Here is a 113652-nt window from a genome sequence, read left to right as displayed (position 1 = left end):
GGAGTGCACGACCACGTTCACGAGCGGGTTGACCTCGGCGATGGACTCCTGCGCCGAGACCGCCTTGGGACGGCCCACGTCGGACTGGCCGTGGATGACCTGGCGCTGCAGGTTGGACTCGTCGACCTCGTCGAACTCGACGATGCCCAGCGTGCCGACGCCGGCGGCGGCGAGGTACAGCAGCGCGGGGCTGCCCAGGCCGCCGGCGCCGATGACGAGCACCTTCGCGTTCTTCAGCCGCTTCTGGCCGGACATCCCGACGTCGGGGATGATCAGGTGGCGGCTGTAGCGCCGCACCTCGTCGATGGTCAGCTCGTCTGCCGGCTCCACGAGAGCGGGGTAGCTCACGTCGTACTCCTCGGTTGATCGGTGGATCGGACCCGGTCACGGGTCCGGCACCTGGGCGAACGTCGATCCTCCCAGGCTTGTTCCGAACCTACGCCGCCCGTCCGGGGCTCGCCCGCTCCGCGCCGCCGGGCGGCCGGTCGGCCGCGGGACGGCGCCGATGTGACCCGTGGGTAGGGTTCGGGGCGTGACCGCAGGCCAGCCCCGTGCCGACGCGGCCCCCGAGGTGGGTGGCCGCGGCGTCCGCATGCCCCGGCGCGAGCGACGCGAGCAGCTCCTCGAGTCCGCCCTCGGGGTCTTCGTGGCGCAGGGCTACCACGCCGCGGCGATGGACGACATCGCCGAGCGCGCCGGCGTCTCCAAGCCGGTGCTCTACCAGCACTTCCCCGGCAAGCTCGACCTGTACCTCGCGCTGCTCGAGGTCGCCGCGGACGACGTCATCGCCAACTGCCGCGACGCCCTGGCCTCGACCCAGGACAACCGGCTGCGCGTCGAGGCCGCGATGGGCGTCTTCTACTCCTACGTCGCGGACGCGGCCGGGGCCTTCCGGCTGGTGTTCGAGTCGGACCTGACCAGCGAGCCCGCAGTCCGGGCCCAGGTCGACCGGGTCACCTCCGAGTGCGCCGACCTCATCGCGGCCGTCATCCACGACGACACCGACCTGCCCCACGCCGAGTCGCGGCTGCTCGCGGTGTCCCTGGTCGGAATGGCCCAGGTGAGCGCCCGGTTCTGGCTCGCGGAGCACGGCGACACCGAGGGCGGCATCGACCTCGAGGTCGCCTCGGCGCTCGTGTCGGGGCTCGCCTGGCGGGGCATCCGCGGCTACCCGTTGCACGACTGAGCACGACCGACCCGTCGCCAGACCCGGTCACGAGACCACCCACCCGGAACCACCCACCCCAGCCTCAGGAGGCACCACCCATGGACGTCAAGATCGGCATCCGCAACGCCCCCCGCGAGCTCTCCGTCGACCTCGAGGTGTCCGCCGAGGAGCTGCAGAAGCAGGTCGCCGACGCCGTCGCGTCGTCCGGCGTCCTCACGCTCACCGACACGAAGGGCCGCACCGTCCTCGTCCCCGCCGGCCACCTCGCCTACGTCGAGATCGGCTCCCAGTCGCAGGGCACCGTCGGCTTCCGGAGCTGAGGATCGAGGTCCCGACCCGCAGTCGCGGCCTCGCGAGCTCGGCGGCCCGGCCTTCAGAAGGCCAGGCCGAGGGTGCCCATGCGCTCGTTGTGGCGCTCGGTCATCCGCGTGAACATGCGGCCGATCTCGAGCAGGTCGAGGCCGGGTCGGCCGGCGCCGCCGGCGACGAGGTTGAGCAGCGCCTCGCGCTCGGCGGCGACCCGCTGCGCCTGTGACAGGGCCTCCCCCATCAGCCGTCGGCCCCACAGCGCGAGGCGTCCGCCGAGCGGCGGCTCCGCCTCGATGGCCTGGGTGACGCGGCCGACGACGAACTCCGAGTGGTGGACGTCGGTGAGCGTGCGGGTGATCAGGTCGGCGGTCGACTCGTCCAGGAAGCCGGCGATCTCCAAGTAGAAGTCCGCGGCGAGGCCGTCGCCGACGTACGCCTTGACGAGCCCCTCCCACCAGTCCGACGGGGCGGTGTGGCGGTGGAACGAGTCGATCGGCTCACGGAACGGCTCCATGGCCTCGTAGGGGTCGACGCCGAGGGCGTAGAGCCGCTCGCGCAGCTCGGTGACGTGCCCCAGCTGCGCCGCGGCCATCGAGCCCAGCTCGACCATGTCGGCCAGGGACGGCGCCAGCTTGGCGTCCTCGGCGAGGCGCTCGAAGGCCGAGATCTCGCCGTACGACACGGCGGCCAGCAGGTCGACGACCGCGGCCCGGTAGCCGTCGTCGGCGAGTGCGGAGTCCGGCACCGGAGCCGAGGGTGCGAGGTCGTCCTCCGGCGTTGGTGCGGTCATGCGCGCACCCTACCGATACCCTGGACCCTGCTCGTACGGCGAGCGCCCCACCTCGGAGCGCCCCGGACGGGACCCCGGGCGGCCGTCACCGGACTGCCGCCGGGCGCATGTGCGCGGTGGGTCCGTGAGTTCCTCGACGGCACGCCCGCCGCTCCGAACGACCCGGACCTGCCCCACGGACCCGCTCAGAAAGCGACGAGACCCTGAACTCCCTCAGCTCCCCGGAGCCCGACGCCCCCGAGGCCGTCGAGGCGACCGACACCAGCAGCGACACCAGCAGCGACACCAGCAGCGACACCGGCACCGACACCACGCCGGACGAGGCCCCCGCCGAGGAGGCCGTCCGCCACACGTTCCGCGACCTGGGCGTCATGCCCGGCATCTGCGACGCCCTCGAGCGCAAGGGCATCACGCACCCGTTCCCCATCCAGGAGATGACCCTCTCGGTCGCCCTGGGCGGCACCGACCTGATCGGCCAGGCCCGTACGGGCACCGGCAAGACCCTCGCGTTCGGCATCCCGCTGCTGCAGCGCAGCACCGCGGCCGACGCGCCCGAGTACGCCGACCTGGCGGAGGGCAAGCCGCAGGCACTTGTCGTCGCGCCGACCCGCGAGCTGGCCCTGCAGGTCTCCAGCGACCTCCACCTGGCCAGCGAGGACATCGGCCTGCGCGTCCTCACCGTGTACGGCGGGGTCGGCTACGAGCCGCAGCTCGACGCCCTCACCGCCGGGGTCGACGTCGTCGTCGGCACCCCCGGGCGTCTGCTCGACCTGGCCGACCGGCGCGCGCTCGACCTGTCCCACGTGCACGCCCTGGTGCTGGACGAGGCCGACGAGATGCTCGACCTCGGGTTCCTGCCCGACGTGGAGCGCCTCATCGCGAAGACGCCGGAGAAGCGCCAGACGATGCTGTTCTCGGCCACGATGCCGAGCGCCATCGTCGCGCTGGCGCGCCGCCACATGCGCCACCCGATGAACATCCGGGCGGAGTCGTCGTCCGACACCCAGACCGTCCCGGCGACGGCGCAGTACATCTACCAGGCGCACGACCTCGACAAGCCCGAGATCATCGCGCGGGTGCTGCAGGCCGACGACTGCGAGAAGACCATCGTCTTCACCCGCACGAAGCGCCAGGCCCAGCGCGTGGCCGACGACCTCGCCGAGCGCGGCTTCTCCGCCGCGCCCCTGCACGGCGACCTCCAGCAGGCCGCCCGCGAGAAGGCCATGACCCGGTTCCGCGAGGACAAGGTCCGCGTCCTGGTCGCCACCGACGTCGCCGCCCGCGGCATCGACGTCCGCGGCGTCTCGCACGTCATCAACTACACGTGCCCCGAGGACGAGAAGACGTACCTGCACCGCATCGGCCGCACCGGCCGCGCGGGCGCCTCGGGTGTCGCCATCACGTTCGTCGACTGGTCCGACCTGCACCGGTGGACCATGATCAACAACGCCCTGGACCTGCCGTTCCCGACCCCGCCGGAGACGTACTCCACGTCGCCGTCGATCTACGCCGACCTCGGCATCCCCGAGGGCACCACCGGCCGCATCGTCCCTCCGGCCCCGCAGGAGCGCAAGCCGCGCGAGGGTGGCCGTGACGGCGGTCGTGACGGCGGTCGCGAGGGTGGTCGTGAGCGCAGCCGCGACGGCGAGCGGCCGGCGCGCAGCCGCAACCGCAGCCGGTCCCGCACGCGGGTCGGCGAGGGAGCGCAGTCGGACGCGTCCACGACGGGCGCCGGCGACACCGGGGGCACCGGCCCGGTGGAGGGCGGCTCCGGCGAGGAGCGCCCCGCGCGCTCGCGCAACCGCCGCCGTCGTCGTCGTCCCGCCACCAGCGGCGACGCCGCGCCCGCGTCCGAGTAGCCCGGGGCCCGGGTGACCCGGTGACGCCGTACGACCAGTCCGCCTACCGGGTCCGCCTCGAGTGGGGCCCGGTCGGCGGCGTGGAGGTCGTCGACCGGCACACCTATGCGGTCGTCGCCGACGTCCTGTCGTTCACCACCTGCGTCAGCGTCGCCGTCGACCGCGGCCTCGAGGTCCTGCCCTGGCGCGCGTCCTCGCCCGACGAGGACGCTGACACCTACGCCGACCGGCACGCGGCCGTGCGGGCGCTGGGCCGCGACGAGGCCCGCGAGCACGGCGGCGTCAGCCTGTCCCCCGCCTCCCTGCGCGACGCCCCGCCGGACCTGCGGCGGGTCGTGCTGCCCTCCCCCAACGGCGCCACCACGGTGGTCGCCCTCGCGGAGCGCTGCGCCGGCGTCGTCGCCGGGTGCCTGCGCAACCGCACCGCGGTCGCCGGCTGGCTCGCCGAGCGGCTCGCCGAGGGCGGCGCCGTCGCCCTCGTGCCCGCCGGGGAGCGGTGGGCCGCCGACGGCTCGCTGCGCCCCGCGGCCGAGGACCTGTACGGCGTCGGCGCGGTGCTCGAGGCGCTCCTCGCCGCCGTGCCCGACCTGACGGCCTCCCCCGAGGCCGTCGCGGCCCTCACCGCGTGGCGGGCGGCCGCCGGCGCCTCGGCGGACGTCGCCGGTGCGCTGCGCGCCACCGGCAGCGGGCGCGAGCTCGTCGAGCGCGGCTACGCCACGGACGTCGACATCGCCGCGGAGCTCGACGCCAGCGACCACGTGCCCGTGCTGACGGGCACCACCTTCGTGTCCGGGTCGGGTGGCGTGCGGGCGCTCTGACGCCCCCGCACGCCCGAGGCTCAGCCGGCGCGCCTCACCAGCGACTCGGCGACCTCGCGGTACGCCTGCGCGCCCTTCGTGCGGCGCCCGGTGGCGAGGATCGAGCGCCCGGCGGCGGGGGCCTCGGCGAACTTGATGGTCTTCGGGATCGGCGGCTGAAGCACCTCGAGGTCGTAGGTCTCCGAGATGGTGTCCAGCACGGCGCGGGCGTGGTTCGTGCGGCCGTCGTACAGCGTCGGCAGGACGCCCCACACCTCGAGCGAGCGGTTGGTGAAGCGACGGACGTCGTGGACGGTGTCCAGCAGCTGGCCCACGCCGCGGTGGGAGAGGGTCTCGCACTGCAGCGGGACGACGACGCCGTCGGCCGCGGTCAGCGCGGCCACGGTGAGGACCCCCAGGGACGGCGGGCAGTCCAGCAGGACCCAGTCGTAGTGGACGCCGGCCTCGGCGAGCTGCTCCATCAGCGTGCGGAGCACGTGCTCGCGGCCGGTGCGGGTGAGCAGGTCGGCCTCGGCGCGGGCGAGCTCGATCGTCGCGGGGAGGAGGTCGACCCCGTCCTCGGTCGACACGATGACCTCGGTGGGGTCCACGCCCTGCGTGAGGACGTGGTGGACGGACACCTCGACGTCCTCCGGGTCGATGCCCAGCGAGAACGTCAGGCAGGCCTGCGGGTCGAGGTCGACCAGCAGCACGGAGGACCCGAGCTCGGCGAGCGCGGCCCCGAGGGAGGCGACGGACGTCGTCTTGGCGACGCCGCCCTTCTGGTTGGCGATCGCGAGGCAGGTGGTCATCGCGACCCATCATGCCCCGAGACACGGCCCTCGCCGATGCGGTGTCCGATCTTGTGCGCCGGGCCCGGGGCCACCAAGGTGGGACGATGCCGTTGCGCGACGCCGTCCCCTCCTCCCACGGCGCCGGCGGGACCGGTGCCGAGCGGCCCGGGACGGCCCTCGTCACCGGCGCCACCGCCGGCCTCGGGTGGTCGTTCGCCCGGCAGCTCGCGGAGCGGGGTCACGACCTCGTGCTCGTCGCCCGGGACGCCGACCGGCTCGCGACGGTCGCCTCCGGCCTGCGCTCGGCGTACGGCGTCCAGGTCGAGGTCCTCGCCGCCGACCTGAGCGACCCGCTCGAGCTGGGGCTGGTCGAGCGCCGCCTCGCCGAGCCGGACCGGCCCGTGTCGGTGCTCGTCAACAACGCGGGCGCCGGCCTGCGCGGCCGCTTCCTCGACCACGACGTCGAGCAGGAGCAGACGATGCTGGACCTCCTCGTGACCGCGCCCATGCGGCTCACCCACGCCGCCCTCGGGCCCATGACCGAGCGCGGCCACGGCGCGGTGCTGAACGTCGCGAGCGTCGCGGCCTTCCTGCCCCGGGGCACCTACGGCGCGGCGAAGGCGTGGCTGGTCCGGTTCAGCACCTGGGCGGCCGCCGAGTACGCCGGTCGCGGGGTCCGGGTGGCCGTGACCTGCCCCGGGTTCGTGCGCACCGAGTTCCACCAGCGGATGGGGGTCGCCCCGGGTCGCGGCCCGCTGTGGCTGGACGCCGACCGGGTGGCCCGGCAGTCCCTCGACGACCTGTTCCGGGGCCGACCGCTGTCCGTGCCGACCCGGCGCTACCGCCTCATCACGACCGCGGCCCGGCTCGTGCCCGACCGCGCCCTGCAGCGCCTGCAGACGCTCGGTCGCTAGGCGAACGGGCCCGGCGGCACCGCCGCGCCCGAGCGGGCCGCGGCGGACGCGGCGCGCGCCAGCAGCCGCTCGAGCTGCTCGGGCTCGGTCAGGTGGCAGCCCAGGTCGTGGTCGCGCTTGCCCTCGCCGTGGTGGTCGCTGGAGCCGGTGCGGACGAGGTCCAGGTCGTCCGCGATGGCCCGCAGCTCGCGCCGCTGGGACGGCGTGTGGTCCTGGTGGTCGGTCTCGATGCCCGTCAGCCCGCACTCCCGCAGCTCCGCAAGGGTCGACGCGGGCAGCGTCGAGGGGTCGTGGCGCCCCCACGGGTGGGCGATGACGGCGGCGCCCCCGGCGGCGTCGACCAGCCGGATCATCCGCGTCACCGGGACGGCGTAGCGCCCGACGTACGCCGGCCGGCCGGCCATCAGCCAGTCGGCGAAGGCGTCGTCGCGGTGCTCGACGTAGCCCGCGGCGACGAGGGCGTCGGCGACGTGAGGGCGCCCCAGGGCCGCGGTGTCACCGGCCTGGCGGGCGACGTCCTCCACGGTGATGGCCATCCCGTGCTCGTTGAGCCGGGCCACCATCTCGGGCACCCGGCCGCCGCGACCGCCGAGCACGCGCTCGAGCTCCTCGACGAGCGCGGGGCTGGTGGGGTCGGGCAGGTAGGCGAGCAGGTGCACGCCGCGGCCGTCGTCGAGGCGGGTGCTGAGCTCCATGCCCCGCACCAGACGGACACCCTCCTGCTCCGCCGCCGCAGCCGCCTCGTCCCACCCGCGCGCCGTGTCGTGGTCGGTCAGGCCCAGGACGTCGAGGCCCGCCGCCGCGGCGTCGCGCACCAGCTGCGTCGGCGAGGTGGTGCCGTCGCTGACGTCGGAGTGGGTGTGGAGGTCGATGCGCACGCGGCGAGCCTAGGACCGGGCGCCGACAGCGGCACCCGACGTCCGGTCACCAGCGCGGCGGCGGACCGGTGAACGACACCTCGACGAGCGCGGGGCCGAGCTCGGCGGCGTGCGCCAGCGCGAGGTCGGCGCCGAGCAGCAGCAGGGCGGACGCCGGGCGGACCAGCAGCCACAGCCAGCGTCCGGCGGCCTCCCCCACCAGGACCGACCGGTCGAGGCCGACGTCGGCCAGCGGGTCGAACAGCGCGCCGGGCGAGTCGGGCACCGCGGAGGTCTCCCGGTCCTCCGGCAGGGGGACGGCCCAGAGGCGGACGTCGAGGCCGCCCGCCCGGATCCGCGTCTGGGACGGCTCGTCGAACAGCTCGACCGGTGGCCCCCCGGTGACGCCGTGGGGCAGGCCCGCGCGGGCGGCACCGAGGCCGGTGCCGGGCTCCTCGACGACGACGAGCAGGTCGACGGCGCCGTCGAGGTCGGTCGCCCCGGAGACGCCGGTCATCGTCGCCTGCACCGCGTCCGGCTCCCCCACGGTGCCGAGGTCGGTGACCGCCCACCCGGGCCCGACCGGCCACGGCAGGTAGGTGGGCACGTCCTGCGACGACGACGCGGCCGCGCGCAGCTGCGCCACCAGCCCGTCGTACGACGCGACCTCGGGTCGCCACAGCGGCGGCACCGGGCCGTGGGTCGCGCAGTCCCGCGCGCCGGCGCCCCCCGACACCGGGCCCGCGCACCGCGGGCACGCCGGGGTCGGGGGCAGGACCGGCTCCTCGGGCGACGTCGGCCCGCCGACACCGCTCACCGGGGCGCCCCGGTGGAGTTCCAGACCGTCACCGCCCGGCGTCCGTGCTCGTGGCCGAGGACGGAGACGGTGGCGGTGTCGAGGGAGAACATGCCGCCGTCGGCGACGGGACGACCGAGCCAGCGGGCCGCCAGCGCCCGGGAGGCGTGGCCGTGGGAGAAGACGAGCACCCGCCCGGGCACGCCGTCCACGCCCTTGATGAACCGGTCCATGCGCGCCGACACCTGCTCGGGGGTCTCGCCGCCGGGGGCCCCGTCGGTCCACAGGCTCCAGGAGGGGTCCTCCTCGCGCATCGCGGCGCTGGTGCGGCCCTCCAGGTCGCCGTACGCCCACTCGGCGACGTCGGCGTCGCTGGCGGTGTCCTCGAACCCCGCCAGCCGGGCGGTCTGGACCGCGCGGCGCCGGGGGCTCGTCACCACGAGGGTGAAGTCGACCCCCGCCAGCAGCGGCACGAGCATCCGCGCCTGCTCGGAGCCGTGGTCGGTCAGGGGGAGGTCGGTGACCGAGGTGTGCCGGCCGTCGCGGCTCCACTCCGTCTGGCCGTGTCGCACGACCCAGAGCTCGTCGACCACGTCGACTCAGCCGTTCTCGTGACCGCCGGTGCCGTCGGGCCCCGGCCAGTTCTTGTCCGGGACCGGCGTCGGCCGGCCGGGCTGCTCGCCGCCGCGCTCGGCGAGGTAGGACTCCTTCGGCACCATCACCTTGCGCCGGAAGAGGCAGACGACGGTGCCGTCCTGCTTGTAGCCGATGGTCTCGACGTGGACGACGCCCCGGTCGTCCTTCGACCGCGACTCCCACTTGTCGAGCACGCGGGTCTCGCCGTACAGGGTGTCGCCGTGGAAGGTCGGCGCCACGTGGCGCAGCGACTCGATCTCGAGGTTGGCGATGGCCTTGCCGGACACGTCGGGGACGCTCATGCCCAGCAGGATCGAGTAGACGTAGTTGCCAACCACGACGTTCCTGCCGAACTGGGTGGTCTCCTCGGCGTAGTTCTCGTCGAGGTGCAGCGGGTGGTGGTTCATCGTCAGCAGGCAGAACATGTGGTCGTCGAACTCGGTGACCGTCTTGCCCGGCCAGTGCTTGTACGTCGCCCCGACCTCGAACTCCTCGTACGTCCGACCGAACTGCATGCAGGGCTCCTCACGACGACTGAGCGGTGGGCGGACGCCGTCCGGCGGCGTCCGCCCACATAGTGGCGGATCGGCCCGGTGGGCGCCTCAGGAACCCCCGCCGCCGGCCTTGCGGCGGTGCATCTGCGGCCCGCCGCCGACCACCTCGGAGCCGCGGGCCTTCGCCCGGGCGGCCGCGGTGTCGTCGGGGTGGCTGGCGCCCTTCTTGCGGTCCAGCGCCTCGCGCATCTTGGCCTTCAGGTCGTCGTTGCCCGTCTGGTCGGTCACGGTCGGCTCCTCTCGTCTGGCGCCGGGGGTACGGCGCCCGTCCACCCTGGCACCGTCGGGCGCCCGCCGCGAGGAGGTTTCCGAACACCCGGCGGCGGCTCGCCGACGCGGTCACCACGATCCGGTGACGCCGCGGCGACCTCGACCGAGCGGTCACCGGGCGGGCGACGACGGTTCACCCGGCCGCCCTCGGACCGTTCACCCGCAACCGGGTCAATGGTGGGCATGAAGACCTCGACGCTCACCCGCCAGGCCCTGACCCGCGGCACCGCCGCCCTCGCCCTGGGCGCCACGCTGGTGCTCTCCGGCTGCTCCTCCGACTCCGACGAGGGCGGCACCGGCGACGACACCTCCGAGGAGGAGTCGCCCGCCGAGGAGGAGTCCCCCTCCGACGACGCCTCGGAGTAGTCCCTCCCCGTCCCCGCACCACATCCGCACCACACCCGCACGGCCCGGTGGCACCCGCCGCCGGGCCGTCCGTCGTCCGCGAGTCGGCCCGAACGCACCGCCCCACGACGCCCAGTCGGCCCGAACGCACCGCCCCACGACGCCGAGTCGGCCCGAACGCACCGCCCCACGACGCCCAGTCGGCCCGAACGCACCGCCCCACGACGCCGAGTCGGCCCGAACGCACCGCCCTTGTGGTCTCGACAGGCTCGACCAGCGGTGGCCGGCATCGAGTCTCGGCTCGCCCGCCGTGGTCGGGACCGACCGTCGGCTCACCGGGTCTCGACCCGCGGCCACGCCCTCGCAGGCTCGGGCGTGCGCTCGCTCGACCTCTTCGCGTCGCGCCCGGGCTCGTTCCTCGCCCGGCCGCGCCTCAGACCTTGTACTCCTTCAGTAGCGCGCGGCCGATGATCATCTTCTGGATGTCGGCCGTGCCCTCGCCGATGAGGAGGAAGGCGACCTCGCGGTAGAGGCGCTCGATCTCGTACTCCTTGGAGTAGCCGTAGCCGCCGTGGATGCGGAACGACGCCTCGACGACCTCGTGGGCGTACTCGGCGGCCAGGTACTTCGCCATCCCGGCCTCGACGTCGTTGCGCTCACCGCGGTCCTTCAGGCGGGCGGCGCGGACCATCATCGCGTGGGCGGTCTCGACCTTGGTGGCCATCTCCGCGAGGCGGAACAGCACGGCCTGGTGCTCGGCGATCGGCTTGCCGAACGTCTCGCGCTGCTGCGCGTAGGCGATGCCCAGCTCGAAGGCGCGGTTGGCGACGCCGCAGGCGCGGGCGGCGACGTTGACGCGGCCCACCTCGACGCCGTCCATCATCTGGTAGAAGCCACGACCGGCCTCGCCACCGAGGATCTGGTCGGCGGCGATGCGGTGGCCCTCGAGCACCATCTCGGTGGTGTCGACGCCCTTGTAGCCCATCTTGTCGATCTTCCCGGGGATGGTGACGCCCTGGGCGGTCTCGCCGAACCCGGACTCCTTCTCCACGAGGAAGGTCGTCATGTTCTTGTAGACGCTCTCGGCGCCCTCGTCGGTCTTCACCAGCACGGCGACCAGGTTCGACGAGCCACCGTTGGTCAGCCACATCTTCTGGCCCGTGATCTCGTAGCCGCCGTCGTCGGTCTGCTTGGCCTTCGTCTTGATGGCCGCGACGTCGGACCCGAGGCCCGGCTCGGACATCGAGAACGAGCCGCGGACCTCGCCGGTGGCCATGCGGGGCAGGTACTTCTGCTTCTGCTCCTCGGTGCCGTGGCGCATCAGCATGTAGGCGACGATGAAGTGGGTGTTGATGACGCCCGAGACGCTCATCCACCCGCGGGCGATCTCCTCGACCACCAGGGCGTAGGTGAGCAGGGACTCGCCGAGGCCGCCGTACTCCTCGGGGATGGTGAGGCCGAAGACCCCGAGCTCCTTGAGCTCCTCGACGATGTCGGTCGGGTACTCGTCGGCGTGCTCGAGCTCGGTGGCGACGGGGAGGATCTTCTCGGTCACGAAGGTGCGGACGGCCTTGAGGATCTCGCTCTGGTCCTCGGTCAGTCCCTCGGTCTGGCACAGGCGGGGCACGGCACACTCCTTGCGGGGGCGGTCTGCGGGTCCTGGCACGTTACCCCCGGGTAGCACCACCGGGCGCTGTGAGAAGCGCCACTCGCGCTCAGCGCAGGTCGGTGGCGCGCGCCAGCGGCTTCGTCAGCGACTCGCTGTACTCGAGCGTCATGTGGCCGCGGTCGCGGCGCGTCAGGTAGTCGCCCACCACGACCGGGCACTTGTCGAACGCGCAGAACCAGCGCTTGGGGTCGACGTAGTCGACGCCCGTGGCCTGCGCCGCGTCGCGCACCGCGCGGCGCATCAGCATGGAGCGCGGCTGGGGGTCGGACAGCCCGTCGGCCAGCGTCGCTCCCCGCTCGGCGATGACGGTGGGGTCGAACGCCAGCCGCGGCACGTCGCCGATGACGACGATCCGCCCGGCGTACGGCTCGACCGCGTCGATGCGGTCGACCATGCCCTGCTCGATCAGGCCCGCGATCTCGCGGTTGTCGCCGGTGCGCTCGCCGTCCTCGTCGAGGTACTCGAACTGGGTGTCGGTGGACATGAACACCAGGTCGGGTCGCAGCTCGGCGATCTGCTCCTGCGACCACGTGTGGAAGGCGTCGCAGTCGGTGTCGGGCTGGTCCTTCAGCGGCGTGATCGGCGTGACGAGGGCCGGGGTGCAGCCCTGGTAGACGAAGAAGTAGGCCCGGTAGCCCTGCTCGCGGGCGATCGGCTCGATGGCGGGGATCCAGTGCCGCATGTGGGAGTCGCCGAGCAGCACCATCGTCCGCTCGCCGTCCGGGTCGCCCCGCGGGCACAGCGGCATCTCCTCGGGCATGCCGAAGTACTCGCACTCGCCCAGGTCGGCCGCGACGGGCTCGTCGCGGTCGACGAGCGACAGCGGGTCGGGCTGCAGCGGCTGCGGGACCGGGCGGGCGTCCTCCGCGGCCAGGACCGAGGCCTGCACCAGCGCCACCTCGGGGCGCTCCGACAGGTTCGCCTCGTCCGCGTAGTCGGCCACGGCGACGGGTGGCTCGGGCCGGTTCAGCTCGGCCACCACCTGCGCGTTGACGCCCCACGCCGTGACCGCGACCAGCGCCGCGGTGACGGGGTAGAGCAGGAGGCCCCGCGACCGGGGGGCCACGAACGTGCCGGTGCGGAACGGGTTCTCGACGAAGCGGTAGGTCAGGTCGGACAGCAGAAGCGCCACGGCGAGGACGGCGAGCCCCGAGAGGCCGGACGGCGTCCGCCAGACCTCGGCCACGACCACGAGGGCCGGCCAGTGCCACAGGTAGAGCGAGTACGACCGGTCGCCGATCCAGCCCATCGGGCGCCAGGACAGGAAGGACTGCGCCCCCCATCCGACGTCGCGCAGACCGCCGGCGAGCACCAGCACGGAGCCCACGACCGGCAGCAGCGCCGGCACCCCGGGGAACGCCGTCCCGTCGCCGTACGCGAGGGCCGACACGGCGATCATCGCCACGCCGACCCAGGCGGCGACGCCCAGCACCGCGGCGGGGAGCCGCCGGACGTGGACGGCCGTCGCGGCCAGGCCCGCCCCGAGACCCAGCTCCCAGATCCGCGCCGGCGTCGAGAAGTACGCCGCGAGCGGGTCGGAGGCGGTCAGCGCGACCCCGTACGCGAACGAGGCGACACAGGCGACCGCGATGGTCGCCGGGACCAGCGACCGGCGGGTGCCCAGGTGCCGCGCCAGCACCGCGAGGCCGAGCAGCAGCAGGGGCAGCCCCAGGTAGAACTGCTCCTCCACCGCCAGCGACCAGAAGTGCTGGATGGGCGAGGCTCCGACGTCCTGGGCCCAGTAGTCGGTCTCGTCGGCGGCGAACTTCACGTTGGCCAGGAAGAACGCGGCCCACAGCACGTCGCCGAGCACCCGGATGGTGTCCGGTCCCGACAGCACGAGGTAGCAGGCCACCGAGGTCGCGACCAGCACCAGGCACGCCGCGGGGAGGATGCGCCGCGCCCTGCGGGCGTAGAAGTCGAGCAGGGAGAGGCGGCCGGTCCGGTCGATCTCGGCGAGCAGCAGCCCCGTGATGAGGAAGCCCGACACCACGAAGAAGACGTCAACCCCCACGAACCCGCCGGAGAACGGGCCGACCCGGGCGTGGTCGAGCGCGACGAGGACGACGGCGACGGCGCGCAGGCCCTGGATGTCCGGGCGGAACCGCACGCCCGACCCCGAGGGCCGGCTCGTGGTGGCTCCCCTGGTGGGGCTCGCGTCCATCGTGCCCGGGTCCGTCCGCTCGTCTCGTCGTTGGCCGGCCCACACGGTACCGGCGCGGCCGTCGCCGTCGCGTCAGCCGTGCGGCGCGCCCGGGACGCGCCTCGGACGCAGGCCCCGGCGCGCCCGGGGCGCACCCGGGTGCACCCGGAGCGCGCCCGAGGGTGCGGGGCGGGGCGTTAGGATCACCCTCGGCTGGCTCCGCCCACGAGCGGCTCGAGGAAGCGAGGACAGTGAACCGACGACTCGAGGGACTGATCGCCCCGCTGGTCCTCCTCGTGGCCATCGCCGCCGTCGTGGGCCTCACCGCCCTGTCCCGCCAGGACCCCGGCTCCCCCGACGAGGCCTCCGAGCCGGTCGTCGAGCCCACGGACACCGCCAGCCCCTCCCCCTCGGTGGAGCCGACCGGGCCCGAGGACCGCGGCCGCCGGGACCCCCGCCGGCGCGGGGGCGACGACCGCGTGCCCCGGCTGCGGGACAACCCGGACCTGCCCGCGGTGACCTGCGAGAACCCGACGCGGACCATGCCCCTGACCGTCGTCAGCTACAACATCAAGAGCGCCAAGCTCAGCAACGGCTTCGACCTGGGCCTGATCGCCGACCAGCTCGCGGGCTGGGAGCCGGACGTCGTCCTGCTGCAGGAGGTCGACCGGTTCCGGGTGCGCAGCCGCCGCCAGGACCAGCCCGCCCTGCTCGCCGACCGGCTCGGCATGGAGTGGGCGTTCGGAGCCAACGTGCGCCTGGGCTCGACGCAGTACGGCACCGCCATCCTCAGCCGCTTCCCGATCCTCGCCGAGCGCAACGTGCCCCTGCCGAACCGGGCCGGCGGGCAGCAGCGGGGGCTGCTGTGGACGAAGCTGGACGTCGAGGGCCGGCCGGTGTCGGTCTACACGACCCACTTCCAGCACATGAAGTCGTACGCCGACATCCGCCGCGAGCAGGGCATCGCGGTCGAGAACATCCTGCGCGAGGACCCGAACCCCAGCATCCTCGGCGGCGACCTCAACTCCGTGCCCTCCTCGCCGCCGGTCGGCATCCTGACCTCGGGGCGGATGACGGACTCGTGGAGCACGGCGTCCGGCGGGCAGGGGGCCACCGCCCCCGCGGGCCGCCCGCGGGCCCGCATCGACTACCTGCTGCACTCCGGCGAGCTCGCGGTCACCTCCACGGCCGTGCTGCCGACGAACCTCTCCGACCACCGCGCCGTCCGGGCGACCTACGAGCTCGAGGTGGACGACGAGTGCTTCGGGCCCGGCTCGGTCCAGTGACGCCCGCGGGTCCCGCGGCGCCCTAGGGGCCGGGGGCCTCGGAGCGCGCCGCGGCGCGGCGGCGCCGCTCGTGGTGCAGGAAGCGGACCAGGGCCTCGACGGCCACCTCGGCCACCTCGGTGTCGGTGACCTCCTGCGGCGACCGCCCGGTCGCGGGGTGCGCCTCGGGCAGCAGGTGCTCCAGGTCGCCCACGACGTCGTAGCCGCGGCCGCGGAGCTCGCCGAGCATCGCCTCGGCCCGGTCGGTGACCCACCCGTGCTCGTCGGCGGGCAGCAGGATCCGCTCCCGGCTGCCGCTGGTGACGATCCGCTCGGCGAAGAAGCCCTTCATGAGGCGCTGGAGGTCCTTCTCCGGCTCGCCCGCCTCGCGGACGAGGGCGCTGACCCGCCGCATGGTCTCGATCTCGCGCAGACCGAGCGACTCGTTCGCGTCGACCTCCCCCTCGGGCGTCATCGTGCCGTCGACGCCGAGGACCGCGCAGGTCGCGTCCCACAGGAAGGTGCGCGGCCCGCCGGGCGGCGGGAGCACCACGAGGTGCACCCGGTCGGCCGGCAGCTGCGCGCCCCAGCGGGCCGTCAGCGCGGCGACGTCCTGGACGTGCCAGAAGTTCATGGCGGGACGTCGGCGCACGCGCCGCAGGAAGGTCTCGAACGTCTCCGCGTAGCCGTGCTTCGTCCGCTGCTGCCACTCGGCGGGCAGCTGACGGGCCAGGTCGCGTGCCGTCATCAGCAGGTGCACCTCGTCGGCGACCCCGGCGAGCGCCCGGACGGCGTCCTGGGCCCGGTCGTCCTCCGCGGGTGCGAAGAGCTCGTGGCTGATGAGGACGTCGCCGTCGGTCGCGGCCGCCTGCTCCAGCAGCCGGTCCCAGGCCCCGCGTGCGTCGTCGGGCAGCGTCGACAGCAGCTTCTCGCGCCCCCGGACCACGCAGGAGGCCCAGAAGTGCTCGTTGACGCCGGTCCCCGGCAGGAGGAGCCCCTGCCGGGCGAGCTCGTCGCGGTTGTGCCACCAGCGCGCCTGCAGGTAGGTCGAGCCGGACTTCGGCGTCCCGACGTGCAGGAAGAGCCGGTGGGCCACGCCTCGTCCCCTTCCTCGCTGCTGTCGTGCCTGGCGGCTAGCGCGCCCTCCAGCTGCGGGTGAAGGCCTCCGCGGTCGAGCGGACCGTCGCCTGGTCCCGGTTGATCGAGACCACCGTGCGGTACTCGCGGACCACCGTATCCAAGCGCCGCGTGGTGGTCACCCGCACCCGCGGGACCGTGTCCGGCGAGGTGACGACCAGCAGCGACTTGGCCTCGCCGCGCAGCGACTGCTTGCAGGCGTCGCCGCACTGGCGCACGGCCCCGGACTTCTCGGACTCCAGGATGCCCTTGAGCCGGTTCTCCACCGCGGTGAGCCGCGCCGAGCGGGTCAGCAGGCGGACCCACACGCCCCGCGCCTGGGCGCGCCGGATGGCCGCGCCCACCGCCGTGAGGGTGAGACCGGTGGTCGCGACCTCCACGACCCCGCCCGGGCGGGCGGCGTCGATGCGCTCGACGAACTTGTCGACGACCACGCGCCGGGCGGCGGCGTCGCCGTTCGGGTCGCTCTGCAGGTGGGTGCCGCCGGGGTTGCCGCCGGGGTCGCCGCCGGGGTCGCCGGGGTTCTCGCCGGGCGGGTCGGACGGCGGGGGCTCGTTGCCGGAGCCGCCGCCGGCCACGTCGAACTGCGCGACGACGGCGTCGTGGTCGGACCGCAGCTCGACCGGGAAGTGCCGCCGCGCGGTGAGGTAACCCTGCTCGCCGCGGACGAAGAGGTAGTCGATCGTCGCGCCGCGGTGGTCGCCGGTCGGGAAGTGGTTGCCGAGGATCTCGTACGTCGGGCGCATCCCGGCGCCCGCGAACACGTCCCCGGTGTAGGCGCTGGCCCGGTAGTGCATGTTGAAGTCGCCGCCGACGATGACCGGGCCGCTCCTCCCGAGGTCGGTGACCAGGTTCGCGATCCGCTTCGCCGTCGCGCGGCGCAGGTCGGGCATGCCCTTCGTGGCCGGGGGCACGTGGGCCGAGACCAGGGAGAGCCGCCTGTCGGCCTGGCGGTCGGTCAGCGTCACCCAGTTGGCGTAGCGCATGCCGAGGCGGGTCTTCTTGCCCGGCGGGCGCGGCTTGTAGTTGGAGATCTGCCGGGTGCCCTTGTCGACGACCGAGAAGCGCGACGTGCGCCAGGCGACCGGGGACGCACCCGTGTACTGCCCGGGCGTGCGCCACACCTCGTAGCCGTCGGGGGCGAGGAACATGTCGTAGCGGAACGCGACCTCGTTGAAGGTGATCAGGTCGGGGTCCTGCGCGAACACCGTGCGGGCGTCCTTCTGGAAGCCGTCGGCGGACTGCGGGGACTGCAGGTTCGCCTGGACGACGGTGAGGTCGGCGTCCGACCGCTTCGCCTTCGCCCGGTCCCCGGCCGTGCTGACCGCGCCCGCGGACGAGGCCCCCGGGGCGGCGACCGCCGTCGGGACCGTCGCGGCCACGAGCAGGCCGAGCGCGAGCAGGGGGCCGGCGACGAGCCGGTGGGGGGACAGCAGCATGGGGGTCTCTCCACGGGGAAGCGGGGGCGGGCAGAGAACATCACACCAGCAACATCCGTCACATGCGTACTCATCTGTCGAAGTACGACGCTGTAATTCGTCCGAGGCCTCCCAAGCGTGCGACGGCCCTGCCCCCGCGGCCCCGCCGCGGACCTGACCTACGATGCGGTGACCGTTCCCGCCGGTGCGGACGCCGTCGCCACACAGGAGGACGCTGCGCAGTGATCGCGACCGTCACCACCATGTTCGCGCCCCTCGAGGCCGCCCGGTGGTTCGTGTCCGCCAACCTCGAGGCCGGCGTCGACCACATGGTCGTCGTCCTCGACCTGCCGGACGAGGCCGACCAGCCCGAGGTGGCCGCGGAGCTCGACGCCCTGGAGAACGTCACGTGCCTGCGCGGCGACCGCGAGTGGTGGCGCGGCAAGCGACCCGGGCGGCTCAACGTCCGCCAGCGGATGAACGCCAACGCCGTGCTGGACGCCGTCGGCGAGGGCGGGCAGGTGGACTGGCTGTTCCACATCGACAGCGACGAGGTGGTGCGGATCGCCCCCGGCGCGCTCGACGAGGTGGACGCCGCGAAGCAGGCGGTCCGCCTGCTGCCCTCCGAGGCGCCGAGCCGACCGGACGCCACCGGCCCCACCCGGTGGTTCAAGCGCCTGCTGTCCGAGGACGAGCTGGCGCTGCTGCACGTGCTCGGCCTGCTCCCCGAGCCGTCGAACCAGGCGTACTTCCACGGCCACGTCCTCGGCAAGTCCGGGGTCCGTCCCGGGTCGGGGCTCGTCCTCACGCTCCACACCGCCGCGCTGCCGAGCGGCGACCTGGTCTCGGCCGACCTCGAGCACGTCTCCCCCGGCCTCTCGCTGCTGCACTTCGACGCCGTCTCCTTCACCGAGTTCGAGCGCAAGTGGCGCGCCCTCACCTCCGCCGGGGTGATCGGCCTGCGGCCCGACCGCAAGCCCATGTTCCGGGCGCTGCGTCACCTCTACGCCGCCGACCTGCCGGAGGAGGTCCGGCGCACGTACCTGCGCGTCGTCTACGACCGGACGACGGCCGACGACGTGGACGCCCTGCGCGACCTCGGACTGCTGGAGCACCACGACGGGCCCGGCTCCCGTGAGGTCACCGGCCCGGTCACCTACCCGGAGCCGACCGTCCGGCTCGACGAGACGACCCGGCGGGCTCTCGACCGCGTCCGGACCGCGGCGAAGCAGCAGTACAACGTGGTGCAGACCGGGGACCAGCCGAAGCACGGACCCGCCGGCGACGGCGGCGACCGACGTCCCAGCGGCGCCGAGAAGGTGCTGGGCCGGATCGCCCGACGCCGGGGCTGACGCGACACCGGGAGCCGACGGCGGGAGTGCCCCGCTCAGCCGCCGCCGGGTCGCGGCAGCCGACCGAGCAGCCGGCGCACCGTCGTCCGCGGGCCGTCGTCCGAACCCGTCGCGCCGGCCTCTGGGGCGGCCCGCCGGGCCTCGGCGACCTCGCCACGCAGCCGGCGCACGTCGTGGAGCATGGCCGCCACGAGGTCGAGCGCGACGTCGGCGACCTCCGTGTCGGTCACGGACGACGGCACGCGGCGGGGCGGCAGGGTGTCGGGCACCAGCAGGTGGGCGGCGTCGCCGTCCACCCGGACGCCACTCGTGGCCAGGTGGTCGACCAGCAGGCTCGCGCGGCGGCGGCACTCGGCGACCTGCTCCTCGGTGGGCCAGAACTTCTCGCCCCCCTGGGTGACCAGCAGCTCGTCGCCGACGTACGAGCGGAGGTAGACGCCCTTGTCGAAGGCCTTCGTGAAGCCGGTCAGCCGCTCGTTCAGGCGGCGCAGGGTCTCGGCCTGCGCGACCCCCATGGAGGAGTTGGGGAAGGCGGCGTCCAGGTCGACCGCCGCGGGGTCCACCCCGAGGAGGCCCGCGAACCGCCGCCAGACGTCGTCCCGGTCGGCGCCGGGGTCCAGGACGACGACGTGCACCCGCTCGGCCGGCACGGCCTGCGCCCAGCGCTCGAGCACGAGCCGCAGGTCGAGCGTGCGCCAGTCCCAGATGGCGGTGCTCCTGGACGACTCGCCGTGGCCGTAGTCGGCCATCGGCGCGGTCGCGCCGTTCTTGAGGCTCTCCTGCCAGCTCGCGGTGAACAGCGACAGCGGGTCGCGGGCGGTGACGACCACCTCGACCTCGGCGGGCGCCAGGTCGGCGACCATCCGTCGAGCCTGGTCGGCGGAGGCCGCGGCGAAGAACTCGTGGCTGATCAGGCCGGTGCCGCTCGAGGACGCGAGCTCGGACGTCACGCGCTCCCAGGCCCGCTGCTGGTGCTCGGGCGCGCGGGTGATCTGCGGGTCCTCGCGCAGCAGCCGGGACGACCAGAGGTGGTCGCGCCGCTGCTCCCCCGGCACGACGACGCCTTGTGCCCGCAGGGCCTCCCGGTTGCTCCAGAGGATGGTCTGCAGGTACGACGTCGCCGACTTCGGCTGGCCGACGTGGACGACGACGCGGCCGACCACCTAGAGGCTCCGGTTGAACTTCTCGATCGCCTCCGCGACCGCCGCCTCGTCGCGCTGGGCCACCGGGATGAGCAGCTCCTGGACGACGTCCGTCAGCTCCGCGGTCCGCTGGTGGTGCTGGCGCAGCAGGTGCAGCTCGCCCTCCAGGCTCGCCACGCGGGCACGGAGGTCGTCGACGCGCTTCTCGAGCTGCTCGGTCGAGGCAGACTTGTTGCGGAACACCACGTCACCACTCTCCCACGACGGAGACGACCTCGCGTCCCTGCCTGGTGCGACGCTCCACCTCCACGTGCCGGGCCCCCGCCTGCCTGAGCTGGTCGCCCAGCTCGTCGACGTCCACGGTCCCGACGATCCAGCTCGGGCCGTCGTCACCCGGGCCGCGGCGGGCGTAGAACTGGGTCACCAGGGCTCCCCCGCCGCGCAGCGCGAGGGCGCAGAACCGGGCCAGGCCCTCGGTGCCGCGGCGGCCGAGGGCGTCGAGCACGTGGTTGGCGACGACGACGCGCGGGCCGGGGCGCCGGACCAGGCGGGCGCCCTCGCCGAGCACGCTGCGCGTGTCGAGGAGGTTCAGCACCCGCTTGTCCAGCGACAGACCCTCCTCGCGGGCGGTGGCGACGGCCTTGTCGGCCGCGAAGTGGACGACGTCGAGCATCTCGACGTCGTGTCCCTTCCGGGCCAGCCACAGGCCGTCGGCGCCGCGCCCCGCACCCACCTCGACGATCGGCCACCCCTCGCGCGAGGCGATCTCGTGGGCGGTCTTGGCGACGCGCGTGGGCGAGTCGCGCAGCGGCCGGTTGCGGGTCAGGGCGTAGGCCCGCACCCACTCCTTGTAGCGGAACCGCTGGCCGCGGAACCACCCGCTCAGCCGGTCCCTGACCTCGTCGGAGGTCTCGAACTTGAAGGCGGGGTCCGGCACGCGCCAGCCCTCGCCGTACGTCGCCTCCAGCAGCGCCTCGGGCCGCGCGGGCGTCGGCACGACGCGGCCGTTCAGGGTCGCCGTCGACAGCGGCCGGATGTCGGCCTCCGCCATCGGCACGCCGATCTCGCCCATCAGGTAGAGCGTGGGCCCGTCGAGGAAGCCGGAGAACACGTCGATGCCCCGGACGTTGCCGTCGAGCTCGGGGAAGAGCACCTTGAAGTTCGCCCCGCTGTAGCGGATGGTCGACATCCCCTGCTCCACGAGCGCGCGCTGCAGGCGGTAGGACTCGATGGTGACGTCGACCGGGTGGCGGGCCGTGCTGACGTAGGCGAGGTCGGCGTCCGAGTCGTGACCCAGGACCCGCCCCTCGCGTACCGCGCCGAGCAGGGTCCCGTACGCGACGAACGGCTCGGCCCCCGCCTTGCGGAGGGCCTCGACGGCCTGCTCGAGGTGGTCGAGGAGCTGCTCGATGTCACTGGGGTCGACCCCCTCGAAGGTGGCGACCAGCCGGCCCGACTTGTCGATCTGGAGCGGGGTGCCCTCGGGGTTGCGGACGACGAGCTCGGCGCCGGAGTCGTCGAAGCGGACCTCGCCGTCCCACAGCTCGGTCTCGGTCTCGTCCGGGGTGAGCGGGGAGCGCAGCACCGTGACCGCCCCGCGACCCTTCAGGTAGCGCCGCAGCACACCGGGCCAGGCGGCGAGGTACTGCCCGTCGCCGACCTCGGTGACGTCACGCGGCACCCAGAAGGACCAGACCCGGGCCCCGGCCACACGGACCTCGAGGAGGGCCTCCTGGCTGCTGGTCAGCCGGAGACCCTCCTCGTCGACGCCGTCGACCCGCACAGCGTCGGTCACGCGTCGTTCCTCAGTCCTGCTCCAGGTTGGCGAAGACGTCGACGCCGTCGACCGGACCGGTGCCGAAGATCAGGCCGTCCGGGGTGACCCGGCCGCTGGTGACGTCGGAGCGGCGGGCGGTCATCTCGCTGGCGGCCGCCCGGTTCGCGCCGCGCAGGCGGTTCATCCAGTAGTCCGCGTGCTCGCGGTAGCGACCGACCATCTCCGGGCGGTTGTAGATCCCGAAGTTCTCGTCGGACTTCGCCGAGTCGTCGGACCAGTTGGCCGCGCCGTTGAGCACCTTGCGGGTGTTGGACTTGCCGCCGGCGTTGCCGATGACCGTCATGGCCTTCATGTGGAAGTACTGGTCGAACTGGCGGTCGCCGTTGGCGTCGCGCACCATGTGGATCAGCGGGACACGGCCGCGGCGCGTGGGCTGGGACAGCATGCGGCCGATGTCGATGCCCATGACCGTGTAGCCCATGCGGATGTCGCAGCCGTTGGCGTACAGCGACTTCACCTTGCGCGCGAGCTTCATGCCGCGGTCACCGCGGACGACGTCCGGGAGGATGCGCAGCTGGGTGCGGCCCGACTTGGTGTTCGACGCGCCCCGGCACCGCACGCTGTTCAGCAGCTGGAGCACCGGGTCGTTCTTGGCCGTCCGCCCGCCCGGGAAGAACGCGAAGCGGTCGGTGCCGAAGGTCTGGCTCGCGTAGGTCGCCCGGACCGGCTTGTCCTTCGACATCTGGTTGAAGATGCGGGTGAAGAACGTGAAGGGGCCCGCGCGGTGCGTGGTGACGATGTCGTTCCACTGGTTGTTCGCAGCGGCCTGCGTCAGGTTGGCCGAGCCCTGGATGACGACGTCCTTGGCGCTGCCCGACTTCGTGAAGAGGTAGAACTTCGCGTGCGCGGCGCCACCGCGGCCACGGCAGGACTGGCTGCAGGAGCGGGCCCAGCTGGTGGGGCGGCTCTTCCAGTTGCCGTTCTTGAGGCCGGTGCGCAGGCGGGTGAAGCTCGGGTTCCCCCGCGCGTTGCCGCGGGCGATGATCACCTGCACGCGGACCTTGCGGCGCTGGGCGGCGAGCAGCGCGTCCGTGGCGGCCGGCGACTCGTAGTTCCACGTCATGATGCGGATGGTCTCGCCGCGCGGCGTGCTGCGGATGGCGCCGAGGATCTTGTTGTTGATCTTCTGACGCTGCGCGGGGCCGCCGAAGGCGCTGTTGAAGGTCGGGCCGGTGCCGGGGCCGCTGGCCGCGGAGGCCGAGACCACCGCGGTGGGCGCGACCAGCGACAGCACCGCCAGGACTGCGGCGGTGAAGGCGGTTCGCCTGATGCTCATAGGTCTGTGACTCCCCTGGATGTCGTGTCCACGCGTCGGCATGTCCACGCGTCGTGCGGTCCCTGGGAGCAGGGTCGAGCGGCTCCGAGACCTCTGGGCGTCCCGACTGTAACCCACGGTCGACGCGCCGCCGGTGTCCACGAGCGGGGCGCGCCCGCGCGTCGTGGGTCGTCGGATCCGCCCGCCCCGGTGCCAGGCGCTAGCGTGGCGCGGTGAGCACCAGCCCCTCCCGCGTGTACGTCGCCCGGCTGGTCGGCCTGCCCGTCTACGACCCCCTGGGCGACCAGGTGGGCAAGGTCCGCGACGTCGTCCTCGCCGTCCGCTCGGCGCAGGCGCAGCCGCGGGTGCTGGGCCTGGTGGCCGAGGTCTTCGGCCGGCGCCGCATCTTCGTGCCGATGACCCGGGTGACCAACATCGACTCCGGGCAGGTCTACACGACGGGGCTGCTCAACCTGCGCCGCTTCGAGCAGCGGCCCACGGAGACGTTGGCGATCGCCCAGGTGCTCGACCGCACGGTGACCCTGCGGGAGTCGGGGGCCACGGCCACAATCTACGACCTGGCCATGGAGCAGGCCCGCAACCGCGACTGGGTCGTGAGCCGCCTCGCCGTGGCCGAGACCGGCAAGGGCCTGCGGCGTCGCGGCCAGTCCCACGTCGTCGAGTGGGGCGAGGTCGACGGTCTCGTGGGCCGCGAGGAGGCGCACGGTGCGACCCACCTGGTCGCGGCGATCAACGAGATGCGGCCCGCCGACGCCGCCTCGATGCTCCACGAGCTGCCCAGCGACCGGCGCAGCGCCGTGGTCGCGGCGATGGACGACGAACGGCTCGCCGACGTCCTCGAGGAGATGCCGGAGGAGGACCAGGTCGAGATCCTCGAGGCGCTGGAGGTGGAGCGGGCCGCCGACGTCCTGGAGGAGATGTCCGCCGACGACGCGGCCGACCTCATCGCCGAGCTGCCCGCCGACACCGGAACGCTGCTCCTGGGCCTCATGGAGCCGGAGGAGGCGGAGGACGTCCGCCGCCTCATGTCGTACGAGGAGGAGACCGCCGGCGCGATGATGACGCCGGAGCCCGTCATCCTCGGCCCCGACGCGACCGTGGCCGACGCGCTCGCCCACGTGCGGCGCCCGGAGCTGACGCCGTCCCTCGCCGCGCTGGTCTACGTGTGCCGCCAGCCCCTCGAGACCCCCACCGGCCGCCTGCTGGGGGTGGCCCACATCCAGCGCCTGCTCCGCGAGCCGCCGTCCAGCCTGGTCGCGGGCGCCCTGGACTCCTCGATGGACCACCTGCACCCCGACGCCCGCATCGAGGAGGTCGCGGCGCACCTCGCGACGTACAACCTGGTCGCGGCGCCCGTGGTCGACGAGGAGGGCCGGCTGCTCGGCGCGGTCACGGTGGACGACCTGCTCGACCACATGCTGCCGCCGAACTGGCGCGACCACGCCCCGCGTCCCGACGTCCCCACCATGTCGGTGCCCCCGCCGACGCGGAGGGCCTGAAATGGCCGAGCGTCCCGGCACGTCCGCACGCCGCGAGGGGTCCCGGATGGACAGCCCGCTGCCCTCCGGCGCGTCCCTGGGGACGCCGATCAGCACCCCGCTGCGCACCCCGCTGGGCGGACGCCTGAGCGCCCGCCGGCGGCTCGGGGCCGGCCGCCGGCGCGACGGCGACTCGTTCGGCGTGTTCGCGGAGTCCTTCGCGCGGTTCATGGGCACGGCCCAGTTCCTGCTCTACATGACCCTCGTGGTGGTCGTGTGGATCGTGTGGAACCGCCTCGCCCCCGACGGGGCCCGCTTCGACGCCTACCCGTTCATCTTCCTCACGCTCATCCTCAGCCTCCAGGCGTCCTACGCCGCGCCGCTGATCCTGCTGGCGCAGAACCGGCAGGAGATGCGCGACAAGGTGATCGCCGAGCAGGACCGCCAGGCGAACGCCCGCGCGCACGCCGACATGGAGTTCCTGGCCCGCGAGGTGGCGTCGTTGCGGATGGCGCTGGGCGAGGTCGCCACCCGCGACTTCGTCCGCTCCGAGCTGCGCTCGCTGCTGGCCGAGCTCGACGACCAGCGCGACGCACGGCGCCGCGGCGACGACCCGGACGAGCCCTAGGTCGCTCCCGGGGGCCGGGCGGAGGCCTCGGGGAGTCCCGGCGTGGGTGATCCGACGGGTCGCGAACTACGCTGGGCCATCATGAGCGCTCCCTCCGCCGACCTGGTCCGCGAGGCACTGGCCACCGTCAACGACCCCGAGATCAAGCGGCCGATCACCGAGCTCGGGATGGTCGACTCCGTCGAGGTCCACGACGACGGGCGGGTCGCCGTCCACGTCCTGCTGACGGTCGCCGGGTGCCCCCTCAAGGACACGATCACCTCCGACGTCACGACCGCCGTCGGCGCCGTCGACGGCGTGAGCGACGTCGACCTCACGCTCGGGGTGATGGACGCCGACCAGCGGGCCGAGCTGAAGAAGACGCTGAACAACGGCCAGGCCCAGCGGGAGATCCCGTTCGCGCAGCCCGGGTCGCTGACCCGCGTGCTGGCGATCGCCAGCGGCAAGGGCGGTGTCGGCAAGTCGTCCGTCACCGTCAACCTCGCCCTGTCGATGGCGCGCGAGGGCATGAAGGTGGGCATCGTCGACGCGGACGTCTACGGGCACTCGGTGCCCGCGATGCTCGGCGTCGCCGACCACCGCCCGACCCAGGTCGACGACCTGATCATGCCGGTGCCGACGGCGTCCGGCGTCTCCGTCATCTCGATCGGCATGCTGAAGCCGCGCCGCGACCAGGTGGTCGCGTGGCGCGGCCCGATGCTCGACCGGGCGCTGGTGCAGATGCTGTCCGACGTCTACTGGGGCGACCTCGACGTGCTGCTCCTCGACCTGCCGCCGGGCACGGGCGACATCGCGATCTCGCTGGGCCAGCACCTGCCGAACGCCGAGGTCGTCGTGGTCACCACGCCGCAGGAGGCGGCGGCCGAGGTCGCCGAGCGCGCCGGGACGATGGCCTCGATGATGCACCAGCGCGTCGTGGGCGTCGTCGAGAACATGTCGTGGCTGCCCTGCCCCCACTGCGGGCCGGAGCACAAGCTCGACGTGTTCGGCTCGGGCGGCGGCGAGCGCGTGACGCGCACGCTGTCCGAGCGGTTCGGCTACGACGTGAAGCTGCTCGGGTCGATCCCGCTGGACCCCTCGCTGCGCGAGGGCGGCGACGTCGGCAAGCCGATCGTCGAGGCCGACCCGACGGCCCCCGCCGCGATCGAGCTGTCCCGGGTGGCCGCCGACCTCGCCGGTCGCGGGCGCGGGCTCGCCGGGATGCAGCTGGGGCTGACCCCCACCGGCCGGGCCTGACGCCGTGTTCGGGATCGGCCTGGCGGAGGCCGTCGTCATCGCGCTCGTCGCGGTGTTCGTCTTCGGGCCCGAGAAGGTGCCCGAGCTCGCCAAGCAGGCCGGGCAGATGCTCCGCCGGCTCCGCACCCTGGCCACCTCGGCCCGCGACGACCTGCGCCGCGAGCTGGGCCCCGAGTACGCCGACCTCGAGCTCCGCGACCTCGACCCGCGCGAGATCGTCCGCAAGCACGTCATCGACGCGATGAACGAGCCCGACGAGCCGGCGCCCTCCCTGAAGAAGCGCCACGCCGACGCCCTCGCGCCCGGCGAGGTCCCGCCGTACGACCTCGAGGCGACCTGAGACCCGTCCCCCGAGGGACCCGTGACAGCACCCCGGTCCGCGTGGTCTGATCGATGAGGTGGGACACACCAACGATCTCCCGACCAGCCGGCCCTCCCGCTGGGGTGCCCGGTCCGGCGCGGTGCTCGCCGCCGTCACGCTCCTCCTCGGCACCGCCCTCTCGGCGACCGCCGCCTCGGCCGAGCGCGGTGTCGTCCCGGACCGGGGCGGCTCCCGGGACGCCCGCGGGGTCGGCGAGGTCTCCTCGGTCCGCGTGGAGCACCGACCCCGCGTCCTGGAGGTGACCCTGCGGTCCGCGCCGCGCACCGACCTGGCGGACTTTTCCTTCGTCTGGACGGACTCCACCCGGCGCGGCGACTCGCCCCAGCGGGTCGCCTACTGGCGGACGATCTACGGCCGCGACCGGGTCGCACGCCTCCTCGACACCCGCCGTCGCGCCATCGTCTCCGAGCAGGACCCGGCGCCACGCTGCTGGGTGGGGCGCGACTACACCGCGAAGGGACCGGACGGCCCCTGGCTGCGGCTGAGCATCCCCACGCGCTGCCTGCCGCCGGGCGAGCGGGTCCGGGTCTCCGTGGCGACGGCGCAGGAGTACGGCTTCAACGACTGGGCCCCCGCCCGCCGCGCCTGGAGCCGCTGGTTCGACCGGGGCTGACCGCCGAGTCGTCACGTCTGCGCACCCCCGGGACCTCGAGTCGTCAGGTCTGCGCACCTGAAGCCGTGGACGACGCCGGCGCCGAGCCGTCGGGTGGTGCTGCGGCTGCGCAGACGTGCCGACTCGACCCTCCGGTCGGGGCTCCGGTTCAGAGCTCCGGCTCGGGGCTCTGGACGGCGGCGAGGCCCTCGAGGGCGAGGAGCACGGGACGGCGGGTGTCGCCCGTGCCCTCGAGGACCTCGACGAAGTCCGCGCCGACGCGCTGCACGACGACCTCGTGACGGCGGCCGTCGCGGGTGTGGACGACGCAGCGTGAGCCGCTGTCCGCGAGGCGGCGCAGGAGCGACGCGACGCTGAGCCGCTGGAGCGGGGACCACGCCGCCTCGGGCACCGCGCGGTCCGACGCGCCGACGACCCGGTGGAGGGCGACGGTGCGGACCACCCAGTCGGCGGACGGCGACCGCAGGAGCAGCCACCCGTCCCCGGTGCGGTCGAGGACGCCGCGCACCGGGCCCACGCCTGCCACGTCGGCCTCGACCTCCCGCCCGACCGACGCGACGAGGCGCGCGGCCAGGGTGACCTCGCGGTACTCGGCGCGACTCCGGTCCTCGAGGTCGACCCGGCGCTCTGCGTCGTACGCGCTCTCCGCCTGCGCCTCGAGGTCCTCGAGGAGGTCGAACAGCTGCTCGTCGCCCGGCACCGCGCCATCGTCGCACGCGCGCCATCCGTTGCCCTGTGGAGACAAAGGTTGACCAGCAGCATCAAAAGACATCAAATGATGCAAACAGAGCCAAACGAAGGGTTTGCGCCATGGTCCCGCTGTCGCCGTCCGCCGGCCCGGCACCCGCCCTGCGGTGCCTGGCCGTCTGGCTCGGGGTCGGCACGGCCGCCGGGGCGCTCGGCACCCTCGTGCTGCCCGAGCTCCTCGCCGCACTCGCTGCCCTGGGGGACGGCTCGTGGCGCACGCGCACCCTCGAGGACCTGCTCGTCTGGATCGCGTCCACCGCCACCGTGGCCGCCCTCGGGTGGCTGTGGACCGTCGCCGGGCTGGTCGCGCTCGACGCCGCGCGGGGCGCACGCGCCGCCCGGGTGCCCGGGTGCCCCGCGTGGTTGCGCCGGGGACTGCTCACGGCCTGCGGCGCGGCGGTGACGGGCAGCCTCGTCGCCGGCATGACGGTGCCGGCCTCCGCCGACCCGCTCCCCCGCCCCGTCCCGGTGGACGGCGGCTCGCTCGCGTCGAACGGGGCCGTCCCGGCGCCGGCCTCCGACGGCCCCGACCTCCACGGCCTCCCGCTGCCGGACCGCCCCCGCTCGGACACCCGACCGGGCGCGCGGGGCCCCCAGGAGCGGACCCGGCCACGCGACGCCCCTCCGGAATCGCCGAGGACCCCGCGGGCGGACGGCCCCACCGACGACGGGGTCCACGTGGTCCGGCCCGGGGAGACCCTGTGGGACCTCGCGGCCGCGCAGCTCCGCGCCCGTCACGGCACCCCCGGCCCCACGGACGCCGAGGTCGACGCCCGCTGGCGCGCGATCTGGGCCGCCAACGCCGACGTCGTCGGGCCCGACCCCGACCTCATCCTGCCCGGGCAGCACCTGCGCTCCCCCGGCGGCGGGACCAGCCGGACCGACCCCACCCAGCCCCACGACCAGCCCGGTGACCAGGAGGAGCCATGACCGACATCCCGACCGTGCAGGGGACGCTCGCCCTCGACCTCGTGCCGCGGCTCGACCCGCCGCCGGCGCCGGAGGCGCCCGCCGGGACCCGGCGCCCGCAGGAGGCCGACGCGGACGTCGTCCCGATCGACCGGCAGCGACGCCGCGAGCTCGAGTCCTGGACCTGGCGCTACGCGCAGTCCGTGGTCGAGGTCGTCGCCGGCGACCGACCGGTCAGCCAGCTGCTGCGCTGGACCACCCCGCCGGTGTACGCCGACCTCGCCCGCCGGGCGCACCTGGTCGCCCGCGCCGGGGGGCACCTGCCCGGCCAGGGCCGACCGCGGCGTGCGGCCGCGCGAGCGCAGGTCCTCGGCGTCCGCACCAGCTTCGTCGGCCGCGACGCCGCGGAGACCAGCATCCACGTCCGCCACGGCGAGCGCTCCCGTGCCATCGCCGCCCGCTTCGAGCTCGTCGGCGGCCGATGGCAGTGCTGCGCGCTCGAGTTCGCCTGAGGCTCAGCCGCGCGAGGCTCAGCCTCGCGAGAACCAGCGGCTCCAGGCGCGCCGGGCGGGGGCCCAGTCCGCGTTGCCGTACTCCATGAAGGTGCCGACCGAGACGCGGGCCCGCTCGCTCCCGGCCGGCAGGCACCGCAGCGGAATCCGCACCTCCACGACGGGGCCGCGGTCCCGGGTGACCTTGCGAGCCACCTGCCCGCAGACCGCCGTGTCGCGCGGGGGGAAGGGCGACCAGGCCCGCGTCGCGTACGCGGTGGCGTAGCGCTCCGGCCCGTACGGCGCGGCGTACTGCACCAGGCGCTGGGGCTTCGCGCCGGTGCGGGAGGTGTCGATCCAGACGTTCCAGAAGTCCGCCCCGCGGTCGCCGGCGATCGACCGCACCCGGACGACCAGCCGCTGCTGCTGGAAGTTGACCTCCACCCGGCTGATCTCGCCGTAGGAGTCGCGTCTGTCGGTGATCTCGCCGTCGGAGGACCCGCCACGGTCGGCGACGACGCCGTACTCGGCCGACGCGGCGGGCGCCAGCACGAGCAACGACGAGGCGGCGAGCGCTCCCGCCGTCAGGAGTGACGAGAGCGAGCGGCGAAGGGTGCGTGGCGTCGACATGGAACACATCCGACCACGCGCCGTGGGCCCTGTCAGCGGCGTGCAGCTTCCTGCAGGGACCCGGCGACCCGGCGCACCAGGTCGTCGGGACCCAGCCCGGACGGCGCGTCGGCCCCGGTCAGGTGACGGTGGGCGTCACGGGCTGCCGCCTCGACCTCGGCGTCGTCGCACACCGACGCCGGCTGGTCCGCGTCGACGGGTCCCACCTCGCCGGCGACCGGGAGGTCGGTCTCCTCCCCCACGACCTCGACGGCGGGCTCGGCGGACCGGCCGGCGGCGAGGCGCTCCCGGACCCGGGCGTTCGCCTCCAGGGCGCGCCGCACGGCGACGCCGTCGGGCACGATCGCGGACTCCTGGGGCCGGCGCGGGACGAGCACCGCCCGGGCGAGGTCCCGGACGGCCTGGCGGTAGGGCCAGGGCCGCAGGTCGACCAGGTGGGGGTTCATCCGCCGCAGCAGCTCGGTCGACCCGAGGCCCAGCGACGGGTTGCTGCGGACGCCGGCCAGGTCGACGTCGATCGCCGGCAGACGGGCGGCCCGGCTGAACCGGTCCCACAGCACGAGCGGGTCCGTCCCGGACGGTGGCACCGTGAGGACCGCGAGGCGGTCGGCGCCGGAGTCGCTCCAGCGGTCCAGCACGCCCGGCACCCGCTGGGCGCGGTCCCAGGCGCGTCGCGCCCGCCGCGCCCCCGGCGCGTCGTCGTCGCCCTCGCCACGGATGGCGCGCAGCCAGTCGCCCCACGGGAGCAGCCCGCGGTTGCGGCAGTAGGTCTGCCACTGGGCCCCGAGGGTCCGCCGCTGGTCCCGGACCCCGACGACGACCTCGACCCGGTCGCCGGCGAACGGCTCGAGCAGGCGGGCGACCTGCTGGGGGCCGGCGAAGCTCATGAACTCCATGGAGACGAGCAGGTCACCGTCGGTGGACGCCGCCAGCTCCCGCCAGCGGGACGGGTCGGGCTCCGACGACCCGTCGTTGCCCAGCAGCGCCCGCACCGCGTGCACGCTGGTCTCCGGGTACGTCGTCCCCGCGGCCGCCAGCGCCGCACGGTGCACGTCGAGCACCGACTGCAGGAACGTCGTGCCCGTCTTCATCGCGCCGACGTGCAGCACCACGCGCCGGGGCACGCCCGCCTCCCCTCGTCGTGCCCGGGGGCCGTCAGCCGCCGGCGCGCGTGGTGGTGCCGGTCGGGCCGCCGCCGGGGCCGCCGTGGCAGCGCTTGTACTTCTTGCCGGACCCGCAGGGGCACAGCGCGTTGCGGCCGGTGCCGGCGAAGGGGTCGTCGCTCGCGGCCGGGGCCTCGGTGCGGACCTCGGCCTCGCCGTCCTCCGACGGGGCGGTGTAGGACAGCGGCTGGTTCGAGCGCTGCGGCTCGAGCCCCTTGGCGCGGATCTGCGGCGCGTCCGGCCGGGTGCGCGCGGTGGCGCCGACGGTCGCGACCTCGGCGTCGTCCTCGTCGCCCTCCTCGGGCAGGTCACCGTCGAGCTCACCGCCGAGGGTGCCGTCGGGGTCGGCGACCAGGACGTGCTCGTGGTCGTCGTGCTGCTCGACCTCGACCTCGAGGTTGAACAGGAAGCCGACGGTCTCCTCCTTGATGCCGTCCATCATGGCGCTGAACATGTCGAAGCCCTCGCGCTGGTACTCCACCAGCGGGTCACGCTGCGAGTAGGCGCGCAGGTGGATGCCCTCGCGGAGGTAGTCCATCTCGTAGAGGTGCTCGCGCCACTTGCGGTCGAGCACGGAGAGCAGCACGCGGCGCTCGAGCTCCCGCATGACGTCCTCGCCGACCTCGGCCTCGCGGGCGTCGTACGCCCGGTGCGCGTCGGCGCGCAGGTCCTCCACGAGGACCTCCCGCGACAGGGCCGCCTGGCCGCCCGCCTTCTCGACCATCTCCTCGCGGTCGATGGAGATCGGGAAGACCTGGCCCAGCTGCGTCCACAGCGCCTCGAGGTCCCAGTCCTCGGCGTACTCCATCGTGGCGCCCATGACGAAGCCCTCGACGACGTCGTCGAGGAAGCCGCGCACCTGCTCCTTGAGGTCGGCGCCCTCGAGCACCTGGCGGCGCTCGCCGTAGATGACCTCGCGCTGGCGGCTCATCACGTCGTCGTACTTGAGGACGTTCTTGCGGGACTCGAAGTTCTGCGACTCCACCTGCCCCTGCGCGCTGGCGATGGCCCCGGTGACGCGCTTGTTCTCGATCGGGACGTCGTCCGGCACCTTGAGGACCTGCAGCACCCGGTCGACCCAGTCGGACTTGAACAGCCGCATGAGCTCGTCCTGCAGCGACAGGTAGAACCGGGACTCGCCCGGGTCGCCCTGGCGGCCGGAGCGACCACGCAGCTGGTTGTCGATGCGGCGGGACTCGTGGCGCTCGGTGCCGACGACGTACAGGCCGCCGAGGTCCTTGACCTCGTCGTGCTCGGTCGCGACCTGCTTCTTCAGCCGCTCCAGCGTCTCGGGCCACTCGGCCTCGTACTGGTCGGCGGTCTCGCCGGCGGGCTCGAGGCCCTTCTTGCGCAGCTCCTGGTCGGCGAGGAACTCGACCGAGCCACCGAGCATGATGTCGGTGCCTCGACCGGCCATGTTGGTGGCGACCGTGACGGCACCCTTGTGGCCGGCCATCGCGACGATCTTCGCCTCGTCGGCGTGGACCTTCGCGTTCAGGACGGTGTGCGGGATGCCCTTCTTCTTCATCAGCACACTCAGCTGCTCGGACTTCTCGACCGAGGCGGTGCCGACGAGGATGGGCTGGCCCTTCTCGTGGCGCTCGGCGATGTCCTCGACGACCGCCTCGTACTTGGCGTCCTCGGTGCGGTAGACGAGGTCGGCCCTGTCCTGGCGCACCATCGCCTTGTTGGTGGGGATCGGGACGACGCCGAGGCCGTAGGTCTTGTCGAACTCGCTGGCCTCGGTCATCGCCGTGCCGGTCATCCCGGACAGCTTGTCGTAGAGGCGGAAGTAGTTCTGCAGCGTGATCGTCGCGAGGGTCTGGTACTCCTCGCGGATCGTCACGCCCTCCTTCGCCTCGATCGCCTGGTGCAGGCCGTCGTTGTAGCGGCGGCCCGACAGCATGCGGCCGGTGTGCTCGTCGACGATGAGCACCTCGCCGTTCATGACGACGTACTCCTTGTCGTTGCGGAACAGCTCCTTGGCCTTGATCGCGTTGTTGAGGAACGAGATCAGGGGCGTGTTCGCCGACTCGTACAGGTTGTCGATGCCGAGGTGGTCCTCGACCTTCGTGATGCCCGGCTCGAGGACGGAGATGGTGCGCTTCTTCTCGTCGACCTCGTAGTCGACCTCGCGCTCCATCTTCTTGACGATCCGCGCGAACTCGCCGTACCAGCGGACCTCGTCCTGCGTCGGGCCGGAGATGATCAGCGGCGTCCGGGCCTCGTCGATCAGGATCGAGTCGACCTCGTCGACGATCGCGAAGTTGTGGCCACGCTGCACGCACTCCTCGACCGAGCCGGCCATGTTGTCGCGCAGGTAGTCGAAGCCGAGCTCGTTGTTCGTGCCGTAGGTGATGTCGCAGGCGTAGGCCTCGCGGCGCTCGGAGGGACGCATCTGCGGGACGACGACGCCCGTGGTGAGGCCGAGGAAGTGGTGCACGCGGCCCATCCACTCCGCGTGGTACTTCGCCAGGTAGTCGTTGACCGTGACGACGTGGACGCCCTTGCCCTCCAGGGCGTTGAGGTACGACGGCAGCGTGGCGACCAGCGTCTTGCCCTCACCGGTCTTCATCTCGGCGATGTTGCCGAGGTGCAGCGCCGCGCCGCCCATGATCTGCACGTCGTAGTGCCGCTGGCCGATCACCCGGCTCGCGGCCTCGCGGACGGTCGCGAACGCCTCCGGCATGATGTCGTCGAGGGTCTCGCCGTCGGCGAGCCGCTTGCGGAACTCCTCGGTCTGGCCCGCGAGCTCCTCGTCGCTCATCTCCTTGTAGTCGTCCTCGATGGCGTTGACCGCCTTCGAGATCGCCTGGAGCTCGCGAAGGATCTTGCCCTCGCCGATGCGGAGGAGCTTGTCGATGATGGCGGGCACGGCGGGTGACTCCTGGGGTTCGGGACGAGTGACTGGCCGGGCCGGTCCCCCACGGGGCCGGGGCCGTCGTCAACTCTAACCGCCCCCCGGCGCGGGGCAGAGCCGCGATCAGGCCGCGGGGGCCCGTCGTCGCGGGCGGCTCCGGGCCGCCTGCGCCCGGCGGAGGCCCCCGAGCAGCACGAGGACGCCGAGGGCGAGGACGACGGCCACGACCGCGACGACGCGTCGCAGCAGTCCCTCGACGTCCAGCACGCCGGCGCCGTCGAGGGTGGTGGCGACGCCGACGACGAGGCCGGGGCCCAGCAGGGCCGCCAGCGCGAGGTCCTTGACCGGCACGACACGGAACCTAGGCCGGGGCCCGGTCGGTCGCCATGGGCCGCCCGGACCACCCGCGCTCACCCGATCCGGTGATGCGCCACCGCGGCCGCGAGGGCCACGGCGAGGTCGCCGCGCTCGGCGACCACGACCGACCCCAGACCCAGCCAGGTCGCCATCCGGCCCAGCTCGAGGGCCAGGGCGTCGGCCACCTCGGGCGTCGTCGGCGCCCCCGCCCCGCCGCGACCGGAGGCCGCCTCGGGACCGGTGGGCTCGGCGTACGAGCCCTGGACGAGCAGGCGGCCGGTGACCCGGTCGGCCTTGAGGTCGACCCGCGCGACCAGCCGGTCGCCGAGCAGGAACGGCAGTACGTAGTACCCGTGCACCCGCTTGGTCGCGGGGACGTAGATCTCGATGCGGTAGCGGAACCCGAACAGCCGCTCGGTGCGCTCCCGCTCCCACACGACCGGGTCGAAGGGGCTGAGCAGGGCGCGGGCCCCCACGCGGCACGGCACCCTCGCGTCGGCGTGCAGGTACGCCGGGCGCTCCCAGCCCTCGACGGCGGCCGGCAGCAGCTCCCCGGCGTCCACGAGCTCCGCGACCGCCGTGGCGGCCGCGGCGGGGGCCATCCGGTAGTAGTCGCGCAGGCACCCGGCGGTGGCGACGCCGTGGGAGCGCGCCGCCCGCCGGACGAGCTCGCGCGCCGCCTCGTCCGGGTCGGGGGTGGGGGTCGCCAGCACGGCGGGGGGCAGGACCCGCTCGGGCAGGTCGTAGAGGACCTCGAACTGGCGGTTCCGGCCCGCGATGGCGACCTCGCCGGTGCGGTAGAGCAGGTCGAGGACCTGGCGCGCCCGGCTCCAGTTCCACCCCCAGTGGTCGGTGCGACGCGGCGTGCCGTCGTCCAGGTCCCGCGCGGTCACCGGGCCGCGGGCCGCGACCTCGGCGAGGACGTCGGCCTCGACGGACGCCGGCCAGCGCGGGCCGTCCTGCTCGTGACGGGCACGGTGCGCAGCCATGCGGTGGCGCATGTGGGGCCACAGGTCGACCGGCATGAACGCCTGGACGTGGGCCCAGTACTCCACGACGCGGCGCGGACGGACCTCGGAGGCCCGTCGCAGCAGGTCGACGTCGTACGGGCCGACGCGGGAGTAGACGGGCACCAGGTGGGCGCGGGCCAGCACGTTGACCGAGTCGACCTGCAGGACGCCGGTGCGGCGCACCGCTCGCTCGAACGTGCGCATCGTCGGCGTCGCGTGCTCGGGGTCGGTGAACCCCTGCGCCGCGAGCGCGACCCGGCGGGCCCGCGCCCGGGTGAGGTGCTGGACCGCCGTCATCCCACCGTCACGCCGCGCTCACGGCATGTCGAGCAGCTTGGTGCGCATCGCGTACATGACGGCCTCCATGCGCGAGTGCAGCCCGAGCTTCTCGAGGATGTTGCGGACGTGGTTCTTGACCGTGTTCTCGCTGATGGACAGACGGGCGGCGACCTCCCGGTTCGCCAGACCGCGGGCGACGTGGGTGAGGACCTCGAGCTCTCGGGCGGTGAGCCGTGCCGCGCCGGACGGGTTCTCCTCCTCGACCTCGGCCTCGCGGAAGCCGCTGACGAGCTTGGCCGCCATCGCGGGGCTGATGAGCGACTGGCCCGCGGCGACGACCTGGACCGCCTGGACAAGCTCGGGCAGCGAGGCGTCCTTCAGCAGGTAGCCGAGGGCCCCACCGCGGACCGCCTCGAACAGGTCGGCCTCGTCGTCGGAGGTGCTGAGCACGATCACCCGGACGCCGGGGTGCCGCGCCGTGATCCGGCGGCAGGCCTCCAGCCCGCCCCGGCCGGACATGCGGCCCTCGAGGACGACGACGTCCGGTGTCGTGCGCGCGGCCTCGGCCACGGCGCCCTCGGCGTCGGAGGCCGTCGCGACGACGGACAGTCCGTCCTGGCCGTCGAGGAGCAGGGCCAGCCCGCGGCGGAAGAGCTCCTGGTCGTCCGCGACGAGCACGCTCACCGCGGCGTCGACGCTCCCCGGATCGGCCACCACCGCATCCTGTCACGGTGGCGCCGACCCGGGGGCCGGCAGCGCCGGCGGCGCGTCGTCGCCGGTGAGGGGTCGGCTCAGGCCCCGAGCTCGAGCGAGATGACGCCGTAGTCGTAGCCACGGCGGCGGTAGACCACCGAGGGCCGCTCGCTCTCCTTGTCGACGAACAGGTAGAAGTCGTGGCCCACGAGCTCCATCTCGTAGAGCGCCTGGTCGAGCGTCATCGGCTCGGCGGGGTGGCTCTTCTCCCGCACCACCAGGGGCCCGTCGCCCGTGACCTCGATCGGGCCGACGTGACGGGAGGTGACGCCGTCCTCGGCCCCGGTGCCGGCGCCGTCGAGGGACGGCAGCTCGACGTCGGCGGGCGCCTGGCCCACCGCGACGGCGGTGCGGCCCTTGTGGACGCGCCGGCGGTCGTTCGCCTTGCGCATCTGCGAGGCCATCTTGTCCATGGCGAGGTCGAGTGCGCCCATCTTGTCCTCGGCGGCCGCCTCCGCCCGGATGACCGGTCCGCGGGAGAAGGCGGTCAGCTCGACGCGGACCGCCTGGTCGTGCTGGCGCGGGTTGCGCTCCGTCGAGACCTCGACCTGGATCCGCATGATGCGGTGGTCGTGCTTCTCGAGTCGGGCGAGCTTCTCCTCGACGTGGGCGCGGAAGCCCTCGGACACCTCACAGTGCCGAGCGCTGACGACGACCTCCATGCTGAGACCTCCCTCGTTCGTGCCCCGGACGGGGCTTTCGTGACGGGCTGGCGGAGTCCCGCGGACGCGCCGAGGAGGGGCGCGGAGTGCGTCCCCGTCGCGCGCGACGACCCGGTCGCGGCGTGCCGACGGCACCTGCCACGGGCCGGGACGGACTCCATGTCGAGACGTTAGTACGCGCGGCCCACCCACGGAAGGCGATCCGGACGGTCGGGCCGCGCGGGCGCCGGCGGCGGGTGGCGGCGGAGGGTGGCGGCGACGACCGCGTGGCCCGTGACGGGCAGGCCCACCGCCGCCAGGGCGCGCTGCGCCTCGGCCAGCGTCGCGCCCGTCGTGACCACGTCGTCGCAGACCACCAGCCGGGACCCCGCCGCCGACGCGGGGAGCCGGCGCGCCCCGGGGCACCACATCGAGCCGGCGAGGTTGGCGGCACGGGCGGCGGCGTCGAGGCCGGCCTGGTCGGCCACGGCGCCGTGGGGGGCCAGCAGCCGGAACGGCCGGGCGGGCACGCCCTGGCGACGCAGCCGGCGCGCCGCCAGGGCAACTAGCGTGCCGAGCGGGTCGTGCCCCCGGGCCCGGACCACGGCGCGGCGGCTGGGCACCGCGACGAGCAGGACGGCGTCCCTCCCGGGGGCGGCCGCCCGCACGGCGCGGGTGAGCAGGTCCGCCAGCGGCGGACGCAGCGACAGGCGACGGCGCTCCTTGTGGTGCACGACCAGGTCGCGGACGACGCCGTCGTACGCCGCGGCCGCCCAGGTCGGGGCGAGGCCAGGCGGGGTGGGGTCGAGGACGGCGGGGACCGGGTGGACGGGCAGCGCGGCGCGGCAGTCGTGGCACAGCAGCCGCCCGGGCCGCGCGCAGCCCAGGCAGGCCGCGCCGGTCAGCAGGTCCGCGCACGCCTCGGTGACGCGCAGCGGGCCGCCGGGTCCCTCGTCTGCTCCCCGACCCGCGCGCACCTCCGCAGCCCACCACGCGCGCGCCGCCGCGCGCCGGGCCCGGACGACGGCCTGGGGAGGAGGGGGTTCCCCCCGCGCCTGGGGACGACAGGTGGCGCGGTGGTCGCGGTGCTCAGCCGACGTACGTCAGGCCGCGCACCCTGGGGTCGATCTCGTCCTCGGCGCTGCGGAGGCTGCCGAGCACCTCGGCACCGTCGGCGGTGACCACGAAGGCGGGCAGACCGTCCTCCGGCGCACTCGCGACGCGCCACACCGGGGTCCGGTCGAGCGCGAGCGGGGTCTGGTCGTCGGCGTTGGCGCCGGACCCGTCGACGGGCACGTCGGTCACCGACCAGATCCGCTGCGTCGAGTCGACGACGTCCAACGTCGTCGGCGACGACCAGGCGACGTCGACGACCCGCACGGGCTCCTCGTCGCCCTCGAACACGACCCGGGGGGTGGTGGGGAGGCTGACGTCGCCCTCCTCGCCGTACCGGATGCGGCTGACCTGGACGCGGTCGCCCCGGGGCCCGCGGACCACGGTGACCAGGCGCGAGCCGTCGCGGGAGACGATCATGCGCTTGACGTCGAGCCCGGTGACCCCGGGGACGAACAGCTCGCGCACGCCGCCGCCACCACCGCGACCGGCGACGAGGGAGACGCGGGCGCCGTCGGCGGTGCGGTCGAGGGTCCACAGCCGGCCGAGGTGGTCCCACGACGGCTTGCCGAGGTCCTCCCCTCCCGACAGGACGGTGCGGACGTCGGTCCCGTCGTCGTCGACGGCGCCGAGGACGATCGAGGTGCCGTCCTCCTCGACCGCCGCCAGGCGGTCGCCGGCCATGTCGACCGCGATCTCGCGCACCGCGACGTCGCCGCTGCCGAGGGGCCCGGCGACCGGCACGGTGCCCTCGCCGGGGCTGACGTCGACCACGGCCCCGTCGAGGATGCCGAACAGCCGGCTGCTGCTGGCCGACACCCAGGGTGCGTACTCCCCGCCGACGTCGACGGGCACCTGCGAGGCGCCGTCCGGCAGCCGGACCGGCTCACCGCCGACCAGCAGCCGGAATGACTCGATGGACGGGTCCTGGCGCAGGGTCCAGCCCAGCTGGGTCAGCAGGAGCGAGGCGACCTCGGGGTCGGCCACCGAGCGACCGCCGCCCTCGAGCGCGACCTCGGCGAGCCCGGTGCGCGAGACCGTGACGGACAGCCCGAGGGAGGCGTCCGGCGGCAGGAAGGTCCGCGAGACCCCCCGCACCCGCGGCCCGTCGAGCAGCCGCCGCACCAGCGTCGTGGCGAGCTGCTCGCCGTCCGGCACGAACACCGGCTCGGGCACGAGGATCTCGGCCTCGGGGTCGAAGAAGTAGAGGGAGACGGGGCGGAAGCGGTCCTCGAACCAGGTCTCCGGCACGACCAGCGCGTCGGGGGCGTCGGCGATGCGCCACTCCCCCTCGACCCGGGCCATGGGGAAGCCCAGGATCGACGCCGGGCCCTCGAGCTCGCCGAGCCACGTCCCGCCGCGGTCCAGGCGGTTGGCCTCCGGCAGCCTCAGCCGCACCTCGGTGCCGCCGGTCGGGCGCAGCGCGCCGGCGTACGTGATGGTCTCGCGGTCGGGCTCCCACGCCGCGGCGGCGTCGTCGGTGAGGAACTCCCGGGCGACGCCGGTCTGCAGGGGCGTCGCGGTCATGGCCTCCATGAAGTGCCGGACGATGTCGGTCGGCGACTCCCCGGCCTGGGGCCCGCTGGGCACGTAGAACGTGCCCGGCATCTCCGTGCGGCTCGTCTCGGCGGACTCGGCCACCACCGGGCCGGAGACCGGCAGGCGGACGCACCCCGAGGCCAGCACGGCCAGGGCGAGGAGGAGCGCGGGGAGGACCACGCGCCGGCTGCGGTGCGGGGTCATCGGCGCACTCCTGCGTCGGTGGGGACGAGCGGCAGGGGGCTCTGCCGCAGCTCCCCGCCGTTGCGACGGGGCAGGGTCAGCCGGAACTGGGCGCCGGCCCCCGGACGGCCCCAGGCCTGCAGCCAGCCGCCGTGCAGGTGGGCGTCCTCGAGGGAGATCGACAGGCCCAGGCCGGTGCCGCCCGAGGTCCGGGCACGGGCGGGGTCGGCGCGCCAGAAGCGGTTGAAGACCATCGCGGACTCGCCGGACTCCAGCCCGACCCCGTAGTCGCGGACGGCCACGGACCCCGCGCGGTCGTCCCCGGCGACCCGGACGACCACGTCGCCCGCGGGCCCGTCCGAGGCGGGCGGCGCGGGCCGGGCGTGGTCGATCGCGTTGGTGACGAGGTTGCGGATGATGCGCTCGACCCGCCGGGCGTCGGCCTCGGCCCGGACACCCGACGCCGGGGCGTCGACCACGACGCTGACGCCTCGCGCCTCGGCGAGGGGCCGGGTCACGTCGACGACGCGGCGCGCCACGTCGGCGAGGTCGACGTCCTCGATCTCCAGCACGGCGGCGCCGGCGTCGAAGCGGCTGATCTCCAGCAGGTCCGCCAGGAGGACCTCGAAGCGGTCGAGCTCCGTCTGCAGCAGCTCGGCCGCCCGGCCGGTGCCGCCCGGGAAGGTCTCGCGGGCGTCGTAGAGGACGTCGCTGGCCATGCGGACGGTGGTCAGCGGCGTCCGGAGCTCGTGGGAGACGTCGGAGACGAACCGGCGCTGCAGCCGGCTCAGCTCCTCCAGCTGGCGGATCTGGGTCTGCAGGTTCGAGGCCATCTGGTTGAAGGAGGTCGCCAGCCGGGCCAGGTCGTCCTCCCCGGAGACCCGCAGCCGCTCGGTCAGGCGACCGGCGGCGAGCCGCTCCGCGACCTGCCGGGCTAGCCGGATGGGGGTCACGACCTGGCGGGTGACCAGGAAGGTGACACCGCCGACGAGGAGCAGCAGCAGGACCGCGGCGGTGAGCAGCGCGCGCGTGACCAGCGCGAGCGTCTCCTGCTCGTCCTCGAGCGGGAAGAGGTAGTAGAGCGTGTACGTCTCGCCGTCGGCGGGCAGCTCGACCTGCGAGCCCACCACGACCGCGGGGTCGCTGCGCGAGCGGCCACGGTCGTCCTCGCGGCGGATGCGGCCGTAGGTCCACGCCGGGGCGGACGAGTCGGAGAAGTGCGCCACGAGGGCCGGCGGCACGCTCGAGACGTCGAGCCCCGGGGTGAACTGAGTGTCGCCCGCCTCGCTCAGCGACTCCCCCGCCTCCGTCGGCCCGGCGAGGACGACGGCGAACCCGCGGGCCTCGCCGCGGTTGACGATGGGCTCGATCAGCTGCACCCGCTGGCCGGCGGCGTCGGCGTCCGTGCCGCTGGCCGCGAGCAGCCGGTCCTGCGCCTCCGCGGTCTCGTTGGCGGCCTCGGCGACCACGGCCTCGACGCGGTCGTCGAGCAGGCCGTCGCGCGTCTGCTGCAGCAGGAACCAGCCGACCGCGCCGACGACGAGGGCCGACAGGGCCATCGTGCTCGCCACGACCCGGACCTGGATCGAGCGGCGCCAGACGGTGAGGCCCGCCCGCAGCGAGCGTCCCGGGCTGCGTCGCGGGGTGACGTCCGCGCGGTCGTCGTCGGACCGCGGGGCCCGGGGGGTCCGGTCCACGGCGTCCGGGGCCGTGGTCGAGGCCATCTCAGGCCGCGGTGGGCGTGCCGGCCTTGTAGCCGACACCGCGCACGGTCACCACGATCTCCGGGTTCTCCGGGTCGGTCTCGACCTTCGACCGGAGCCGCTGGACGTGCACGTTCACCAGCCGCGTGTCGGCGGCGTGGCGGTAGCCCCACACCTGCTCGAGGAGCACCTCCCGGCTGAAGACCTGGCCGGGCTTGCGGACCAGGGCGACCAGGAGGTCGAACTCGAGCGGGGTCAGGGACAGGGAGCGTCCGGCGCGGGTGACCGTGTGGCCGGCGACGTCGATCTCGAGGTCCCCGATCCGCAGCGTCTCCGGGCCGGGCGGCTCGAGCCGGCGCACGCGGGCGCGGACCCGGGCCACCAGCTCCTTCGGCTTGAACGGCTTGACGACGTAGTCGTCGGCCCCGGACTCGAGGCCGACGACCACGTCGACGGTGTCGCCCTTCGCCGTGAGCATCACGATCGGGACGCCGGACTCCGCGCGGATCTCGCGGCAGACGTCGATCCCGTCGCGGCCCGGCAGCATCAGGTCGAGCAGCAGGACGTCCGGCTTGTAGTCGCGGAACTCCGCGAGCGCCCGGTCACCCCGCGTGCAGATGCGGGAGTCGAAGCCCTCCTGGCGCAGCACGATCGACAACATCTCGCCGAGCGAGGCGTCGTCGTCGACCACGAGCACGCGGCCACGGTGAGGGATGTCTGTCATGAGCCTCAGTAACGATACGCCTCGGACTTGAACGGGCCGGCGACCGGCACGCCCAGGTAGTCCGCCTGGTCCTGGCTGAGCTCGGTCAGCTTCACGCCCAGGGCACCCAGGTGCAGACGGGCGACCTCCTCGTCGAGGTGCTTGGGCAGCACGTAGACGCCGACCGGGTACTCCTCGGTGCGCGTGAAGAGCTCGATCTGCGCCAGCACCTGGTTGGTGAACGAGTTCGACATGACGAACGACGGGTGGCCGGTCGCGTTGCCGAGGTTCATCAGGCGGCCCTCGGACAGCACGATGATGGAGGTGCCGGCGCCCTCGCCCTCGTTGAAGGTCCAGACGTCGACCTGCGGCTTCACGTTCTTGCGGGTCGCGACGCCCTCGGCCTCGAGGCCGGCCATGTCGATCTCGTTGTCGAAGTGGCCGATGTTGGCGACGATCGCCTGGTTCTTCATGCGACGCATGTCGTCGACGGTGACCACGGCCTTGTTGCCGGTGGCGGTGACGATGATGTCCGCGGTCGGCAGGACGTCGGCGAGCGTCGTGACCTGGTAGCCGTCCATCGCGGCCTGCAGCGCGCAGATCGGGTCGATCTCGGTGACGATGACGCGGGCGCCCTGGCCGCGCAGCGACTCCGCGCAGCCCTTGCCGACGTCGCCGTACCCGCAGACCACGGCGACCTTGCCGCCGATGAGGACGTCGGTGCCGCGGTTGATGCCGTCGATCAGCGAGTGGCGGCAGCCGTACTTGTTGTCGAACTTCGACTTGGTGACCGAGTCGTTGACGTTGATCGCCGGGAAGAGCAGCGAGCCCTCGCGCATCCGGTCGTAGAGGCGCAGGACGCCGGTGGTGGTCTCCTCGGTGACGCCCTTGACCTCGTTGGCGATGCGGGTGAAGCGCTCGGCGTCCTCGGTCAGCGAGCGGGCGATGACGTCGAAGATGACGCGCTGCTCGTGGCTGGTGGCGGTGGCCGGGTCGGGGGCCGTGCCGGTCTTCTCCGCCTCGACGCCGAGGTGGACGAGCAGGGTGGCGTCACCGCCGTCGTCCAGGATCATGTTGGGCTCGACGCCCTGGCCCCAGTCGAGGACCTGCTCGGTGCACCACCAGTACTCCTCCAGCGTCTCGCCCTTCCAGGCGAACACCGGGACGCCGGCGGGGGCCTCGGGGGTGCCGCCGGACTCGGGGCGGCCGACGACGACCGCCGCGGCGGCGTGGTCCTGCGTGGAGAAGATGTTGCAGGAGGCCCAGCGCACCTCGGCGCCGAGCTCGACCAGGGTCTCGATCAGGACCGCGGTCTGCACCGTCATGTGGAGCGAGCCGGTGACGCGGGCCCCGGCGAGCGGCTTCGAGGCGCCGTACCGCTCGCGCATGGCCATGAGGCCGGGCATCTCGTTCTCGGCGAGGGTGATCTCCGTGCGGCCGTAGTCGGCCAGGGTCAGGTCGGCGACCTTGTAGTCCATGACTCACTCCCGTTCGTGGTCCTGTAGTTCTTCCACGGTAAGGCGGGGGCCCCGCCGGGCGGGAATCCTCGCGACCCTCCGCGGCCGCCGGATCTCGGTAGCCTGCGGCCATGGCCAGCGGACTGTTCGCCCTGCTCGACGACGTCGCCGCGCTCTCGCGGATGGCGGCCGCCTCGATCGACGACGTCGGCGCCGCCGCGGGCCGGGCGAGCGTGAAGGCGGCGGGGGTCGTGGTGGACGACGCGGCGGTGACCCCGCAGTACGTCCAGGGCGTCGCCGCCGAGCGCGAGCTCCCGATGATCCGCAAGATCGCGGTCGGGTCGCTGCGCAACAAGCTGCTGATCATCCTGCCCGCGGCCCTGCTGCTCTCGCAGTTCCTGCCCTGGCTGCTGACCCCGATCCTCATGCTCGGCGGGGCGTTCCTCTGCTACGAGGGCGCGGAGAAGGTCTGGCACAAGGTCCGCCCCGCCGGTGAGCACCACGGCCCGGCGACGGCCGAGGTGTCCTCGGTCGACGAGACGCCCGAGGAGGCCGAGAAGCGGATGGTCTCCGGGGCCATCCGCACCGACCTGATCCTGTCGGCCGAGATCATGGTCATCTCGCTGAACGAGGTCGCCGCGGAGGCCTTCTGGTCGCGCGCCGCCATCCTCGTGGTGGTCGCCATCGGCATCACGGTGCTCGTCTACGGCGTGGTCGCGGTGATCGTGAAGGTCGACGACGTCGGCCTCGCCCTCACCCGGCGTCCCTCCCCCGCGGCGCAGCGCTTCGGTCGCTCCCTCGTGCGCGGCATGCCGAAGGTCATGGCCGTGGTCTCGGTCGTGGGCACCGCCGCGATGCTGTGGGTGGGCGGCCACATCCTGCTCGTCGGGATGGGGGAGCTCGGGTTCGCGGCGCCGTACGACGCGGTGCACCACGTCGAGGTCGCCGTCCACGACGCCCTCGGCGCCGTCGGCGCGGTCGCCGGCTGGCTGGTCAACACCCTCGCCTCCGCCGTCCTGGGCCTCCTCGTCGGTGCGGTCGTCGTCGCCGCGATCGCGGCGCTGCCGGAGAAGGTGCGCGCCCGCATCGGCCACTGACGCCGAGTCGGCACGTCTGCGCACCCCAGAGGCGTCGAGTCGGCACGTCTGCGCACCCCAGAGGCGTCGAGTCGGCACGTCTGCGCACCCCAGAGGCGTCGAGTCGGCACGTCTGCGCAGACCCGGGGCGTCGCGACCGTCCGTGACCGAGTCAGGGTCCGGCGGGGGCCGCGGCCGCGGGTCGGCCTTCGTTCTTCGGACCGCAGGGTCCCCACGAGACCGACCACCGCCCGGTCAGAATCTCCGAGGCCACGACAGCTGCGCAGACGTGCCGACTCGGCGGTCAGTCGGTCGTGCCCAGGCGGAGGTAGGTGGCGGCGTACGTGGCGCGGAGGACCGTGGCGGCGTGGGCCACGAGGTCGTCGAGCGGGTCCTCCCCGACCTCGACCACGCGGACGCCGCGCCCGTCGGCGACCTCGTGGAGGTCGGGTCCGCCGGCTGCCCCGGACGCCCCGCGGGCCCCGGCGTCCTCGGGCGGGCCGAGCAGGAGCAGCGACGGGCGGACGGCGGCCCCGCCGGCGCCGTCGTCGTCGTACGGGTCGTCGAAGACCGTGCGGGTGGGGGTCGCCTCGAGCACCGGCAGGACGTCGGCGGCGGGACCGGCCACGACCGGCAGACCCGTGATGCGGCGCAGGGTCGCGCCGACCCGGTCGGCGGCGTCGAGGCCGAGGGGGGTCGCCGCCCGGGGGCTGACGAGCGGCACGGTCTCGGCGAGGCCGACCGCGGCGATCTTGCTCGGGTTCACGCCGGAGTCGCGGTACGGCGAGCAGTCGACGGCGACGGCGTCGAGGGCGTCGGCGAGGGCGTCGAGGTCCAGGGCGGGGCCGAGCCCGGTGCGCCCGAGGTGGGCCAGCGCCAGCAGCGCGACGGTCACCGGCTCCCGCGAGCCGGCGGTCAGCACGGTGGACCACCGGCCGCGGGCGTGGTCCGCCACGGGCGAGCCGCCGGGCGCGACGGCCAGGACCTGGCAGCCCCGGCGGACCGCCGCGGCGACCAGCGGCACGATGCCGGCGTCGGGGGCGCCCTCGGGGGCCAGGACCACGGCCAGGTCCGCGCCGCCGACCCAGCCGGGCAGCTCGCCGGCCTCCCACGCCACGACCGGGACCCCGGCGGTGCGGGCGAGGACCGTGCGGACGAGCTCGGCCTCGGGCCCCAGCACCAGGACGGCGCGCGGCGGCTCGAGCTCGCGCGACAGCGCCGCGGCCACGTCGGCGTCCTCGGCCGCCTCGAGCGTGGCCCGGCGCAGGCGGGCGCCGGACTCGGCCAGTCCGCGCAGCTGCGCGTCCGCGGCGGCGAGGGCGCGCTCGTCGTCCAGGCGGGACTCGTCGAACCAGGGCACCGGGCCTCCTCAGCCGGGTCGGGTGGCCTCGTCGACCAGCAGGACGGGGATGCCGTCGCGGACCGGGTAGACCAGGCCGCAGCCGGTGCAGACGAGGGTGTCACCCTCCTCGCGCAGCGGGCTGCGGCAGTCGGGGCAGGCCAGGATGTCGAGCAGCTGCGGGTCGACGCTCACGCGGCACCGCCCCGGATCACGGCGAGCACCTCGTCGCGGATGGCGGTCATGGTCTCCTCGTCCTCTCCCTCGGCGTTCAGCCGCAGCAGCGGCTCGGTGTTGGAGGCCCGCACGTTGAACCACCAGCGCTCCGCCTCGACCGTGAGCCCGTCGAGGTGGTCGGTGGTGACGCCCTCGCGGCCGCCGTACGTCGACTCGAGGACGCCGAGCACGGCCGCCTGGTCGTCGACGGTCGAGTTGATCTCGCCGCTGGCGACGTACCGCTCGTAGTCGGCGAGCAGTGCCGAGAGCGGGGCGTCGCCCTCGGCCAGGGCGGCCAGGGTGTGCAGCGCCGCGAGCATCCCCGAGTCGGCGCGCCAGAAGTCGCGGAAGTAGAAGTGCCCGGAGTGCTCCCCGCCGAACACCGCGTCGGTCTCCGCCATCGTCGCCTTGATGAAGGAGTGCCCCACCCGGGTGCGGACCGGGGTGCCGCCGAGCTCGACGACGATCTGCGGCACCGCGCGGCTGGTGATGAGGTTGTGGATCACCGCCGACTCGGGCTCGCGTGCGAGCTCCCGGGCGGCGATCAGCGCGGTCAGGGTGGACGGCGACACCGCCCGTCCGGCCTCGTCGACCACGAAGCAGCGGTCGGCGTCCCCGTCGAAGGCGAGCCCGACGTCGGCACCGACCTCGGTGACCCGGCGCTGCAGGTCCACGAGGTTCGCCGGGTCGATCGGATTGGCCTCGTGGTTCGGGAAGGTGCCGTCGAGCTCGAGGTACATCCCGACCACCTCCACCGCACCGTCGCGGTGGGCCGCGAGGCGGTCCAGGACCGCGGGCGCGGTCAGGCCGGCCATGCCGTTGCCCGCGTCGACGACGACCCGCAGCGGCCGGCTGCCCCCGACGGGCGCGAGCGCGAGCAGGTGGGCGGCGTAGGCGTCGAGGACGTCGTGCTCGGTGATCGACCCCTGGCGTCCCGCACCCGACGAGGTGCCGGTCGAGGCGCCGGTCGACAGGGCCTCGGCGACGCGGTCGCGGATCTCGGCGAGCCCGGTGTCGAGGCCGACGGGGCGGGCCCCCGCGCGGCAGAGCTTGATGCCGTTGTACTGAGCGGGGTTGTGGCTGGCGGTGAACATCGCCCCGGGGACGTCGAGGTGGCCGGAGGCGAAGTAGAGCTGGTCGGTAGAGGCGAGGCCGATCATGGTGACGTCGGCGCCGGCCGAGGCGGCCCCGTCGGCGAAGGCGCCGGCCAGGCCCGGCGAGCTCGGCCGCATGTCGTGGCCGACCACGACCGCCGGGGCCGACAGGACCGCGACGAACGCCGCACCGACGGCGCGCGCGAGGTCCTCGTCGATCTCCGTCCCGACGAGGCCGCGGACGTCGTAGGCCTTGAAGACCGCCGTGAGGTCCCGCGCCGGCGGGGAGGCATCGACCATGCCCCGAGGGTAGTGGCTAGGAGTCGCTGCTCAGGACACGCAGGTGGCCGCGCCGGGTGCCCCGCCCGTCGTCGTCCGGGCCGCGGCGGGGATCGGTGCCGGCGACCACCGCGGGCGCGACGGGGGTGGGCGTGGCGCGGACCGCGTCGGCCAGCGCCAGAAGGTCGTCGGTGGAGGGACCGCTCGGCGCGGTGGACGGCGCGAGCCGCATGATCTCCCAGCCGCGGGGCGCCGAGAGACGCTCGCTGTGGGCCGCGCAGAGGTCGTAGGCGTGCGGCTCGGCGTACGTCGCGAGGGGGCCCACCACGGCCGTCTGGTCGGCGTAGACGTAGGTCAGCGTGGTGACCGCGGCGCGGCCGCACGCGGCGCGCGAGCAGCGACGGGCGGAGTTCACGGCAGGGACGCTACCCGTCCGGGGCGCTCGCCGAGGCGGGACGCGCCAGAACGGATCGCGTGTCTCGGGGCGGGCGTCGGGGCGGGCGTCGGGGCTGGTCAGGGCAGGCCGGGGCGGACCTGCGCGACGAGCGCCTCGGTGACCGCGGGACGCACCGGGAGGACCACGTTGCCCTCGCCCCGCAGCACGACCACGGCGGCGGCGACCTCGCCGTCCGAGACCACCGAGACGGCGACCGCCCCCTCGGGGACGGCGACCTCGCCGAGACCGCCGGGCACGACCTCGACCTCCTCGCTCGCCACCTCCTCACCGTCGGCGTCGCGAGCGGTGACCGTGGCGGTGCTGGGCGAGCCGGCGTCGGGGTCGGCGGTGAGGAGGACCCGGGACTCCCCGGCGGGCAGCAGCGCCGCACCGGTCGTGGCGGGGTCGACGGGGACGGCGTACGTCAGGTCGCCGCGCACCTCGCCCCGCAGCGTCGCGGTGACCGGGTCGGCCGAGCGGAGCAGGACGCCGCCCGCCCCCTGGTCGACCTGGGCCGCCAGCTGCTCGGACAGGCCCACGGTCTCGACGCCCCCGGCGGGCACCTGCAGCGTGCGGACGCCGGTGGGCCGCACGGCGCCGGTCGGCGTCACGACGTCCACCTCGACCTGGGTGTCGGCCGCACCGGGGTTGGCGACGACGAGCGTGCGGGGACCCTCGCCCCCGACGAGTCCCGGGAGCAGCGAGGTCGTGGCGGGCGCCGACTGACGGGGCAGCCACTCGGAGACCTCGGTCCCCCCGATCGGGGTCGCGGTGTCGAGCACGGACGCCGCGACGCGGCCGCGGACCACCTCGACGCGGGCCGCCAGGTCGTCGGCGGTGGGCGTCAGGGCCCCGAGGTCGAGGCTGACCCGCTCCCCCGCCGGCACGGTGACGCCCTCCACGTCGGGGACGTCGAGCGGCCCGTCGGGGCCGAGCAGGGTGACATCGGCGACGGCGTCACCGGCCGCGGGGTTGACGAGCTCGACGACGGAGGACCGCTCGGGTCCGGCGCTCAGGCCGGTGAACCACTGGTCGGCGGCGGTGGGCTCGCAGGCCGTGCCCGTGACGGCCTCCTCGCCGAAGCGGCCGCCCAGCAGGCCGGCCGCCGCGTCGCCCTCCGCGCTCAGGGCCGCGGGCGCCCCCGGCACGAGCACCGGTCCGACGGCCCCGCCGGCGGGGACGTCCAGGTCCTCCTCGACCGGCTCGCCGCCGAGGCCGGTGACCGACACGGCGCCGCCGTCACCCGCCGGCTCGCGGCCGACGACGACCGGGGCGGCACCGGACGCCGGGGGCGGCGGGCACACGAGGGTCTGCTCCGCCAGGGTGGTGGCCGCCGGCGCGGCGGCCGGGGCCTCCTCGGGCGCGTCGGGGGCGACCAGCAGGCCGGCGGCCAGGGTCGCGACCGGCAGGACGACGGCGAGCAGCGTCGCCGGTCCCCGGCGCGACGGCGTCGCGGTCCGCGGGGCGGGCCGGGCGGGCTCGGGCGTGGGCCCACCCACCGGGGTGGGCGCCTCCGGGCGGGGAGCCGCCGGGGTCCTGTCCCGGCCGAGGCGTCGCCTGCGCGGTGCCGCGCGCTTGCCGCTCATCGCGTCGACCTCCGGCTCGGGCCGCACAGGACGGCGACGACGAGCAGCGCGACCAGCTGGACGACGAGCAGCAGGGCGTGGACCCAGGCCGTCCAGGCGCCGTCCGGCGTCCCCAGGGCGGCCGGATCGGGCTCCGCGGTGACCTCCCAGGCCCGGGTGGCGCGGTCCTCCGCCCCGGCCTGGACCAGGCCGTCGACGGCGTCGAGGCCGGCGGCGACGCGTCCGTCGGCTGGCGCCGGCAGCACGACGTACGCGAGGCCGACGCCGGGGAGCGCCTCGACCGCCGCGTCGGTCGGCGTGGCGAGCAGGTCGGTGACGACGGCGGCGTCGGCGGCCGCGGGCTCGCTCAGCACCTCGATCTCCGCCTCCCCCAGCGTGGTCCCGTCGCCGCGCCGGACGACGTACGACAGGCCCTCGTCGAGGCCGCCCGTCGCGACGAGGACACCGCGCTCGTCGGCGCGCTCGGCGCTCTGCGTCATGTACGCCGGCACGGGGTCGTCGGCGGCGAGGTCGCCCGGCTGCCCGGTCGCCCCCAGGACGAACCCGGCGGCACCGACGACGGCCACCAGGGCCAGCGCCGCGCCGACGACCAGCCCGACCCCTCCACGCCCGGGACGGCGGGCCGCGCCGCTGGCGCCCGCCGCGCCCGCCACGGCGGCGGTCACGGCCGCGCCGAGGAGCAGCGGGACGGCCGGCGACGACGCCGCGGGCAGCACGGCGACGCCCAGGTCGACCCGGACCGCCGCGAGCCCCGCGGCCACCGCGACGATGACGAGCGCGACGGCCCAGCAGGTGACCACGGCGCCCCGCGTCCGGCGTACCGCCAGGGCCAGCAGGGCCAGGACGACCGGCACGACGCCCAGCCAGGTCAGGACCGGGGAGAGGACCCCGGAGGGGTCCGGGCCGCCGACGCGGCCGGTGAGCAGGTCGAGCGCGCCGGGGGCGGCGACCGGGGGCCGCCCGGCCTCGAGCAGCAGGCCCTCGGGCGCGCCGGCGAGGAGCAGCCCCACCAGCGACGGGGAGAGCAGCAGCGGCGCGACGGCGACGGACACCAGCAGCGGGCCCCACGCGGAGCGCGCACGCATGCCGCGGGGGCTGAGCACGAAACCGACGACGAGCACCACGACGACGAGGGCCAGGGCGAACAGCCACGTCGTGGGCACGAACGCAGCGCAGACGCTCAGCAGCAGACCGGTGCGCCAGCCGGCGCGCCGACGACGGTCGGGCTCGGGGTCGAGGAAGCCGAGCGCCGCGTGGGCCAGCCACGGCAGCAGCGCGGTGACGACGACCACCCCGAGGCGTCCCTGGCCCCACGCCCCGGACGTCGCCGGGAGCAGCGCGTAGGCGCCCGAGGCGGCCGCGAGCAGCCACCGGGGCGCGCCTCCCGGGTCGGCCAGGCGCGCGGCGACGCGCAGGAAGCGCCAGGCGCCCCACAGGCCGACGGGCACGGCGAGCACGAGCACGGTCGAGACCGCCGCCGTCGCGCTGCCCAGCAGCAGGGTCGCGAGCAGCGCCATCACGACGACGTACGGCGGGGCGGGCACGTCGCTGCCCGAGAGCCCCAGGGGGTGCCACGGCGCGAGGTGGAGGCCCCACCAGGCGCCGGCACCGGACGGCGCGGGCGCCAGCGCCCCGCCGGCGACGGGTCCGAACGCCGCGCGGGCGCCCACGAGGGCGACGAGCACCAGCGCCGTGACGGCCAGGGCCACCGGGCTGGCGAGGAAGCGGGCGACCGGGCCGCGCTCGGCGACCGCGGCCGCGTCGTCGTCCTCGTCGGTGGCGCCCAGCACCGCGGCGGACGCCTGGTTCCGGTTGCGTCGCCCGGTGCCCGTCCGCGCCGCCTGCTCGGCGGCACGCTCGTCGCGGCGGCGCTCGGCGACGTCCGCGGCCTGCTGGGTGGCTGCGGACGCCAGGTCGCCGAGCGCGTCGAGTCCGTGGCGGTAAGGCACCCAGGCGGGGGCGAGCAGGTCGCCGGACCGGTCCGGCCGCTCGCCGGCGGCGTCGCGGCGCGCGGCGCGGTCTCGGCGCGCGGCACGGACCTCCCCCGGCCGGCGGTAGACCGCCACGAGGGCGGCGAGCTCGTCCAGCGCCTCGCCGGGCGCGCGCACCAGCAGGAACCCGACCATCCGCACCAGCGTGCCGAGGGCGAGCCGGAGCACGCGGAAGGGAAGCGAGCGGGCGGAGGCGTTGACGAGCAGCGTGTAGAGGGCCGCCCGGCGCTCCGCGTAGTGGGTGTGCCGGCCCGTCAGCGGCGTGCGGCGGACGCCACGGTGCGCGGCCTCGGCGTGGAAGACCACGGCGGCGGGGACGACGACGGTGCGGCGGCCGGCCGCAGCGGCGCGCCACCCGAGGTCCAGGTCGTTGCCGAAGACGGGCAGCCTCTCGTCGAGACCCCCGAGCGCCTGCCACGCCTCGGAGCGCACCAGCAGGCCCGCGGTGTTGACGGCGAGGACGTCGTGGAGGTCGTCGTGCTGGCCCTGGTCGTACTCGCCGCGCTCCAGGCCCGTCTCGCGCCGCCCGGTGCCGGAGATCGTGACGCCGAGCTCGAGCAGGCGGCGCAGCGAGGGCCACTCGCGCAGCTTCGGGCCGAGCAGGTCCACGCCGGGGTCGGCGCCGGCGGCCAGGAGCAGCTGCTCCAGCGCCGCGGCGTCCGGGGTGGAGTCGTCGTGCAGCAGCCAGACCCAGTCCTGCTCGGTGAGGCCCTGGGCCCGCAGGGCGTCGTACCCGGCGGCGACGGCGGCGGGGTAGGCGACGTCGGAGCGCAGCCGCACCACCTCGTGGACGGCGGGGCTGGCGTCGAGCAGGTCGGCGCTGTCGTCACGACTGCCGGTGTCGACGCCCACGACGCGCCAGGGGGTGAGCCGCTGCGAGGCGAGGCCGTCGAGGACGGTGGGCAGCCAGCGCGCGCCGTCGTGGCTGACGAGGACGACGCCGACCCGGCCGGGGGCCAGGCTCGGGGCGGGAGCGTCGGGGGACACCTCTCCCAGCAGAGCGCTGGGGCGCCCGCGCGGCGTCTCCGCGTCGGGGGCGGCGGAGGCGGCGGGCTCGAGAGTGTCGGCCACGGCCGACCACCCTAACGAGGGTGGGTGTGGGCGGCCGGGCCCGGCGGCGGCACCGGTGGGTCGGACGCCGCCACGGCGTGCAGAGCGTGGTCCTGCGTCAGTGCTGGATCAGACGACGGCGAGCTTCTTCAGGCGGCGTCGCTCGCGCTCGGACAGGCCGCCCCAGATGCCGAAGCGCTCGTCGTGGGCCAGGGCGTACTCCAGGCACTCGTCGCGCACCTCGCACGTGAGGCAGACCTTCTTCGCCTCCCGCGTGGACCCGCCCTTTTCGGGGAAGAAGGCCTCCGGGTCGGTCTGGGCGCACAGCGCCCGCTCCTGCCACCCGAACTCCTCGCCGTCGCCATCACCGTCGACCAGAAACAGCTCTCGCATCGCGCTACGCCCTTTCGACCCGGTCGTGCTCTCGGAACCCCCGCGCCTCCGGCCACCTGGTGCGCCAGGGTGCAGCGAGCCTGGCGGTGAAGAACACTGAGGGAATTACATGCCTGTCGTACCTCGGAAGTCAAGCCGTTCTGTGTTATTGGCAGGGCCCCTGACCGCACCGCAGGGTGCCGCGTCGCGGACCGCACCACGGTGAGCCGCCGCGCGTGCGGCAGGCTGTGGGGCGTGTCGCACGCCCCCTCCCCCGACGTCTCCGCCCCCCAGGGGGCCTCTCCGGCCGCACGGTCGATCGTCGCGCTCTCCGGAGGCGTCGGTGGTGCTCGCTTCCTGCGGGGAACCCTCTCAGCCCTCCGCGCGGGCGCCCTGCCCGGGGTCTCCCCCGACGCCGCCGTGACGGTCGTGGCCAACACCGCCGACGACTGGTGGATCCACGGCCTCAAGGTCTGCCCGGACCTCGACACCGTGATGTACACCCTCGGCGGCGGGATCGACGTCGAACGGGGCTGGGGCCGCAGCGGCGAGACCTGGGCGGCGAGCGAGGAGCTCGCGGCGTACGGCGTGGGCCCGGACTGGTTCGGGCTGGGCGACCGCGACCTGGCCACCCACCTGGTCCGCACGCAGATGGTCGAGGCGGGCTACCCGCTCTCCGCCGTCACGGCGGCGCTCTGCCGGCGGTGGGAGCCGGGCGTCGAGCTGCTGCCCATGACCGACGACCGCGTCGAGACCCACATCGCGATCGCGGACGACGAGGCGCCGAGCGGGCGCCGGACCGTCCACTTCCAGGAGTACTGGGTCCGGATGCGCGCCCAGGTCCCCGCCGAGGCCGTCGTCGTGGTCGGCCTCGACCGGGCCACCCCCGCCCCGGGCGTGACGGAGGCGGTCGCGGGCGCCGACCTGGTGCTGCTGCCCCCCAGCAACCCGGTGGTGTCGATCGGGACGATCCTCGGCGTCCCCGGCCTGCGCGAGGCGCTGCAGGAGGGGCCCGCACCCGTCGTCGGGGTCTCCCCGATCATCGGCGACAGCCACGTCCACGGGATGGCCCGCCAGCTGCTCGACTCCCTGGGCGTCGAGGTCTCGGCGTCCGCCGTGGCGCGGCACTACGGCTCGCGCGCGTCCGGCGGGATCCTCGACGGCTGGCTGGTCGCGGACACCGACGCCCACCAGGTCGACGCCGTCCGCGACGCCGGCATCGCGTGCGCGGCCGTCCCGCTGCTGATGAGCGACGAGGAGGCCACCGGGCGGATGGCCGCCGCCGCGACCGCCCTCGTGCTCGCGTGAGCGGACACCTCCACGTCGTCGCCCCCGACGGCGTCGGCGAGGTCCGTGCGGGCGACGACCTCGTGGCCCTGGTCCTCGACGCGCTGGCCGGCGACGGCGAGGCACCGGTCGACGGCGACGTCGTCGTCGTGACGAGCAAGGTGGTGAGCAAGGCCGAGGGCCGCCTGCGGCCCGGTGACCGGTTCGACGGGCTGGCGGAGGAGCTGGCGGACGAGCGGGTGCGGGTGGTCGCCCGCCGCGGACCGACCACGATCGTGCGGACCCGCCTGGGGCTGACGATGGCGGCGGCCGGGGTCGACGCCTCGAACGTCCCCGCCGGGCACGTGGTCCTGCTTCCCGACGACCCGGACGACTCGGCCCGCCGCCTGCGCGACGTGATCGCACGCCGCACCGGCGCGAACGTCGCCGTCGTGGTCACCGACACCGTCGGCCGGGCCTGGCGCGAGGGGCAGACCGACCTCGCGATCGGCGTCGCCGGGCTCGTCGTCCTCGACGACCACGCCGGTCGCACCGACGGCTACGGCAACCCGCTGGCCGTCACCGCCCCCGCGGTCGCCGACGAGGTGGCGGGCGCCGCCGAGCTGGCGGGCGGGAAGCTCGCGGCCCGGCCCTTCGCCCTGGTGCGGGGCCTGGAGCGCCTCGTGCTCCCTCCCGGCACGGACGGGCCCGGCGCCCGCGCCCTCGTGCGCCCGCCCGGTGGCGACCTGTTCGGCTACGGCGCCCGCGAGGCCGTCGTCCAGGCCCTCGCCGGGGAGCGCGGCGACGGCGGCGACCCCACGCCGTACGGCGGCCCGGCGAGCGCCGAGGAGGTGGCCGCGGCGGTGGCGACCGTGGGCTGCGGCACCCCCGAGGCGACGACGGGCGCCGACGGCGTCGCGCACGTGGTGGTGGGGGACGCTGACGAGGCCGACCGGCTCCGCCTGCGGGTGCTCGCCCTGGCGCACGGGTGGACGGCCACCGACGACGGGTCCGTCGTCCGCCTCGGGCCGCCACCGGCGGGTCCGTAGACTCCCCCGCGGACGTCTCCGAGACCAGTAGGGAAGCGCAGGCCGTGGCAGAGAAGCAGCAGAAGTCCGACCGCCGGGCGGTGGCGGACAAGATGCGCAAGCAGCAGAGGCGCGGCGAGAAGCGGCGCAACGTCGCCATCGTCGGCGTCTGCCTGCTGATCGCGATCCTCATCGTCGGGGCCGCGGCGTTCCAGCCGGTGAGCCAGTGGTGGAACCTGCGCCAGTACGAGGACGCCTCCGTCGCCGACATCGGCGCCCCCGCCGACGTCTGCGCCGACGTCGAGACGAAGCCGGCGGAGGGCAACCAGCAGCACGTGCCGCAGGGCACGCCGCTCACCTACCCGGACTCCCCGCCCGCCTTCGGCCGCCACTGGGAGAACTGGGACGGCTTCGACCGCAAGTTCTACAGCGAGTCCGACCGCCCCGAGCTGGGCATGCTCGTGCACAACCTCGAGCACGGCTTCACGATCCTCTGGTACGACGAGACCGTCGCCGACGACTCGCAGCAGATGGAGGAGATCCGCGCCATCAGCGAGAAGTTCGAGGGCAGCGAGGACCTCCGCAACAAGTTCAAGGCCGTGCCGTGGACCTCGGAGGACGGCGACCCGTTCCCCGGCGACGCGCACGTCGCGATGACCCGCTGGTCGGCCGGCAACAACCCGCAGGCCGTCGAGGACGGGATCATCGAGGAGGGTGCGCAGACGGGCGTGTGGCAGTACTGCTCCGAGCCCAGCGGCGCCGCGCTCGACGCGTTCATGACCGAGTTCCCCTACACGGACTCCCCCGAGCCGAATGCCGTGTGACAGGTAGTCCCGAGGAACGAGGGACTGCCGTCGTCACACGGGGTCGAGCAAGCGACGCGGCTGAGGGACGAAGCCGCGTGAGCGCGTCGAGACACCGGCGAGACGACTGACCGTCGAGCCGCGGCCGAGGAACGAGGTCGCGGCGGTCACGGGTCGCCGTACAGGCGGGTCACCGGGTCTCGAGGCTCGCTCCGCTCACACCTCGACCAGCGGCGCCCGGGTCACCGGGTCTCGAGGCTCGCTCCGCTCGCACCTCGACCAGCGGTGACGGCGCGGCCGCGGCGGCGCTACAGCAGGTCCGGACGCCGCTCGGCGATCTGTGCGACGAGGCGCTTGACGTCCTGGGCGGCCTCGACGCTGGTGACGAGCAGGGCGTCGCCGGTGTCGACCACGACCACGCCGGTGAGGCCGACGACGGCGACGGGGCGACCGGCGGCGGGGACGACGATGCCGTCGGCGTCGACGGCGTGCACGAGGTCGGGGTCGCCGAGCACGCGGGGGCCGGACGCCGCGGGGGGCAGCAGCCCGGCGAGGGCGGAGAAGTCGCCGACGTCCTCCCAGTCGAAGTCCGCCTCGACCACCGCGACGCGGCCGGCGTCGGCGGCGGGCTCGGCGACGGCGTGGTCGATCGCGATCTTCGGCAGCCGGGGCCAGACCTCCTCGAGCAGGGTCGGGTCCGCGGCGATGGCGCGCAGGTCGGCGGCGAAGGCCGGGTCGGAGTCGGCGAGCAGGTCGAGCAGGACGCCCGGGCGGGCGACGAACATGCCGGCGTTCCAGCGGTGCTCCCCGCCGGCGAGGTAGGCGGCGGCGCGCCCGGCGTCCGGCTTCTCCACGAACTCGGCGACGTCGTACGCCCCGGGGTGGCCGTCGAGGGCCGCGCCGAGGTGGATCCAGCCGAACCCCGTGGCGGCGTACGTCGGGCGGACGCCGAGGGTGACCAGCGGCCCCTCGGCGGCGACGGCGACGGCGCGGCGCACGCACTCGGCGAACGCGGCCTCGTCGGCGACCACGTGGTCGGCGGCGAACGAGCCCATGACGGCGTCGGGGTCCTCGCGCTCGATCATCGCCGCGGCGAGGCCGATCGCGGCCATGGAGTCGCGCGGCGAGGGCTCGGCGACGACCCGGGCGCCGACCGCCTCCGGCAGCTGGCGGCGGACGGCGTCCGCGTGCGCCACGCCGGTGACGACCAGGACCCGGTCGTCGGCGAGCGGGGCCAGCCGGGCGCGGGTCTGCTGCAGCAACGAGGCGCCGGAGCCGGTGAGGTCGTGGAGGAACTTCGGGTCGTCGCGACGCGAGAGCGGCCACAGCCGCGTCCCCGCCCCACCTGCCGGCACCACGGCCCAGAAGCGCATGACGCGGAGTCTAGGACGACGTCTAGGGTGGCCGTCCGTGACGATCCCCGCCCTCCTCGCCTCCCTCGCGTCGACCGACCCGGGGCGTCCGCTGGTCACCTTCTACGACGAGCGCACCGGCGAGCGCGTCGAGCTGTCCGTCACGACGTGGGCGAACTGGGTGGCCAAGGCCGCCTCGCTGCTGGTCGACGAGTGCGACCGGGAGCGCGGTGACACCCTCACCCTCGACCTGCCGCCGCACTGGCTGACGTCGGTGTTCGCCGCCGCCGCCTGGACCGCGGGCCTGCGCGTCGTGCCCACCGGGCCCGGGTCCCCCACCGACGACGGTGCGGCGGCGACCGACGCGGTCGTGTGCGGGCCCCACGCGGTCGCCGCCTGGGCGCCGTACGCCGACCGCACGACCGTGCTCGCCTGCGCGCTGCTCCCCCTCGGGGTGCGCTTCGCGGACCCGCTGCCCGCCGGCGTCCTCGACGTGGGCGTCGAGATCTGGTCGCAGCCCGACGCGTTCCTCGCCCTCGACCCACCCACCGAGGACGAGCAGGCCACGCCCGACGCCACCCAGGGCGAGCTGCTGACCGCGGCCGGCACGGACCCGCGGGTCGCCGACGGCGACCGGTTGCTCGTCACCGGCGACCTCGGCTCGGCCGACGGTCTGGCCCTGCTCGTGGCGAGCTGGTCGCACGGTGCGAGCCTCGTCCTGGCCGTGGGGGCCGACGAGGCCCGCCTCGACGCCCTCGCGGAGACCGAGCGGGTCACCCGGCGCGTGGAGCTCTGAGCGCCGGGACCGGGCCCGCGTCGGCTCACCCCAGCAGGTTCCAGGCTCCGTCCCAGCGGGTGAGGAGCCGGCGGGTCTCGTAGGTCCCGTCGTTCCTCCGGTTGCGCGACCACAGCAGCGTCGTCTCCCGGTCGCCGAGCACGAGGTCGGGCGCGCCGACGAGCCGGAGGTCGCTGACGGTGGTGGCCCAGTCCCAGCTCTTCGCGGCGTTCGCCTCGGGCCGGAAGTAGTCCACGAGCGCGGCCGGGGCGGCGACGGGCGAGGCGAGCTCCGCCGCGCCGCGGCCGGGCCACACCAGGGCGCGACCGCCGCGGGTGCCGAGCAGGTCGGGCTTGTCGTCGCCGGTCACGTCGCCGACGGAACGGAGGCCCTCGACGTCGGAGAAGCCCGTGCCGATGCGGACCTTCGCCGCGAAGCCGCCCTGCCCGTCGCCGCGGTACAGGTTGAGGACCCCCTTGCCCTGCCGCACGACCACGTCGCCGTGGCCGTCACCGTTCATGTCGCCCGCGGTCATGAGGCGGTTCGCGCCCGACAGGTCGACGTCGGTCACCAGCGGCTCCATCACCTCGGTCGTCCCCTTGTGGGGCACCACCACGGCCTGGCCGGCGCGCCGCGCCAGCACGTCGGGCCACCCGTCGCCCGTGAGGTCCACACCGCCGGCCAGGCCCGCGAGGCCGGTGAAGCCGGTCAGCGGCCCGTACGCCGGCCCCAGGGTGAGGTCGGGCTCGAGGCTGCGCAGGTACGCCGTCCCGCCCTGGCGCCGCACGAGCACCTCGGGGCGACCGTCCCGGTTGACGTCCCCGACGCCGACGAGACCGCTGAGGCCGCCGAAGCCCTGGGCGACCTGCTGCCGGGGCCCGACGGTCGCGCGACGCTCCCCGCGGGCGGTCTCGGAGCCACCCCGGTGCAGGAACATCCGTCCCTCGGCGTCGACGCCGAGCAGGTCGTCGCTGCCGTCGCCGTCGACGTCGCCCACCCCGGAGACCCGGTCGTAGGCGTTCCAGCCGGCGCCGAGCACCTGGCGGGAGAAGCCGCCGCGTCGGGTGCCGAGGAACGCGGTGAGCCGGCCGTCGGCGTCGCTGCGGCCAACGAGGTCGTGGCGGCCGTCGCCGTCCAGGTCACCGACGGCGACGACCAGCGACATCCCGGTGAAGCCGTTGGCCTGGCGGACGGCCTCGCCGACGGTGCCGTCGCCGCGTCCGGGGTGGATCGCGGCGCGGCCGCCGTCGACCGCGACCACGTCGGGGACGTCGTCACCGGTGAGGTCGGGGCTGATCAGGAGCTGCGCGGTGCGCGGCAGGCCCTGGGCGCCGCCGACGGCACGGGGCTCGGTGAACTTGGTGCCGCCCGCGGTGCGCAGCACCAGCATCCGGTTGTCGCTCGCACGGCGCACGGCGAGGTCGGGGTGCTTCGTGCCCACGAGGTTCGAGTCGAGGTCGGGCTTGCCGGAGACCTCGACCGGAGGGGTGGTGGGCGGCTCGGTCGGCGGCTGCTCGCCGCCCCCGCCGTTGCCGTCCTGAGCGGCCTCCGCCAGCGACCGGATGGCCCCCAGGCGGTCGTAGAGGTAGCGGCCCGGGCACGCGGTCGAGCCGGCGTCCCGGTGGCCGTTGATCGGGCTCGGGAAGGTGCGGCCCGCGATGACGGCGCGGGCGGCGCCCGCGTCGACCCCGTGGATGCCGAGCTTCCAGCCCATCAGCGCGCCGTACGCGCGGACCATCGCGTCCGGCGGCGTGGCGGTCTCGAAGTTGCCGATCGCCGACATCGCGAACGACTCGTGGTTGTAGCCCAGGGTGTGCGCGCCGATGACCGCCCGCGTCACCCCGCCGAAGCGGCCCTCCCAGATCCGACCGAACTTGTCGACGAGGAAGTTGTAGCCGACGTCGCTCCAGCCGCGGCTCTGCGTGTGGTACGCGTAGATGCTCCGCAGCATCCCGGGCACCTGCGCCGGGGTGTAGTCGTTGGCGTTCACGGTGTGGTGGACGAAACCGCCCTTCACCGTGCCGTAGCTGGGGCTGCCCGAGCGGAGCCGCTCGTCGGCGCCCCACTGGGCGCGGGAGTAGATGGTGGGCCGTGCGGCGTCCACGGCGGTCGCGGAGGTGGTGGACGGCGCGTCGTCGTCCGCGGCGCCGTACGCCGGTTCCTCGGTCCGGGTGCCCGCGGACTCCCCCGGGCCCACCACGGAAAGTCGCATGTCGGACGGCATCGCGCCGCCGGCCGTCTCGGCCCGGACCTGCACCTCGTCGACGTCGCCGACGAAGGTCGGCTCGGTGCCCGGGCGGGCTCGGCGGGCCTCGGCGCTGTCCGGGTCCGGGGCGTGGTCGTCGTGGTACTCCACGTCGTCCCAGGCGCTCCAGGCCCCGCCCTCGGTGCGGGTGCGGACGGCGACGGCGATGCCGTCCTCGCCCACCCCCTGACCCTCGCCCCACGTGACGCCGACGGCGCCGTACCCCGTCACCGGCTCCGCCTCGCTGAGCACCCGCCCGCCGGCGAGCGCGGACGGCGTCGAGCGCGCGCTGCGCCCGGGCTCGCTGCGCCGGGCGGCCGGGGCGTCGGTGGTCAGCTGATGCTCGACGACGCTCGGCTCGACCGGCGCGGTCTCGACCTCCGCCTCACCGGGCGCGTCCTCGGCGCCGTACGCCGCGGGCTGCAGCAGGACGCGCGCGTCACCGACCGTGCCGGGCTCGTCGGGGACGCGGTCGACCACGTCGAGGGTGGCGATCCCGGCGGCCGGCGCCAGGACGACGAGGACCACCGCGAGCGCCAGCAGCTGCTGGCAGACGGTGACGAAACGGGCCTGTGAGGGGCGCATCCGGAGGACTCCAGTGACGGGGAAGGTTCACACGAGCACCCAAGTTTCACACCAGTCACATGCGTCACCACAGAGGAACTGAGTAAGAACAACGCTGTAATTTCCACTCGACACGCCGACGAGTCCGAATTTCTCGGCGCGTCGCGGGCCGTCGCGGGCCTCCGGGAGCCGTCAGACCGGTACTCCCCGACGTTCCGACCCGCCAGCGGCCCCGATCACGGCCGGGACGTCGGGGACCACGCCGTCGCCGGGCCTCCGGGAGCCGTCGGGCCGGTACTCCCCGACGTTCCGACCCGGCAGCGGCCCCGATCACGGCCGGGACGTCGGGGACTACGCCGTCGCCGGGCCTCTGGGAGCCGTCGGGCCGGTACTCCCCGACGTTCCGACCCGCCAGCGGCCCCGATCACGGCCGGGACGTCGGGGACTACGCCGTCGCCGGGCCTCCGGGAGCCGTCGGGCCGGTACTCCCCGACGTTCCGACCCGCCAGCGGCCCCGACCACGGCCGGGACGTCGGGGACCACGCCCGCCGGGCACCGGGTCTCGTGGATCGCTCCGCCCGCACCTCGACATCCGCGAGCACCGCAGCGCCCGCACCTCGACCAGGGAGGGCGAGCGTCAGATGTCCGCGCCGAGGTCGTCGTCGGTGTCGTCCTCGTCGTCCGCCTTGTTGTCGTACTTGAGGTAGCTGATGCCCTCGTCGGTCGGCCCGTCGAAGCCGACGCGACCCTCCTCGAGCACGATCACGCGGTTGCACATCTTGCGGACGGAGCCAGGGGCGTGGCTGACGTAGAAGATGGTGCGGCCGGAGTCGCGGATCTCCTTCATCCGCTCCATGCACTTCTTCTTGAAGGGCCGGTCCCCCACCGCCAGCACCTCGTCGGCGAGGAAGATGTCGGAGTCGACGTGCACGGCGACGGAGAACCCGAGCCGGGCGGTCATGCCGGAGCTGTAGTGGCCGACCTGGGAGTCGAGGAACCGGCCGATGTCGGCGAACTCGACGATGTCGTCGAACTTCCGCTTCGTCTCGGCCTCGCTCATGCCCTGGACGGCGGCGTTGAGGTAGATGTTCTCGCGGCCCGACAGCTGGGGGTGGAAGCCCGCGCGGGCGGCGATCAGCCCCGCGATGCGACCCCGCGTCAGCACCTGGCCCCTGTCGGGACGCATCACGCCGTTGACGAGCTTCAGCAGGGTGCTCTTGCCCGAGCCGTTGAGCCCCATCAGCCCGATGGACTCGCCCTGCTGCACCTCGAACGAGACGTTCTGCAGCGCCCAGAAGGTGTTGGAGAGCTCCTGGCGGCGCATCGCCGCCACCGTCACCTGCTTGAGGGTGCGGTGGTAGCGCAGCGTGAACTTCTTCGAGACGTCGTCGACGACGATGGAGGTGGTCACAGACGCTCCGGGATCTTGTTCTCCAGCCGGCTGAACACCAGCTGCCCGATGACGAGCACCACCAGCGACCCGCCGAACGCGCCGAGGCCGATGAGCAGGATGTTGTCCGGGATGTGCATGCGGGTGAACTCGGCGGGGTCGCTGGTCGTGCCCACCCAGATGGCGCGCTGCACCAGCAGGACGGCGTCCGCGATCGGGTTCAGCAAGTAGAACTGGGCGAACGACCCGAAGCGCTCCGACACCAGGGTGTACGGGTAGATCATCGGGACGCCAAAGCGCACGAAGTTGGTCAGGACGTTGACGGCCTGCGCGAAGTCGCGGAAGAACACGTTGGCGGCGCTGAACAGCAGCGCCAGCGCCGTCCCGAGCGTCCCGACGATCAGCAGGGCCACGAACAGGCCGAGCATGCCGACGGGGTCCGGCGTCCAGCCGTAGGCCAGCGCGACCACGAACAGCACCGCCAGCTGCGGGATCACGTGGTAGCCGGACACCAGCATCGAGGCGACCGGGAACATCTCCCGGGGCACCGCGAGCTTCTGCACCAGCTGCTTGTTGCCGACGATCGAGCGGGTGCCGGCGTTGAACGTCTCCGTGAAGAACGAGACGACCACCAGCCCGCAGAACACGTGGACGGCGAAGTTCTGGAAGCGGTCCTGCAGGCCGACGACGATGCCGAGGATGAAGTAGTAGAGCAGGAACTGCGTGAACGGGTTCACGTAGGACCACAGGATCCCCAGGAACGACGCCTGGTAGCGCGCGCTGATCTCCCGACGCACCAGCAGCCGCAGCAGGTAGCGGCGGCGGAAGACCTCGAAGAGGCCCGTGGTCGCCGAGGGGGCGACCAGCGGCAGGTGCGAGATGTCGTACGGCTCGCCCTTCGCCGGGGTCTCCTCGACGGCGGTCACCCGTCCCTCCAGGGCCGCAGGGTCTCCTCCCAGGCCTCCGGGGACGTGATCCGGGGCAGGGCCTCGCGGTACTCCCGCGCCAGCCGGGGCCACTCGCGCTTGAGGCGCTCGTGGACCTCGACGGTCTTCGCGAGCTGGGCGCGGAAGGTCTCGGGGTCGCGGCGGTACAGCGCGGCGGAGGCGCCGTCGTTCATCGACACGATCGCGGAGTCGAGGGTGCCGAGGCGGTACCACTTGGCGTCCTCGGCGCGGACCTCGGCCTCCGGGTTGGTGCGCGACAGCTTGCGGGGCGGCTTGACCTGGCGCAGCGGCTGCAGGCCGGCGCGGACCAGCAGGCTGAGGCGACCGGGCACCTCGGTGCCGTCGCGGCCCTTGCGAGGCGGCTTCTCCCGCTTGACCTCCGCGAAGGAGTCGGGGTCGGTCTGCAGCTGGGCGTCGCTGAACTCCTTGCGGATCGCGTTGATCTCCGCCAGGCGGGTCGGCAGCACCCGGTGCAGGTGGTCGGGCCCCTCGAGCACGTCGAGGAGCGCCTGGTGGCGGATCTCGACGGTGGAGTACTGCATCGAGATCAGCCGGGCGATCTGGTGGTTGCGGCTCTCCCGGACCATCCGGCCGCCCTTGGGGTACGCCGAGTGCAGCAGCGCCGCCACGAAGCGGTTGCGCTGGTGGAAGTAGGCCTGCCAGTCGACGGCGTCGTTCTTGTCCGTCCACGGCACGTGCCACACGGCCGCGCCGGGCAGGCTGACGGTCGGGATGCCGGCCTTCTTGGCCCGCAGGCCGAACTCCGAGTCGTCCCACTTGAGGAACAGCGGCAGCGACAGGCCGATCTGCTCGAGCGTCGTCCGCGGCACCAGGCACATGAACCAGCCGTTGTAGTCCACGTCGATGCGCTTGTGCAGCCACCGCGACGAGCGCAGGTTGCGCGAGGAGAAGTCCCAGTCGGTGAACACGCCGGGGGCCGACTGCCACCAGAACGTCCAGGGCTGCACGATCTCGCCGTAGCTGTGCAGGCGCGAGCGGGCGTACAGGCTGAACATGTGGCCGCCGACGATCGTGGGGCGGCGGGCGAGGTCGCCGAAGGTGATGGCCCGCACGATGCTCTCGGGCTCGCAGACGACGTCGTCGTCCAGCATCATCGTGTACGTCGCGGTGCCCTTGCGGACGCTCTCGAGCTGGCCGCGGGCGTAGCCGCCGGAGCCGCCGAGGTTGCCCTGCTCGTGGACGGTCAGCAGGTCGCCCAGCGAGGCCTGGGCCGCCGGCCAGTACTCGGAGTCGACGACCTTGTCCTTGCCCTGCTCCATGACCATCACGGAGTCGAGGTAGCCGCGCAGCGCCGCGTCGTCCCCGAGCTGGCTGAGCAGGCGGGCGCAGAAGTCGGGCCGGTTCATCGTCGTGATCGCGATGTCGACGGTGCCGGCGGCGGCGCGGTCCTCGTCGACCTCGGCGGACCACTCGGCGGAGGTCACGACGGCGTCGGTGTCACCGGCGAGGACGTCGTACCAGTACCAGCCGCCGTCCACGAACGGGCCGAGCGTGAGGTCGAAGCTGAAGGTGGCCTTGGCCTCCTCCCCCACCGCCGCGGTGTCGACGCGCTGGGAGCGGCCGTTGGCGGTCGAGCGGTAGACGACGATGCTGGCGCCCGGGCCCTCGACGTCCACGGTCAGGCGGACCTTGTCGACGACGGTCCAGCGCCGCCAGTACGACGCGGCGAAGCCGTTGAAGTAGGTGCCGAACGACAGCTTCTCCCCGGCCGGGACCCGCAGGGCGGTGCGGGACTCGATCTGGTCGGGGTGGACGGTCTCCTCGCCGCCGACGGCCTGGCGCATCGCCGTGGCGTTCATCGCCCGGGCGTTGCGGTTGGAGCCGACCTCGTACTTGTCGAGGTCGAGCTGCACCGGCTGGGAGTCGACGTACAGGCTGATGACGTCGGTGTCGCCGTCGGTGGGTAGGATCTGGCGCTGGAGGACCCGTCGCATCAGGCCACACCTCCGCTGGTCAGGGGGGCGCCCTCGGCGAAGTGGGGGCGCAGGGTGTTGTCGTACATCGACAGCGCCGACCCGATGGCCATGTGCATGTCGAGGTACTGGTACGTACCGAGCCTGCCACCGAACAGCACGTCCGGCTCCGCCTTGGCCTTCTCGCGGTAGCGCAGCAGCTTCTCGCGGTCCTCGGCCGTGTTGACGGGGTAGTAGGGCTCGTCGTCCGGGCCGGCGAAGCGGCTGTACTCGTGGACGATGACGGTCTTGCCCGGCAGGTGCGTCTTCGCCCGCTCGGGGTGGAAGTGCTGGAACTCGATGATGCGGGTGAAGGGGACGTCCGCGTCGTTGTAGTTGACGACACCGGTGCCCTGGAAGTCGTCGACGTCCTCGACGGACTCCTCGAGGTCCACGGTCCGCCAGGTCAGGCGGCCCTCCGAGTAGTCGAAGTACTCGTCGACGGGGCCGGTGTAGACGATCGGGACCGTCCCCCTGAACTCGTCGGCCACGTCGAAGAAGTCGGTCTCGAGACGGACCTCGATGTTGGGGTGGTCGGCCATGCGCGTGAGCCAGGCGGTGTAGCCGTCGGTCGGCAGGCCCTCGTGGGTGTCGGAGAACCACCCGTTCTCGTAGGTGTAGCGGACCGGCAGGCGCGTGATGATGTCGGCCGACAGCTTCGTGGGGTCGGTCTGCCACTGCTTGCCGGTGTAGCCCTTGATGAACGCCTCGTACAGGGGGCGGCCGATCAGGCTGATCGCCTTCTCCTCGAGGTTCGTGGCGTCCTCGGTGGCGATCTCGCTGGACTGCTCGGCGATCAGGTCCCGCGCCTCGGCGGGCGTGTGGGCCTTGCCGAAGAACTGGTTGATGAGCGACAGGTTCATCGGCAGGGAGTAGACCTGGCCCTGGTACTTGCCGAACACCTTGTGCCGGTAGTCGGTGAAGGTCGTGAACCGGTTGGCGTACTCCCACACCCGCTCGTTGGAGGTGTGGAACAGGTGGGCGCCGTACTTGTGGACCTCGATGCCGGTCGTCGGCTCCTTCTCGGAGTAGGCGTTGCCTCCGAGGTGGTGGCGGCGCTCGAGGACGAGGACCTTCAGGTCCAGGTCGCTGGCGCAGCGCTCGGCGATGGTGAGCCCGAAGAAACCGGACCCGACGACGACCAGATCAGGGAGTGACACGAGGAGTCAGTCTACGGACGACGAGGGCAACGACCGCATCGCCCGCGCGTGGCGCAGCGCCCGGATCACGTTGCGTGCCTCACCCCGCCCGCCCCGGACGGGGCTCAGCGCGACCACCGCGGCGGTGATCAACCAGGGCTTGGCCCGCACCAGCGGGCTCTCCCCGTAGCGCAGGTGCACCGCGAAGAGGTTGCGGTACATGTAGAAGCCCTTCCACCCCGCCAGGTCGTGCTGCTGGTCGAAGTCGAGCTGCCGGACGAGGACGGCGTCGCGCACCGCGAGGATGCGCCGACCGGCGCGCCGCGCGCGGATCGCGTAGTCGCAGTCGTCGTAGAAGATGAAGAAGGAGTCGTCCGGCAGGCCGATCTCGGCGACCACGGAGCGCCGGACCATGAAGCCCTCGAAGGCGACGTTCTCCAGCTCGACGGTCTCCGGCATCGCCTCGCGGGTGCCGAACGTCGTCTCGACCATCGCCGTCTTCGGCTTGATCGCGCGGGCGTGGGTGAGGTCGAAGGTGAGGGCGGCCTTCTCGACCAGCGCACCGGTGCGGTCCTCGCGGACCGCCATGAGGCAGTCCTCGTCGTACGACAGGAGCACGCCGAGGCAGTCGGCGGCGGGCACGACGTCGTCGTCCATGAGCCAGATGCGGTCCCAGCCGGCGTCGTACGCCGCCCTCACCGCGCGCCGGAAGCCCCCGGCGCCGCCGAGGTTGGTCTCGGAGCGGTCGACGACCAGGCCCGGCAGGTCTGACTCGGCCAGCACCTGCGGCGTGTGGTCGGTGCTGGCGTTGTCGACGACGATCACCGCGTCGGGCGCCGGGTCGAGCGCGGCGAGCCCGGCGAGCATGCCGCGCAGCAGGTCCGCCCGGTTGTACGTCACCACCGCGACGGCGACGGTCTCCCTCTCAGCCACCGGCCAGGAACCTCCGGTGACCCGTGAAGTCGCCGCGCAGCCCGGCGAGGGCGGCCCGCGCGGAGAGCGCGATGCGGGCCGGGCGGGGGCGGGTGAACAGGTAGAACCACACGGTCTTGACCCAGAACGCGGCGACGTGGGGCCAGCCCTTGTAGTCGCGCAGGTTGACGGTGTTGTTGCGGGCCATGCAGTAGGCCTTCAGGTCGCTCGGGCTGTGGTTGTACGTCGTGCGGCCGAACATCATGGGCGTCCCGAGCTCGCCGACGCTGGGGTGGCGGACGCGGGCGGTGGGCAGCGTGGCGACGCGGCCGCCGGCCCGCTCGGCGCGCAGGCGGTACTCGTGGTCGTCGCCCCAGATGAAGAACTCCTCGCGGGGCAGGCCGATCTCCTCGACGAGCGCGCGGGTGACGAGCACCCCGTTGAACGGGATCACGACGCCGGGCAGGACGCCGTCGGTGGCGGCGGCGGTGACCTCGTCGACGCGGTGGGCGACGCGGACGCCGCCGGGCAGGCGGATGGGGAAGACCAGCTCGTCGGGGTGCTCCTCGTCGACGACGACGGGCCCCCAGAAGTCGAGGTCGTCGGCGTGCCGGAGGAGGGTCGGCAGGCAGTCGACGTCCGGCAGGCCGTCGTCGTCCATGAGCCAGACGAGGTCCGCGCCGCGCTCGACCGCCCACCCGAGGCCCTCGTGGAACCCGCCGGCGCCGCCGGTGTTGGTGGTCAGGGTGCGGACGTGGACGTCGGCGTGCGCCGCGGCCCGGGCGGCGAGCCAGTCACGGGTGCCGTCGGTGCTGGCGTTGTCGACCACCAGGACCTCGTCGAGGCCGGGGGTCTCGGCGAGCCGGTCGAGGAGCCGGGTGAGGAGACCGAGGCGGTTGAACGTGACCACCACCGCCGAGACCCTCACGGCGGTCACCCTACTGTTGGGGGTCGTGGACACCGACGCCGTGCTGGACCTCGTGGTCGACGTCGCGGCGCGCGTCATCACCCCCCGCTTCCGCGCCCTCGACGACGCCGAGGTCTCGGAGAAGAACCCCGGCGACCTCGTCACCGTCGCCGACCGCGAGGCCGAGGTCGAGCTGACCGCGGCGCTCACCGCGGCGTACCCCGACGCCGTCGTGCTCGGCGAGGAGGCGTACGCCGGTGACCCGGCGCTGCTGGGCCGCTTCACCGCCGCCGCCCGCTCCGGGCACGCCTTCACGGTCGACCCGGTGGACGGCACGAAGAACTTCGTGCACGGCTCCCCCGACCACGCCGTGATGGTCGCCGAGCTCCGCGACGGGCTCGTGACGCGCGCGTGGATCCACCAGCCGCAGCACCGCCGGTCGTACGTCGCCGAGCGCGGCGCCGGCACCTGGCGCGACGGCGAGCGGCTGACGGTGCCCGACCCCGGTGAGGAGACGGAGGCCTGGCTCCCCGTGACCTCGAAGCGCCGGTGGCGCGGCCGGGGTCTGCCCGGCCTGCGACCGTTCGAGCTGACCTGGGTCTGCTGCGGCCTCGACTACCCCTCGCTGATCGAGGGCAAGGCCACCGTCGCGCTCTACGGCAACGGCGCCCCCTGGGACCACGCCCCCGGCTCGCTCCTGGTCACCGAGGCGGGCGGGGCGACGGGCGGCGCCGACGGCACGCCGTACGACCCGACGCGGGCGCACCTGCTCGACGAGCACGGCCCCCTCGTGGTGGCCGCCTCCCCCGCCGTCCACGCGGTCGTCGCGCCGCTCGCGGGCTCCCTCGTCGACCCCTGACGACCCCTGACGACCCCGACGACTCTGACGACCCCGTCCACCCCGGGGTGGCGCCGGCTCAGCAGGTCGCGCCGAGGTCCTCGGCCTGGTTGGCGGCGTACCCGTCGCTCATGTTGCCCAGCGAGCCCCCGGTCATGTCCGCGGGGGTGCGGGTGCGCTTGCGGGACGGCTTCGGCGCCTCCTTGCCCTCGGCGCGGTCGATGGCGTTGGCGATGCGGTTCTGGATCAGCTCGATGTCCGGGTCGGCGGTGTTGATGAGCGGCGGCACGAGGGAGACGGTCGAGATCGGCTCGGAGCGCGCCTTGAGGGCGAGCTGGGCGAAGGTGCCGACCTCGGAGCCCGGGACGTCGGTCGAGATCATCGCCGAGCTGGCCTTCGCGATGTCCGAGAAGTTGCGCAGTGCGCTCTGCGGGCTGACCTGGTCGAGCATCGCGCTCATCACGCACTTCTGCCGGGCCATGCGCGAGTAGTCGTCGGAGCCCTCGCGGGCGCGGGCGAACCAGAGCGTGTCGTGGCCGTCGAGGGTGCGAACGCCGGGCTCGATGTAGCCGACGACGTCGTCGCCGAGCCCGCCGACCGGGATCCGGTCGCGGACGTTGAGCTCGACCCCGCCGACGGCGTCCACGAGCTCGGTGAAGCCGGCCATGTTGACCATGGCCCAGTAGTTGATGCGGAGGTCGGTGATGCCCTCGATGGCGTCGATGGTGGCGTCGATGCCGGGGTTCTTGGACTTCTTGAACACGCCGGCGTTGTCGGTGGCCCACGTGCTGACCGCGTTGAGGTAGCAGTCGTCGCAGGTCCAGCCCTCGGGGAACTGCTTGTCCATCGTGCTGCCGTCACGGAAGTGGAAGTTCTGCATGTTGCGCGGCAGCGAGATGAGGACGGTCCGGCCGGTCTCGGCGTCGATGCTCGCGACGGTCATCGAGTCGGGCCGCAGGCCGACCCGGCCCTCGCCGGAGTCACCGCCCATGAGGAGCACGTTGTAGCGGCCCGCGGTGGCGGCCGTGGCCTCCCCGTTCGTGAACATCGACGACATGAGCTCGCGCTGCACGCCGACGACGTGCGCACCGAAGAGCAGGGTCCCGGCGACGCTGAAGCACAGCAGGCCGTTCACCCCGACCGCCGCGACGCGCTGCGGCTGACGCAGGCTCAGCGGGTCGCCGAGGCGCCAGGCGTCCATGAACAGGGTCGCCCACCCCACGGCCAGGGCCATGAGGACGAAGCGCACGACGCCCAGCACCAGGACGTCGGAGGCCAGCTCGAACACCATCCCGTGCCAGACCAGGCCGGTCAGCAGCAGCGCCGCGACGACCACGAGCAGCCCGACCCAGATCCGCAGCGCGACGCGACCGACCTGGCGGTTGCCCGCGAGCAGCTGCGCCGAGCCCGGGGCCACCAGGGTCAGCAGCATCAGGGTGATGGCCCGACGGAACCGGACCCGCGCCGCGCGGTCGTCCGGGGACGACGACGTCCGGGGCGACACCCCGGGACGGGCGGGACCCGCGGGGTGCGGGGTGACCGGAGGACGGTCGAGCGACATCGGGACCTCTCTGCTCGGGGAAGGAAGCAGCGACGTGCCCGTCAGTATCACCAGCCACACCTGTCACAGGGCCGACGGCGCGCCGAACCCTCGACCTGAACTTCAGGGTGAGGCTGGTCGCCGTCCGGTGGTCGACGTCCGCCGGCCGCCTCAGACCCGGAGGCCGTCGATGGCCGCGCGGACGGCGTCGGTGGGGTCGCGGTCGAGGAACACGAGGCGGACGGCGTCCGGGTCGGGGTTGCCCTGGTCGGGGCCGCGGTGGACGAGGCGCAGCCCGAGGGCCTCCGCCGTCCGCCGGGAGCCGGCGTTGTGCTCGACGAGGAACGCCAGGACGGGCCGGTCCGGGTCGACGGCGTGCGCGGCCGCGAGGGCGTGGCGGGCGGCCTCCACCGCCAGGCCGGAGCCCTGCACGGCGGGCGCGAGCCGGTAGTAGAGGTTCCACCACGGCCTGCCGTCCGGCACCGAGCACCCCACCCGTCCGACGACGGGCGAGCCGGGGCCGGCGTCGGCGAGGCGGACCGACCACGGCGCGAGGCCGTCACGGCGCCACCACGCGGCGTCGGCGGCCGCCATCGCGGCGGTCCTGGACACGTCGGTGTGACGGCCCCGGGGGTAGTGCCCCCAGACGCGGGCGTCGGCGTGCAGCGCCGCGAGCGCCGCGAGGTCGCCGGGCCCGTAGGCGTCGAGCAGCAGCCGCTCGGTGCGGGTGCTGCGCCAGTCACGCGACCCCGGGAGGGTCGCGTCGTCGTGGGGCACGCCGCCATCGTGCCTCGCCCCGTCGCGGGTGGTGCGCCCGGTACGGTCACCGCATGGCAGATCGGCCGGAGGGCGGAGGGCAGGGACCCCAGAGGGGCACGCCCGAGTACGACTGGCTCTACGGCACCTCCACGGCCCCGGGCTCCGGCGACGGCGCGCCGCAGGGCGGCGGCACCGCCCCGCGCCCCGCCCAGCCGTCGAGCCAGCCGTCGGGCCAGCCGTCGAGCCAGGCGTCGACCGGTCCGGACGACGAGGCCACGCAGGTCTTCCGACCGCAGTCCGGCGGCGCTCCCCCACCCGCCTCGCCCCCGCAACAGCCCGCCGGCCGTGACCCCTACGACCTGTACGGCCCGCCCGGCGGGTCGCAGGGTGGCTCGCAGGGCGTGGGCTCGACCCAGTCGATGCCCGCCGTGGGCCGCGGCGGCGAGCCGCCGAGCCGGCGTCCCGCGCCGGCTCCTGCCCCGGCCCGGGCTCCCCAGCCGAGGACGCAGCGCACGAGACGGGGCTTCCGCTTCCGGCCCCGCTACCTGGTGCTGCTGCTGGTGGCGTGGCTCGTCTTCCTGGTCGCGGTGCCGATCATCGCCTACTTCCGCATCGACCGGATCGACGCGTTCGGCGACGACCGCCTCGACAGCCAGCCGGGCACCAACTACCTGCTCGTCGGCAGCGACTCCCGCGAGGACCTCTCGGAGGAGGAGCGTCAGGAGCTGGGCACCGGCGACGCCGCCGGGCGGCGTACCGACACGATCATGCTGCTGCACGTCGGCAGCGGCCCGAACCTGCTGATGTCGATCCCTCGCGACTCGATCGTCGACATCCCCGGCGAGGGCACCAACAAGATCAACGCGGCGTTCGCGATCGGCGGCCCCGAGCTGCTGGTCGACACCGTCGAGTCCAACACCGGCATCCGCATCGACCACTTCGTGGAGATCGGGTTCGGCGGCTTCGTCAACATCATCGACGGGGTCGGCGGCATCGAGATCTGCCCCGACCAGGCCATCGACGACCCGCTGGCCAACCTCGACATCCGGAGGGGCTGCCAGGAGGTCGACGGGACCGAGGCCCTCGGCTACGCCCGGACCCGCAAGTTCGCGACCAGCGACATCCAGCGCGCCGAGAACCAGCGCGAGGTCGTCTCAGCGGTCGGCGCGAAGGTGTTCTCGCCCTGGTCGGTGCTGAACCCGCTGCGCTGGTGGCGCCTCAACATCGCCGCCGCCGGCTCGCTGCGGGTCAGCGACGGGACCGGACCCTTCGCCCTCGGCCGCTTCGCCTTCGCGATGACCCGGGTCGACGGCGAGAACGGCCTGACCTGCGGCGTGCCCATCGCCGACCTCGAGGTGAACTGGGACGCGGAGAGGTCGGAGGAGATGTTCAACCGCATCCGCAACGACGAGACCGAGCGGATCGGCCGCCAGCTGTGCACGCCGTCCGGGCTGGAGGGCCAGTGAGCGACCCCGGGTACGACACCCTCGACTGGTCCGTGGACGACGGCGTCCTCACGCTGACGCTGGACCGGCCGGACGCCCTGAACTCCTTCACCGTCGCCATGTGCGGCGAGCTCATCGACGCCTACGGCCGCGCCTCCGCGGACGACGCGGTCGGTGCGGTCGTGGTCACCGGCGCCGGGCGGGCGTTCTGCGCGGGCATGGACCTCAGCTCCGACGGCAACGTGTTCGGCCTCGACGAGGACGCCGAGGTCACCCCGGCCCTGCTGCGCGAGCGGTTCGAGGACCCCGACGTCGTCACCGGTGTCCGCGACCTCGGCGGCCGGGTGACGCTCGCGGTCCGCGAGTGCGACAAGCCGGTGATCGCCGCGATCAACGGGGCGGCGGTCGGCATCGGCGCGACGATGACGCTGCCGATGGACGTGCGGCTCGCCTCGACGTCCGCGCGCATCGGGTTCGTCTTCGGACGGCTCGGCATCGTGCCCGAGGCGGCGTCGTCCTGGTACCTCCCCCGCATCGTCGGCATCTCCCGGGCCCTGGAGTGGAGCTACGCGGCCGACATCCTGAGCGCCGAGGAGGCGCACCAGGGTGGCCTCGTGCGGTCGCTGCACGAGCCGGAGGAGCTGCTCGACGCGGCGTACGCCCTGGCCCGACGGTTCACCGAGCACCGCTCCCCCACCGCGATCGCGATGACGCGGCGGCTGATGTACGCCGGGCTCGGCGCCCGGCACCCTGAGGAGGCGCACCGCGCCGACTCCGTGGCGATGTTCCACGCCTCGACGCGGGACGGCAAGGAGGGCGTCGCCGCGTTCCTCGAGAAGCGCGCCCCGGAGTTCACCGGCCGGGCGTCGGACGCGCCGGAGCTGTTCGAGTAGTCGGCGCGGTTCGGGTCGTCCGCGGCTCCGCCGGGGCGGGTCCGCCTCAGCCGCGCAGCGGCGCGTAGAGGTCGCGCAGCGTGCGGAAGTGGCGCGCCGTCGCGTCGGCGTCGTACACCGAGGTGTCGGCCATCGTGTAGCCGTGGGCGGCGCCGGCGTACACCTCGTTGACGGCGTCGAGGCCGAGGTCCTCGAGGGTCCGGCCGAGCTCGGCGACGGCCTCGGGCGGCATGGAGGAGTCCTGGTCGGCGTGGCCGAAGGCGAACGCCGCCCGCGCGGACGCGAGGGTGCGGTGGGGGCTGTCGTCGGCGTCGGTGACGAGCCCGCCGCCGTGGAAGCCGCCGCACGCGGCGACGTCGTCCGGCTGGTCGCCGGCGGCGCGGACGGCGACGGCGGCACCCATGCAGTAGCCGTGGACGCCGATCGGGCCGGTGAGGCCGTGGGCGCGGAGCGCGGCGACGCCGGCGCGGGTGTCGGCGACGGCCTGGTCGGGGGTGTAGCCGCGGACCCGCTGCATCGCACCCCCGAAGAACGCCTCCCGCGCGCCGGGCGCCGTCAGGTCGCCCTCGGGCGCCAGCTCGTCGGCGGGGCCGAAGCGGTGGAAGAGGTTCGGGACGAGCACCGTGTGCCCCCAGGAGGCGATCTCGTCGGCCATCTCCTCGAGCCGCGGGCGCAGGCCGATGGCGTCCATGCACAGTAGGACGCCGGGCCCACCCTGCGGTCCGGCGGTGAGGTAGGCCTCGACCGTGGCGCCGTCGGGACCGTCGATGCCGATGCGCTCACCCATGCCCCGGAACCTACAGTCGTGGGATGAGCAGGAGTTGGCAGGACCCCGAGGCGATCAGGCTGATGCTGGACGAGGCGGAGACGTGGGCGGTCGTCGGCCTCGGTGGCGACCCGAGCCGGACGGCGTACTCGATCGCGCAGCTGCTGCAGGAGCGCGGCAAGCGCATCGTCCCGGTGCACCCGCGGGCCCAGGAGGTGCTGGGCGAGCCGGGCTTCCGCGACCTCGCCGACATCCCGTTCCCCGTCGACGTCGTCGACGTGTTCCGCCGCTCCGAGCAGGCCGGCCCCTTCGCCGACCAGGCCGTCGAGATCGGCGCGAGGGGCGTGTGGTTCCAGCTCGGCGTCGTCGACGAGGCCGCCTTCGAGCGGACCACCGCCGCCGGCGTCGCGATGGTCATGGACACCTGCCCCGCCATCGAGTGGCGCAAGCGCCCCTGACCCCGAGTCGGCCCGAACGCACGCCCCCACAACGCCGAGTCGGCCCGAACACACGCCCCCACAACGCCGAGTCGGCCCGAACACACGCCCCCACGACGCCGAGTCGGCCCGAACACACGCCATACAACCCCGACTCCGCGCCCCCTGAGCCAGGAGTTCGAGACGACTCGGCGTCCCTGACGCGACCGTTCGGGCCGACTCGGCGTCCCTGACGCGACCGTTCGGGCCGACTCGGCGCCCCTGACGCGACCGTTCGGGCCGACTCGGCGCCCCTGACGCAACCGTTCGGGCCGACTCGGCGCCCCGGACGCAACCGTTCGGGACGACTCGGCGCCCCTGACGCAACCGTTCGGGCCGACTCGGCGTCCCCGACGCAACCGTTCGGGACGACTCGGCGTCCCTGACGCGACCGTTCGGGCCGACTCGGCGTGACTACCGGCGGACGGCGTCCGCGACGGCGGTGCTGACCGTGCCGACGGCGGCCTCGAGGGGGCCGCGGCGGCGGGCGGCGGCCAGGACGGCGCCGATGGCGAGCAGGACGAGCACGTGCCACACGAGGTCGGTGGGGTCGTCGCCGGGTGGGACGTCGGGGGTCCGCAGGACGACGTGGAGGCTGTAGAGGGTGAGCGTCGACCGGCCGGCGCCGAACAGCACCTCGACGGCGCGGCCGGGCCCGGCCGGCAGGGAGCCGCACAGCAGCAGGCAGAGTCCGATCATCAGCAGCGAGCTGCCGACGGTCGCGGCGAGGTCGAACGGCGTCGCGCTGTGGGGCGCCGCCGTGAGCAACCACTGCCACGAGCCGCCGGTCGGGGTCGTCCCCGGCAGGCCGAAGGACAGGGCGCGGTCCAGGTCGCCGGGACGGACCGGGATGGCGAGCTCGGCGGCGAGCCTCCGGGCGACCTCGCCGGCCACCAGCAGCCGCGAGACGGCCGTGGCCGCGGCGGCCACCACGAGACCTCCCACCGCGAGCGCCGCGGCGACGGCGGGGCGCCGCAGGTCCATCCGGCCCACGGCCATCCCGACCAACAGGTAGGTCAACCAGGGCACAGCCGGGTAGTAGCCGGTGAACAGCAGCTCGGAGACCAGCCGGCCCGGCTCGGCGAGGGCGAGCAGGTCCGGGCTGTCGAAGCCCCGCTCGGGCAGCAGCGGCCGCACCACCTCGGAGAGCACGGGTGCGACGACGCACCAGACGGCGGCCAGGGCCAGCAGCGGTCCGGCCCGTAGCCCGACGAACGGCAGACCGAGCAGGAACAGCACGCCGTAGTAGGTGAGGATGATCGCCAGCCCGGACGGCAGGCCGCCCAGCGCCAACCCCAGCAGCGCCACCAGGAGCGCCCGGACGGCGAAGCCCGCGCTCCGGGCCGCCCGCTCCCGGCCGACGACGGGCACGCGTCCGCCGGTGCCGAGCGCGAGCGTGACGCCGGCGAGGACGGCGAACAGCGCCGACGCGCGTCCGCTCGCGAGCCAGTGCAGCGCGCTGATCGAGCCGTCGGGGTCACGCTCGGCCGCCACGTGGGTGGCGACCATGCCGAGCAGGGCCACGCAGCGCGCGACGTCCAGGCCCAGCAGCCGCCCGCGGCGTACGACGGGGGCGGTGGGTGCGACCTCGGGGCTCAGAACCCCGTCCGCGGCCGCTCGCCGCCGGAGGCGCGGCGCACCACGCCGCCCTTCTCGCGGGCGGTCTCGCGCAGCGCGGCCTGGAACTCGACCATCCGCCCGCGCAGCGCCTCGTCGTCCGCGCCCAGGATCCGTGCGGCGAGCAGCCCGGCGTTGCGGGCGTTGCCGACGCCGACGGTGGCCACGGGGACCCCGGCGGGCATCTGCACGATCGACAGCAGCGAGTCCATCCCGTCGAGGTGGCGCAGCGGCACGGGCACACCGATCACCGGCAGCGGGGTCACCGAGGCGAGCATCCCGGGCAGGTGCGCGGCACCGCCGGCGCCGGCGACGACGACCCGGAGCCCGCGGTCGGCGGCGTCGCGGCCCCAGGCGAGCATGTCCTCGGGCATGCGGTGCGCGGAGACGACGTCCGCCTCCCACGTCACGCCGAGCTCGGTGAGGGCCTCGCCGGCGGCCTCCATGACGGGCCAGTCGGAGTCGGAGCCCATGACGATCCCGACGCGGGCGCCGTTCGTGGCCTGGCTGTTCTCGCTCATCTCACTCGCTCTCGTTGCCCAGCTCGCCCGCGAACCAGGCGGCGGCGTGACGGGCGCGCTCGAGGCAGTCCTCGAGGTCGTCGCCGTACGCGTTGACGTGGCCGACCTTGCGGCCGGGCCGCAGGTCCTTGCCGTACAGGTGGACGCGCAGCCGCGGGTCGCGGGCCAGCGCGTGGGGGTAGCCGTCGTAGAGCCGCCCCACGTCGGGGTCGTCGGACCCCAGGATGTTGACCATCACCGTCCAGCGCTCGCGCGGCGCCGGGGAGCCGAGCGGCAGGTCGAGGACGGCGCGCAGGTGGTTCTCGAACTGGCTGGTCACGGCGCCGTCCTGCGTCCAGTGGCCGGTGTTGTGGGGCCGCATCGCGAGCTCGTTGACCAGGATCCGGCCGGGCTCCGTCGACGTGGGGGCGGTCTCGAAGAGCTCCACCGCGAGGATCCCGACGACGCCGAGCTCGCCCGCGACGCGCAGCGCGACCTCCTGGGCGTGCGCCGACAGCTCGGGGTCGAGGTCCGGCGCGGGCGCGACGACCTCGTGGCAGATGCCGTTGGTCTGCAGCGAGGCGACGACCGGGTACGCCGCGGCCTGACCGCTCGGCGAGCGCGCCACGAGGGCGGAGAGCTCGCGCCGGAAGTCGACGAGCTCCTCGGCGAGCACCCGGACGCCGGACGCCGCCGCGGCCTCGAACGCCGCCGCCGACTCCTCGGCGGAGCGGACCACCCACACGCCCTTGCCGTCGTAGCCGCCCCGGCTGGTCTTGAGCACGCACGGCAGCCCGAACGCCTCGACCTCCGCGGCGTCGGTGACGACCGCGTGGCGCGGGCAGGGGACGCCGAGCGCGGTGAGCCGCTCACGCATCACGATCTTGTCCTGGGCGTGGACGAGCGCGTCGGGTCCGGGCCGGACGGCGAGGCCGTCGGCCTCGAGCGCGCGGAGGTGCTCGGTGGGGACGTGCTCGTGGTCGAACGTGACCACCGCGCAGCCCTCGGCCGCACGGCGGAGGTCGGCGAGGTCGGTGTGGTCCCCGACGACGACGTCGCCGATGACCTGCGCCGCGGCGACGTCGGGCCCCTCGGCGAGCAGGCGGAGCGGGAGCGCGAGCTCGGCGGCGGGGGTCGCCATCATCCGGGCGAGCTGACCGCCGCCGATGACGGCGGTGCGGGGAGCGCGGCCGGGGGCAGGTCCGGGGGTCGCGGGGAGAGCCACGGCGGCAACCCTAGTCAGCGCTCCGGCGCGGACGACGACCGATCCGCCGGCGGCGGACCGTGACGGGTCAGGAGGCGCCGACGATGCTCTCGGTGGCCGGCTCGACGGTCTCGAACCGGAGCCCGCGGCCCCGGATCGTGGTGATCAGCCCGGGGTTGCGCGGGTCGTCGCCGAGCTTGCGCCGCAGCCACCCGAGGTGGACGTCGAGCGTCTTGGACGAGCTCCAGAAGTCCGTGTGCCAGACCTCACGCATCAGCTCCTCGCGGGTCACGAGCTCGCCGGCGCGCGAGATGAGCGCCTGGAGGAGGTCGAACTCCTTGCGGGTGAGCCCGAGCTCCGTCCCGGCGCGCCACGCGCGGCGACCGGTGGGGTCGAGGCGGACGTCCTGGGCGGTGAACACAGCAGAAACGGTAGGGAGCCCCGACCCTCGGCGTGGCGGAACGGCGAAATCCTTACCGGGGGGTGCGACGGGCCCGACGGCGCACCCGGGATCCCTCAGGCGCGGCGTACGGCGACCGGCTCGACGAGGCCGAAGCCGCGCACCGGTCGGGCGGGCAGGCGCCGGGTCTCGTACTGCGAGGGCAGGAGCTCCGCCGTCCTGGCGTCCACGATCACCCGGTTGCGGCGGGCGACGGCGGTGAGCCGGGCCGCCATGTTGACCGGCGGCCCGAAGACGTCGCCCAGGCGGAGGGTCACCGCGCCGCTGGCGAGGCCGACGCGGACGTCGGGCATCTTCCGGTCCCGCCCGATGACGGTGATGATCCCCTCGGCGGTGCGCATCGCCCGGCCGGCGTCGTCGTTGAGGAACAGCACCGAGTCGCCGATGCTCTTGATCACGCGACCGCGGTGCGCGCCGACGACGTCGTGGCAACGCAGCTCGAAGAGCTCGACGAGGTCGCCGATCCGGTCGTGCTCCAGACGGTTCGACAGGGCGGTGAAGCTGACGATGTCGGCGAACCCGACAGTCAGGTTGGCGGTGTGGAGGTCCTCCTCGGCCGCGCTGAGCGCCTCCAGCCGCGCCACGGCGGCGGCGAGGTGGCGACGCCAGGTGTAGACGAGGAGGGACTCGAACCCGCCGCCGATGTCCTCGACCAGCTTGAGCGCGAGGTCCGCCCGACCGGGCCGGGGCTCCTCGCTGCCCGACGCCTTGGCCTTCGCCCGGGCCTGCGCCTCGAGCTGCTCGATCCGGGTCACCAGGGTGGCGACCTCCCAGTCCGCGAGCCGGCTCATGGTCTGGCCGACCGCCCGCGCCAGGGTGACGGCGGTGTCGACGTCGATGAGGCCGTGCCCGGCCGTCGCGTACAGGTCACGGACCGCGTCGACGTCGGCGGTGGTGAACCCCACGACGCCCGGGGTCCCCCGGCTGTCGTCGTCCTCGCCGCCCTCGAGCTCGGGGAAGCCGAGCGCCCGCCACATCCGGCGGGCCTGGTCGGGGTCGACGCCCGCCCGCTCGGCGACCTCGGCCCCGGTCAGGGTCGGGCGCTCCCCGAGGATCGCCTCCTCCAGGCGTGAGGTGGCCGCCTCGCCGGGGCTGGCGGCCTCCTCGAGGGCGTCGTCCGGGTCGCTGTCCGGGTTGCCGCCCGGGTTGCCGCCCGGGTTGTCGTCCGGGTTGTCGTCCATGTCGTCGGGACCCACGTCAGGAGCCGTCGTCCCCGCGTCGCTCGCCGAGGCGGTGCAGCTCCTCGGCGACCTGCAGCTGCACCCGCTCCACCCGGGGGATGTCGTGCAGCTCCACCCGCCCCTCGACGGACGCGTCGGAGACCACGAGCGTGCCGCAGCCGAGCATCCGGTCGAGGATCCCGATGTCGAAGTCGACGCCGCTGATGCGGTTCAGCGGGATGGTGCGGCCCTCCTTGGCGATGACGCCGGAGCGGGCCACGAAGCGCCGGTCGGTGAAGGTGTACGTCGTCGTCCACCACCGCAGGAACGGCCGGACGACGAACCACAGCACCACGACCGCGGCGAGGCCCCAGGCCACGTAGTCGAGGACCTGCTCCGTCGTGCCCGTGCCGAGCCGGGCCAGCAGCACCGCGCCGACGAGGGTCACCAGCAGCACCAGGAGGGGCAGCAGCAGGACCTTCACGTGCGTCCGCGTCGAGACGACGACGCGCTCGCCGTCGTTCAGCAGACGGGTGGGGAAGGTCACGGCTCGCAGTCTGTCACCCTCCACCGACGGGCGGCGCAGTCGAGGGACGACGGGCCGACGACTCAGGCGGGACGCACGTGGACCACGTCCCCGGCACCCACCGGCAGACGGGTGGTGCCGTCGTCCACCACGAGGCGCCCGCCGGCGTCGACGGCCACGGCGGTGCCGGTCAGCGGCGGGCCGACGGGCAGCTCGACCCGGACCCGTCGCCCCACGGTCGAGCACGCGGCGGCGTACGAGGCCCGCAGCCGCTCGCCCGCCGGCTCGCTGCGCCACGCGTCGTACGCCGTGGCGAGCTCCCTCAGGACGCTCAGCAGGAGGTCCTCGCGGTCGGGCACCGGTCCGCCGCCGGCGAGCAGCACCGAGGTGGCGTGCTCCACGGGCAGCTCGTCCTCGCGCAGCGTCACGTTGAGCCCGATCCCGACCACGGCGACGGGCCCGGTGGGGGTCTCGTGGCGCTCGACCAGGATGCCGGCGACCTTGCGCTCGTCGAGCAGGACGTCGTTGGGCCACTTCAGGCCGACGAGGCCGGGGTCCGCGAGGTGGGTGCGGAGCGCCGCGGCGACGGCGTACCCGGTCAGCAGCGGCAGCCACGGCCAGTGCGGCATCGGCACCTCGGGACGCAGCAGGGTGGAGAACGTGAGGCAGGCGCGGGGCGGCGTCGTCCACACCCGGTCCAGCCGGCCGCGCCCGGCGGTCTGGTGCTCGGTGACGAGCACGAGACCCGCCTGCTCGCCGGCGGCGGCGCGGGCCGCGACGTCGGCGTTGGTCGAGGGCGTCGCACCGACGACCTCGACCCGCAGCCCCCTGGGCAGGCTGTCCGGCCCCAGGCGACGCGGATCCAGCGGCGGACGGGACTCCGGGGCGCGGCTCACGCGTACTAGGTTGACGCACGTGAGCGCGCAGACTGACGAACCCCTCGGCCCTGACGCGAGCAGCGCGGGCACCGAGGTGCCCGACGACCTCGACCTCCACACGACCGCCGGCAAGCTCGCCGACCTGGACCGCCGCCTCGACGAGGCCGTGCACGCCGGGTCGGAGAAGGCCGTCGAGAAGCAGCACGCGAAGGGCCGCCAGACCGCGCGGGAGCGCATCGCGCAGCTCTTCGACGAGGGCAGCTTCGTCGAGCTGGACGAGCTGGCGCGGCACCGCTCGACGGCGTTCGGGCTCGAGAAGAAGCGCCCGTACGGCGACGGCGTGGTCACCGGCTACGGCACCATCGACGGCCGGCAGGTCTGCGTCTTCTCGCAGGACTTCACGGTGTTCGGCGGGTCGCTGGGCGAGGTGTACGGCGAGAAGATCACCAAGGTCATGGACCTCGCGATCCGCACCGGCAGCCCCATCATCGGCATCAACGAGGGCGCCGGCGCGCGCATCCAGGAGGGCGTCGTCTCGCTCGGCCTGTACGGCGAGATCTTCCGCCGCAACGTGCACGCCTCGGGCGTCGTCCCGCAGATCAGCCTCATCATGGGCTCCTGCGCGGGCGGCCACGTCTACTCCCCCGCCGTCACCGACTTCACGGTGATGGTCGACGGCACGTCGAACATGTTCATCACCGGACCCGACGTCATCAAGACGGTCACCGGCGAGGACGTGACGATGGAGGACCTCGGCGGCGCCCGCGCGCACAACACGAAGTCGGGCAACGCCCACTACATGGCCTCCGACGAGGAGGACGCGCTCGACTACGTCAAGGCGCTGCTGAGCCACCTGCCGCAGAACAACCTCGACGAGCCGCCGTACGACCCGGCGGCGGAGCTGTCCAACGACGACCTCGAGCCGACGGACGACGACCGCGCGCTCGACACGCTGATCCCGGACAGCCCGAACCAGCCGTACGACATGCACACCGTCATCGAGGCCGTGGTGGACGACGGGGAGTTCCTCGAGGTCCAGCCGCTGTTCGCGACGAACATCCTCGTCGGGTTCGGCCGGGTCGAGGGCCGACCGGTGGGCGTCGTGGCGAACCAGCCGATGCAGTTCGCCGGCACGCTCGACATCGACGCCTCCGAGAAGGCCGCCCGCTTCGTGCGCACCTGCGACGCCTTCAACGTGCCGGTCCTGACCTTCGTCGACGTGCCCGGCTTCCTGCCCGGCACCGACCAGGAGTGGGGCGGCATCATCCGCCGCGGCGCGAAGCTGATCTACGCGTACGCCGAGGCGACCGTCCCGCTGGTCACGATCATCACCCGCAAGGCGTACGGCGGCGCGTACGACGTCATGGGCTCCAAGCACCTCGGCGCCGACATCAACCTCGCGTGGCCGACCGCGCAGATCGCGGTAATGGGCGCGCAGGGTGCGGTGAACATCCTGTACCGCGGGGAGCTCAAGCAGGCCGAGGACCCGGAGAAGCGCCGCGCGGAGCTCGTGGAGGAGTACGACCAGCACCTCGCGAACCCCTACATCGCCGCGGAGCGCGGCTACGTCGACGCCGTCATCACCCCGCACGAGACCCGCGCCGAGGTCGTCCGGGCGCTGCGGCTGCTGCGCACCAAGCGTGAGTCGCTGCCCCCCAAGAAGCACGGGAACATCCCGCTGTGAGCGCCGACGACCAGGCGCCGTCGCCGCCCTTCCTGAGGGTCGTCAAGGGCGACCCGACCCCCGAGGAGCTGGCGGCCCTGGTGGCCGTGGTCGCGGCGGCCTCGGGCGGCGGCGAGGCCCCGGCCCCCCGTCGTCCCTCGGAGTGGTCACGGCCCGCCCGCCGCCTGCGCACCCCGCACCAGGCCGGCCCGGGCGCCTGGCGCGCGAGCGGCCTGCCGCGGTGACGCCCCGCTGATGGTGCGCTGATGGGAGCCCAGCCCCTGGTCCTGGCCTCCGCCTCCCCCGCCCGCCTCGCCACGTTGCGCGCCGCGGGCGTGGAGCCGACGGTCATCGTGTCCGGCGTCGACGAGGAGCAGGTGACCGGCCTCGCGCCGGCCGACCTCGCGCTCGAGCTGGCCCGGATGAAGTGCGCCGCGGTGGTGGCGCGTGACGACGTCGCCGACGACGCGCTGGTGCTCGGCTGCGACTCGGTGCTCGAGCTGGACGGCGAGGCCTACGGCAAGCCCGTCGACGCCGCCGAGGCGACCGCCCGGTGGCAGGTGATGCGCGGTCGCTCCGGCGTCCTGCACTCGGGGCACAGCCTGCGCGCCCCCGACGGCCGGGTGGTGTCGCGGACCGCGTCCACCGTCGTCCACTTCGCCGAGGTCGACGACGACGAGATCGCCGACTACGTCGCGACCGGTGAGCCGCTGCACGTCGCGGGGGCGTTCACCGTCGACGGGTACGGCGGGGCGTTCGTCACCGGGGTCGAGGGCGACCACCACGCGGTGGTCGGGCTCAGCCTTCCCCTGCTGCGGGAGCTGCTGCGGGAGCTCGGCCTGCGCTGGCCCGACCTGTGGACTCCCCCGCCGGGCCCGTCCGACCCGGGCGCTCCGGCTTCGTGAAGACGAACTTCCGGAACAGGTAGAACCGGGCCACGAAGCCGAGCGCGAGCCCGACGACGTTGGCGGCGATGTTGTCCGAGATCGGGTCGGTCAGCCCGAGCAGGTTGCGGCTGACCCAGAGCAGCGCGACCGGGATCGCCATCGTCGTGACGTTGATGACGACGAACGACACGACGCCGCCGCTGCCGTGGGTCTCACGGTTGCGGAACGCCCACGTGCGGCTGCCGACGTAGGTGAGGACCATGCCGACGGTGTTCGCCACGACGTACGCGGTGATCGGCATGTCGGCGAGCCAGGGGTCGTCGAAGATCCAGACCCCGTGGAGCAGCACGTTGAACAGGACGAACGACACGACGGTCGAGATCGTGCCCACGCCGGCGAACTTGACGCCCTCGGTGCCCCTCCTGCGCCACGTTCCCACGCGGGCGAGGGTACCCGGGCCGCTCCGGGCTACTCGACCGGCAGGCCGAGGCCCCGCGCGATGAGCATGCGCTGCACCTCGGAGGTGCCCTCGCCGATCTCCAGGACCTTGGCGTCGCGGTAGAAGCGGGCCACCGGGTACTCCTCCATGAACCCGTAGCCGCCGAAGACCTGCGTGGCGATGCGGGTGGCGGAGACGGCGGCCTCGGTGGTCTGCAGCTTCGCGACCGCGGCAGCCTGCTTGAACTCCTTCAGCGGGGCGCCAGCGTCCTTCATCGCGGCCGCGGAGTACGTCAGCAGGCGCGCGGTGCGGAGCATGACCTCGAGGTCGGCGATCTGGAACGCGACGCCCTGCTTGCGGCCGATGGGCCCGCCGAACGTCTGCCGCTGCCCGGCGTACTCGAGGCTCATGTCGAGGCACGCCTGGATGCAACCGACCGCGAGGGCGGCGATGGCGACGCGGCCGTCGTCCAGGGTGGCGAGGAACTGCGCGTAGCCGCGGCCCCGCTCTCCGAGGAGGTGGTCCTCGGGGACCCGCGCGCCGGTGAAGGTCAGCGGGTGGGTGTCGGACGCGTGCCAGCCGAGCTTGTCGTAGGCCTTCTCGGCGGTGAAGCCGGGCGTCCCCGCCGGGACGACGATCGTCGAGATCTCCGGCTTGGTGGAGCCGTCGGCCGCCTCACGGGTCCCGGTGCGGGCGGTCACGGTCACCAGCGAGGTGATGTCGGAGCCGGAGTTGGTGATGAACTGCTTCGCGCCGTCGACGACCCACTCGCCGCCGTCGAGGACGGCCTTGGTCCGGGTGGCGCCCGCGTCGGAGCCCGCGCCGGGCTCGGTCAGGCCGAAGCCCGCCACGGCCTCGCCGGCGACGAGCGCGGGCAGCCAGCGCTCCTTCTGCTCCGCGGTGCCGAAGGTGAGGATCGGGTTGATGCCGAGACCCACGGCGGCCTCGAGGGTGATGCCCATGGACTGGTCGACGCGGCCGATCTCCTCGATCGCGAGGCACAGCGAGGTGAAGCCGCCGTCGGACCCGGAGAGCCCGGCGCCGCCGTACTCCTCGGGAGCGGTCAGGCCGAACAGCCCCATCTTGCCCATCTGCTGCACCACGTCGGTCGGGAAGTGGTGCTCGCGGTCCCACTGCGCCGCGTGGGGCGCGATCTGGGACTCGGCGAAGTCCCGGACGCTCCGGCGGAACTCCTCGTGCTCGCGGGACAGCTCGAAACCGTGGGTCATGTGACCCAGACTACCCGAGGTGGTTAGCGGTTGTTAACCAGCGGCCGAGGCGGCGCTACCCGGTGAACAGCGCCGAGACGCGGACGAGCGTCTCGACGAGGCCGTACGCCAGCGGCAGCGCCACGAGCGCCCAGGCGAAGGCGATGAACCCCTTGTTGTCCGTCATGCGTTGCTTCCCTTCAGGGCCGGGTCGGTCTCGGGCTCGTGCCACTTGGAGTCCACCGGCTTGACCATCAGGTTCGCGAGGAACCCGACGGCCAGCAGGCCGACCATGACGAACAGGGCGATGGTCACGGCGCCGGTGAGGTCCAGGATGCCGTTCAGGATGAGCGGCCCGGCCACGCCGGCCGCTGACCACGCCGTCAGCAGGCGTCCGTGGATCGCGCCGACCTGGAGCGTGCCGAAGAGGTCGCGCAGGTAGGCCGGGATGGTGGCGAACCCACCGCCGTAGAACGACAGCATGAGGACGGCGAGCAACAGGAAGACGACGATCGAGCTGGAGCCGACGGTCGCGAACAGCGCGTACAGGATCGCGCCGCCGCCCAGGTAGAGCATGTACGTCGGCTTGCGCCCGATCTTGTCGGACGTCGTCGACCACACGAACCGGCCGGCCATGTTGGCGATGGACAGCAGGCCCACGAAGCCCGCGGCGGCGGCCGGCGTGACCGACGAGAAGGCGTCCTGGATCAGTCCGGAGGCCTGCTCGAGGATGCCGATGCCGGCGGTGACGTTGCAGAACAGGACGACCCACAGCAGCCAGAACTGCGGGGTCTTGAGCGCGTTGCTGGCGGTCACGCTCGCCGTGGAGATCATGTCGCTCTTCCTGGCCTGCTCGGGGTCGAACCCGGCGGGCTTCCAGTCGTCCGCGGGCACGCGGACGATGAACGCGCCGAAGGACATGAAGATCGCGTAGACGACCGCCAGCGTGAGGAAGAGGCTCACGAGGGCGCCGCTCGAGGCCACCGAGTCAGCGGACGACGGGTCGAAGTCGCCGTCGTACAGCGAGAGCAGACGTCCCGACAGCGGGCTCGCCACGAGGGCCCCGCCACCGAAGCCCATGATCGCCATGCCGGTGGCCAGGCCGGGCCGGTCGGGGAACCACTTGATCAGCGTCGAGACCGGCGAGATGTAGCCGATCCCGAGGCCGATGCCGCCGAGGACGCCGTACCCGAGGTAGACGAGCCAGAGCTGCGCGCTCGCGATGCCCAGCGCACCGACGAGGAAGCCGGACACCCAGAACACCATCGACAGGGCCATCGCGGCCCGGGGACCGTTGCGGTCGACCCAGGTGCCCATCGCGAAGGACGACAGCCCGAGCATCACGATGGCGATCGAGAAGATGAAGCCGATCGCCGTCTCGGAGGCGGCGAACTCCTCCTGCAGCGTGGAGCGGTAGACGCTCGTCGCGTAGACCTGGCCGATGCTGAGGTGGACGGCGAGCGCGGCCGGCGGGATCAACCAACGGTTGAAGCCGGGGCCGGCGACGATGCGCTCACGGCGCAGGAAACCAGGAAGCACAGGGCTCTGCTTCCGGGGCGCCCGTGGTGACGCCGCGCACAACCCTAGGCCCGCGTGAGCACGCGGCGTCACGGACACCCCGGGGCGCTACGCTGCCGCGCAGTCGTCGAAGGAGCCGTTCAGTGCCCGAGGTCGTCCCCCTCCAGAAGGTCCTCATCGCGAATCGCGGCGAGATCGCCGTCCGCGTCATCCGCGCCTGCCGCGACGCCGGCATCGGCTCGGTCGCCGTGTACGCCGACCCCGACCGCGACGCCGTCCACGTGCGGGTCGCGGACGAGGCGTACTCGCTGGGGGGCTCGACGCCGGCGGAGTCCTACCTCGACATCGAGAAGATCGTGAGGGTCGCGAAGGAGTCCGGCGCCGACTCCGTCCACCCGGGTTACGGCTTCCTCGCCGAGAACGCCGACTTCGCGACCGCGGTCATCGACGCCGGGCTGGTCTGGATCGGGCCCCCGCCGTCCGCGATCGAGAACCTGGGCGACAAGGTCAAGGCCCGTCACATCGCCGAGAAGGTCGGCGCCCCGCTGGCGCCGGGCACCAAGGACCCGCTCGACGGCCCCGACGAGGCCGTGGCCTTCGCCGAGGAGCACGGCCTGCCGATCGCCATCAAGGCGGCCTTCGGTGGCGGCGGGCGCGGCCTCAAGGTCGCCCGCGAGATGAAGGAGGTCGCCAGCGCCTTCGAGTCCGCCGTCCGGGAGGCCGAGGGCGCGTTCGGCCGGGGCGAGTGCTTCGTCGAGAAGTTCCTCGACCGCCCCCGCCACGTCGAGACCCAGTGCCTGGCCGACCAGCACGGCAACGTCGTCGTGGTGTCGACCCGCGACTGCTCGCTGCAGCGCCGCCACCAGAAGCTCGTCGAGGAGGCACCCGCGCCGTTCCTCACCGAGGACCAGGTGACCCGGCTGTACGAGTCGTCGAAGGCGATCCTGCGGGAGGCCGGGTACGTCGGCGCCGGCACCTGCGAGTTCCTCGTCGCCCAGGACGGCACCATCTCCTTCCTCGAGGTCAACACCCGCCTCCAGGTGGAGCACTGCGTCTCCGAGGAGGTCACCGGCATCGACCTCGTCCGCGAGATGTTCCGCGTCGCCGCCGGCGAGGAGCTCGGGTACGACGACCCCGAGGTCCGCGGCCACTCCATCGAGTTCCGCATCAACGCCGAGGACGGCGGCCGCAACTTCCTGCCCGCCCCCGGCACGCTGACCCGCTGGAGCCCGCCGCAGGGCCCCGGCGTCCGCATCGACGGCGGCTACGAGAACGGCGAGACGGTCCCGGGCAGCTTCGACTCCCTCATCGCCAAGCTCATCGTCACCGGCCGCGACCGCACCCAGGCGCTCGAGCGCTCCCGCCGCGCGCTGGCGGAGTTCGACGTCGACGGCATGCCCACCGTCATCCCGTTCCACCGCGCGATCGTCACCGACCCGGCGTACGTCGGGGCCTCGACGCCGTCCGGCGAGGGCGACTTCACCGTCTACACGACCTGGATCGAGACGGACTTCGACAACCAGATCGAGCCCTACTCCGGCGGCGCGGCGGACGACGAGGACGAGGGTGCCGGCGAGCGCCAGCGCGTCACCGTCGAGGTCGGCGGACGCCGCCTCGAGGTGAGCCTCCCCGCGGGCCTCGCCCTCGGTGGCGGTGGCGCCGCGGGCGGCGCGGCCCCCGCGAAGCGCAAGCGCAAGAAGGCCGGCGGCGGCGCGGCCGCCTCCGGCGACGCCGTCACCTCCCCCATGCAGGGCACGGTCGTGAAGGTCGTCGTCTCCGAGGGCGACGAGGTGGCCGAGGGCGACACCGTCGTGGTCATCGAGGCCATGAAGATGGAGCAGTCGCTCACGGCCCACAAGGCCGGCACCGTCACGGGCCTGCAGGCCGAGGTCGGCGCGACGCTGAGCAACGGTGCGGTGGTCTGCGAGATCAAGTAGCCGCGACTCCGACGGAGGAGGAGTCGCGACGCTACGCAGGTCGAGCGAGCGCGCGACCGAGGCACGAGGTCGCGATCGCGGGTCGAGACCCGGTGAGCCGACCGACGGGCTGCTGGGTCGCCGTACCCACGACTATCGCGGTCGTCGGCATCTGCCGCGGAACTGTGGCGCCTCGGACCCCCGCCCATGCCTTGTGAACAAGCCGTAACTCCGCGTTACATGGCCCGGTGGGCTCCGAGCCAGGCGGATCGGCGATCGCGCCCCCCAGCGGGTACGACGGGGGCATGACGCGCTTCGGCTACACCCTCATGACCGAGCAGAGCGGCCCCAAGGACCTCGTGCGCCACGCGGTGGCCGCGGAGCGGGCAGGGTTCGACTTCGAGGTCTCCTCCGACCACTACTTCCCCTGGCTGTCGGCGCAGGGGCACGCCCCGTACGCCTGGACGGTCCTCGGCGCGGTCGCCCACGCGACCGAGCGGGTGGACCTCATGACCTACGTGACGTGCCCGACGCTGCGCTACCACCCCGCCGTGGTCGCGCAGAAGGCCGCGACGCTGCAGCTGCTCGCCGACGGCCGGTTCACCCTCGGGCTGGGCTCGGGCGAGAACCTCAACGAGCACGTCGTCGGGGAGGGGTGGCCGGCGCTGGACGAGCGGCAGGACATGCTCGTCGAGGCCATCGAGATCATCCGCGCCCTGCACACCGGCGAGCTGACGACCTGGGCCGGCGAGCACTACCGCGTCGACTCCGCCCGCATCTGGGACCTCCCGGACGGCGGGGTCCCGATCGGTGTCGCGGTCGGCGGCGGCAAGGCGGTCGAGCGGTTCGGGCCGCTGGCCGACCACCTCATCGCGACCGAGCCGAGCAGCGACCTCGTCGAGTCCTGGAACGCCGTGGACGGCGCCCCGAGCATCGGGAACGGCGGCGCGAGGGCGATCGGCCAGATCCCGATCTGCTGGGACCCCGACCGCGACCGCGCGGTCGAGCGGGCCCACGAGCAGTTCCGCTGGTTTGCCGGCGGCTGGTCGGTCAACGCCGACCTGCCCACCACCGCCGGGTTCGCGGGCGCGACCCAGTTCGTCCGCCCCGAGGACGTCGCCGAGAACATCCCCTGCGGCCCCGACCTCGACGCCATCGTCGAGGCCGTGAGGCCGTTCTGGGAGAACGGGTTCACCGACGTCGCGCTGGTCCAGGTCGGCGACGAGGGCGTCGACCCGTTCTTCGAGCACGCGGCCGAGCCGCTGCTGGAGAAGCTGAGGTCCGCGGCGGGCTGAGACCCCGTCCGCTCCCTGCGGCCCGCGCCGCGACCCCGGTCGCGACGCGGGCCGTAGCCGTCTGCAAGGGGCAGCACGCCGACTGTCAGGGCGTTGCAAGCCGGGGCGAGCAGAGTCGGTCCCGAGGCCGCACCGGGCGGCCTCCCGGGACTCGGGCCGGACCTGCAGCACGGCACAGGAGAACCGCCATGTCCCCCTCGAACCTCCCCACCCACGTCGCGCTCCGCCTCGCCGAGCACGAGCACGCCCTGCGCTCCGGCGACCGCCACCACGCCGTGCACGCCGCCGACCGGCGGGCCAGGTCACGCCGCCGGTGGCTCCGGCCCTGAGCCGACGGCCCGTCCCACTCCCTCGACACCACCGCCCCCGCCCAGCGCGGGGGCGGTGGCACGTCCGCCCTCCCACCACCCCAGGAGCAGCCATGCCCAGCACCCGACTCCCGCGGTCGCGGCGGTACGCCGTCCTCGCGGCCGCCGCCCTCCTCCCCGCCCTGCTCACCGCGGCTCCCTCCCTCGCCGCCGCCGCCCGCGACGACGCCGGCGCGCACCAGGCGGTCACCGCCGGCCGCGCCGCCCCCACCTGCTTCGGCCAGCGGGCCACGATCGTCGCCAAGCCCCGCGGCGGCGTCCTGCACGGCACCCCCGACGACGACGTCATCGTCGGCTCCTCCCGGCGCGACGTCGTGCGGCCCCAGGGCGGTCACGACCGCATCTGCCTCGGCGGCGGCGACGACGGGGTGCGGGTCCTCGAGGCCGGCTGGGTCGACGGCGGTGCCGGGAACGACGAGCTGCGCGGCAGCGTCGCCCCCGACACCCTGCGCGGCGGCCCCGGCAAGGACCGCCTCTACGCCGACGGTGGCGACGACGTCGCCGTCGACGGAGGAGGGGGCAAGGACTTCGTCGACGGCGGCCCCGGCGTCGACCGCCTCGACGGCGGCACCGGGGACGACACGATGTACAGCGGTCCCGACGGCGGCCAGAACGCCCTCGTCGACGGCCAGGAGGGCGAGGACCTCCTCTTCGCCCAGGACGGCGGCATCCTCGTCCTCGGCGGACCCGACGACGACACCATCCAGCTGGGCGTGGGCGAGGGCTCGACCGCCCGCGGCGAGGACGGCGACGACACGATCACCGGCAGCCGCTTCGCCGACCTCATCGACGGCGGCGACGACGACGACACCATCCAGGCGGGCGGCGGTGACGACGTCGGGGTGACCGGGGGACGGGGGAAGGACGTCGTGAGCGGCGGCGCCGGTGACGACCGCCTCCAGGGCGGCCCGGACGCCGACGTCTGCGACGGCGGCCCCGACGACGACACCTGCGATGGCGGCTCGCCCGGGACCCGGGGCAACAGCCCCACGGACCCCGACCGCTGCACCGCGGAGGAGCTGATCTCCTGCCGGGGCGCCGAGCCGCTCCACTTCACCGGGACGGCGTCGGGGACCCGGACCGCCGGCGGCGTCGTCGAGACGTGGACGGCCACCTTCCTGACCAGCCCCTTCATGGGCGACGACAGCCCGATCTCCCAGGGCCCCGCGACCATCACGTGGCGCATCTCCGGCACGGGCACCGGCAACGGCTGCACCTACGAGGGCAGCGACTCCTTCGAGGGTCTCGCCTCGATCGTCGTGTACGGCGAGCCGTTGAACCAGTACGGCGTCGAGATCCGGCCCGGTGGCCACGCCGCCGACGTCGAGGTCGACTGCCCCCTCACCCCGCCGGAGACCGAGTCGTACTGGGTCCTCAACGGCGGTGTCGGCCAGGACCTGCAGGAGCTCCCCGCCGACCCCACGGTGCTGATCGGGACCGAGAGCTACGAGTTCGACAACTACCCCGGCGTGTTCGACGACTGGCGGTGGAACGCTCGCAGGACCGGCTGACGCCCGCGACTAGACGGTGCCGAGCTCCCGCGCCCGCGCGACGACGACGTCGTACACCGGGCGCGGGAGCGCCGCGCCCTCCCGCCGGATCGCGCCCGCGTCGAGCACGACGAGCCGGTCGAGCCGCACCTCGCTCGGCCGGCGCCGGCTGTCCCACGCCCCGGTGCCGACGTCCATCCAGTGCCGTCCCCAGCGGGCCTCGTCGGCGGCGTCGCGGTCGTGGTCCTTCGACGTCAGGTAGAGCCCGAGCCAGCGGCCGTCACGCTCGCCGAGCAGCAGCACCGGGCGGTCCTTGCCCTGCGAGGGGTCGTCCTCGTACGGCACGTAGCCCCACACCACCTCACCCGGGTCGGGCTGACCGTCGACCTCTGGGGCGTAGGAGACCCCGCCGTCGTGCGCCGGCCGGGTCGCCCGGGCGGGCGGGCGGGACGTGCGGCGCGGGCCACCCTGGCCCGCGGTGCGGGACTGCGCGGCGCGGATGCCCTTGCGCACCAGGGGCGCGACGGTCGGGCCGTGGGTCCGGGCGAGCCGGAGGGCGCGGTCGAGCAGGCTCATGGTCCGCCAGCGTACGACCGCCGGCGGACGGCGGCGGGGCGGAGTGTCGGGGACCACTAGCCTGCGGGCCATGTTCACCAAGGTGCTCGTGGCCAACCGCGGCGAGATCGCCATCCGGGCGTTCCGGGCGGCGTACGAGCTGGGCGCCCGCACGGTCGCGGTCTTCCCCCACGAGGACCGCTGGTCCGAGCACCGGCTGAAGGCCGACGAGGCCTACGAGATCGGCCGGCGCGGCCACCCGGTGCGGGCCTACCTGGACCCCGACGCGATCGTGGAGGTCGCCGTCCGCTCCGGTGCCGACGCCGTCTACCCCGGCTACGGCTTCCTGTCGGAGAACCCGCGCCTGGCCGAGGCCTGCGCCGAGGCGGGCATCACCTTCGTGGGTCCCACCTCCGAGGTGCTGACCCTGACCGGCAACAAGGCTCGCGCCATCGCCGCCGCGAGGGCCGCGGGCGTCCCGGTGCTGCGCAGCGTCGACCCCACCGACGACGCCGACGCCCTGATCGAGGCCGCGCGCGAGCTGCCCTACCCGCTGTTCGTAAAGGCCGTCGCCGGCGGCGGCGGGCGCGGCATGCGCCGGGTCGAGGCCGAGGCCGACCTGCGCGAGGCGGTCGAGACCTGCATGCGCGAGGCGGACGGCGCCTTCGGCGACCCCACCGTCTTCATCGAGCAGGCCGTCACCGAGCCGCGCCACATCGAGGTGCAGGTCCTGGCCGACGGCACCGGGGAGGTCATGCACCTCTTCGAGCGCGACTGCTCGGTGCAGCGGCGCCACCAGAAGGTCGTCGAGATCGCGCCCGCGCCCCACCTCGACCCGGCGCTGCGCGAGCGGATGTGCGGCGACGCCGTCCGCTTCGCCCGCGAGATCGGCTACCGCAACGCCGGCACCGTCGAGTTCCTGCTGGACCCCGACGGCGAGTACGTCTTCATCGAGATGAACCCCCGCATCCAGGTCGAGCACACGGTGACCGAGGAGGTCACCGACGTCGACCTCGTGCAGTCGCAGCTGCGGATCGCCTCCGGCGAGACGCTCGCCGACCTCGGCCTGTCGCAGGACACCGTCTCGCTGCGCGGCGCCGCCCTGCAGTGCCGCATCACCACCGAGGACCCGGCGAACAGCTTCCGCCCCGACACCGGCCGGATCACCACCTACCGCTCCCCCGGTGGCGGCGGCGTGCGCCTGGACGGCGGGACGACGTACACCGGCGCGGAGGTCTCCGCCCACTTCGACTCGATGCTCACCAAGCTCACCTGCCGCGGACGGACCTTCGAGACCGCGGTCGCCAAGGCCCGGCGGGCGGTGGCGGAGTTCCGGATCCGGGGCGTCGCGACGAACATCGCCTTCCTCCAAGCGCTCCTGGACGACCCCGACTTCGCGGCCGGGCGGGTGACGACGTCCTTCATCGAGACCCACCAGCACCTGCTCACCGCCCGCTCGTCGGGCGACCGCGGCACGAAGCTGCTGACCTACCTCGCCGACGTCACCGTGAACCAGCCGCACGGCCCGGCCCCGGTGAGCGTCGACCCCGTCTCGAAGCTGCCGGACCTCGACCTGTCCGTGCCCGCGCCCGACGGCAGCCGCCAGCAGCTGCTCGCGCTCGGGCCGGAGGGGTTCGCCGCCGCGCTGCGCGCCCAGGACAGGGTCGCGGTCACCGACACCACGTTCCGCGACGCGCACCAGAGCCTGCTGGCGACTCGCGTCCGCACCCGCGACCTGCTCCGCGTCGCCGGCCACGTCGCCCGCTCCACGCCCCAGCTGTGGAGCGTCGAGGCCTGGGGCGGCGCGACGTACGACGTGGCGCTGCGCTTCCTCGCCGAGGACCCGTGGGAGCGGCTCGCCGCGCTGCGCCAGGCGATGCCGAACCTGTGCCTGCAGATGCTGCTGCGGGGACGCAACACCGTCGGCTACACCCCGTACCCGCGCTCGGTCACCGACGCCTTCGTCGAGGAGGCCGCCGCGACCGGCATCGACGTCTTCCGCGTCTTCGACGCCCTCAACGACGTCGAGCAGATGCGGCCGGCGATCGACGCCGTCCGCGCCACCGGCACGGCGGTCGCCGAGGTCGCGCTCTGCTACACCGGTGACCTCTCGGACCCCGGCGAGCGGCTCTACACGCTCGACTACTACCTCGGCCTGGCCGAGCAGATCGTCGACGCCGGCGCCCACGTCCTGGCCATCAAGGACATGGCGGGACTGCTCCGGGCGCCCGCGGCGCGGACGCTGGTCACGGCGCTGCGCGAGCGGTTCGACCTGCCGGTGCACCTGCACACCCACGACACCCCCGGCGGGCAGCTCGCGACGCTGACCGCCGCGATCGACGCGGGCGTCGACGCCGTGGACGCCGCCTGCGCCGCCATGGCGGGGACGACGTCCCAGCCCGCGCTGTCGGCGCTGATCTCGGCGACGGACCACAGCGGTCGCGAGACGGGCCTCGACCTCGCCGCGGTCAACGCGCTCGAGCCGTACTGGGAGGCCGTGCGCCGCGTCTACGCGCCGTTCGAGTCCGGCCTCGCCTCCCCCACCGGGCGCGTCTACCGCCACGAGATCCCCGGCGGGCAGCTCTCCAACCTCCGCCAGCAGGCGGTCGCGCTGGGCCTGGGCGAGAAGTTCGAGCAGATCGAGGACATGTACGCCGCGGCGAACGACATCCTCGGCAACGTCGTGAAGGTGACGCCGTCCTCGAAGGTGGTGGGCGACCTCGCGCTGCACCTCGTCGCCGTCGGCGCGGACCCCGAGGAGTTCGCCGCGGACCCGGCCGAGTTCGACATCCCCGACTCCGTCATCGGCTTCCTGCACGGCGAGCTCGGCGACCCGCCCGGCGGCTGGCCCGAGCCGTTCCGCAGCCGCGCCCTGGAGGGCCGGACCTGGCAGCCGAAGGAGGAGGAGCTGACCGACGAGCAGGCCGAGGCGCTCGCCTCGACCCGCCGCCGCGACACGCTCAACGAGCTGCTCTTCCCCGGCCCGACGGCGGCGTTCCGCGACGCGCGGTCGACGTACGGCGACACCTCGGTCATCGACACCCGCGACTACCTCTACGGCCTGCGCCAGGGCGAGGAGCACGAGGTCGAGCTCGAGGAGGGCGTCACGCTGCTGATGGGTCTGCAGGCGGTCTCCGAGCCCGACGAGCGCGGCGTCCGCACCGTCATGTGCACGCTCAACGGCCAGCTGCGGCCCGTCGGCGTCCGCGACCGCAGCGTGCAGGCCGACACCGCCGCCGCCGAGAAGGCCGACGCGAGCGACCCGGGCCACGTCGCCGCGCCCTTCCAGGGCGTCGTGACCGTCGTCGTCGCCGAGGGCGACGAGGTCGACGACGGCCAGACCGTCGCGACGATCGAGGCGATGAAGATGGAGGCCTCCATCACCGCGCCCCGCGCCGGCACCGTCCGGCGCGTCGCGCTCGCCGGCACCGCCACCGTCGACGGCGGCGACCTGGTGCTGGTGCTCGGCTGAGGGCCTCCTGAGCCGACGGCACCCCACGTCGGTCGAGCTGCTCGAGACCCGTCGGTCGGCACGGTCTCGACAAGCTCGACCAACGGTAGTGAGGGTCGGCTGAGACCTCAGGGGGCCAGGTGGTCGCGCAACCCCGTCATGGCCTCGTCGACGAGGCCGGGCAGCGACGCCGTGGTGTCGTCCAGCCACCGCTCGTACGCCGCGAGGCTGAGCGCGAGGCTGACGTGACCGACGGTGCGCGGCAGGAGCGCGTCGGGGGTCGCGCCCGTACGGCGGGCGACGTACGCCGCGATGACCGCGCGCCACTGCGCGTAGCGCAGCACGGAGTGGGCCTGGAGCGCGGGCGTGCCGAGGATGAGGCGCATGCGCTGCTCGTGGGGCGGGTCGGCGTCGAGGGGGAAGTCGTTGAAGTCGACGACCGCGCGGTGCACCGCCCGCCACAGCGGCACGTCGTCCGGGGTCGCGGCGAGGCCGGCGGCGAAGCCGCCGAGGGTGTCGTCGAAGGCGCCCCAGCAGATGTCGTTCTTCGAGGGGAAGTAGCGGAACAGCGTCCGGCGCCCCACCCCGACCTCGCTGGCGATGAGCTCCATGGGCGTGGCGTCGAAGCCGCGCTCGGCGAACAGCCGGAACGCGGTGGTCTCGATGGCGGCGTGGGTGGTGGCGCTGGGGCGGCCGGGACCGGCCATGTGCACCTCCTACCCGGTCGGACGGTTCCGTTGTGGCCCACAGTGCCATAACGTGGGTGGTCCACGTCACACCCGACCGACCCCTATCCGATCCGGCGAGGCACCCATGACGAAGAAGCCCGACTGGCTCCAGAACCCCTGGAAGCAGAACCCCTGGTTCGAGTCCGTGGCCGTGGCCCAGCAGCGGGCACGCAAGCGGCTGCCCGCTCCCGTGTACGGCGCCCTGGTCGCCGGCTCCGAGCGCGGCCAGACCATCGACGACAACCAGCGCGCGTTCACCGAGATCCAGTTCGCGCCGCACGTGGCCGGCCACCAGGCCGAGCGGGCGATGGCGACCACGGTGATGGGCCAGGACGTGTCGCTGCCGGTGCTCATCAGCCCCACCGGCGTCCAGGCCGTCCACCCGGACGGGGAGGTCGCGGTCGCCCGCGCGGCCGCCTCCCGGGGCACCGTGATGGGGCTGTCGAACTTCGCCTCGAAGTCGGTCGAGGAGGTCTGCGCGGTCAACGACCGGACCTTCTTCCAGATGTACTGGACCGGCCAGCGCGACGTCATGGTCCAGCGCATGGAGCGCGCGCACGCCGCCGGCGCGAAGGGGCTCATCGCCACCCTCGACTGGTCCTTCTCGATGGGCCGGGACTGGGGCAGCCCGGAGATCCCCGAGAAGGTGGACCTCAAGACGATGGTGCGGATGGCGCCCCAGGTGGCCACGAAGCCTCGCTGGCTGTGGGAGTTCGGGCGGACGGGGCAGATCCCCGACCTGCGCGCGCCCAACCTGGCCCCGCCGGACGGCGGCGAGGCCCCGACCTTCTTCGGCGCCTACTACGAGTGGATGACCACCACCCCGCCGACCTGGGACGACGTCGACTGGATGCGCGAGACGTGGGCCCAGATCAGCGGGGGCCGCCCCTTCATGCTCAAGGGCGTGTGCCGCGTGGACGACGCCAAGCGCGCCGTCGACGCCGGCGTCGCGGCCATCTCGGTCTCCAACCACGGCGGCAACAACCTCGACGGGACGCCGGCCACGATCCGCGTCCTGCACCCCATCGCGGAGGCCGTCGGCGACCAGGTCGAGGTGCTCATGGACGGCGGCATCCGCCGCGGCTCCGACGTGGTCAAGGCCCTCGCGCTCGGCGCCCGCGCCGTGATGATCGGCCGCGCCTACCTGTGGGGGCTCGCGGCGAACGGCGAGGAGGGCGTCGGCAACGTGCTCGACGTGCTCCGCTCCGGGATCGACTCGGCGCTGCTCGGGCTCGGGCTGTCGTCGATCGACCAGCTCACCCCGGACGTCGTCGAGGTGCCCGAGGGCTTCATGCGCCCCCTGGGGGTGCCAGCCCGCACCTGAAGGGGGTCAGCCGACCCGGAACCAGTGCGACTTCAGGCCCAGGGCGAACCGGAAGTCCGGCCCGCTCACGGTCGTCGACCCGCGTGAGCCCGTGATCCGGACGGTGACGGCACGTCCACCCCACTCGCCGTGGCCGTCGCGCCTGGTCACCCGGACACCGCGCAGGTCGCCGACGCCGGGCCAGCGGGCCTCGACGGTCGAGGCCGCCACCCGGACCGACCAGTCGTGGTTCGGGTTGCCCGACCACCCGTCGTACGGGTCGCGACGGGCCTTCAGGTAGGGCTGGGAGCCCGGCGCCGAGAAGCCGCCGTTGGACGAGGAGAACTGGGTGAAGGCGGGCCGGCCGCCGGACGTGCGGATGCGGCCGGCGGTGTCCTCGACGGCGGCGTTGGTGGAGGCGGCCTCGGCGCCGAAGCCGCCGTACACCTGGCTGGCGACGGTGTCGTACACGTCGAAGTGGGCGGCGCGCGGGTTGCGGCGCTCCCAGGCGGCATAGCTGCGGGCGGCGACGGCCTGCGCGCGCAGCGCCTGCGGGTGCCAGGACGACGGCATCTCGGTCGGCACCACGCCCTTCAGGTAGTTGTCGATCCCGAGCACGTTGACCGTGTCCCCGGCCGCCAGCCGCAGGGCCCCGCGGTAGCGCCGGACCCCGGACGGCGTGTGCAGCGCGAGGACCGCGCCCCGCGCGTCGAGCTCGCCCCGGCCGTCGAGCCGGGTGAAGAAGCGCCACTGGCGGGCGTCGCGGAACCCGACGAGGGTCTCGCCCGAGCCGTTGGTCTTCAGCCGCCACAGCCGCGCCCCGTTGTCGCGCAGCGCGCGGGTGCGCCCGTTCGCCAGGTCCCGCACCCGCAGCCCGCGGCGCGGCTCGACGACGACGTCGCCGCCGCCGTCCGACGAGATCTGCACCCGGATGCGGCCGTCGGTGCGGCCGGGCTTCGTGCCCGGGTAGTAGAAGGCCACGATCCGGCCGTACGACAGGCCCTGTCGAGCCGCTCCGTAGGCGCCGTACTGCGACATCCCGATGCCGTGGCCGTACCCGTGCCCGGTCAGCGTGATCGGTTCGACCGAGGCCCGGGCGGGCTGGGCGCCGACGACGGTCGCGGCGACGAGGGCGGCCGAGAGCAGGAGCGGCGTGAGCATCCGGACGGTGAGTCGCATGACCACAAGAGCACCATGCGTCACACCAGTCACACCAGAGTTCTGACATAACTACATGCCTGTACTTCACAGACGGTCCGTAGACTCAGGACATGGAGCTCCTCATCCTGCTTCTCGTGCTCGCCGCGGCGTTCGGCGGCATCGCCTACGTGTCCGGCCGTCGGGCCACCCAGAAGCGCGAGCTCGAGGCCGCCGAGTCGTTCCGCAAGGTCCGCGTGCCGGTCGACGAGGACGTCACCCGCTTCGGCGAGGAGCTGTCCGACCTGCACATCGAGACGCTCACCGACGAGCTCGACACCGCGATGCGTCAGGACTACCAGCGCGCGCTCGACTCCTACGAGCAGGCCAAGCAGCTGCTGAAGGACGCCCAGCAGGCCGACGACCTGAAGGCGGTCACGACCGCGCTCGAGGACGGCCGCTACGCGATGGCGTGCGTGCTGGCCCGTCGCGACGGCCGCGAGCTCCCGACCCGCCGTCCGCCGTGCTTCTTCAACCCGAACCACGGTCCCGCCGACCGCGACATCAACTGGGCCCCGCCCGGTGGCGTGGAGCGCGAGGTGCCGGTCTGCGCCGCGGACGCCGACCGGGTCCGCCAGGGTGCCGAGCCCGACGTCCGCAAGGTCCGCGACGGCAACCGGATGGTGCCCTACTACGAGGCCGGGCCGGCGTACGGCGCGTACGCGCAGGGCTACTTCGGAGGCTTCGTCATGAGCGGCATCCTGCCCGCCATGTTCCTGACCTCGATGATGATGCCGTACGGCGGCTTCGACTCCGGCTACGGCGACGGGGGCGACATGGGCGGCGGCGACGTCGGCGGCGGTGACGGCGGTGACGGCGGCGGCGACTGGGGCGGCATGGACGCCTCGGGCAGCGCCGACGCCGGCGGGGGCTTCGACTTCGGCGGCTTCGACTTCTGAGCCGACGCTCCCGCGGACGCCGTCCGGTGGGAGGCTCGGAGTCGTGAAGTACGTCCTCCCCGGTGGCACCGGCCAGGTCGGCGGCCACCTGCGGCGCGCCCTCGTCGCCTCCGGCCACGACGTCGTCGTCCTCAGCCGACACCCCGAGACGCTCGAGCCCGGCGTGCGTCACGTCGTCTGGGACGGTCGCACCCTCGGACCCTGGGCCGGCGAGGTCGACGGCGCCGACGTCGTGGTCAACCTCGCCGGACGCACGGTGAGCTGTCGCTACACCGACCGCAACCTGCGCCAGATGATGGACTCGCGCGTCGGGTCGACACGCGTCGTCGGCGAGGCGATCGCCCGGGCCGCGGACCCGCCGGCGGTGTGGCTGCAGATGAGCACCGCCACCATCTACGCCGACGCGCGCTCCCGGCCGGGCGAGCCCGCCCACGACGAGGCGACCGGCGTCATCGGTGGGGAGGAGCACGACGTCCCGCTCTACTGGGAGTACTCCGTACGCATCGCCCGGCGCTGGGAGGAGACGCAGGCGGCGGCGAGCACGCCCCGGACCCGGCGGGTCGCGCTGCGCGCGGCCATGGTGATGACGCCCGACCGCGGCGGGGTCTTCGACTACCTGCTCGGCTTCGCCCGGCTGGGTCTCGGCGGACCGGTCGCCGGCGGTCGTCAGTGGGTCTCGTGGCTGCACGGCGACGACCTCGTCCGCGCCGTCGAGTTCCTGGTGGCCCACGAGGAGATCGAGGGGCCGGTGAACCTGGCCGCCCCGGGGCCGGTGCGCCAGCGCGACCTGATGCGCACGCTGCGCCGCGCCTGGGGACGCCGGGTCGGCCTGCCCGCCACCCGGTTCATGGCCGAGGTCGGCGCGTTCGCCCTGCGGACCGACACCGAGCTGCTGCTCAAGAGCCGCCGCGTCGTCCCCGGGCGGCTGCTCGACGCGGGCTTCACCTTCACCCACCCCACCTGGGAGGGCGCGGCGGCCGACCTCGTCGCCGACGTCCGACGCCGCCGGTCGGCGGGCGCCTCCCGCCCGGAATAGACCCGTCCACGATTGGTTGACATGTCATGCACCTGGGAATCGACAGCTTCGTCGCCGCCGTCACCGACCCCGCCACCGAGCGCCTGATCGGTCCGCAGGAGCGCATGGCGCACCTGCTGGAGGAGATCGAGCTCGCCGACAGGGTCGGCCTGTACTCGTTCGGCATCGGCGAGCACCACCGGCGTGAGTACTACGACTCCGCTCCCCCGGTGATCCTCGGCGCCGCCGCCGCGCGGACCGAGCGGATCCGCCTCGGCAGCGCGGTCGCCGTCCTCAGCGCGACGGACCCGGTCCGGCTGTTCCAGCAGTTCGCGACCCTCGACCTCATCTCGGGGGGCCGGATGGACCTCGTCGTCGGGCGCGGCTCGTTCACCGAGGCGTTCCCGCTGTTCGGTCTCGACCTCGCCGACTACGACTCGCTCTTCACCGAGAAGCTCGAGCTCCTCCTGAAGATCCGCGACTCGGAGGAGGTCACCTGGTCCGGTCGGCACCGCCCGGCGATGACGAACCAGGCCGTCTACCCGAGGCCCGTGCAGGAGCAGCTGCCGATCTGGGTCGGCGTCGGCGGCACCCCGGAGTCGTTCGCCCGCGCCGGGCTGCTCGGCCTGCCCCTGATGATCGCGATCATCGGCGGCGAGCCCCGCCAGTTCGCGCCGCTCGTCGACCTCTACCGCCGCGCCGGCGCCCAGGCCGGGCACGACCCGTCCCGGCTCAAGGTGGGGTTGCACGTCTTCGGGTTCGTCGGCGAGTCGCACAAGCAGGCCGCCGACACCATCTACCCGGGCTGGCACGAGATGTTCGCGAAGATCTCCGCCGAGCGCGGCTTCCGGCAGCCCAGCCGACTGCAGTTCGACAACACCGCCGGGCCGGACGGCGCGTTCTTCCTCGGCGACCCGACCGAGGTCGCGGACAAGATCCGTCGCGTCTCGGAGCAGCTGGGCGGCGTCGACCGCCTGTCGATCCAGATGACGAACCCGCGCCTCGCGCACGACGACCTGCTGCGCGGCATCGAGCTGCTCGGCACCGAGGTCGCCCCGCTCGTCGCCGACGTCTGAGCCGGCCCCGGGCCCTCACCGGCGCGGCGGCGGACCCTGCCACGGCGCGGGGGCCGCTGCGACCGGCCGCTGGGGGCCTGGGACGTTGACCGACGCCACGGCGAGGAGCGCCCCGGAGACGAGGAAGCCCGCCCCGGCCAGGGCGAGCACGACCTGGCCGCCCGCCTCCTCGGTGCCGGTGCAGCTCTGCGTGCTGCCCCCGCCCCCGCCGGGGACCGGCACCGTCGTGCACTCCTCGCTGGTCTCGGTGTCGTAGTCCTCGTCGAGCTGGGACAGGCTCAGCAGCACGAGCACGAGGGCGACGGCGAGGAAGACCCCGCTGAGGGTGGCCAGGACGTACTTCATGCCGACACCGTTCCACCCCGTCGCTGGGGCTACACCTCGACCAGTCGGAGCGCGGCGTCCCGCGCGACCGCGAACGCGTCGGGGACGGCGCCCATCCCCGACGCCGAGAGCGCGCCCTCATGCAGCAGCATCACCGCGGGGGCGGCGTGGTCCCCGACGATGTCGGCGAACAACGCGAGCATCCACGCCTTCTCGCCCGTGATCACGGCGTAGGCCGGGTGGGCCGGGTCGGTGATCTCGGCGTGGGCGTTGATCATCCCGCAGCCACGCGGGCCGTCGCTGGCGGCCCAGGCGGCCGAGGCGTCGAAGACGGCCGAGAGGCGCGTCTCCGGGTCATCGCCGGCCGCCTCGAGGTGCTCCTCGAGCACCACGCGCCACCGGGCGGTGCGCCCCTCCAGGTAGGCGACCACCAGGCGGTCCTTCGACCCGAACCGGTCGTAGAGGGTCTTCTTCGTGACCCCGGCGCGCTCGGCGACCAGCTCGACGCCGACGGCGTGGATGCCGCGCGCGTAGAACAGCTCGTCCGCCGCGGCCAGGACCGCTCGCGCCTTCGGCGTCCACTCGATCTCCTGCAGGGTCATGGCGTCACTATACCGATCGGTGTACCTTGGTCCCCATGAGTAGACCGATCGGTATACCGACCCCCGTCGTCACCACGCTGCTCGGCGCGGCGTTCGTCGTCTCCTGGTCGTCGGGCTTCGTCGGTCCGGCGTGGGCGCTGGAGCAGGTCGGGGCGACGACGCTGCTGCTGTGGCGGTCGCTGCCGGCGGCCCTGCTGCTCGCACCGTTCCTGGTCCGGCACCTCGGTCGGGCCCGCCGCGGCGGCGGCACCGCCACCACCGGGCGGCACGTGCTGATCGGTCTGCTGTCCCAGGCGGTCTACCTGGGCGGCGTGTACGGCGCCCTCGCCCTCGGCGTGAACAGCGGGACGACCTCCCTGATGGACGGCGTGCAGCCGCTGGTCGTGGCCGCCCTCGCGGGCCCGCTGCTCGGGGTGGCGGTGGGCGTGCGGCAGTGGGGTGCGCTCGCCGTCGGTGCCGTCGGGGTCGGGCTGGTCGTGGCGGCGGACGCGTCCGCCGGGGGCAGCGCGCCCACCGCGGCGTACGCCGTGCCGCTGCTGGGCATGGCCGGCCTCGTCGCCGCGACGTTCCTGGAGCGACGCACCCCCGCGCCGGTGCCGCCGATGGAGCGCCTGGCGATCCACACGACGGCGTCCACCGTCGTCTTCGCCGTCGTCGCGCTCGCGGCGGGGGCCGTGGTCCCGCCCGCGACGCCGGTGTTCTGGTGGACGATCGCCTGGCTGGCCGCCGTGCCCACGCTGGCGGCGTACGGCCTCTACTGGTGGCTGCTCGAGCGCAACGGCGTGACGACGGTCAACGCCCTGATGTTCCTGGTGCCGCCGGTGACCACCGTGTGGGCTGCGGCGGCGTTCGGCGAGCCCGTCACCGCACTCACGGTCGCCGGGCTCACGCTCGCGCTCGGCGCGACGTGGGTGGTGGCCCGCGACGACGCCGCCTCGGCGCCGCCGGCGCCGGTCACGCCCGTCGACGCGCCAGCAGGGTCGCGTCCTCGATCTCGTGCGTGACGCCGTCGCGCACGGCGGTGCGGGGCCGCTCCTCGGCGACGACGACCTCGAAGTCCTCGGGCAGCGACCCCACGAGGTCGGCGGCGTGCCACATCGCGTTCGCGCGGCGCTCGTCGAGCTGGGTGAACACCGGCGACGGGGCGTGCCCGACGACCAGCAGGTGCCCCCCGGGCGCCACCGCGGTGGCGAGGCGCGCGGCCACGTCCACCATGCCGGCCTCCGGCGGGTGCAGGAAGTGGGTAGTGACCAGGTCCCAGGTGCGCCCGCCGGCGTCGAAGGACCGGGCGTCGACCTGCCACCAGTCGCAGGCCTCGGCGACTCCGGCCCGCTCGGCGTGCGCCGCGGCCCGGGCGAGACCGTTGGCGGCGAAGTCGGCCCCCGTGACGCGCCAGCCGCGGCGGGCGAGCCACACGACGTCACCCCCCTCGCCGCAGCCGACGTCGAGGGCCGTGCCCGGCGACAGGCGGGCGGCCTCGGCCACGAGCTGCGGGTTGGCGTCACCGCTCCAGATCGTGGCGTCCCCGGCGTACCGGTCCTCCCAGCCCGCAGGCTCGAAGAAGTCGGTGTCGGTGTCGGTGTCGTGGCTCGGCTGCGTGCCGTGGTCGTGGCTCATGGCTCCACCCTGGGCCCGCCCGCCGATGGTCGCAAACCTTGTTGCCGTCTCGGCAAGCCCTGATGTCTGGAGCGAGAGGGACGCCGCGGCGTCCGCTCCCGGAGCCGGTCTCCGCCAAGGCCGATCCCGCCTGACGAGCGAGGACGACGAGCACGACCCCGACATGGACCCGTTCGCAGTCGCGGTCGCCATGGCGGAGGTGTTCACCGGACTGCGCGTCTCCCAGGACGACCTGGCCGCCCTCGTCGACGGCGATCGGTGGCATGCCGTCCCGTTCTCCTGGAGCGTCGTACCTCAGCCCGCACGTGTCGGCAGGCGGTGCAGCACGACCGCGCCGAGCGTGCCGTCGTCCACGGTGAGGGTCATGTAGGTGCAGTGCGGCTGACGCCGACGGTCGGTCGGGGACCCCGGGTTCAGCAGACGCAACCCGGTGTCCGTGCTGGTGTCCCAGGGGATGTGGCTGTGCCCGAAGACCAGCACGTCCAGGTCCGGGTAGGCCGCCGAGCACCGCCTCTCGCGGCCGGACTTGTCCCCCGTCTCGTGCACGACCCCGAGCCGGACCCCCTCGAGCTCGACCCGGGCGACCTCGGGGAGGCGCTCCCGCAGCACGCCGTGGTCGTTGTTGCCGAACACCCCCACCAGACGACGGGACCGCGCTTCGAGCTCGTCGAGCAGCGCGACGTCCACCCAGTCCCCCGCGTGCACGACGACGTCGGCACGCTCGACCTCCTCCCAGAGCTGCGCCGGCAGGTCGCGGGCGCGCTTCGGCAGGTGCGTGTCGGCCATGAGCAGCAGCTGCGTCGCCATGACCCCAGTCAACCGGTGGGTGCCGACCCTCAGCACCTGCGGTGGAAGGTGGCGGTGTCGTCGGGGTGCCAGCGGGTCTCGTACTTCGGGTCGTGGGTGCGGTGGTGGTGGTGGGGGCAGAGCAGGGCGCCGTCGTCGACGCTGGTGTGGCCGCCTTCGGCCCAGGCGTGGCGGTGGTGGGTCTCGCACCAGGCGGCGGGGACGTCGCAGCCGCGGGCTTGGCAGGTGGGGTGTTGCAGCTCGAGGGCGAGGCGTTGGGGTCCGGTGTGCAGGCGGCGGGTGCGGCCGAGGTGGAGGGTCTCGCCGTCGCCGGAGACGACCCAGCCGCGCACCCCGTGCAGGCAGCCCAGCCGGATGGCCTCGCCCACGGAGACGGGGGCGCCTCCTGTGGTGGTGCCGTAGCCGGTGTAGCCGTGCTCGGTGGCTTCCTGGCGGAGGGTCTCCTCGGTGATGGTGACCACGACGGTGACCGGGGAGCCGCCGTGCGTGGGGAGCCGGTCGGTCGCGAGGTTCTCTATCAGGGTGCAGAACGCCTGGCCGAGTCTTTGGGAGTCGGTGAGCCGCCGACCGTCGTGGACCGGGTCGCCGTCCTGTGCCGTCTCGCCCCACGGTCCCTCGTCGAAGGGGATGCCGCCGTCGAGGTGGCTACGGCGCGGGTTGGTCAGTGCGCGTAGGGCGTTGTCGAGGATGGAGGCGTGCAGCTCGGGGATCTCCCCGCGGAACCGCCGGGTGCCACGGCCGGTGCGGGACATCGAGAAGGTGGTCTCGCGGCGGGCTCGGCGTTCCTCGTCGGCGAGGCGCTTCGCCTCGAGACGCTCGGCGACGTCGGGGGCGACGGCCTCGAGCAGCCGCGCGCCGAGGGTGCGGATCTGGGGCGGCGTGAACTCACCGCAGTGACCGAGCATCACCAATTCGGCACGGCTCAGGGTGTCGGGGTCGAGGGCGTCGTCGCCGGTCCGCGGTAGCCGGTCGAGGGCCTCCACGGCGGCGCGGGCGTGGTCGGTGATGATCTCGCCCGCGGCCAGGGCAGCCGCAAGCCGCGGCCACCGGGTCAGTGCGGTGCCGAGCGTGGTGGCGGCGTGGAGCCGGTTGGCGCGGGTGTGCTGCTCGCCGCCGAGCCAGTCCGCCGCCGAACGGCAAGCCGTGTCGGCGGCGATCGAGTCGGCCCCGGAGCAGGCGGTCAGGGTCCGCATCAGCAGTGCGTCCAGGCTGGCCTGCGCACGACCCAACGAGGTCAGCAGCTCGCCCTGATCTGCCGGCGCGAGCCAGGACGGGTCGGAACCGGCGTCGATCGCCCCGTGCGCCGCCGCCAGGGCGGTGGTCAGCGACGAGGCAGCGGTGAGCAGCGGGTGCGCGCCGACGCCCCACCGACCCGCCTGCTGCTCGTCGTCCCTGACCATGATTCGAACATATGCTCGACCGCCGACACTGGCGAACGGCTCTCCACAGACGTCAGGACCCGGGTCTCCACCACTCAACCCCGCGGGGTTCACCCGCGTGGGGGTGAGGGACAGGGTGGGACACGGACGGGGGTGGGACGTGGGCGGGGACGTCGGGTTCGACGAGTTCGCCGCTGCGGCGTGGCCGCGGCTGCGGCGGTCGGCGTACCTGCTGTGCAGTGACGACCACCTCGCCGAGGACCTCGCCCAGACGGCCCTGGTGAGGACCTACGCCCGCTGGGGTCGCATCCGGCGGGGCGACGCGCTCGCCTACGCCCGCCGGGTGCTCGTCAACCACAACATCGACCGCTTCCGGCGCCGTCACGGCGTGACGGAGGTCGGGGGTGACGCCCTGCTCGCTGCCGACGACCTGCAGCGGGGCGACGACCCCGACACCGTCGCCGACCGCGACCACCTCGTCCGCCTGCTCGGCGACCTGAGCGTCAAGGAGCGCCGGGTCGTCGTCCTGCGCCACTACTTCGACCTCTCCGAGGCCGACACCGCCGCCGAGCTCGGGGTCTCCCGCGGCACCGTCAAGAGCACGCTGTCCCGCGCGCTCGTCAAGCTCCGGCTCGGCCTGGACGCCGAGCGCGACGACCTGAGGACCCGCCCATGACCGACCTCGCCGACCGCCTGGAGCGGGCGCTGCACGCCGGCTCCCCGGCTGCGCTGCCGGCCGACCGCCTGCGGGCCATCCGCAGCGAGGGTCGCCGCCGGCGTGCCCGCCAGCGCGCCCTCACGGTGACGGGTGCCGTGCTGGCCGTCGTCCTCGTCGGTGGCGTGCCCGCCGCCCTCGTGGCCGGGCAGGACGACTCCGCCCCTGCCCCGGCAGCGCCGTCGCCCTCCCGGTCGGAGGACCCGGAGGCCACCGACCAGCCGATCACGGCCTCCCCCGACCTGCCCGGCGACCTCGCCGCCCTCCAGGAGCGCATCCTCGCCGAGGTCCCGGGCGCGGTGCGGTCCTCCCCCACCCAGGTCGACCTGCCGGACCCGCGGGTCGCCGACCCCGACCTCCAGCCGCCCGCCTCGGGGTACGACCGGGTCGAGGGCGCCTTCGGCCTGGGTGTCGACCACTACGTCACCCCGTCCGGATTCGCCACCGACACCTTCCCGCGCTGGCTGTGGCGGGCCTGGACCGAGTTCCAGGACCGGGCGAACGCCGGGGACGCCGACCTCCGGGCACTCGCGGGCGGCGGGGTCCGGGTCGCCGCCGGGGAGTGGCGGATCGGCTGCGACCCCGGCGTGGCGATCGAGGGGTGCCGCCCCGTCCTGCTCAGCCGGTCGGGAGTCAGCTACGTCCTCGAGCGGCCGACGGGGCCGGGTGGGGTCGCGGTGACGCGACCGGACCAGTACGCCCGTGGTGGCGCCCCCAGCCTGGCGGTCGCCCTCGTCAGACGGGGCGACGTGACCAGCGCGCGGTTCGTGACGAGCGACGGCGAGTCCGTCGAGGGCGCGGTCGACACGACCCTCGCCCCGGGCCGTTCTATCGTCTGGGCTGCCGTCCCGGGCACGGTCGACACCGTCGTGGTGGACGGCGAGGATCCCGTGCGGTAGTCAGAGCCCCGGCTGCAGCCGCTGCTCCATGGTGTCCAGCATCGACTCGACCCGCCGGTAGGTCGCGGACGGGTAGGCACCGATCCGTCGCTCGGCGGCCAGTGCGTCGCGCATCGCGTCGAGGTAGATCCGCTGGACGCTGAGGCTCTGCTCGATCACCCCGGCCGGCGCCTCCCGCCGTTCGCGGACACCGGCGACGAGACGGGGCAGGATCCGCTCCTTCATCGTCGCGGCCACCTGCGGGTCGATCCTGTCGCCGTCGACCTCGAGGCTCTCGGGTGGGCCGACGGTCTCCAGCGCCGTCGTCCCGACCTGCCGCAGCAGGGCGTGGACGGCGTCCCGTTGGTCCTCGGCGCTCACCGCCTCCAGCCCGGTGCGACGGATGACCGCGGGCAGGGTCAGCCCGAAGGCCACCAGCGTGACCAGGGCGACGAGGAAGGCGGCGAGGACGATCGTCGCCCGCTGCGGGACGTCGTCCGGGATGGTCTGGACGGCCGCCACGGTCACGACCCCACGCATGCCCGCCCAGGCGATGACGAGGAGGCCACGCCCCGTGAGGGGCTCGCGCTCCTCGAAGGCGACGTCCGCGCGGCTCCGCGCGAGACGGTGCCGGGCCCACGAGACCCGCTTCTCCTGCCGCTCGGTCTCGGGGCTCAGTGCGTCGAGGTGCTCCTCGAACGCGTCGAACCGGTCGCGCAGCCGGCGGCGCTCCTCCCGGCGTCCACCCCGACGCCCCTGGAGGACGGGCCACGCGAGGCCCGCGAACCGCAGGACGACCAGCAGACCCAGCACGAGCACCACGAGCCCGGTCATCGCCCCGACCGTGGTCTCGCCACGGACGTCGTCCACGAGCTGCGGCAGCTGGTAGCCCATCGCGAGGAAGACGGCGGACTCCAGCACGAAGCTGACGGTGGTCCAGGTCGTGCCCTGGGTCTGGCGGTCCTCCGCGCTGAAGCGGTGGCTGCCCTGCGCACCGGTCACGAGCCCGGCGACCACCACCGCCAGCACCCCGGACGCCTCGAGCGACTCCGCGGGGAGGAAGGCCAGGAACGGGACGGCGAAGGAGATCGTCGTGTTCAGCACCGGGTCGTCGAGCCGCTGCCGCAGCCGGACGGTCAGGACGCCGACCACCCCACCGATCAGCCCGGCGCCGAGGACGGCCCAGCCGAACTCCACCGCCGTCGCCCCCAGAGAGAACTCCCCGGTGAGGGCGAGGACGGCGACCGCCGTGCGCAGCACCACCAGGGCGGAGGCGTCGTTGACGAGGCTCTCCCCCTCCAGCACGGTCATCACCCGCGGCGGGAGCCCGAGCCGTCGGCCGACGGCGGTCGCGGCGACGGCGTCGGTCGGGCTGACCACCGCCCCCAGCGCGATGCCCAGCGCGAGGGAGACGTCGGGGAAGACGAGGTGGACGGCGGCGCCGATCACCACCGCCTGGACGACCACCATCACCACCGACAGCCAGGTGATCAGGCCGAGGTTCCGGCGGACGTCGATGACGGGGAGGTTGACCGCCGAGGAGTACAGCAGCAGCGGCAGCACCCCCGTCAGCACGAGCTCCGGGTCGGGCCGGATGACCGGCGAGGCCGGCACGTAGCTGACCGCGATGCCGAGGCCGACCAGCAGCAGCGGGGCCGCCACGCCCGTGCGCCGGGAGAACACCGACGCGGCGATCATGATCGCGAGCGCCGCCCCGGCGACGAGCAGCAGCTGGTGGCTCATGCGACGGCGGTCAGCCGACCGCCAGGCCCCGCTCGTCGTGGACGACGTCCGGCCACGGCAGGCGGGCCTGCGCGAGCGTCCGCTCGACCTCGACGAGGACCTCCTCGGTCGCGCCGCGGATCTCGGCGGCGGCGTCGGCCCCCACCCGGTCGTCCAGGGTGGTCAGGAGCTCGCGGGTCCAGCCGACCGGGTCGGCGACCATGGACCGGTCGAACTCGCGGTCGCCCGGCTCGCCGTCGGACATCTGCGGGTGCCAGTGCATCCGGTCCGCCGCACCGGGCGCCGACTCCAGCAGGTCGACCCGGAGCACGGCAGGCTCGATCGTCATCGCGGGCGAGGAGTAGATGGACCCGGTCGTCGACCAGGTCACCGGGCGCACCTCGAGGCGGACGCCGCGCTCCCGGACGTCGGGCTCGCCCGCGAGCGCCGGGTCGGCGAAGTCGACGAGGGTGACGGTGACGGCGGTGTCGGTGAGGGTCCAGACGCGTTCCATGCCGTCCATCCTGGCCCCACCCGCCGACATTGGTCATCCGGCGGGTCAGTAGCCCCTCACCGTCGCCGCGACGACGTCGGCCAGGGCCTGCGTCGGGGCGCGGACGGTGACGAACCGGTCCCGGCACAGGTACGCGGCCCACCCGCCCCGGTCGTCCGGCCGGGCCGGGAACCGACCCGGGTCGCAGTCCGGCAGACCCGGCGACAGCAGGACCTCGACCCGGGGGTCGTCCGGCACCTGCACCGTGATCTCGCCGGAGGAGTCGGCGACCGTCTCGGTCTCCCAGCCGGTCACGTCGACGGCGGAGGTTCCGCCGGGGCGCGCGGAGGCTAGGACGCGCCGGACGGTCCTCGGCGAGTCGAGCACGTCGACCCACACCACGGTGTTCCCGACCAGCACCTGCCCGAACACGCTGTCGATGCCCGTGCGCACGCTGCCCGGGGGCCGCAGCCGGTCCCGCTCGCTCGCGGGGAAGGTAGTGACCCCACCCTCCGGGAAGTCCTCCGGCAGCTCCAGCTCGATCGGGTTCTCCCCGCCCTCCGTGAGCCGGACGTCGCGCCACCGGTCATCGGAGGTCTGGGGAGCCGACGACGAGTCGGACACCCCGACCTCGCCCCCGGTGCTGCCGATCAGGCGCGGCACGACCGCGACGAGCACCACCACCGCAGCGACCAGCACCCCGGTCGTCCAGGCGAGCGCCGTACGACGGGGTCGCCGGGCCCGCACCCGCACGGCCAGTCCGACTGCGGTCGGGGCGTCGGCAGCGGCGCGCTGCAGCGACTCCCGCAGGCGGGTCTCGAGGTCGGTCACCGGACGTCCTCCAGGGTCTCGACCCGCGCTCGCAGGACGGCGAGCCCGCGGGAGACCCGCGAGCGCACGGTCCCCTCGCGGACCCCGGTCAGGGCCGCGATCTCGGCGTACGACAGGTCCTCGTAGAAGCGCAGCACCACGGCCGCGCGCTGGTCGGCGGGCAGCGCCAGGCAGGCGCGCCACAGGTCGTCGTCGCGGAGTCTGGCCTCCTCGACGGCACGGTCACGCACCTGCTCGACCGGGGTCTCCCGCTTGCGCCACCGGCGCCACCACGAGGTGTGGGCGTTGACGACCATGCGCCGCACGTAGGCGTCGACGTCGTCCGCGGCGGCGATCCCTTCCCACCGGGGCAGGGCGCGGACGAGCACGTCCTGGACGACGTCCTCGGCGTCGGCCCGGCTGCCGGTGAGCAGGTAGGCCAGGCGCAGCAGCGCGTCGCCGCGCTGCGCGACCCACGCGTCGAAGTCCGGACCCGTCACACCCCTACGACGCGCGAGGGCCCGCATCTGTTGCGAGAGACGCGCCGATGAGTCCGGCGCGGTCGAGGGGTCGTCCCCGCTGCAGACCACCGCACCCTCGGGAGGACCCATGACCGCGACGTACACCGTCGACCTCTTCAGCAGCCTCGACGGCTACGGCTCCTACGCCCCGCCCGGCGACTGGGGCGGCTACTTCGGCAAGCAGGGCCCGGAGCTGCTGGCCCACCGCGAGCGCCTGTTCGACGGCGGCCCGCGCACGGTGTTCGGCGCGACGACGTTCCGGCAGTTCGTGGACATGCTGCGCGACGAGCGCCCGGAGGCCCTGGACGGCTGGGTCGCGCGGATGCGGTCCGCGCCCGCCACGGTCGTGTCGTCGACCCTCGACGGGCCGCAGGACTGGCCCGACGTCACCGTGGAGCGGGGTGACGCCGCGGAGGTCGTCGAGCGGCTCAAGGCGGAGTCGGACGTCCCCCTGCGCTCGCACGGCAGCCTGTCGCTGAACGGCTCCCTGCTGCGCGCCGGGCTCGTGGACCGTCTGCAGGTGACCGTCTTCCCCCTCGTGGCCGCCGCGACCGGCACCGATCCCGTGCTCGCGGCCGCCGGGGACCTCGACCTGGAGCTGCTCGAGACCCGCACCCTCGACGGCCGCACGCAGGAGCTCGTCTACCGGCCGCACGTGCGCTGAGCCGACCGACGACGTTGCGGGGCCGAACTGTGGTGGGGGGGGGGGGGGGGGGGGGGGGCGGGCCGGGCCCCCCCCCCCCCGCGGGGCGCGCCCCCCCCGGCGGGGGG

The 113652-nt window shown here is 74.1% G+C and carries 109 protein-coding genes (1 of these 109 only partly in view); 40 read left to right on the top strand and 69 right to left on the bottom strand.

Going from position 1 to position 113652, the window contains the following annotated elements; genetic code table 11:
* On the bottom strand, positions 1-348 hold the 5' portion of the coding sequence (moeZ, locus tag MJ876_RS08150; RefSeq protein WP_240235766.1) for an adenylyltransferase/sulfurtransferase MoeZ. 852 nt of this gene lie to the left of the window's left edge; 348 of the gene's 1200 nt are visible here — the first part of the coding sequence; the start codon lies at positions 346-348; the stop codon falls past the left edge of the window.
* 244 nt (positions 349-592) lie between these two features.
* On the opposite strand from moeZ, the gene MJ876_RS08145 reads away from it, so the two are divergent.
* Both MJ876_RS08145 and MJ876_RS08140 read left to right on the top strand, forming a co-directional pair.
* Positions 593-1186 carry a TetR/AcrR family transcriptional regulator gene (locus tag MJ876_RS08145; protein WP_240235903.1) on the top strand — a complete coding sequence of 198 codons (594 nt, stop codon included), beginning with the start codon at positions 593-595 and terminating at the stop codon, positions 1184-1186.
* A gap of 80 nt (positions 1187-1266) precedes the next feature.
* Positions 1267-1488 carry a DUF3107 domain-containing protein gene (locus MJ876_RS08140; protein ID WP_240235765.1) on the top strand — a complete coding sequence of 74 codons (222 nt, stop codon included), beginning with the start codon at positions 1267-1269 and terminating at the stop codon, positions 1486-1488.
* A gap of 53 nt (positions 1489-1541) precedes the next feature.
* Here MJ876_RS08140 and MJ876_RS08135 read toward each other — a convergent pair whose 3' ends face one another.
* Positions 1542-2267 (bottom strand): ferritin-like fold-containing protein, encoded by a 726-nt coding sequence (locus MJ876_RS08135; RefSeq protein WP_240235764.1) that lies wholly within the window; start codon positions 2265-2267, stop codon positions 1542-1544.
* Positions 2268-2638: 371 nt separating this feature from the next.
* Here MJ876_RS08135 and MJ876_RS08130 point away from each other — a divergent pair, with 371 nt between their 5' ends.
* Together MJ876_RS08130 and MJ876_RS08125 are read left to right on the top strand one after the other, a co-directional pair.
* Positions 2639-4126, top strand: a complete 1488-nt coding sequence (locus MJ876_RS08130; RefSeq protein ID WP_240235763.1) for a DEAD/DEAH box helicase — start codon at positions 2639-2641, stop codon at positions 4124-4126.
* A gap of 20 nt (positions 4127-4146) precedes the next feature.
* On the top strand, positions 4147-4944 hold the full coding sequence (locus MJ876_RS08125; protein ID WP_240235762.1) for a 2-phosphosulfolactate phosphatase: 798 nt from the start codon (positions 4147-4149) through the stop codon (positions 4942-4944).
* 20 nt (positions 4945-4964) lie between these two features.
* Here MJ876_RS08125 and MJ876_RS08120 read toward each other — a convergent pair whose 3' ends face one another.
* The gene (locus tag MJ876_RS08120) at positions 4965-5735 is read right to left on the bottom strand and encodes a ParA family protein (protein ID WP_240235761.1); all 771 of its coding nucleotides are present in this window, start codon (positions 5733-5735) and stop codon (positions 4965-4967) included.
* An 86-nt stretch (positions 5736-5821) separates the two neighbouring features.
* On the opposite strand from MJ876_RS08120, the gene MJ876_RS08115 reads away from it, so the two are divergent.
* On the top strand, positions 5822-6631 hold the full coding sequence (locus MJ876_RS08115; RefSeq protein WP_240235760.1) for an SDR family oxidoreductase: 810 nt from the start codon (positions 5822-5824) through the stop codon (positions 6629-6631).
* On the opposite strand, the gene MJ876_RS08110 is transcribed toward MJ876_RS08115, so the two are convergent.
* The 5 genes from MJ876_RS08110 to MJ876_RS08090 form a co-directional block, all read right to left on the bottom strand.
* Positions 6628-7509: a PHP domain-containing protein gene (locus tag MJ876_RS08110; protein ID WP_240235759.1), complete on the bottom strand. Its 882-nt coding sequence runs from the start codon at positions 7507-7509 to the stop codon at positions 6628-6630. The genes MJ876_RS08115 and MJ876_RS08110 overlap by 4 nt on opposite strands.
* A gap of 46 nt (positions 7510-7555) precedes the next feature.
* Positions 7556-8305, bottom strand: coding sequence for a DUF6758 family protein (locus tag MJ876_RS08105; protein WP_240235758.1), 750 nt, complete (start codon positions 8303-8305; stop codon positions 7556-7558).
* Entirely contained in the window at positions 8302-8856 is a 555-nt protein-coding gene (locus tag MJ876_RS08100; RefSeq protein ID WP_240235757.1) for a histidine phosphatase family protein, read from the bottom strand. The genes MJ876_RS08105 and MJ876_RS08100 overlap by 4 nt, the downstream gene beginning before the upstream one ends.
* Positions 8857-8883: 27 nt before the next feature.
* Positions 8884-9435 carry a MaoC family dehydratase gene (locus tag MJ876_RS08095; RefSeq protein ID WP_240235756.1) on the bottom strand — a complete coding sequence of 184 codons (552 nt, stop codon included), beginning with the start codon at positions 9433-9435 and terminating at the stop codon, positions 8884-8886.
* Positions 9436-9522: 87 nt separating this feature from the next.
* Positions 9523-9702 (bottom strand): DUF5302 domain-containing protein, encoded by a 180-nt coding sequence (locus MJ876_RS08090; protein ID WP_240235755.1) that lies wholly within the window; start codon positions 9700-9702, stop codon positions 9523-9525.
* Between the two features lie 225 nt (positions 9703-9927).
* On the opposite strand from MJ876_RS08090, the gene MJ876_RS08085 reads away from it, so the two are divergent.
* Positions 9928-10110 carry a hypothetical protein gene (locus MJ876_RS08085; protein ID WP_240235754.1) on the top strand — a complete coding sequence of 61 codons (183 nt, stop codon included), beginning with the start codon at positions 9928-9930 and terminating at the stop codon, positions 10108-10110.
* A gap of 412 nt (positions 10111-10522) precedes the next feature.
* On the opposite strand, the gene MJ876_RS08080 is transcribed toward MJ876_RS08085, so the two are convergent.
* Together MJ876_RS08080 and MJ876_RS08075 are read right to left on the bottom strand one after the other, a co-directional pair.
* Complete coding sequence (locus tag MJ876_RS08080) at positions 10523-11716, bottom strand: acyl-CoA dehydrogenase family protein (protein WP_240235753.1); 1194 nt, start codon at positions 11714-11716, stop codon at positions 10523-10525.
* 88 nt (positions 11717-11804) lie between these two features.
* Complete coding sequence (locus tag MJ876_RS08075) at positions 11805-13868, bottom strand: acyltransferase family protein (protein WP_240235752.1); 2064 nt, start codon at positions 13866-13868, stop codon at positions 11805-11807.
* 284 nt (positions 13869-14152) lie between these two features.
* Between MJ876_RS08075 and MJ876_RS08070 the strand changes: the two genes are divergently transcribed.
* Positions 14153-15187, top strand: a complete 1035-nt coding sequence (locus MJ876_RS08070; protein WP_240235751.1) for an endonuclease/exonuclease/phosphatase family protein — start codon at positions 14153-14155, stop codon at positions 15185-15187.
* 22 nt (positions 15188-15209) lie between these two features.
* Here the strand turns inward: MJ876_RS08070 and MJ876_RS08065 are convergent, their stop codons facing one another.
* Positions 15210-16262, bottom strand: coding sequence for a hypothetical protein (locus tag MJ876_RS08065; RefSeq protein ID WP_240235750.1), 1053 nt, complete (start codon positions 16260-16262; stop codon positions 15210-15212).
* A gap of 37 nt (positions 16263-16299) precedes the next feature.
* Positions 16300-17742, bottom strand: coding sequence for an endonuclease/exonuclease/phosphatase family protein (locus MJ876_RS08060; protein WP_240235749.1), 1443 nt, complete (start codon positions 17740-17742; stop codon positions 16300-16302).
* Positions 17743-17963: 221 nt separating this feature from the next.
* Here MJ876_RS08060 and MJ876_RS08055 point away from each other — a divergent pair, with 221 nt between their 5' ends.
* Positions 17964-19073, top strand: a complete 1110-nt coding sequence (locus MJ876_RS08055; RefSeq protein ID WP_240235748.1) for a glycosyltransferase family 2 protein — start codon at positions 17964-17966, stop codon at positions 19071-19073.
* A gap of 35 nt (positions 19074-19108) precedes the next feature.
* Here the strand turns inward: MJ876_RS08055 and MJ876_RS08050 are convergent, their stop codons facing one another.
* The 4 genes from MJ876_RS08050 to MJ876_RS08035 are packed head-to-tail and all read right to left on the bottom strand — an operon-like array spanning position 19109 to position 23328.
* Positions 19109-20236, bottom strand: coding sequence for a hypothetical protein (locus tag MJ876_RS08050; protein WP_240235747.1), 1128 nt, complete (start codon positions 20234-20236; stop codon positions 19109-19111).
* Positions 20237-20461, bottom strand: coding sequence for a DUF6752 domain-containing protein (locus tag MJ876_RS08045; RefSeq protein WP_240235746.1), 225 nt, complete (start codon positions 20459-20461; stop codon positions 20237-20239). It lies immediately after the preceding gene.
* 1 nt (position 20462) lies between these two features.
* Positions 20463-22010, bottom strand: coding sequence for a hypothetical protein (locus tag MJ876_RS08040; RefSeq protein ID WP_240235745.1), 1548 nt, complete (start codon positions 22008-22010; stop codon positions 20463-20465).
* 10 nt (positions 22011-22020) lie between these two features.
* The gene (locus MJ876_RS08035; protein WP_240235744.1) at positions 22021-23328 is read right to left on the bottom strand and encodes a phospholipase D-like domain-containing protein; all 1308 of its coding nucleotides are present in this window, start codon (positions 23326-23328) and stop codon (positions 22021-22023) included.
* 212 nt (positions 23329-23540) lie between these two features.
* Between MJ876_RS08035 and MJ876_RS08030 the strand changes: the two genes are divergently transcribed.
* The 5 genes from MJ876_RS08030 (at position 23541) to MJ876_RS08010 (ending at position 27665) form a co-directional block, all read left to right on the top strand.
* Positions 23541-24827 (top strand): magnesium transporter MgtE N-terminal domain-containing protein, encoded by a 1287-nt coding sequence (locus MJ876_RS08030; protein WP_240235743.1) that lies wholly within the window; start codon positions 23541-23543, stop codon positions 24825-24827.
* Positions 24828-24873: 46 nt separating this feature from the next.
* Entirely contained in the window at positions 24874-25434 is a 561-nt protein-coding gene (locus MJ876_RS08025) for a DUF1003 domain-containing protein (RefSeq protein ID WP_240235742.1), read from the top strand.
* An 81-nt stretch (positions 25435-25515) separates the two neighbouring features.
* Positions 25516-26670 (top strand): Mrp/NBP35 family ATP-binding protein, encoded by a 1155-nt coding sequence (locus MJ876_RS08020; protein WP_240235741.1) that lies wholly within the window; start codon positions 25516-25518, stop codon positions 26668-26670.
* A gap of 4 nt (positions 26671-26674) precedes the next feature.
* The gene (locus MJ876_RS08015; protein WP_240235740.1) at positions 26675-27010 is read left to right on the top strand and encodes a sec-independent translocase; all 336 of its coding nucleotides are present in this window, start codon (positions 26675-26677) and stop codon (positions 27008-27010) included.
* Positions 27011-27068: 58 nt separating this feature from the next.
* Entirely contained in the window at positions 27069-27665 is a 597-nt protein-coding gene (locus tag MJ876_RS08010) for a hypothetical protein (protein WP_240235739.1), read from the top strand.
* A 148-nt stretch (positions 27666-27813) separates the two neighbouring features.
* On the opposite strand, the gene MJ876_RS08005 is transcribed toward MJ876_RS08010, so the two are convergent.
* The gene (locus tag MJ876_RS08005; RefSeq protein WP_240235738.1) at positions 27814-28365 is read right to left on the bottom strand and encodes a hypothetical protein; all 552 of its coding nucleotides are present in this window, start codon (positions 28363-28365) and stop codon (positions 27814-27816) included.
* A gap of 110 nt (positions 28366-28475) precedes the next feature.
* Here MJ876_RS08005 and MJ876_RS21615 point away from each other — a divergent pair, with 110 nt between their 5' ends.
* Both MJ876_RS21615 and MJ876_RS07995 read left to right on the top strand, forming a co-directional pair.
* Positions 28476-29342 carry a LysM peptidoglycan-binding domain-containing protein gene (locus tag MJ876_RS21615; protein ID WP_275694643.1) on the top strand — a complete coding sequence of 289 codons (867 nt, stop codon included), beginning with the start codon at positions 28476-28478 and terminating at the stop codon, positions 29340-29342.
* The gene (locus tag MJ876_RS07995; protein WP_240235737.1) at positions 29339-29833 is read left to right on the top strand and encodes an Rv3235 family protein; all 495 of its coding nucleotides are present in this window, start codon (positions 29339-29341) and stop codon (positions 29831-29833) included. The genes MJ876_RS21615 and MJ876_RS07995 overlap by 4 nt, the downstream gene beginning before the upstream one ends.
* Positions 29834-29851: 18 nt before the next feature.
* On the opposite strand, the gene MJ876_RS07990 is transcribed toward MJ876_RS07995, so the two are convergent.
* The 12 genes from MJ876_RS07990 to ahcY all read right to left on the bottom strand — a co-directional run bounded on the left by MJ876_RS07990 (position 29852) and on the right by ahcY (position 44224).
* Positions 29852-30442 (bottom strand): hypothetical protein, encoded by a 591-nt coding sequence (locus MJ876_RS07990; protein WP_240235736.1) that lies wholly within the window; start codon positions 30440-30442, stop codon positions 29852-29854.
* A gap of 32 nt (positions 30443-30474) precedes the next feature.
* Positions 30475-31566, bottom strand: a complete 1092-nt coding sequence (locus tag MJ876_RS07985; RefSeq protein ID WP_240235735.1) for a hypothetical protein — start codon at positions 31564-31566, stop codon at positions 30475-30477.
* Between the two features lie 31 nt (positions 31567-31597).
* The gene (gene secA, locus MJ876_RS07980; RefSeq protein ID WP_240235734.1) at positions 31598-34480 is read right to left on the bottom strand and encodes a preprotein translocase subunit SecA; all 2883 of its coding nucleotides are present in this window, start codon (positions 34478-34480) and stop codon (positions 31598-31600) included.
* 108 nt (positions 34481-34588) lie between these two features.
* Positions 34589-34816: a hypothetical protein gene (locus MJ876_RS07975; RefSeq protein ID WP_240235733.1), complete on the bottom strand. Its 228-nt coding sequence runs from the start codon at positions 34814-34816 to the stop codon at positions 34589-34591.
* Between the two features lie 59 nt (positions 34817-34875).
* Complete coding sequence (locus MJ876_RS07970; protein ID WP_240235732.1) at positions 34876-36129, bottom strand: winged helix-turn-helix domain-containing protein; 1254 nt, start codon at positions 36127-36129, stop codon at positions 34876-34878.
* An 18-nt stretch (positions 36130-36147) separates the two neighbouring features.
* Positions 36148-36825 carry a response regulator transcription factor gene (locus tag MJ876_RS22160; RefSeq protein ID WP_240235731.1) on the bottom strand — a complete coding sequence of 226 codons (678 nt, stop codon included), beginning with the start codon at positions 36823-36825 and terminating at the stop codon, positions 36148-36150.
* A 77-nt stretch (positions 36826-36902) separates the two neighbouring features.
* A complete protein-coding gene (hpf, locus tag MJ876_RS07960; protein ID WP_240235730.1) occupies positions 36903-37526 on the bottom strand; it encodes a ribosome hibernation-promoting factor, HPF/YfiA family in 624 nt (207 codons plus the stop codon).
* 170 nt (positions 37527-37696) lie between these two features.
* On the bottom strand, positions 37697-38482 hold the full coding sequence (locus MJ876_RS07955; RefSeq protein WP_240235729.1) for a ComF family protein: 786 nt from the start codon (positions 38480-38482) through the stop codon (positions 37697-37699).
* A gap of 112 nt (positions 38483-38594) precedes the next feature.
* Complete coding sequence (locus MJ876_RS07950; protein WP_240235728.1) at positions 38595-40361, bottom strand: LpqB family beta-propeller domain-containing protein; 1767 nt, start codon at positions 40359-40361, stop codon at positions 38595-38597.
* On the bottom strand, positions 40358-42064 hold the full coding sequence (mtrB, locus tag MJ876_RS07945; RefSeq protein ID WP_240235727.1) for an MtrAB system histidine kinase MtrB: 1707 nt from the start codon (positions 42062-42064) through the stop codon (positions 40358-40360). Before mtrB ends, MJ876_RS07950 begins: the two co-directional genes overlap by 4 nt.
* A gap of 1 nt (position 42065) precedes the next feature.
* Complete coding sequence (gene mtrA, locus MJ876_RS07940) at positions 42066-42767, bottom strand: MtrAB system response regulator MtrA (RefSeq protein WP_240235726.1); 702 nt, start codon at positions 42765-42767, stop codon at positions 42066-42068.
* A gap of 5 nt (positions 42768-42772) precedes the next feature.
* Positions 42773-44224, bottom strand: a complete 1452-nt coding sequence (gene ahcY / locus MJ876_RS07935; RefSeq protein ID WP_240235725.1) for an adenosylhomocysteinase — start codon at positions 44222-44224, stop codon at positions 42773-42775.
* Positions 44225-44334: 110 nt separating this feature from the next.
* On the opposite strand from ahcY, the gene MJ876_RS07930 reads away from it, so the two are divergent.
* Positions 44335-45300 carry a DUF808 domain-containing protein gene (locus MJ876_RS07930; RefSeq protein ID WP_240235724.1) on the top strand — a complete coding sequence of 322 codons (966 nt, stop codon included), beginning with the start codon at positions 44335-44337 and terminating at the stop codon, positions 45298-45300.
* 283 nt (positions 45301-45583) lie between these two features.
* Here MJ876_RS07930 and MJ876_RS07925 read toward each other — a convergent pair whose 3' ends face one another.
* From MJ876_RS07925 to MJ876_RS07895, 7 genes are all read right to left on the bottom strand, one after another.
* Complete coding sequence (locus MJ876_RS07925; protein ID WP_240235723.1) at positions 45584-46639, bottom strand: hypothetical protein; 1056 nt, start codon at positions 46637-46639, stop codon at positions 45584-45586.
* A gap of 9 nt (positions 46640-46648) precedes the next feature.
* A complete protein-coding gene (locus MJ876_RS07920) occupies positions 46649-46813 on the bottom strand; it encodes a Trm112 family protein (RefSeq protein WP_240235722.1) in 165 nt (54 codons plus the stop codon).
* A complete protein-coding gene (locus MJ876_RS07915; protein WP_240235721.1) occupies positions 46810-48228 on the bottom strand; it encodes a phosphomannomutase/phosphoglucomutase in 1419 nt (472 codons plus the stop codon). Before MJ876_RS07915 ends, MJ876_RS07920 begins: the two co-directional genes overlap by 4 nt.
* Positions 48229-48244: 16 nt before the next feature.
* A complete protein-coding gene (locus MJ876_RS07910; protein WP_240235720.1) occupies positions 48245-48622 on the bottom strand; it encodes a DUF3499 domain-containing protein in 378 nt (125 codons plus the stop codon).
* A gap of 98 nt (positions 48623-48720) precedes the next feature.
* On the bottom strand, positions 48721-50229 hold the full coding sequence (locus tag MJ876_RS07905; RefSeq protein WP_240235719.1) for a DUF5719 family protein: 1509 nt from the start codon (positions 50227-50229) through the stop codon (positions 48721-48723).
* Positions 50226-53291: a glycosyltransferase gene (locus tag MJ876_RS07900; protein WP_240235718.1), complete on the bottom strand. Its 3066-nt coding sequence runs from the start codon at positions 53289-53291 to the stop codon at positions 50226-50228. The genes MJ876_RS07905 and MJ876_RS07900 overlap by 4 nt, the downstream gene beginning before the upstream one ends.
* Before the next feature lie 108 nt (positions 53292-53399).
* Positions 53400-53663, bottom strand: a complete 264-nt coding sequence (locus MJ876_RS07895; protein WP_240235717.1) for a WhiB family transcriptional regulator — start codon at positions 53661-53663, stop codon at positions 53400-53402.
* 234 nt (positions 53664-53897) lie between these two features.
* On the opposite strand from MJ876_RS07895, the gene cofD reads away from it, so the two are divergent.
* Genes cofD through MJ876_RS07880 form a run of 3 tightly spaced genes read left to right on the top strand, consistent with a single transcriptional unit; the run spans position 53898 to position 56760 of the window.
* Positions 53898-54950, top strand: coding sequence for a 2-phospho-L-lactate transferase (gene cofD / locus MJ876_RS07890; protein ID WP_374202463.1), 1053 nt, complete (start codon positions 53898-53900; stop codon positions 54948-54950).
* Positions 54947-55957 carry a coenzyme F420-0:L-glutamate ligase gene (cofE, locus tag MJ876_RS07885; RefSeq protein ID WP_240235716.1) on the top strand — a complete coding sequence of 337 codons (1011 nt, stop codon included), beginning with the start codon at positions 54947-54949 and terminating at the stop codon, positions 55955-55957. Before cofD ends, cofE begins: the two co-directional genes overlap by 4 nt.
* 44 nt (positions 55958-56001) lie before the next feature.
* Entirely contained in the window at positions 56002-56760 is a 759-nt protein-coding gene (locus MJ876_RS07880; RefSeq protein ID WP_240235715.1) for a DUF3105 domain-containing protein, read from the top strand.
* A 287-nt stretch (positions 56761-57047) separates the two neighbouring features.
* Here the strand turns inward: MJ876_RS07880 and MJ876_RS07875 are convergent, their stop codons facing one another.
* On the bottom strand, positions 57048-58112 hold the full coding sequence (locus MJ876_RS07875; RefSeq protein WP_240235714.1) for a mannose-1-phosphate guanylyltransferase: 1065 nt from the start codon (positions 58110-58112) through the stop codon (positions 57048-57050).
* 37 nt (positions 58113-58149) lie between these two features.
* Between MJ876_RS07875 and MJ876_RS07870 the strand changes: the two genes are divergently transcribed.
* On the top strand, positions 58150-58887 hold the full coding sequence (locus MJ876_RS07870) for a TIGR03089 family protein (RefSeq protein ID WP_240235713.1): 738 nt from the start codon (positions 58150-58152) through the stop codon (positions 58885-58887).
* A gap of 25 nt (positions 58888-58912) precedes the next feature.
* Here the strand turns inward: MJ876_RS07870 and MJ876_RS07865 are convergent, their stop codons facing one another.
* The 7 genes from MJ876_RS07865 to MJ876_RS07835 form a co-directional block, all read right to left on the bottom strand.
* Complete coding sequence (locus MJ876_RS07865; RefSeq protein WP_240235712.1) at positions 58913-61696, bottom strand: FG-GAP-like repeat-containing protein; 2784 nt, start codon at positions 61694-61696, stop codon at positions 58913-58915.
* 616 nt (positions 61697-62312) lie between these two features.
* A complete protein-coding gene (locus MJ876_RS07860; RefSeq protein WP_240235711.1) occupies positions 62313-63086 on the bottom strand; it encodes an ABC transporter ATP-binding protein in 774 nt (257 codons plus the stop codon).
* Positions 63083-63991 carry an ABC transporter permease gene (locus tag MJ876_RS07855; protein ID WP_240235710.1) on the bottom strand — a complete coding sequence of 303 codons (909 nt, stop codon included), beginning with the start codon at positions 63989-63991 and terminating at the stop codon, positions 63083-63085. Before MJ876_RS07855 ends, MJ876_RS07860 begins: the two co-directional genes overlap by 4 nt.
* Positions 63988-65967, bottom strand: a complete 1980-nt coding sequence (locus MJ876_RS07850; RefSeq protein ID WP_240235709.1) for a glycosyltransferase — start codon at positions 65965-65967, stop codon at positions 63988-63990. The genes MJ876_RS07855 and MJ876_RS07850 overlap by 4 nt, the downstream gene beginning before the upstream one ends.
* Positions 65967-67145 carry a UDP-galactopyranose mutase gene (glf, locus tag MJ876_RS07845; RefSeq protein WP_240235708.1) on the bottom strand — a complete coding sequence of 393 codons (1179 nt, stop codon included), beginning with the start codon at positions 67143-67145 and terminating at the stop codon, positions 65967-65969. Before glf ends, MJ876_RS07850 begins: the two co-directional genes overlap by 1 nt.
* 6 nt (positions 67146-67151) lie before the next feature.
* Entirely contained in the window at positions 67152-68057 is a 906-nt protein-coding gene (locus tag MJ876_RS07840) for a glycosyltransferase (protein WP_240235707.1), read from the bottom strand.
* A complete protein-coding gene (locus tag MJ876_RS07835; protein WP_240235706.1) occupies positions 68050-68964 on the bottom strand; it encodes a glycosyltransferase family 2 protein in 915 nt (304 codons plus the stop codon). The genes MJ876_RS07840 and MJ876_RS07835 overlap by 8 nt, the downstream gene beginning before the upstream one ends.
* Positions 68965-68989: 25 nt before the next feature.
* Here MJ876_RS07835 and MJ876_RS07830 point away from each other — a divergent pair, with 25 nt between their 5' ends.
* Entirely contained in the window at positions 68990-69802 is an 813-nt protein-coding gene (locus MJ876_RS07830) for an inositol monophosphatase family protein (protein ID WP_240235705.1), read from the top strand.
* 58 nt (positions 69803-69860) lie between these two features.
* Here MJ876_RS07830 and MJ876_RS07825 read toward each other — a convergent pair whose 3' ends face one another.
* Positions 69861-71342 (bottom strand): LCP family protein, encoded by a 1482-nt coding sequence (locus MJ876_RS07825; protein ID WP_240235704.1) that lies wholly within the window; start codon positions 71340-71342, stop codon positions 69861-69863.
* Between the two features lie 150 nt (positions 71343-71492).
* Complete coding sequence (locus MJ876_RS07820; RefSeq protein ID WP_240235703.1) at positions 71493-72098, bottom strand: GNAT family N-acetyltransferase; 606 nt, start codon at positions 72096-72098, stop codon at positions 71493-71495.
* Between the two features lie 53 nt (positions 72099-72151).
* On the opposite strand from MJ876_RS07820, the gene MJ876_RS07815 reads away from it, so the two are divergent.
* On the top strand, positions 72152-73546 hold the full coding sequence (locus MJ876_RS07815; RefSeq protein ID WP_240235702.1) for an LCP family protein: 1395 nt from the start codon (positions 72152-72154) through the stop codon (positions 73544-73546).
* A complete protein-coding gene (locus tag MJ876_RS07810; protein WP_240235701.1) occupies positions 73543-74418 on the top strand; it encodes a crotonase/enoyl-CoA hydratase family protein in 876 nt (291 codons plus the stop codon). The genes MJ876_RS07815 and MJ876_RS07810 overlap by 4 nt, the downstream gene beginning before the upstream one ends.
* Positions 74419-74464: 46 nt before the next feature.
* Here MJ876_RS07810 and MJ876_RS07805 read toward each other — a convergent pair whose 3' ends face one another.
* Positions 74465-75205 carry a dienelactone hydrolase family protein gene (locus MJ876_RS07805; RefSeq protein WP_240235700.1) on the bottom strand — a complete coding sequence of 247 codons (741 nt, stop codon included), beginning with the start codon at positions 75203-75205 and terminating at the stop codon, positions 74465-74467.
* Positions 75206-75228: 23 nt separating this feature from the next.
* Between MJ876_RS07805 and MJ876_RS07800 the strand changes: the two genes are divergently transcribed.
* A complete protein-coding gene (locus MJ876_RS07800; RefSeq protein ID WP_240235699.1) occupies positions 75229-75642 on the top strand; it encodes a CoA-binding protein in 414 nt (137 codons plus the stop codon).
* Positions 75643-76074: 432 nt separating this feature from the next.
* On the opposite strand, the gene MJ876_RS07795 is transcribed toward MJ876_RS07800, so the two are convergent.
* The 7 genes from MJ876_RS07795 to MJ876_RS07765 all read right to left on the bottom strand — a co-directional run bounded on the left by MJ876_RS07795 (position 76075) and on the right by MJ876_RS07765 (position 82023).
* A complete protein-coding gene (locus tag MJ876_RS07795; RefSeq protein ID WP_275694653.1) occupies positions 76075-77202 on the bottom strand; it encodes a heparan-alpha-glucosaminide N-acetyltransferase domain-containing protein in 1128 nt (375 codons plus the stop codon).
* A 53-nt stretch (positions 77203-77255) separates the two neighbouring features.
* A complete protein-coding gene (gene purE, locus MJ876_RS07790; protein ID WP_240235697.1) occupies positions 77256-77798 on the bottom strand; it encodes a 5-(carboxyamino)imidazole ribonucleotide mutase in 543 nt (180 codons plus the stop codon).
* A gap of 1 nt (position 77799) precedes the next feature.
* A complete protein-coding gene (locus tag MJ876_RS07785) occupies positions 77800-79002 on the bottom strand; it encodes a 5-(carboxyamino)imidazole ribonucleotide synthase (RefSeq protein WP_308192578.1) in 1203 nt (400 codons plus the stop codon).
* A 67-nt stretch (positions 79003-79069) separates the two neighbouring features.
* Complete coding sequence (locus tag MJ876_RS22155; protein ID WP_374202462.1) at positions 79070-79402, bottom strand: winged helix-turn-helix domain-containing protein; 333 nt, start codon at positions 79400-79402, stop codon at positions 79070-79072.
* 95 nt (positions 79403-79497) lie between these two features.
* On the bottom strand, positions 79498-80637 hold the full coding sequence (locus MJ876_RS07775; protein ID WP_240235696.1) for an adenylate/guanylate cyclase domain-containing protein: 1140 nt from the start codon (positions 80635-80637) through the stop codon (positions 79498-79500).
* A 1-nt stretch (position 80638) separates the two neighbouring features.
* Positions 80639-81148, bottom strand: coding sequence for a PH domain-containing protein (locus MJ876_RS07770; RefSeq protein ID WP_240235695.1), 510 nt, complete (start codon positions 81146-81148; stop codon positions 80639-80641).
* Positions 81149-81210: 62 nt separating this feature from the next.
* Entirely contained in the window at positions 81211-82023 is an 813-nt protein-coding gene (locus MJ876_RS07765; RefSeq protein WP_240235694.1) for a biotin--[acetyl-CoA-carboxylase] ligase, read from the bottom strand.
* A 76-nt stretch (positions 82024-82099) separates the two neighbouring features.
* Between MJ876_RS07765 and MJ876_RS07760 the strand changes: the two genes are divergently transcribed.
* Genes MJ876_RS07760 through MJ876_RS07750 form a run of 3 tightly spaced genes read left to right on the top strand, consistent with a single transcriptional unit; the run spans position 82100 to position 84573 of the window.
* Positions 82100-83689, top strand: a complete 1590-nt coding sequence (locus MJ876_RS07760; RefSeq protein WP_240235899.1) for an acyl-CoA carboxylase subunit beta — start codon at positions 82100-82102, stop codon at positions 83687-83689.
* Positions 83686-83913 (top strand): acyl-CoA carboxylase subunit epsilon, encoded by a 228-nt coding sequence (locus tag MJ876_RS07755; protein ID WP_240235693.1) that lies wholly within the window; start codon positions 83686-83688, stop codon positions 83911-83913. The genes MJ876_RS07760 and MJ876_RS07755 overlap by 4 nt, the downstream gene beginning before the upstream one ends.
* A gap of 21 nt (positions 83914-83934) precedes the next feature.
* Positions 83935-84573, top strand: coding sequence for a Maf family nucleotide pyrophosphatase (locus tag MJ876_RS07750; RefSeq protein ID WP_240235691.1), 639 nt, complete (start codon positions 83935-83937; stop codon positions 84571-84573).
* On the opposite strand, the gene MJ876_RS07745 is transcribed toward MJ876_RS07750, so the two are convergent.
* The 3 genes from MJ876_RS07745 to MJ876_RS07735 all read right to left on the bottom strand — a co-directional run bounded on the left by MJ876_RS07745 (position 84467) and on the right by MJ876_RS07735 (position 87741).
* Positions 84467-84994 (bottom strand): GtrA family protein, encoded by a 528-nt coding sequence (locus MJ876_RS07745; RefSeq protein ID WP_240235688.1) that lies wholly within the window; start codon positions 84992-84994, stop codon positions 84467-84469. The two genes, MJ876_RS07750 and MJ876_RS07745, sit on opposite strands and share 107 nt — an antisense overlap.
* Positions 84995-85023: 29 nt before the next feature.
* Positions 85024-86223, bottom strand: a complete 1200-nt coding sequence (locus tag MJ876_RS07740; RefSeq protein ID WP_240235686.1) for an acyl-CoA dehydrogenase family protein — start codon at positions 86221-86223, stop codon at positions 85024-85026.
* 162 nt (positions 86224-86385) lie between these two features.
* Entirely contained in the window at positions 86386-87741 is a 1356-nt protein-coding gene (locus MJ876_RS07735; RefSeq protein WP_240235685.1) for an OFA family MFS transporter, read from the bottom strand.
* Between the two features lie 122 nt (positions 87742-87863).
* On the opposite strand from MJ876_RS07735, the gene MJ876_RS07730 reads away from it, so the two are divergent.
* The 4 genes from MJ876_RS07730 (at position 87864) to MJ876_RS07715 (ending at position 92810) form a co-directional block, all read left to right on the top strand.
* Entirely contained in the window at positions 87864-89657 is a 1794-nt protein-coding gene (locus MJ876_RS07730; protein WP_240235684.1) for a biotin carboxylase N-terminal domain-containing protein, read from the top strand.
* 284 nt (positions 89658-89941) lie between these two features.
* Positions 89942-90931 (top strand): LLM class F420-dependent oxidoreductase, encoded by a 990-nt coding sequence (locus MJ876_RS07725; RefSeq protein ID WP_240235683.1) that lies wholly within the window; start codon positions 89942-89944, stop codon positions 90929-90931.
* 188 nt (positions 90932-91119) lie between these two features.
* Positions 91120-91260, top strand: coding sequence for a hypothetical protein (locus MJ876_RS07720; RefSeq protein ID WP_240235682.1), 141 nt, complete (start codon positions 91120-91122; stop codon positions 91258-91260).
* Positions 91261-91352: 92 nt separating this feature from the next.
* Complete coding sequence (locus MJ876_RS07715; protein WP_240235681.1) at positions 91353-92810, top strand: calcium-binding protein; 1458 nt, start codon at positions 91353-91355, stop codon at positions 92808-92810.
* A 9-nt stretch (positions 92811-92819) separates the two neighbouring features.
* Here MJ876_RS07715 and MJ876_RS07710 read toward each other — a convergent pair whose 3' ends face one another.
* The gene (locus tag MJ876_RS07710) at positions 92820-93365 is read right to left on the bottom strand and encodes a type II toxin-antitoxin system PemK/MazF family toxin (protein ID WP_240235680.1); all 546 of its coding nucleotides are present in this window, start codon (positions 93363-93365) and stop codon (positions 92820-92822) included.
* Positions 93366-93435: 70 nt separating this feature from the next.
* On the opposite strand from MJ876_RS07710, the gene MJ876_RS07705 reads away from it, so the two are divergent.
* The gene (locus MJ876_RS07705; protein WP_240235679.1) at positions 93436-96816 is read left to right on the top strand and encodes a pyruvate carboxylase; all 3381 of its coding nucleotides are present in this window, start codon (positions 93436-93438) and stop codon (positions 96814-96816) included.
* Positions 96817-96923: 107 nt separating this feature from the next.
* On the opposite strand, the gene mftR is transcribed toward MJ876_RS07705, so the two are convergent.
* A complete protein-coding gene (gene mftR / locus MJ876_RS07700) occupies positions 96924-97502 on the bottom strand; it encodes a mycofactocin system transcriptional regulator (protein WP_240235677.1) in 579 nt (192 codons plus the stop codon).
* Positions 97503-97608: 106 nt separating this feature from the next.
* On the opposite strand from mftR, the gene mftD reads away from it, so the two are divergent.
* Positions 97609-98847: a pre-mycofactocin synthase MftD gene (gene mftD, locus MJ876_RS07695; protein ID WP_240235675.1), complete on the top strand. Its 1239-nt coding sequence runs from the start codon at positions 97609-97611 to the stop codon at positions 98845-98847.
* Positions 98848-98853: 6 nt separating this feature from the next.
* Here the strand turns inward: mftD and MJ876_RS07690 are convergent, their stop codons facing one another.
* Positions 98854-100005: a SpoIID/LytB domain-containing protein gene (locus MJ876_RS07690; protein WP_240235673.1), complete on the bottom strand. Its 1152-nt coding sequence runs from the start codon at positions 100003-100005 to the stop codon at positions 98854-98856.
* Positions 100006-100097: 92 nt separating this feature from the next.
* Here MJ876_RS07690 and MJ876_RS07685 point away from each other — a divergent pair, with 92 nt between their 5' ends.
* Genes MJ876_RS07685 through MJ876_RS07675 form a run of 3 tightly spaced genes read left to right on the top strand, consistent with a single transcriptional unit; the run spans position 100098 to position 103013 of the window.
* Entirely contained in the window at positions 100098-100922 is an 825-nt protein-coding gene (locus tag MJ876_RS07685; RefSeq protein ID WP_240235671.1) for a hypothetical protein, read from the top strand.
* 43 nt (positions 100923-100965) lie between these two features.
* Positions 100966-101958: a TIGR01777 family oxidoreductase gene (locus tag MJ876_RS07680; protein WP_240235669.1), complete on the top strand. Its 993-nt coding sequence runs from the start codon at positions 100966-100968 to the stop codon at positions 101956-101958.
* A gap of 26 nt (positions 101959-101984) precedes the next feature.
* Entirely contained in the window at positions 101985-103013 is a 1029-nt protein-coding gene (locus MJ876_RS07675; protein ID WP_240235667.1) for an Atu2307/SP_0267 family LLM class monooxygenase, read from the top strand.
* A 15-nt stretch (positions 103014-103028) separates the two neighbouring features.
* On the opposite strand, the gene MJ876_RS07670 is transcribed toward MJ876_RS07675, so the two are convergent.
* Positions 103029-103358 carry a hypothetical protein gene (locus tag MJ876_RS07670; RefSeq protein ID WP_240235665.1) on the bottom strand — a complete coding sequence of 110 codons (330 nt, stop codon included), beginning with the start codon at positions 103356-103358 and terminating at the stop codon, positions 103029-103031.
* Between the two features lie 29 nt (positions 103359-103387).
* Entirely contained in the window at positions 103388-103939 is a 552-nt protein-coding gene (locus MJ876_RS07665; protein WP_240235664.1) for a TetR/AcrR family transcriptional regulator, read from the bottom strand.
* Positions 103940-103974: 35 nt separating this feature from the next.
* Between MJ876_RS07665 and MJ876_RS07660 the strand changes: the two genes are divergently transcribed.
* Entirely contained in the window at positions 103975-104943 is a 969-nt protein-coding gene (locus MJ876_RS07660) for a DMT family transporter (protein WP_240235662.1), read from the top strand.
* Here the strand turns inward: MJ876_RS07660 and MJ876_RS07655 are convergent.
* From MJ876_RS07655 to MJ876_RS07645, 3 genes are all read right to left on the bottom strand, one after another.
* A complete protein-coding gene (locus MJ876_RS07655; protein ID WP_240235661.1) occupies positions 104894-105556 on the bottom strand; it encodes a bifunctional 2-polyprenyl-6-hydroxyphenol methylase/3-demethylubiquinol 3-O-methyltransferase UbiG in 663 nt (220 codons plus the stop codon). The two genes, MJ876_RS07660 and MJ876_RS07655, sit on opposite strands and share 50 nt — an antisense overlap.
* Before the next feature lie 294 nt (positions 105557-105850).
* Positions 105851-106363 (bottom strand): metallophosphoesterase, encoded by a 513-nt coding sequence (locus MJ876_RS07650; RefSeq protein WP_240235660.1) that lies wholly within the window; start codon positions 106361-106363, stop codon positions 105851-105853.
* A 29-nt stretch (positions 106364-106392) separates the two neighbouring features.
* Positions 106393-107763, bottom strand: a complete 1371-nt coding sequence (locus MJ876_RS07645) for an HNH endonuclease signature motif containing protein (RefSeq protein WP_240235659.1) — start codon at positions 107761-107763, stop codon at positions 106393-106395.
* A gap of 139 nt (positions 107764-107902) precedes the next feature.
* On the opposite strand from MJ876_RS07645, the gene MJ876_RS07640 reads away from it, so the two are divergent.
* Together MJ876_RS07640 and MJ876_RS07635 are read left to right on the top strand one after the other, a co-directional pair.
* A complete protein-coding gene (locus MJ876_RS07640) occupies positions 107903-108418 on the top strand; it encodes a SigE family RNA polymerase sigma factor (RefSeq protein ID WP_240235658.1) in 516 nt (171 codons plus the stop codon).
* The gene (locus MJ876_RS07635) at positions 108415-109356 is read left to right on the top strand and encodes a hypothetical protein (protein ID WP_240235657.1); all 942 of its coding nucleotides are present in this window, start codon (positions 108415-108417) and stop codon (positions 109354-109356) included. The genes MJ876_RS07640 and MJ876_RS07635 overlap by 4 nt, the downstream gene beginning before the upstream one ends.
* Here the strand turns inward: MJ876_RS07635 and MJ876_RS07630 are convergent, their stop codons facing one another.
* The 4 genes from MJ876_RS07630 to MJ876_RS07615 are packed head-to-tail and all read right to left on the bottom strand — an operon-like array spanning position 109357 to position 112860.
* Positions 109357-111078, bottom strand: coding sequence for a sodium:proton antiporter (locus tag MJ876_RS07630; protein ID WP_240235655.1), 1722 nt, complete (start codon positions 111076-111078; stop codon positions 109357-109359).
* A gap of 10 nt (positions 111079-111088) precedes the next feature.
* Positions 111089-111571 (bottom strand): hypothetical protein, encoded by a 483-nt coding sequence (locus MJ876_RS07625; protein ID WP_240235654.1) that lies wholly within the window; start codon positions 111569-111571, stop codon positions 111089-111091.
* 45 nt (positions 111572-111616) lie between these two features.
* Positions 111617-112381, bottom strand: a complete 765-nt coding sequence (locus tag MJ876_RS07620; RefSeq protein ID WP_240235653.1) for a hypothetical protein — start codon at positions 112379-112381, stop codon at positions 111617-111619.
* The gene (locus tag MJ876_RS07615) at positions 112378-112860 is read right to left on the bottom strand and encodes a SigE family RNA polymerase sigma factor (RefSeq protein ID WP_240235652.1); all 483 of its coding nucleotides are present in this window, start codon (positions 112858-112860) and stop codon (positions 112378-112380) included. The genes MJ876_RS07620 and MJ876_RS07615 overlap by 4 nt, the downstream gene beginning before the upstream one ends.
* Positions 112861-112969: 109 nt before the next feature.
* Between MJ876_RS07615 and MJ876_RS07610 the strand changes: the two genes are divergently transcribed.
* Positions 112970-113545 (top strand): dihydrofolate reductase family protein, encoded by a 576-nt coding sequence (locus MJ876_RS07610; RefSeq protein WP_240235651.1) that lies wholly within the window; start codon positions 112970-112972, stop codon positions 113543-113545.
* The last annotated feature ends 107 nt before the right edge of the window (positions 113546-113652 follow it).

The sequence above is a fragment of the Nocardioides sp. CFH 31398 genome (assembly GCF_022436705.1).
In the GTDB taxonomy this organism is placed as follows: domain Bacteria; phylum Actinomycetota; class Actinomycetes; order Propionibacteriales; family Nocardioidaceae; genus Nocardioides.
Note: the sequence above shows the minus strand (reverse complement) of the source record. Positions and strands in the feature narration are given on the sequence as shown.

What these genes read in the sequence shown, in the direction of transcription:
- MJ876_RS08145 (WP_240235903.1), top strand. Translation starts at nt 593, where the DNA reads ATGCCCCGGCGCGAGCGACGCGAGCAGCTCCTCGAGTCCGCCCTCGGG.
- MJ876_RS08140 (WP_240235765.1), top strand. Translation starts at nt 1,267, where the DNA reads ATGGACGTCAAGATCGGCATCCGCAACGCCCCCCGCGAGCTCTCCGTC.
- MJ876_RS08135 (WP_240235764.1), bottom strand. Translation starts at nt 2,267, where the DNA reads ATGACCGCACCAACGCCGGAGGACGACCTCGCACCCTCGGCTCCGGTG.
- MJ876_RS08130 (WP_240235763.1), top strand. Translation starts at nt 2,639, where the DNA reads ATGCCCGGCATCTGCGACGCCCTCGAGCGCAAGGGCATCACGCACCCG.
- MJ876_RS08120 (WP_240235761.1), bottom strand. Translation starts at nt 5,735, where the DNA reads ATGACCACCTGCCTCGCGATCGCCAACCAGAAGGGCGGCGTCGCCAAG.
- MJ876_RS08115 (WP_240235760.1), top strand. Translation starts at nt 5,822, where the DNA reads ATGCCGTTGCGCGACGCCGTCCCCTCCTCCCACGGCGCCGGCGGGACC.
- MJ876_RS08095 (WP_240235756.1), bottom strand. Translation starts at nt 9,435, where the DNA reads ATGCAGTTCGGTCGGACGTACGAGGAGTTCGAGGTCGGGGCGACGTAC.
- MJ876_RS08085 (WP_240235754.1), top strand. Translation starts at nt 9,928, where the DNA reads ATGAAGACCTCGACGCTCACCCGCCAGGCCCTGACCCGCGGCACCGCC.
- MJ876_RS08060 (WP_240235749.1), bottom strand. Translation starts at nt 17,742, where the DNA reads ATGCTGCTGTCCCCCCACCGGCTCGTCGCCGGCCCCCTGCTCGCGCTC.
- MJ876_RS08035 (WP_240235744.1), bottom strand. Translation starts at nt 23,328, where the DNA reads ATGAGCATCAGGCGAACCGCCTTCACCGCCGCAGTCCTGGCGGTGCTG.
- MJ876_RS08025 (WP_240235742.1), top strand. Translation starts at nt 24,874, where the DNA reads ATGGACAGCCCGCTGCCCTCCGGCGCGTCCCTGGGGACGCCGATCAGC.
- MJ876_RS08020 (WP_240235741.1), top strand. Translation starts at nt 25,516, where the DNA reads ATGAGCGCTCCCTCCGCCGACCTGGTCCGCGAGGCACTGGCCACCGTC.
- MJ876_RS21615 (WP_275694643.1), top strand. Translation starts at nt 28,476, where the DNA reads ATGGTCCCGCTGTCGCCGTCCGCCGGCCCGGCACCCGCCCTGCGGTGC.
- MJ876_RS07995 (WP_240235737.1), top strand. Translation starts at nt 29,339, where the DNA reads ATGACCGACATCCCGACCGTGCAGGGGACGCTCGCCCTCGACCTCGTG.
- MJ876_RS07990 (WP_240235736.1), bottom strand. Translation starts at nt 30,442, where the DNA reads ATGTCGACGCCACGCACCCTTCGCCGCTCGCTCTCGTCACTCCTGACG.
- MJ876_RS07970 (WP_240235732.1), bottom strand. Translation starts at nt 36,129, where the DNA reads ATGACGGCGGTCCAGCACCTCACCCGGGCGCGGGCCCGCCGGGTCGCG.
- hpf (WP_240235730.1), bottom strand. Translation starts at nt 37,526, where the DNA reads ATGGAGGTCGTCGTCAGCGCTCGGCACTGTGAGGTGTCCGAGGGCTTC.
- MJ876_RS07950 (WP_240235728.1), bottom strand. Translation starts at nt 40,361, where the DNA reads ATGACCCCGCACCGCAGCCGGCGCGTGGTCCTCCCCGCGCTCCTCCTC.
- mtrB (WP_240235727.1), bottom strand. Translation starts at nt 42,064, where the DNA reads ATGGCCTCGACCACGGCCCCGGACGCCGTGGACCGGACCCCCCGGGCC.
- mtrA (WP_240235726.1), bottom strand. Translation starts at nt 42,767, where the DNA reads ATGACAGACATCCCTCACCGTGGCCGCGTGCTCGTGGTCGACGACGAC.
- ahcY (WP_240235725.1), bottom strand. Translation starts at nt 44,224, where the DNA reads ATGGACTACAAGGTCGCCGACCTGACCCTGGCCGACTACGGCCGCACG.
- MJ876_RS07930 (WP_240235724.1), top strand. Translation starts at nt 44,335, where the DNA reads ATGGCCAGCGGACTGTTCGCCCTGCTCGACGACGTCGCCGCGCTCTCG.
- MJ876_RS07915 (WP_240235721.1), bottom strand. Translation starts at nt 48,228, where the DNA reads ATGGTCGATGCCTCCCCGCCGGCGCGGGACCTCACGGCGGTCTTCAAG.
- MJ876_RS07905 (WP_240235719.1), bottom strand. Translation starts at nt 50,229, where the DNA reads ATGAGCGGCAAGCGCGCGGCACCGCGCAGGCGACGCCTCGGCCGGGAC.
- MJ876_RS07895 (WP_240235717.1), bottom strand. Translation starts at nt 53,663, where the DNA reads ATGCGAGAGCTGTTTCTGGTCGACGGTGATGGCGACGGCGAGGAGTTC.
- MJ876_RS07875 (WP_240235714.1), bottom strand. Translation starts at nt 58,112, where the DNA reads ATGCGCTTCTGGGCCGTGGTGCCGGCAGGTGGGGCGGGGACGCGGCTG.
- MJ876_RS07865 (WP_240235712.1), bottom strand. Translation starts at nt 61,696, where the DNA reads ATGCGCCCCTCACAGGCCCGTTTCGTCACCGTCTGCCAGCAGCTGCTG.
- MJ876_RS07850 (WP_240235709.1), bottom strand. Translation starts at nt 65,967, where the DNA reads ATGCGACGGGTCCTCCAGCGCCAGATCCTACCCACCGACGGCGACACC.
- MJ876_RS07825 (WP_240235704.1), bottom strand. Translation starts at nt 71,342, where the DNA reads ATGTCGCTCGACCGTCCTCCGGTCACCCCGCACCCCGCGGGTCCCGCC.
- MJ876_RS07815 (WP_240235702.1), top strand. Translation starts at nt 72,152, where the DNA reads ATGGCAGATCGGCCGGAGGGCGGAGGGCAGGGACCCCAGAGGGGCACG.
- MJ876_RS07805 (WP_240235700.1), bottom strand. Translation starts at nt 75,205, where the DNA reads ATGGGTGAGCGCATCGGCATCGACGGTCCCGACGGCGCCACGGTCGAG.
- MJ876_RS07800 (WP_240235699.1), top strand. Translation starts at nt 75,229, where the DNA reads ATGAGCAGGAGTTGGCAGGACCCCGAGGCGATCAGGCTGATGCTGGAC.
- purE (WP_240235697.1), bottom strand. Translation starts at nt 77,798, where the DNA reads ATGAGCGAGAACAGCCAGGCCACGAACGGCGCCCGCGTCGGGATCGTC.
- MJ876_RS07750 (WP_240235691.1), top strand. Translation starts at nt 83,935, where the DNA reads ATGGGAGCCCAGCCCCTGGTCCTGGCCTCCGCCTCCCCCGCCCGCCTC.
- MJ876_RS07740 (WP_240235686.1), bottom strand. Translation starts at nt 86,223, where the DNA reads ATGACCCACGGTTTCGAGCTGTCCCGCGAGCACGAGGAGTTCCGCCGG.
- MJ876_RS07725 (WP_240235683.1), top strand. Translation starts at nt 89,942, where the DNA reads ATGACGCGCTTCGGCTACACCCTCATGACCGAGCAGAGCGGCCCCAAG.
- MJ876_RS07720 (WP_240235682.1), top strand. Translation starts at nt 91,120, where the DNA reads ATGTCCCCCTCGAACCTCCCCACCCACGTCGCGCTCCGCCTCGCCGAG.
- MJ876_RS07715 (WP_240235681.1), top strand. Translation starts at nt 91,353, where the DNA reads ATGCCCAGCACCCGACTCCCGCGGTCGCGGCGGTACGCCGTCCTCGCG.
- MJ876_RS07710 (WP_240235680.1), bottom strand. Translation starts at nt 93,365, where the DNA reads ATGAGCCTGCTCGACCGCGCCCTCCGGCTCGCCCGGACCCACGGCCCG.
- MJ876_RS07705 (WP_240235679.1), top strand. Translation starts at nt 93,436, where the DNA reads ATGTTCACCAAGGTGCTCGTGGCCAACCGCGGCGAGATCGCCATCCGG.
- mftR (WP_240235677.1), bottom strand. Translation starts at nt 97,502, where the DNA reads ATGGCCGGTCCCGGCCGCCCCAGCGCCACCACCCACGCCGCCATCGAG.
- mftD (WP_240235675.1), top strand. Translation starts at nt 97,609, where the DNA reads ATGACGAAGAAGCCCGACTGGCTCCAGAACCCCTGGAAGCAGAACCCC.
- MJ876_RS07690 (WP_240235673.1), bottom strand. Translation starts at nt 100,005, where the DNA reads ATGCGACTCACCGTCCGGATGCTCACGCCGCTCCTGCTCTCGGCCGCC.
- MJ876_RS07685 (WP_240235671.1), top strand. Translation starts at nt 100,098, where the DNA reads ATGGAGCTCCTCATCCTGCTTCTCGTGCTCGCCGCGGCGTTCGGCGGC.
- MJ876_RS07675 (WP_240235667.1), top strand. Translation starts at nt 101,985, where the DNA reads ATGCACCTGGGAATCGACAGCTTCGTCGCCGCCGTCACCGACCCCGCC.
- MJ876_RS07670 (WP_240235665.1), bottom strand. Translation starts at nt 103,358, where the DNA reads ATGAAGTACGTCCTGGCCACCCTCAGCGGGGTCTTCCTCGCCGTCGCC.
- MJ876_RS07665 (WP_240235664.1), bottom strand. Translation starts at nt 103,939, where the DNA reads ATGACCCTGCAGGAGATCGAGTGGACGCCGAAGGCGCGAGCGGTCCTG.
- MJ876_RS07660 (WP_240235662.1), top strand. Translation starts at nt 103,975, where the DNA reads ATGAGTAGACCGATCGGTATACCGACCCCCGTCGTCACCACGCTGCTC.
- MJ876_RS07655 (WP_240235661.1), bottom strand. Translation starts at nt 105,556, where the DNA reads ATGAGCCACGACCACGGCACGCAGCCGAGCCACGACACCGACACCGAC.
- MJ876_RS07650 (WP_240235660.1), bottom strand. Translation starts at nt 106,363, where the DNA reads ATGGCGACGCAGCTGCTGCTCATGGCCGACACGCACCTGCCGAAGCGC.
- MJ876_RS07645 (WP_240235659.1), bottom strand. Translation starts at nt 107,763, where the DNA reads ATGGTCAGGGACGACGAGCAGCAGGCGGGTCGGTGGGGCGTCGGCGCG.
- MJ876_RS07635 (WP_240235657.1), top strand. Translation starts at nt 108,415, where the DNA reads ATGACCGACCTCGCCGACCGCCTGGAGCGGGCGCTGCACGCCGGCTCC.
- MJ876_RS07630 (WP_240235655.1), bottom strand. Translation starts at nt 111,078, where the DNA reads ATGAGCCACCAGCTGCTGCTCGTCGCCGGGGCGGCGCTCGCGATCATG.
- MJ876_RS07625 (WP_240235654.1), bottom strand. Translation starts at nt 111,571, where the DNA reads ATGGAACGCGTCTGGACCCTCACCGACACCGCCGTCACCGTCACCCTC.
- MJ876_RS07610 (WP_240235651.1), top strand. Translation starts at nt 112,970, where the DNA reads ATGACCGCGACGTACACCGTCGACCTCTTCAGCAGCCTCGACGGCTAC.